Origin of the sequence: Arthrobacter sp. A5, assembly GCF_051131705.1 — a bacterium.
Classification (GTDB): domain Bacteria; phylum Actinomycetota; class Actinomycetes; order Actinomycetales; family Micrococcaceae; genus Arthrobacter_M.
In genome coordinates this window covers 3,196,126-3,308,982 of the sequence record NZ_CP180316.1, presented here as the reverse complement: position 1 = coordinate 3,308,982, position 112,857 = coordinate 3,196,126, and the positions used below count along the sequence as shown (strand labels likewise).

Sequence of the window (112,857 nt, the reverse complement as noted above, 5' to 3'; positions counted from 1 at the left end):
GCCGTTTCCACCGGTATGATAGTGACCCGCTCCAACGCCGAATCGGACATGGGCACCACAGCGTCGGCGCAGCTGGGGCAGTCCCGGACGGCCCTGCAGATTGCCGGCCTGGCCGCCATCGCCATGGGCCTGATCCCGGGCATGCCGGTCATTCCCTTTATGCTGGTGGGGATCGGACTCCTGATCGCCTCGCAGCGGATCAAAACCAAGGACCGGGCTGACAAGGCCGCCAGCGCTGCAGCGGCGGCGCAGGAGGCGGCTGCTCCGCGCCCCGAAACGACGGAGGACCTGATCGAAGCGATGCGGGTGCACGCGGTGGAGATCCTGCTGGCCCCGGACCTGGTGGACCTGGTCTCGGGTGCCTCCGACGACCTGTTGGCCAGGGTGCGTTCGCTGCGGCACAAGATCGCCATGGAACTGGGCCTGGTGGTCCCGCCGGTGCGCACCCGGGACAGCGTGGAGCTTCCCTCGGGCAGCTACGTGATCAGGATTGCCGGCGTGGAGGCCGGGCGCGGGACGGCGCCGGGGGGGAAGGTGCTGGCGCTCGGTGAGAACCTGGAAGGGCTGCCGGGAGTCACCACGGCGGAGCCGGTGTTCGGCCTGGCCGGCAAATGGATCCCGGCGGAGCTGCGGCACAGCGCCGAGATGGCCGGGGCAACCGTCATAGACCGCGTCTCCGTACTGGTCACGCATTTGTCCGCCATCGTCACGGACAACGCCCCCCGCTTGCTCTCCCGCGAAGACGTCCGAGTGCTGACGGACGGGGTCCGAGCGGTCAATCCCTCCGCGGTGGAGGAGCTCATCCCAGGGGCCCTGTCCCTAGCCGAGGTGCAGCGTGTGCTGCAGGGCCTGTTGGCGGAGCAGGTACCGATCAACGATCTGCCGCGCATCTACGAGGCGCTCACGCTGCGGGCCAAGGTGGCCACGGATCCGGAGGGTCTGATCGAAGCCTCACGGCAGGCGCTGGGACCCGCGCTCGCGGCACGTTACTTGGATGGCCAGACGCTCTCCGTCATCATGATCGACCCGCTGCTGGAACAATCCATGCTCGAGGCGGTGCGGCCCTCGGAGCAGGGTACTCAGATTGTGATGCACGCCGGCCGCGTTGAGGCGGTGCTGGAATCTTTGAAGTCTTCCGTCGCCGCGGCCGGCGCACTGGGCCGGGACGTGGTGCTGGTGTGTGCGCCCGCGCTGCGTCCGGCCGTCCGGCGGCTGGTGTCAGCGCAGTCCGGTGGCCTGCCGGTACTTTCATATCAAGAGGCGACGGCGGCCAATGTGGCCATTGAAACGGTAGGGGTGGTACGTGGTGTCGAGCAGATTTCAGCTTAGGGGCGAGTCCATGGAGGGGATTGAATGGAAGCTGTTTAACAGCCATGGCAGCGCGGCCCGGATCATCGCGGCCGAAAAGGTCTCCGAAGGCGGGCTTGGCGGGTTCTTCGCGCGGCACTTTTTTGAGGTCACGGTGGAAGTTGACGGCGCCGTCGTGCCGGCAGCCGCCGCACGGCCTGCACGGACCGGTATAAGCGCGCTGCTGAAAGAGGCCGACGCAGCGGACGCCGCCGCGAACGGGGCACGGTTCCCGACCGTTTCGACCGTTTCAAACGGCTTCGCGGCGCTGCTGGAAGACCTCACGGCGGCAGCCCCGGCGGACGGGGCCCCGGAGGTTACTGACGCGCCCGCCCTCGTTTCCGGATCCGGCAAGGTGGTCATGGTTGTCGGGCTGGCTGCGGATCCGATGGAAATCACCCGATCTATGGGCCGGGTGCTCAAGGACGCGGAGATCAGAACCGCCGGAGCGATCAAATCCATGGGGACCGAACATGTTGCGGGGCGCATCGGTCTGGCGGCTGCGCGTGCAGCCGGCGTGGCGGCCGGGCGGACGGTGATCATCGCTTTCGGGATCAGCCCGGGGGGCCACGTCCCGTCCGCTGCCCTCAGCGAGGTGGATGCGGATCAGGTCTGGGTGGCGGTGGATGCCGCACGCAAGCCGGCCGACACGGCGGTCTGGGTGGACAGGGTCGGCTGGGCCGTGAAGGCAGATGCCCTGGCCGTGCTGGGCAGCACGGAAACCCTGACCCCTGGCACGGTCCTTGAACTGGGACTGCCGGTGGGCTGGATCGAGAGCGGTCCGGCCACCGCCGCGGATCTGTAACGGCTCGTTGCCTGGCCTGGCCCGTCCCCGCCGGCTTCAGCCCCTGGGGAGGGCCCATGCCAGGCAACATATCGTTTCCTCAAGGCAAGGTAGGCTCAAACAGTGCTGGTACTAACACGGAAGCTCGGTGAAAAGCTTCTCATCGGGGAGGACATCGTCATCACGCTCCTCGACGTGCGCGGAGACAGCGTCCGGCTAGGTATTGACGCCCCGCGCGGCATCACTATTGCCCGCGCCGAGGTCATCGAGGCGGTCAGCGCGGCAAATATCGCAGCGGTGCAAACCGATGCCGCAACCGAGGAGCAGATTAAGAACATGCTGGGCCACGCTTTTCCGGGAAAGGCGACCTGAGCAGGACCGGTGGCCGGAACCCTTGACGCGGGCCGTGCAGCCTCTAGCGTTGACGGGGGGACCAATCGACGAAGAGGAAGCATCAGCCATGAAGAAAATCTCATTGGGATCACAGGGTCTGGAAGTTTCCAGGTTGGGGCTGGGCTGTATGGGGATGTCGGCCTTCTACACCGGCAGCGGTGCGGACGACGCCGGCGCCATCCGCACCATCCACCGCGCACAGGAACTGGGGGTCACGTTTTTCGACACGGCCGAAATGTACGGACCGTATCTCAACGAGGAGTTGCTGGGCAACGCGTTCGCGGGACGGCGTGACGAGGTCGTGATCGCCACGAAATTCGGCACCCTCCTGCACCGCGGTGATGGCAGCCGCGGGCTGGACGGCAGCGCCGAAAACATCCGGCTGTCCGTGGAGGGATCCCTCAAGCGCCTGAAGACGGACTACATAGATCTGTACTATCAGCACCGGATGGATCCCGGCACTCCGATCGAGGATACGGTAGGTGCCCTGGCGGAGCTGATCCAGGAGGGGAAGATCCGTCACTATGGTTTATCCGAGGCAGCGCCGGAAACGATCCGCCGGGCGCACGCGGTGCACCCGGTTACGGCAGTTCAGACGGAGTATTCGCTCTGGTCACGGGATCCGGAAAAGGAGATCCTGCCGACCGTCCGGGCGCTGGGGATCGGGTTCGTGCCGTATTCCCCACTGGGACGCGGCTTTCTGACCGGCACGATCAGGTCCGTGGATGAGCTCGATGATTCCGATTTCCGCCGGCAGAACCCGCGATTCGAGGGCGACAACCTGAAGGCCAACATCCGCATCGTGGAGCAGGTGGATGCGGTGGCCGCCGAAGCCGGGGCCGCGCCCGGGCAGGTGGCTCTGGCCTGGCTGCTCGCCCAGGGGGATGACATAGCGCCCATCCCCGGGACCAAGCGGATCGCTTACCTGGAGGAAAACGTGGGCGCCGATGCGCTGGTGCTCACACCCGGGCAGCTTGCGGAGCTGAGCGATCTGCCGGCCGCCGCGGGAGACAGGTATGCGGACATGTCCCCCCTGAACAAGTAAGCGCTGAACAAGTAGCTGTTGAATCAGTAGCCACTCGTCCCAGGCCGTGTCTCAGAGCGGGGCATTCGCGCTAAAGCGGGCGTTCGCTGGCCCGTCAAAGCGGGGCTGGCTCGCGACGAAGGGGCTCGCTCGCGAGAGCGGAGCTGCGCAGCACCGTTGTCGCGGCTCCGCCCCGTCATCGGCGCCCTGAGCTTGCCTCATCACGGCGCACCGGTACGGGTGACCATCCGCAGCACCGTGGTTCCCTGGTCCTCCAAGGCGGTGAGGTCTACGGCGATCCGGCCGAGGCGCGCCAGCGAATCGACGTGCGTGCCGCCGCACGGGATGCGGGCCTCCCCCTCGGGCAACGCGCACACCCAGCACCGGCGGGCCGTGAGGCCGCCGCCGTCGCACTCTATCTGCACGGGCGCGCCGGCACGGACCCAGCCGGCCAGGGTTTCGTCGATGGACCCGGTGAGCGCGCCCAGCTCCGCGACCAGACCGTCGGCGTTGAACCCTTTGCGCCGCAGGGACTTGTTCAGCCGGAAAACGTCCACCGACCCGTATTCCTCGATGCTGGAGGAGGCAATGGCCGCGCCGTCAAAGTCCGGGCAGCCCAAGGCATCGGCACGGGTTTCCTTGGACCACCGCTGTGCCAGCGCGCGGTTCAAGGCCAGCGACGCCGCGTGGCAGGCGCTGTGTCCGGCGCTCAAGGCGGCGCGGTGGTCCGCATCAATGTAAACTTCGACGGCGGCGCCCTCGGGCAGGCGCGCACCAGCCGGCAGCAGGTGGACCACCACGAAATTCCAGCCTTCGGTTCCCTTGCGGACCGGGATATCGCCGCCGATGAACAGGTCCTGGCCGTTCGTCGCGGCCACAACGCAGTCCAGCACCGGCCATTGGCCTGGCTGATCTACGGCACCGGCTTTTACGGCACCGGCTTTTACGGCACCGGCTTCTCCGGCACCGGCCAGGCGGATCACCGCACGGTCCGGGCCCTGGTCAGGCCAGCCGGCGTCCACCGGATGGCACGGCGTGGTGTCCAGCAGGACTGCCAGCCTGCCGTCGTCGTGCTCCTGCCTGTGCTGGAGGAGCGGACCGTGATGGTGCAACTGACTGGGATTAAGCAGCTGAGTGTGCAGCACGACGGCTTTTCCCGAGGTTTGCCCGGCAGGGTAGGTAACGAGGGTGTCGGATACGGGAAGTGTCATGGAAAACAGCGTAGCCGCACGGATCTGAATTCCGGCGGCACCGGACGCGGGTTGAATGGGGATGGAGATTTCGGAACTACAGCGTCCCGCAGCGCCAATGATGCTCGCTGGCCCATGCACGTCCTTGCTTCCGTCTAGAGCCACTTCTTCCGTTTGAACACCGTGTACATCAGGGCACAGAGGGCCAGCATCAGCCCGATCGCAAAGGGGTAGCCGAACGTCCAGGACAGCTCGGGCATGATGTGGAAGTTCATCCCGTACACCGAGGCGACGAAGGACGGGGCAAAGAAGATTGCAGCCCAGGAGGAGATCTTTTTGAGCTCCTCATTCTGCGCCGCGCTGGCCTCGTTCTGCCGGTTGGTGGTCAGTGTGCCGTCCACCGTCAGCGCATTCTGCAGCAGCTGACGGAAGGAATCCGCGCGGGCCGTGACGTTCTGGACGTGGTCCTGGACATCGCGCAGGGAGCGCTCGAGCTCACGGTGTACGCCGTGTTTTTCAAAACCGAGTTCCAGCGCTGTGAGCATATCCGTCAGCGGGTGAATGGCGCGCTGAAACTGGATCACCTCGCGGGAAAGCTGGTAGATGCGGCGCGAAACGGTGGGATCGCCGGCAAAGAGCTGGTCCTCGATCTCATCGATATCATTTTCCAGCCCGGCAATCACCGGCGCATAGTCATCCACCACCTGGTCCAGGATGGCGTACAGGACGGCCTCTGGCCCCAGCGCCAATAGCTCGGGATTGCCTTCCAGCCTGTGTCGCACGCGGGCCAGCCCCGGGGTCTCGGCATGCCGGATCGCGATCACGAAGTTCGTGCCGGTGAAGATGTGCAGCTCACCGAATTCCACCACCTCATCGGCATCGATGTAGTGCGCGGGCCTCAGGACGGTGAAAAGGATGTCATCATAGCGTTCCATCTTGGGCCGCTGGTGCGCCTTGATGGCGTCTTCCACCGCCAGCTCATGCAGCCCGAATTGGCCAGCGACGGAATCCATCTCGGTCGCGGTGGGGCGGAACATCCCGATCCACACCATCCCGCCGCGTTCGGCGAGCGTCGCGTAGGTCTGCTCGAGACTGAGGGGATCCGCGGTGCGCACGCCGTTGACGTAAACGGCGTTGTCGATGATGGTCACGGGTTCATTATCCGCGTCCGGGGCGGAAACGTCCTTTTAACCACGGCCATCACTGTTCTGCGGCCATGCCGCCCAGCAGTGGTTGGACACGGTAGGGGATGTGCTCGTGCAGGGCCAGCGACGTTTCGGTGCGGATGACCCCACGGATGCGCAGCAGCGCCCGCAGGGCGTTCTGCAGATGGTGGACGTCGGTGGCGGCCAGCCTGCACCAGACATCGCCGCGGCCGGAAATTTCATAGACCTCCAACACCTGCGGCTGTTTGCGCAGGGCCGCGATGACGCCGTCGAGTTCGCGGTGTGTCACCTCAATCGTGACGAAGGCGACGACGTCGTAATCGATCGCTGCCAGGTCCACCTCACGCCCGCCGTCGCGCAGCGTTCCGGAGCGCAGCAGGCGTCGGAGCCGGGTCTGCACCGTGTTGCGTGCCACGCCCAGTGTCTCGCCCAGCTCACCGATCTGGGCGCGCGGATCCCGCACCAGTTCGAGCAGCAGCTTCAGGTCCAGGGCATCGAGTTTGCTCATCGGGAGCACTCCGGTTCGGTGGTAACGGACGATGTTGATCAAAACCATCAAATATAGGCGCCGTGCGAGTTCAACTGACTCGTGTTGCTTCAGTCTATAGAGGAAATAGTACAGTTCCGGTCACCCTCCGGCAGTACCTGAGCCCCTGAGGAAATGAGCCGCATGACCGTCCTGAATGAATTACGGATGCGTCCCGTCGACGCCGGTCCCCGGGGCTGGAACGCTTCCGTATCGGCGCGCCTGGTATTGGCCGGCGTCGTCATTTTCACCCTGCTGATCGGCGCGAACCTGGCCACCCCGCTCTACCCGCTGCTGGCCGCCCGGCTGGGCTTGAGCCCCTTGGACATCACCGCCGCCTTCTCCAGCTACGTCCTCGCACTCGTGGCGGGGCTGATCCTGTTCGGGCACTGGTCGGACCATATAGGCCGCCGCGCCGCGCTCGTACTGGCCGTGCTGATCGGCCTGGCCGGCGGGCTGGTCTTCGGCGCGGCGGAGAACCTGCCGACGCTCGCTGCGGGTCGCGCTCTGCAGGGAGTCGCCGTTGCGCTCGCCACCGGTGCCAGCGCCGCTGCCCTGCGGGATCTGCTGCCCGACCGTCCGGAGTGGGCTTCCCGGTTCACTTTGCTGGCATCCTTCGGGGGTGTCGCCGCCGGCCCAGTGATCGGCGGCCTGCTGTCCCGGTTGCCGGACCCTACCCGGACCCCGTTCGTGATCCACGCCGTGGTGCTGCTGCTGCTGTTGGTGCCGCTGTATCTGCTCGACGCCCGACCTGCGATCAGGCCGGCGGCCAACGGCGCCGCACTGGCCGCGCTCAGGCCCCGCCGGCCCACTGTTTCGCGCGCGGCCCGCGGCACCTTCTGGCTGGCCGCCGGCGTCGGCTTTCTCAGTTTCGCCGTCTTCGGTTTCTGCCTCTCGCTTGCCCCCGGCTATTTTGCCGTCGCCCTGCACACCCAATCGCGGCCGCTGATCGGCGTGGTCGCCGCGCTGACCCTGGGCTCGTCCGCCCTCAGCCAGCTGCTGAGCGTTCGGGGCCGTTTCCTGGTCCCGGCCGGGCTGGCCGTGCTGGGGCTGTCCGTGCTGCTGATCGCGGTGGCCGGCGCGGCACCGTCAGCCTGGCTGTTGGTCCTGGCCAGCGTCACGGCCGGAGCGGGGCAGGGCATCGCCTTTCACATGGTCTTCAACGACGTGGCCCGCGCAGTGGAACCGGCCCGGCATGCGCAGATCATCAGCGCGGTCTATGTCATCACCTATCTGGGCAGCGCCCTGCCGGTGATCGGGATGGGTGCGGCGGCCGGCGTGTGGGGGCTGCCGACCGTGGTGGCGGGATTCGCCGCAGTCGTCGCCGCAGCCTGTGCCGTTCTCGCCGTCGTCGCCTGGCGCCGCGCCAGCCAGCCGCCGCGTGCCCACCATCATCTGAAGGGGAGGGGGCTCAGCAAGCAGGGGAAAGGCGACCGCTGAGGCGTGATGATTCCCTCCGGGCCCGGGACGATGGCGCCGTCGAAGAGGTAGGTGTTGACATTGTCCTTTCCGGCATTGTCCTTTTCCACTGACGACAAACGCTGTGAACTGTCCGCGCCCCGGCCCGGTAAGCTTGGCTACGTTGGGTTGATGTTCGATGTCCCGCGAGGAGAATTTTAGTGCCGTTGTGGTTGTTCGTTGCAATCATCGTCGCGGTCTGGCTGGCCGCCATCTTCGTCATCATTATTTTCATGATGGGCGCAGCCAGAGGCCGTGAACGCGACCGTGCCGAGTTGCAAAAGAGTCAATTGCAGCCGGCCGGCGATGGTCTCGCCAACGAATCTGACGTGGCCGCATAGACCTGTCGGGAGCCGGTGACGGCTTGACTGTGAGCCGGTGACGGCTCGCGGTACTGCGATGCTGCGGGTGCCCGTTGGGCCCGAGGATCCGGCGAACATTAAGCGGGCAGGGGGCCGGTGTTGCCCGGAAGGTGGCTGAACACGAGGGTGGTTTCGGTCTGCCCGACCACCGGATCCGTCGTGAGGTTGTCCAGCACCCAGTCGCGGAGCACATCCGTATTGGGCACGGCAATGTGCAGCAGGTAATCCACGGATCCGGAAACGTGGAAGGTGGACAGCACCTCGGGAAGCAGCGGCACCGTTCCGGTAAACCTGTCGATCTGGTCCCTGTCGTGCGCGCGCAGCCGGACGGCGATCAGCGCCTGCACCGACCGGCCGACGGCGTTCAGGTTCAGCTGCGCGTGGAAGCCCTCGATGGCGCCCCTGTCGAGGAGGGCGCGGGTGCGCATCAGTGCGGTGGATGGCGCAATGCCGACGGCGTCGGCCAGATCCCGGTTGGTGATCCGTGCGTCCGCCACCAGTGCGTCGATGATCTGACGGTCGACGGCGTCCAAGGGTTCCGGGGTCGGCCCGGCGGCGGACGGGTCACGTCGGGCGTTCTTCGCGGCCGAGGCCATGCCGGGCTCCTGGTTCTTTTCGGACCTGCCGCCCGGCGGAATGTAGGCCCGCGGCTTGGTCTTTAGGTTGAATTCTACGCAGTTGCCGGCCGTGCAGGAGCCTGTCCAAGAGGTTATCCGATCGCGGTCATTTTCCGTGGGCGGCGTGCCTCGGTGCCTCCGGCGGGCAAAAGCAACAGCGCGGTGGACGCGGCGAGCACCGCCAGGACCGCCAGTGCCACCACCAGCGCGGTCCAGCCGGCGGACTGAAAAACGAAACCGGAAGCCCATCCGACCACGCTGGATCCGGCGTAGTAGCTGAGGTTGTACAGTGACGCGGCCTGCGCCCGGCCGGCGGGGAAGACGCTTCCGGTCCAGCCCGAGGCGATGCTGTGGGCACCGAAGAACCCGGCCGTAAAAAGCACCAGCCCGAACAGAATCAGCGGCAGACCGGCGAGGAGTGTCACCCCGAGGCCGGCGGTCATCACGGCGATGCTGCCGAGCAGGATGTTCCGCCGCCCGGCGCGCAGGGACAGCGACGCCGCCCAGCGCGAAGACACCGTGCCGGCCAGGTAGGCCAGGAAAATCAGGGCGACGGCGGCCATCGGCAGCAGGTATGGTGGCGCCTCCAGTCGGAAGCCCATGTAGTTGTACACGCTCACGAACGAGCCCATCAGCAGGAACGCCTGGGCGTAGAGGGCCAGCAGCCGCCGGTGGCGCAGCGCCGGGAGCAGCCGGGACAGCGCCTGGCCGAAGCTGTTCCGCGGCGCCGGAGTAAAGCCGCGCGGTTCCGGAGCCAGCAGCAGAAACCCAGCGGCGGCCGCCGCTGAAACAACCGAAACGGCAAGGATCCCGACCCGCCAGCCGGCCAGTTCTGCGATCGGGCCGGCCAGCAGCCGGCCGAGCAGACCGCCAACGGTGGTACCGGCGACGTAGGCTCCGGCGGCCATCGCTGCGTGCACCTTGTTGATCTCCTCATTCAGGTAGGCGATGGCCAAGGCCGGGATTCCGCCCAGCGCCATTCCCTCCAGCGTTCGAGCCGTCAGAAGGACCGGAAAGTTCGGGGACAGCGGCGCCAGCAGCCCCAGAATAGTGGCCGCGATGATGGCGGTCCCCATCACTGCGATCCGGCCGAACCTGTCCGCCGCAAAGGACCACGGAATGACCGTCACTGCCAACCCGATGGTGGCCACCGAGATGGTCAGGCCCGCCTGTGCGGCGGTGATCTGCAGGTCCCGCGCCAGCAAGGGCAGCAGCCCTTGAACCGAATACAACTGGGCAAAGGTGGCGATTCCAGCGCATAACAGGGCCAATAGAACCCGGCGGTAACCGCGGCTTCCCTTGTTGTGGCCCAGCCATGGCTGTTCAAGGGGCGGGGTTTCCTGCGGGGACGAGTTCACCCTTCCAGCGTAGAAAACAGGATTGGATGCGTCTAATGCATGTTTAGCGATAATTGATAGCAGCCGATCATATGACGTGGAGCTGCACTCTGTCAGTACGGCACTGGTCAGGCACTGGTCGGGACAGCACTGGTCACGACGGCACTGGGCGAACGGCATTCGTCGACCGGGACGGGTCGGACCGCATGGGGGAATTCTAATGAACGAGACGGACTACCGGGATCTGCTGCGGCTGCTGCCGGTGATCCCGATCCTGGTGACGTTGGGGAGAACCGGCAGGATCACCGAGACCGCGGAACTGCTGAACTTTCCACAGCCCACGGTGAGCCGCGCGCTCGCCCGGGCCGCCGCCGTCGTCGGCACCGAACTCACCGTGCGGAACGGACGCGGCATCCGGTTGACCCCGGCAGCGCAGTTGCTCATCCCCCGGCTCCAGGCCGCCCTCGCCGAGGTGCAGGCCGGGCTCTATGAGGTGCGGACGCAGTCGAAGCAGGCACGCGGCCGGGTTGCCGTAGCATTTCAACACACCTTCGGGGAGGCAACCCTTCCGCTGCTGATCAGGGCATTCAGTTTGCAGCACCCGGCCGTGACCTTTGCGCTCCTGTAGGGCCCGCGCGCCGAATGCCTGGCAGCCCTGACCGAGGGCCGGGTGGACCTGGCCATCGTGGCCCCAGTGCCGGAGGTCACCGGGACGCTGGGTGCGGAACTGTTGTATGCCGAACCTTTGCGGCTCGTGGTACCGCAGAATCATCGGCTCGCGGCACACCGCAGCGTCCGGTTGGAGGATGCCCGGACCGAGGGATTTGTCGTGCTCGGTGAGGGGTTCGGACTCCGGTCGATCTTCGACGGCCTGTGCCGGGAAGCGGGGTTTAAGCCCCGTATCACTTTCGAGGGGCAGGATTCGCACACCCTGCGCGGGCTGGTTTCCGCCGGGCTGGGGGTCAGTGTGCTGGCCCCCTCCGGAGTCGATCACCTCACCCCGGTGACCAGTCCGCTGGGCTGGAAGGAGTTGGTGATCGAGGCGCCCGTGGCCCAGCGGGAGATTGGTCTGGCCTGGCGGATCCGGGCCCGGGAACCGGATCCGGTCAGGCGTTTCCGCGAGCTGGCACTGGCCGACGGCAGGCCCCTGCTGCGCCGTGCTTTTTGCCGGCAGCGCGGGTCTGGATACCGGCTTTCCGGGTGCCCATGGCTAGTCTATGGAGGTGACCATCGATGAGACCGGAACCGCCTCCCGTACCGTCAGCATCATCGGGCTGGATATCGGCGGGTCCAAAACCAGGGGCATCCGATGGCGCGATGGCGTGATCGAGGTCGACGCCGAGGCGGGCAGCGCCAACGTGCAGAACGTCAGCCGTGAGGAAGCGGCGGCGAACCTCGGAGCGATATTCGCCAAGGTCGGCGGAGCCGACGTTTCACAGGTTTTCGCGGGCTCCGGCGGCGTTGACACCGACGACGACGCCGCGGCGCTGGCCGCGCTGATTGCCCCGCATGTAACCGGCGCCAAGGTGACCGTGGTCCATGACACCCGTCTGCTCCTCGCCGCCGGTGGTGCCGATACCGGCGTGGCGGTCATTGCTGGCACCGGTTCGGCCGCCTGGGGGACCAACGCCGCCGGCGCGCAAGCCCGGGCCGGGGGCTGGGGCTACCTGCTCGGTGACGAGGGCAGTGGGTACTGGTTCGGGCGCGAGGCCGTACGGCATAGTCTGCACAGGATGAACCTGGGGATGGCGCCGGACGTCCTGACTCGTGCCCTGCTGGCGGAATGCGGGCTGCAGGCTCCGGGCGAGCTGATTGCACATTTCCACGGCGCTACAGGCCGGCGCTACTGGGCGGCGATGTCGCCGCTGGTCTTTGACGCCGCCGCAGCAGGGCACCCGGAGAGCCTGGCGATGATCCATCAGGGTGGTGGGGACCTCGCTGCGCTCGCCGCCCAATGCGCCGAACAGTTGAATATTTCCGGGCCGATTGTGCTGGGCAGCGGGCTGGGCATGAACCAGCCACCGCTGCAGGACGCATTCAAGGCCCATCTGGCCACTTTTGGTCTGATCGATGTGCGGGTGCTCGCGCAGGATCCCATTTTCGGCGTCCTGAGGCTGACCTCCGGGGTTTAGCGCCGGGCCGTGGCTGTCCCGGCGCAGCGGACGCCCGCCCGCCGTGAATCCCGTCTGCCCGTGGTCCTGCCGCCCGGGACCCGGCCGCCCATCTGCTGCGGAAATGGACCGGTGCCGCGGGAATTTCCACGGCAGCGGTCCATCTCCACGGCAGCGGTCCATCTCCACGGCATCCGGCCGAAGCACCCTACCGACTAAGAACCGCACCGCCGCCGTGGTGAAAGCCGGACTGCGGGCATCGGCGGGGCCGGAATCCGCCCGGCCTCGGCTTTCGCGTCGGGACCGTGCCCGCGGACCTCGGGGAACCGGCCGCTGCGGTCCTCCCAATCCTGCCGGGCGCGGACGATTTCGTCGTGGTTCCTGCCGACGAAGTTCCACCACATCAGCAGTTCTTCTTCGAACGGCTCGCCGCCGATCAGGAGGAACCTGGCACCCTCGGCAGCGGCAGCGTCCAACCCGCTCCGACCTGTGCCCAGATGCGCCAGCGGTCCCGGTGATACTGGTACGCCGTCGATCTTCAGGGCTCCGTCCAACGCCAGCACAGCGTGCTCGAAACCCGGATCCAGCGGCATCGACACCTCTCCGGCAGCGCCAACGGACACGTCCGCGGCCAGCAGGGGCGTATGGACCAGCGCAGGGGAGACGGCTCCGCCGAGGCTGCCGATGATCACGGTAGCGGCGTAGTTGCGGCCGTGCAGAACCGGGAGCTCGGAGTGTTGCTCGAACCGGGGTCCCTGCTGACGCACCCGATCCGGCAGCGCAACCCACAGCTGCAGGCCACGGAGGGTCCCGTCGTCGTCCTCCTTCGGCGGCCGCACCGAAAACTCGGAATGCGCGACGCCGGCACCGGCTGTCATGAGGTTCAGCTCGCCCGGGCGGACCAGGACATCCGAGCCGAGGCTGTCGCGGTGCCTGATGGTGCCGGTCAGGAGCCAACTGACGGTCTGCAGCCCGATGTGCGGATGCGGCAGGACCGTCATGGCATCCGATCCGGGACCATAACTGTCCAGGAAACACCAGGCCCCGATCGTCGGCAATCCGCGTTGCGGCAGCGTGCGGGAAACGGTCATGGCGCGGATCCCGCCCAGCGGCACCTCGCGCGCGGGCAACAGCCGCACGGACGGGCCCTCATCATCAGACGGTGGGCACACCGTTTCCTGCGGATGGGCCTCCAGATTGCTCATGCCGCCAGTCTAGGCGCGCCGCCGGGGCACTGGTTGAACTGACTCGGCGGCACGGTATTCTCCGCCGTCTCCCGCGGCCGAAAGGATGGCCGCGCCGCCTGACCGAGAAATTCCATCCCGCACCGAGTTCCAGGCTGCCGGTCTGCGCGCTCCGGTTCCCCGGTGCCCCGCGTCGCCCCGCTGTCTTTCGAGCAGCTTGGTTTGGACCCCGGCGTGGTGCTCTACAGCGCCGTCGCGGTGCCTCCGAAGGCTGGATCCGCCCTCAGGATCAGCCGGCCGCACGACCGCGCATACTTCTTGATCGACGGCTTGTATACCGGCGTGTTGGAGGGTTTCCACAGCAGACGACGGCATCAAGGCGGCCGTGGTTGCCGGGGTCGCCGGGGTTGCCGGGGTTGCTTCGCATTCGCGGACGTGGACATGGACGCCCCGCCGACACATATCTGGCGCTCCCATGATCCTGTAGGGGTTTTGTCTCCGGTGAATGGTTTCCTGTTGGGCCGGTATTGGGAAGTGGGGCCGCAAGTCACGTTGTACCTACCGGCACCGCTGCTGCGTGGCGGTTCCAACCGCATCACGGTGCTTGAGCTGGAGCACCTTGGGACCGAACTGGAATTGCGTGACCGCCCGGACCTCGGCCCGGGCGGAACAGTACGTGCACGATCTGCCCTGACCTTTCCCTCCGGGTCGCCGTGTGGTTACGGTAGGTCTATGAGTTCATACAAAAGTGTCAACCCGGCCACCGGTAAAACCGTGCAGGAATTCCACTCCGCGACGGATGCGGACATCGAGAGTACGCTGCAGCGCTCGCATGCGGCCTTTGCCTCCTGGCGCGCTACAGAGGTCACCGAGCGCAGCCGCATCTTGACGAAAGTCGCGGCGCTGTACAGCGAGCGTAAGGAAGAGCTGGCCGCAATCATCACTTTGGAGATGGGCAAACCGGTCCGCGAGGCCCAAGGCGAGGTGGAACTGGTCGCGAGCATCTACAGCTATTACGCCACCCAGGGCCCGCGGTTCATGGAGGATGAAGAACTTGACGCGGTCGGCGGCGGCGAAGCGGTGATCCGGACCGAACCCATCGGTTCCCTGGTCGGCATCATGCCATGGAACTACCCGTACTATCAGGTGGCGCGGTTTGCGGCCCCGAACCTGATGTTGGGGAACACGGTCCTGTTGAAGCACGCTGAAAACTGCCCTCAGTCGGCGCTGGCCATCGAGCAGATCTTCAAGGATGCCGGGCTGCCGGAGGATGCGTACATCAACATCTTTGCCAGCAAGGAACAGATTGCGGACATGATCGCTGATCCGCGGATTCAGGGCGTGTCCCTGACCGGCAGCGAGCGGGCCGGATCGGCCGTGGGAGAGATTGCCGGGCGGAACCTGAAACGCTATGTGCTGGAGCTGGGCGGATCCGACCCGTTCATCGTGCTGGACAGTGATGACATGGACAGCACCGTCAAGGCGGCTGTCGCCGGGCGGATGGGGAACGCCGGCCAGGCCTGCACTGCCTCCAAACGCTTTATCGTCCAGGAGGATTACTACCAGGAATTCGTGGAAAAGTTCACCGCCCGGGCGGCAGCCCTGCAGCCCGGCGATCCGTCTGATCCGGCGACCCGGATGGGTCCGCTGTCCTCGCAGAGCGCCGCCGATGGCCTGGGTGAACAGATCGACGACGCCGTTGCCAAGGGCGCCACGGTGCACACCGGCGGTGGCAAGGTGGACGGCCCCGGCTCCTACTTCACCCCGACCGTCCTGACCGGGGTCACGCCGGACATGCGCGCCTACTCCGAGGAGCTGTTCGGCCCGGCAGCGGTGATCTACAAGGTCGCCAACGCGGACGAGGCGGTGGACCTGGCCAACGCCTCTCCGTTCGGGCTGGGAGGCTCGGTCTTCAGCGCCAGCGCAGATAAGGCCAAAGAGGTGGCGTCACGGCTGGACACCGGCATGGTCTGGATCAACTCGGTGACCGGTACCCAGGCGGACCTGCCCTTTGGCGGCGTCAAGCGCTCGGGTGTCGGCCGTGAGCTCGCCAAATTCGGGATGAACGAATTCGCTAACAAGAAGCTGATCCGGCTGCCTGCGGCGCGGCCGGCCCGGCCCGCCAGCTAGCGGCGCTCCGGCGGACGGCCCCGAAGTGCTGTCCGCTGGCGGCCCGCGCATACTAGGCTGGTTCTGTAAGACCGGCTGCGTTTTTGTCCGGAAAGCATGCCGGTAGGCTTTACAGCGGAAATCACCCTGCTTATGATCATCTGGCACGGGTATTGATCTTGATCGCGATGGCCGCCAACAGTGAGGAAACCACGATGGCAGTACCAGACGCCCGGACATCTGTGCCCGAATCCGCGGCGCGGCCCGGCAGCATTCCCGCAGTCAACGGATCCGGGGTGCAGCCGATGATCGAGTTCTCCCGGATCACCAAACGCTATCTGGATAACCAGCCCGCGGTCGAAAACCTGACCATGGCAATCGACAAGGGCGCCATCACGGTGTTCGTGGGGCCGTCCGGCTGCGGCAAAACAACCTCGCTGCGGATGATCAACCGGATGGTTGAACCGACCAGCGGGACCATCACCGTGGACGGCAAGGACGTATCTGCGGTGCCCGCGGCCGCCCTCCGCCGGTCTATGGGCTACGTCATGCAGTCTGCGGGTCTGCTCCCGCACCGCACCGTGACGGACAATGTGGCCACCGTGCTGCGGCTGAACCGGGTGCCGCGCGCGCAGGCTCGGCGCCGGGCCGAGGAGCTGCTCGACGTCGTCGGGCTCTCCGCCGGCATGGGCAGACGCTACCCCAGCCAGCTCTCCGGCGGCCAGCAACAGCGCGTCGGCGTGGCTCGGGCGCTGGCTGCGGACCCGCCTGTGCTCCTGATGGACGAGCCGTTCAGCGCCGTCGATCCGGTAGTCCGCGCCGAACTGCAGCAGGAGCTGCTGCGGCTGCAGCGCGACCTGGCCAAAACGATTGTTTTTGTCACGCATGACATTGACGAGGCCACGGTGCTGGGGGACAAGGTCGCCGTCTTCGCCACCGGGGGAAGGCTGGCCCAGTACGCCGCTGCAGAGGAAATTCTGCGGGCGCCGGTGGATGATTTTGTCGCCAACTTCGTCGGCCGCGACCGCGGCTTCCGGCACCTGGCTTTTTCCGGCGCGGATTCCGTGCAGATCCATCCCGTCCCCACCGTCGGGCCGGCGCAGCTGGTGGCCGGGTTCACGGCAGCGTCGTGGACGCTCGCCGTTGATGACGCCGACCGGCCGCTGGGCTGGCTCTCCCCGGTGGCAGGCCCCGATTTGGTGCCCGGCGGTTCGCTGTTCCACGAGGGGGAGACGCTGCGCCGTGCCTTGGACGCCGTGCTGTCCTCGCCGGCCGGGCTCGGTGTGGCAGTGAACGACGGCGGCGTGGTCACCGGGGTGGTCAAGGCGCCGGAGGTGCTGGCGGCCATCGAAGCTGCGCGCAGTGCCCGCGAGGGCGGTGCCTGATGGCCTGGCTGGTCGCAAACTTCGGCCATGTGCTCTCGCTGGCCGGACTGCACCTGTACCAATCGGTGATTCCGCTGCTGATCAGCGTGCTGATTGCCATTCCGCTGGCCCAACTGGCGCGGATGAACAAGACGCTGAGGGGTTTCCTGCTCTTCGCCGGGTCGGTCCTGTACACGATTCCCTCGCTGGCGCTGTTTGTGATCCTGCCGGTCATTCTGGGAACCCGGATCTTGGACATGGCCAACGTCATCGTGGCGCTGGTGATTTACGCGGTGGCGCTGTTGCTGCGCTCGACGCTGGATGCGCTGAATTCGGTCGATGAGACCATCCGGCAGGCCGCCGTGGCGATGGGCTACAAACCGCTGATGCGGTTTTTGTCCGTGGACCTGCCGCTGTCCGTGCCGGTGCTTTTTGCCGGCCTGCGGGTGATTTCCGTCAGTAACATCTCGCTGGTCAGCGTGGGCGCCCTGCTCGGCATCGGGAGCCTGGGCTCGCTGTTCACCGACGGGCTGAAGCGTGACTTCGTGACGGAAATTGTCATTGGGATCATCGGGACGCTGCTGCTGGCGTTGCTGATGGACGCGGTTCTGGTGCTGCTGCAGCGGCTGCTCACTCCGTGGCTGCGGACCGCCGGCCCGCGCGCCAACGGCCCGCGCGCCAACGGCCCGCGCGCCAAGGCGGTAGCCTTATGAGCATCGGGACCGTGCTGGAGACCTATTCCTCGGACAATCCATTGGTCCAGGGCTATGAGTGGCTGATGAATCCGGCGCATTGGCAGGGGCAGGACGGCATCCCACTGCGCACGGTGGGGCACTTGGGTTATACCTGTCTGACGCTCGCCATCGCCGTCGCAATAGCTGCGCCCATCGGACTGTATGTCGGGCACACGGGCCGGGGACGCGTCGTCGTTATTGCCCTTGCGGGAGTGCTGCGCGCCCTGCCGACGCTGGGTGTGCTGACGCTGTTCGTGTTGCTGGCCGGGCTGGGGCTGATGCCGCCGATCTGGGCGCTGGTCCTGTTGGCCGTGCCGCCGATCCTGGCCGGCACGTATGCGGGGATCTCCGCCGTGAGCACGGACACTGTGGATGCCGCCCGGAGCATGGGAATGACCGAGGTGCAGATCCTGTTCCGGGTGGAAGTGCCCAACGGGCTCCCGGTGATACTCGGGGGATTCCGGGCCGGTGTTCTGCAGGTGGTGGCGACCGTCGCGGTGGTCGCCTACATCAATCTGGGGGGTCTGGGGCGTTTCCTGATCGACGGGCTCTCCGTGAGCGACTACGGTCGCGTGCTGGGCGGGGCCGTGGTCATTGCGGTACTGGCGATCTGTCTGGACACCGTGCTCGCGGGTGTGCAGCGGCTGGCCGTATCACCTGGTTTGAAGGCCGTCCCGCAGCGGACGAGCGATTCATTGACTGGCCGTGAAATCATCACAGCCGGCGTACAAGGAGGAAATTCATGACGCATATTCAGCGCCGTATGATTGCACGCCGTGCTGTCTTTGGCCTAGCCGCCGGAATATCGGTGGCCTTGACCCTGAGCGCCTGCGGCGGCGGTGGCGGAAGCCCGCTCGGAAACGCCACCGCGACCGGTTCGGCCGACGCGGGCGGCGCCGTCATTGTCGGCAGCGCAGACTTTCCGGAGAACGCGACGATCGCGGAGATTTACGCCGGGGCGCTGACCGCGGCGGGAGTCACGGCGACCACCAAACTCAACATTGGTTCCCGCGAGATCTATTTTCCGGCCATCAAAGACGGCTCGATCGACATCATCCCCGATTACAGCGGCAATCTGCTGACCAAGGTGGATCCGACCAGCACCGCGACGGATCCGGACGCCATTGTGAAGGCGCTGCAGGCCAAGCTGGACAGCGGCCTGAGCGTGCTGGAGGCGTCCAAGGCCGAGGACAAGGACGCCATGGTGGTCACCAAGGTGACGGCGCAGAAGTACAACCTCAAGACGATTGAGGACATGGCGAAGGTCTGCGACAAGCTCACCGTGGGGGCGCCGCCGGAATTTGCCGAACGGGCCAACGGTCTGGCCGGCCTGAAAACCAAATACAACTGCGTTCCGGCGAAATTCGATCCGCTGCCCAGCGGACCGGTGACCGTGAAGGCGCTGACCAGTGATGACGTGCAGGTCGCGGACATCTTCACCACCACCCCGGACATCGTGGACCAGGACCTGGTGGTGCTCGAGGACCCCAAATCGAACTGGGCCGCCCAGCAGGTTCTGCCACTGATTAAAACGGACAAGGTCAGCGACACGGCCAAGACGGCGCTGAACAAGGTTTCGGGTCTATTGACCACCAATGATCTGATCGACCTGAACCGCCAGGTCAGCGGCGACCAGAAGATGGACCCCAAAGATGCGGCGGCTAAATGGCTCAAGGACAAGGGCATCACGAAGTAGCATCTCCCGCCTTAGAGGTCATTCCTGCGCCCGCTCCGGAGCCTGTTCCGGGGCGGGTGCTGGCGTTTTCCATCAGAGATTCCTGCAGTGATGACGGAGGAAATCCGGCGCGGAGCGGGAATTCAACGCGAACGGTAATCCCGCTGCCGTAGACGCCACACTGCGTGGGAGGGGCCAATTTCCCGGTATTGGACCGTGCGTCGCGGCCTGAAATGCGGCCCGCGACCAGGGCTCCTGTGCCATATTGGGTGAATGGCAGAATTCAGGCAGTCCACCAAACTCCACAATGTTCTCTACGACATCCGAGGACCGGTGCTCGAACACGCCCAGAAAATGGAGGCGGAGGGACAGCGCATCCTCAAGCTCAATATTGGGAACCCCGCGCCGTTCGGGTTTGAAGCGCCGGACGCCATTCTGGTGGACATCATCCGCCATCTGCCCCATGCTCAGGGTTACAGCGACTCGCGCGGCATCTTCTCGGCCCGCACCGCCGTCGTGCAGTATTACCAGACCCGTGGTATCAGCAACATTCATGTCGACGACGTCTACCTCGGCAACGGGGTCAGCGAACTGATCACGCTTTCCCTGATGGCGCTGCTCAACAACGGTGATGAAGTGCTGGTGCCGACGCCGGATTATCCGCTGTGGACTGCGTCGGTGAGCCTGGCTGGCGGCCGGCCGGTGCATTATCTATGCACCGAAGAAAACGAATGGTGGCCGGATCTGGCGGATCTGGAGGCCAAAATTACGCCCCGGACCAAGGGCATCGTCATCATCAACCCGAACAACCCCACCGGGTCGGTCTATCCCCGGTACGTCCTGACATCCATGGTGGAGCTGGCCCGTAAACACGGGCTGGTGATTTTCTCGGATGAGATCTACGAGAAAATCCTCTATGACGAGGCCACTCACATCAACACAGCGTCGATTACCGGTGACGATGTGCTGTGCATGACCTTCAGCGGGCTCTCCAAGGCCTATCGCATCTGCGGCTACCGATCCGGCTGGCTCGCGATCTCCGGTCCCAAGGTCGAAGCCGCGGATTATTTGGAGGGGATCAATTTGCTGGCGAATATGCGCATGTGCGCCAACGTCCCTGGTCAGCACGCCATCCAGACCGCGTTGGGCGGGCACCAAAGCATCACCGATCTGATCCTGCCGGGCGGTCGCCTCAAGGAGCAGCGCGATGTTGCGTACCGGATGCTCAACGCGATCCCGGGGGTCAGCGTGCAGCAGGCGCAGGGGGCGCTGTACCTGTTCCCGAGGCTGGATCCCGAGGTTTATCCGATTAAGGACGACGAGAAATTTGCCCTGGACCTGCTGACCGAACAAAAGATCCTCATCTCCCATGGCACCGCCTTCAATTGGATCCGCCCGGATCACTTCCGGCTGGTCACTCTGCCGAACGTCAAAGACCTTGAAGAGGCCGTGGGCCGCATCGGCGAATTCCTCAGCCACTACCGGCCCTAGCCCCCTCCCGGGTACGGTGGAACGATCTGATCCGGCGCAGGCCTGGAAATCGGCAGCTGCGCACCGAAGGGAAAGTGCACCATGGCCACGAAACATGTCGTAAGCAAAGTGGGATTCAACAAAAAACCAGCCAAACTGCTCAAGACCGGGCCCGGCTTCAAGCTGGCAGAGGCTCCCACGGACGCGTCACCCGGATTCACCGGGAACAAGAAGGACGGCCAGCTGATACTGGCGGCGCGGGCGCGGAAACTGACGGTGCTGCAGGAGCAGCTCTTTGCGCAGGGCCAGTACGGCGGCGCGAAATCCGTGCTGCTGGTGCTGCAGGCGATGGACACCGCGGGCAAAGGCGGGATTGTTTCCCATGTGGTGGGCTCCGTCGATCCCCAGGGCGTGCGGCTTAAGGCATTCAAGGCTCCGACGCCCGCGGAGAAGCGCCACGACTTCCTCTGGCGGATCGAGAAGGAAGTACCTGCCGCAGGGATGCTCGGCGTCTTCGACCGTTCGCACTATGAGGACGTGCTGATCCACCGGGTGCATAAATGGGCCACTCCGGACGAGCTCGACCGACGCTACGGTGCCATCAACGATTTTGAGGCCAAGCTGACGGCTGACGGAACGCGGATCATCAAAATCATGCTCAACATCAGCCCGGACACGCAGAAGGAGCGGCTCGCGGCGCGTCTGCAGGATCCCACCAAGTACTGGAAGTACCGGGTGGATGACCTCACCGAGCGGGCATTCTGGCCGCAGTACATGGAGGCCTATCAAGAGGTTATCAAGCGGACCAGCGCGGCCGTGTCCTGGTACGTGGTGCCGGCCGGGAAGAAGTGGTACGCCAGGCTTGCCGTGCAGGAAATCCTCCTGGCCGAGCTGGAGGGCATGGAACTGACCTGGCCGACTGGCGATTTTGATTTGGCCGAGGAGCGCCGCAAAGTCGCCGCGTCCTAAACGAAGGGCGACGGCGTCCCCAGCCGGGGACCGCCGCAAAGTATTTGCGTCCTGAACGGGAGTCGACGGCGTTCAAAGCCGGGGGCAGGCCAACGACGAGAGCGCGGTCGGTTGACGCAGTGCCGGACATCGAACACGACGAAAAGTGCCCAGGATGCTGGTGGTGCCGACGACGCCGGTCGTTACCTGCCGTCGTCGCCGTGCGCACTCCGAATGCCGGCGTCTGCCATGCTGGGGTCGGCGCGGCCCAGTGACCCCGCGGCGTCGCGGGCGAGCCGGGCTTTAGCGCCCTCAAGCCATTCCTCGCACCGCTTAGCCAGCGCCTCACCGCGTTCCCACAGGGCCAAGGATTCTTCCAGGCTGGCACCGCCGGCTTCGAGCTGGCTGACGACGCTGACGAGCTGCTCGCGTGCCTGTTCATAGCTCAATGCGGCCACCTCGGAATTCGGCTCTGGGGATGATCCATTGGTGATATCGGTAGTCATGATGATCCGTTCATCGGTGATGGCCGTATACGGCCGGCGGGTGGGGGAGGTCTGCTGAGCGGGATCAGCCCGCATCAGCCCGGTTCCGCGGCGGCGGCGAATTCACCGGCGGCGACGCGAATCCGTAGTGCGGCACCTGGGCTGACCTGCTCAGGCGCGCGAACCACCGAACCGTCCGTCAGTTGTACGACGGCGTAGCCGCGGTCCAGGGTCTTCTGCGGCGAGAGTGCCCGGACCTGGGCCCGAAGATGCAGGATGCTGTCCATATGCCGCGCCAGCGCAGTGTTCATGGCAGCACGGGACCGCAACTGGAGCCGGCTGATGTCCTCCGCGCGGACGATGACCATACCAGCAGGGTTGGCCAGGACCGGCCGGGTGCGGAGCTGGTGCAGGCGCTCCGATTCGCGTTCGATCAACGAACGGACTCTTCGATTAAGCCGTTCGCGGGCCTGCTGGACGCGGGTGCGCTCCTCGGCAACGTCCGGGACTATTCTCTTGGCGGCATCGGTGGGGGTGGATGCCCGAAGGTCCGCGATGTCGTCCAGCAGGGGGCGGTCCGCCTCATGGCCGATGGCGCTGACCACGGGAGTGCGGGCGGCCGCCACGGCGCGGATCAGGCTTTCATGACTGAACGGCAGCAGATCCTCCAGCGAGCCGCCGCCCCGGGCAATCACGATGATGTCAACGGCCGGATTGGCGTCGAGCTCGGCCAGCGCGGCGCTGACCTGGGTGACGGCGTTGACTCCCTGCACCGCCACCTCGCGGACTTCGAACTGGACGGCCGGCCAGCGAAGTGAAGTATTGCGCAGGACATCCTTCATGGCGTCCGAATTCCGGCCGGTGATCAGACCGATGCAGTGCGGCAGCAGTGGCAGCTTCTTCTTCCGTTCGGCTGCAAAGAGACCCTCGGACGCCAAGGCCTGACGGAGCTGCTCGATCCTCGCCAGTAAATCACCCAAGCCGACCGGACGAATATCACTGCTCTGCATGGACAGCCGACCCGTTTTGACCCAGAAATGCGGCCTCAGCTGGGCGACCACCCGAGCGCCCCGCTCCAACGGGCGTTCCATGGCGGCGATGACGGAGCCCCAAACCGTGACGCTGAACGAGACTTCCGCGTCGAGGTCCCGCAGCGTCACGTAACTGACGCTGGCCCGGCGGTTGAGTTCAATGATCTGCCCCTCGACCCAGGCGGACGGTGCCCGCTCGATATGCGCTTTGAGCTTTTCGGAGAGCAGATGCAGCGGCCAGGGATTTTCGGCGCTCGTCTCGCCCGCCGTTGCCGCTATCACCCGCTGCTGGGGCAGGGCGGGCTCCAGCTCCACGGGTTCGCGCCCTAAAGCTGGCGTCCTGCCGGCGCAGCTGCTGTCGGCGGACAGTGGATCCTCAGTCACAGGCCTTACCTCCACATTCACATTTCCACTCTAACCACATCATGGACCCGACCATCGACACATCCACAGCACCTCGATGTCGCCTCCACAGCGGCGCGGTCGGCTTCTCCGCCGTCGAAAAGCGGCCCTTTGCAGCAGCGGCAGATACAGTTATCGCCTGACAGGTCACTTCATGGGAGACAGATGCGTAGTTTTTTCGCGGCGATTATGGTGCTGCTGACCCTGGCACTGACGGCCGTGTCCGTTCCGGCCATCTGGGCTGACCGGAATGTCGTGCAGGAATCAGGCTTCGTCGCGATGGCCGCACCGCTGGGCTCCGATGCCAAGTTCCAGAAGGCGCTCGCTGATGCGACCGCGAAGACATTGTCCTCGCAGCTCAAGCTTGACTCCGGAGTGCTGGCGTTCGTTCAACCCATCATCGAATCGGCGACGCACGCCCTCAGCTCGGACCCGGGGTATCCGGCCGCGTGGACGGAGACCCTCCGCCGCAGTCATCGGCTCACCGTTGCGGCCACCCCGTCGGATGGGCAGCAGGTCAGCGGGCGGGACCGGTTGACACTGGATACTGCCCCGCTGCTGGGTCTGGTGGAGCTGAAGGTCGCGGCGGGACTCGGCAGCCAGGTGACTGCGCCGGAGCAGGTTCTGATCGAGGTTGGCCAACCGGAGCAGCGGTCGGCCATCGTCAAATTGGCCACATTCGCTCCCCTGGGGTACTGGCTGGCCGGTGGAGCGCTGCTGGCGCTGCTGCTCGCCCTGGTTATTGCGCGGCGGCGTTCCACGACCATCCTGCTCGCGGGGATCGGCCTGGCCGTGGTCGCTGGCCTATGGAAGCTGGCGATGGACCGCGTCGTGGAGACGGTACTGGCCAGCACCAGCGGCAATGACGTCGCGGAACTTTTCAAACAGCAGTTCGTCATGGCTTCCATCGCCAGCTTCGGCCAGTGGATCGGCATCGTGCTCGCCGGGGCCGGGGTGCTGGTCGTGGCCGGTGGCCTGGGACGCATTTTCTCGCGGCGCTGACCGGGCAGTGATGCAGCGCCAACGGTCGACGGCGATGCGGCGTTAAGGTCGACGGCGGCGCGGCGCTAACGGTCGATGACGGGACGAGGGTTTGGCCTCGCGGAGGGCTCGTTGTGGGCCACCACGTAGAATGGGAGCATGATCAGCACCGCCGTTTCTGTCCCGATGCCCATTGTTCCGCGCCGACGGCGAACGCCTTCAGACGTCGCGGCCGCCTCGCCGGTCGACGGTCCCAGGCGGGTTCTGCTTGCCGCCCCGCGGGGCTATTGTGCCGGCGTCGACAGGGCCGTCATAGCGGTGGAAAAAGCCCTGGAGCACTACGGGCCGCCAGTCTACGTGCGCAAGCAGATCGTGCACAACGTGCACGTAGTCAGCACCCTGGAGGCCAAGGGCGCCATTTTTGTGGACGAGAACGAGGAGGTTCCCGAGGGCGCACTGGTGGTCTTCTCCGCGCATGGTGTGTCGCCGGCCGTCGTCGCCTCCGCGGCCGACCGCGGGTTGCGCACCATTGATGCCACGTGCCCGCTGGTGACGAAAGTCCACCGGGAAGCGGTGCGCTTCGCCAAGGACGACTTTGACATCCTGCTGATCGGCCATGAAGGCCACGAAGAGGTCGAGGGCACCGCCGGTGAAGCACCCGAGCATATCCAGATCGTCAACGGCCCCCATGAGGTGGACAAAGTCCAGGTACGCGACCCGGAAAAGGTCATCTGGCTGTCCCAGACGACGTTGAGCGTGGACGAGACGATGGAAACAGTCCGGCTGCTCAAGGAACGTTTCCCCACGCTGCAGGATCCTCCCAGCGATGACATCTGTTACGCCACCACTAACCGCCAGGTGGCCATCAAAAACATTTCCCCCCGCGCCGATCTGGTGATCGTCGTCGGCTCGGCAAATTCCTCCAACTCGGTGCGGCTGGTGGAGGTTGCCTTGGAATACGGCGCCCTGGCCTCATACCGGGTGGACTTTGCCAACGAGGTGGACGAGCGCTGGTTCGAGGGCGTCGCCACGGTGGGTGTCACCAGCGGCGCATCGGTGCCCGAGATCCTCGTGCAGGACGTGCTGCGCCTGCTGGCTGACTATGGTTATGCGGACGTTGAGGAAATTGTGACGGCCGAAGAGGATCTGTTGTTCTCCCTGCCGAAGGAACTGCGCGCCACCCTGAAGGCCGCCGGCGACACCAGCCATGCCCTGGGGGGCAGAGGCACCCGCCCGTCGAACTAGGTAGCAGCACCCGCAGCCAACCGCGGTTTGAGTACAGGTGCTGCGGCCTGGTTGGGTTGACGGGGTTGAGGCACGACGGCGGCAGGGCCGGCTGACCCGAAGTTACGTGGGCTAACGGATGTCTGCCGTGAGTTCGGGGGCGCTGAGCGAGCGCGGTGAGACGTCAACCTGGGACGGCGCCGCCAGCGTGTCCGCATCCAGCGAGTTCAGTTTGCGGGCGGTGGGGAGCACGCGGGCCTCCAGCGTTCCCACCAGCGCGTTGTAGCGGTCCACTGAGGACTTGAGCGAAGAGCCGAGTTTCCCCACGTTGTCGCCAAGTGTGCCGAGACGGGTATAGAGGGAGCTGGAGAGCTCGAAAAGTTCCTTGGCGCTCTCGGTCAGTACATCCTGGCGCCAGCTGAAGGCCACGGCTTTGAGAATGGCGAGCAGGCTGATGGGGGAGGCCAGCACGACATTGCGGGTGATGGCATAGTCCAGCAGCGCCGGATCCGTCAGCAGGGCCGACGAAAGGATCGATTCGGCAGGCACGAAGCAGATGACCAGCTCCGGAGTGTTCGCCCCCGCTTCCCAGTACCTTTTTCCCGCCAGTGCATCCACGTGCGCCTTCAGTGCCTTGACATGGCGCAGGAGCAGTTCCTCGGAGTTGAGCGCTGCGCCGGCGGTGTCCGCCGCGGATCCGTGCGCACCGCTGGCGGGACCGGACAGCCCGGAGTTTTCGTGTGCCTGCAGGTACGCGGACAGCGGCACCTTTGCGTCCAGGACCAGTTCCTTATTACCCGGCAGCCGCACCACCATGTCCGGGCGGCTGATTCCGTCCGCGGTGGCCGTGTGGACCTGCTCGGTGAAGTCCACGTGCGCCAGCATGCCGGCGGCTTCCACTACTCGCCGCAACTGCACCTCGCCCCACTTTCCACGCGCGCTGTTGGACCTCAGCGCGGAGGCAAGTGACGTCGTGGTCAGCAGCAGCTGCGCATCCGCGTCCTTGGCATCCCGAAGCTGCTGGGCCAGCTGACCGTACTGTTCCACGCGGTCCCGCTCCAACAGCCCCACCTGCCGCTGCACCTCCGAGAGTTTCTCCGCCACCGGTCCCAAGGCGTTAAGCACGGAGGCGTCAGTGGCCTGGCGTTCACCCAACGCGCGGTTCGCCGTCCCCAGCAGCCTGCGCTCGGCGTCGGCACCCGCGAGCTCCGCGGTGACCTGCCCCAGCCGCGAGCTCACGCCGTCGAAATCCTCCTCCGACGCTGCCAGCCGCCGGCGGAAGTGCACAGCCGCGACGGCGGCTCCGACCATCAGGCCGATCAGAAGCATCAAAGCTGCCAGCAAAACCGCGAATCCATCCATGTAATTACCTTCGCACGCCGCACCGACAGTTTCACGAAAGCATCGATGTCGCACTTCGCGCCCATGCGCACCTCGCGCCCATGGCCGCCGGGCGGCATGGGCGCCAATTGCTTCATCTATGTGTCCGCGACGGCACTGGCGCCGTGACCAGGGCCCTGCCGGTAGGATTGCATACCGTGGCTCTTACTATTGGCATTGTCGGACTGCCCAACGTCGGCAAATCAACCCTATTCAACGCGCTGACGCGCAACAACGTGCTCGCGGCGAACTATCCGTTCGCGACGATCGAACCGAATGTCGGCGTCGTCAGCCTCCCGGACCCGCGGCTGGCAAAGCTCGCCGGGGTCTTCAGCTCAGCGCGGCTGCTGCCGGCCACGGTGTCCTTTGTGGACATCGCAGGGATCGTCAAGGGCGCCTCCGAGGGCGAGGGTCTGGGCAACAAATTCCTGGCCAACATCCGCGAAGCCGAGGCGATCGCCCAGGTGATCCGCGTTTTCGATGACCCCGACGTCGTGCATGTTGACGGCAAGGTTGATCCCCGCTCGGACATGGAAACCATCAACACAGAGCTGATTCTCGCTGATCTGCAGACCATCGAAAAAGCCATCCCGCGTATCGAGAAGGCCGTGAAGCTCAAACAGCGCGAGCCGGCGGAGCTCGCCGCCATTCAAAAGGCGCAGACCGTACTGGAACGCGGCGACACCATTTTCTCCTCGGTCGCCAGCGACAAGCTGGAGCCGGAATACCTGAGCGAGCTGAGCCTGTTGACGGCCAAGCCGTTCATCTACGTTTTCAACGTCGACGACGCGGTGCTGGGCAGCCCGGAACGCCAGGCGGAGCTGCGCGCCCTGGTTGCCCCCGCGGACGCGATTTTCCTGGACGCCAAGCTGGAAGCGGATCTGGTGGAACTGGACGAGGCCGAGGCCCGCGAAATGCTGGAGCTGAACGGGCAGGAGGAATCCGGGCTGGACCAGCTGGCCCGCGTCGGCTTCCACACGCTGGGCCTGCAGACCTATCTGACGGCCGGCCCCAAAGAGACGCGCGCCTGGACCATCCGTCGGGGTGACACGGCGCCGCAGGCCGCCGGGGTCATCCATACGGACTTTCAGCGTGGTTTCATCAAGGCCGAGGTGGTCAGCTTCGATGATCTGATGGCGGCGGGCACGATGGCGGAGGCCAAGTCCCGCGGCAAGGTCAGGATCGAAGGCAAAGAGTATGTGATGGCCGACGGCGACGTGGTGGAGTTCCGCTTTAACGTCTAGAATCGCCACATCGTCCAAGACCGCCGCATGACCAGACTGCAGCAAAATATTCTTTGGCGTAGCCGCAGGTTATCAAGGCTGCAAGCCCGGGACAATTTGGATGGGCAGCCCCGCTGATGACGCGGATGGTGCTCCGACAGATGGGGATTGGCGGCGCTGGTATGCTGCCAGTGTGGGGCAGGGGGATTTTCCCAACCTTGCTCACCCATGAGTCCTTGTTCCCCCATCAGTCTTGGCTCAGCCATGAGTCCTTATTCCTCCAGAAGTCACAGCATGAACTGTTCGTCGGCCCGGGTCAGCGGGCCTAAGAATGAATCGATAACTTCGGTGGGCTCCCGGTCCGGGAGCCCACCGTCCTGACCTCTTATTCCGTCCATTACCCGATCACGATGGCAGGATGCACTACATCTAGGTAACAACGCCACGGCGCTTCATCTTATGGGCCTGCCAAACGGAGAATCCGGTTTAGGCTTTCAGCAGGCGGCAGACGCGAGGTGTCTGCTCGGCACGAGGCTGCCCGGGGTGCACGCCAACCGATCGACGCGATAGCAGAATCACAAGGAGGAGAAATGCGTTTCGGACGTGTTTCTAAGGCCGTGGGGGCGGCAGCGGTAACCATGCTCGTGTTGAGTGGATGTACGGCCGCGCCAGGTCCGGTGACCACCAGCGCGAGTACCAGCGGCGCAGTGTCAGGCGGGACTGCTGTGGTCGCGGAAACGAATGCGTTTAACTCCTTCAACCCCAACACCGGTACCGGCAGTGCGGACATTAACTCCAAGATCGCCTATGCAACGCACACGGGATTTAACTACATAGACGACAAACTGAACATCGTTAAGAACGAAAAGTTCGGAAAATATGAGAAAATTTCCGACAATCCGCTGACGATCAGATACACCATTAATGACGGCGTTAAGTGGTCCGACGGAGCGCCCGTTGATGCCAATGACCTGATGCTGGCTTGGGCCGCCCAGTCCGGTTATTACAACGACGCGACGATGGACAAAGAGGGCAATGTCCTAGCGGGCAATCACTATTTCGAATTTGGCGGGGACACCGCCGGACTGGCCATGACTGAGTTGCCGGAGATCGGCGACAATGGGCGTTCCCTGACGCTCAAGTACACGAAACCATTTGCCGATTGGGAAGTCGTCTTCGGCTCGCCGGTGGACGTTCCCGCGCATGCGGTGGCGCAGAAGGCCGGGCTGAAGGACGCCGCCGCTCTGAGCAGCCTCCTGAAGACTGTGCCCAAGGGCAATCCGGACGAGCCGGTAACGCCCAACGCCGATCTGCGCAAGGTGGCCGAATACTGGAACACAGGTTTTGATACCAAAACGATGCCCACGGACACCTCGGTTTTCCTCTCCAACGGTCCGTACATCGTCACCGGCATCGTCCCCGACCAGTCGCTGACGCTCAGCCGGAACACCGACTATAAATGGGGACCCGCCGCGAGCCTGGACAGCATTATGGTGCGGTTCATTGCCGACGCGTCCGCGCAGGTCGCCGCCCTGAAGAACCAGGAAGCCGACATCATCGCGCCGCAGCCCGCCGCGGACAGCGCGGTCCAGCTGAAGGCCATGGCCGGTCAGGGCGTTTCCTTCAATCAGTTCGACCAGCTCTCCTATGATCATCTGGACCTTAACTTCACCGGTGTCTTTGCTGACCAGAACGTCCGTGAAGCGTTCCTCAAAACAGTCCCGCGGCAGGACCTGGTCAACAAAATCATCCAAAAACTGGATGCGGGGGCCAAGCCACTGGAGTCCCAGGTCTTCCTTCCGGCACAGCCAAAGTATGCGGATTCGATCAAGAACAACGGCTCGGCGGCATTCGTGGATGTTGACATCGAAGGGGCCAAAAGGCTACTCAACGGGGCCACGCCCACGGTGCGGATTATGTACAGCAAGGCCAACAGCAATCGGGCCGATGCGTTCACGCTGATTAAGGACTCGGCGGCCAAGGCAGGCTTCAACGTCGTCGACGGCGGCCTTGGGGCTGACTGGAACACTCATCTGGGGGACGGCAGCTACGACGCCGCCATCTTCGGCTGGAACAGTCCGGGAGTCGGAGTCAGCCAGATTCCGCAACTATTCCGCTCCGGCAGCGTCTCGAACTACAACAAGTTCTCCAACGCCGATGCAGACAAGCTGATGGATCAACTGATCGTCACCGATGACATGGGAAAACAGGCAGACCTGCTCATTCAGCTCGATAAGATCATTTGGTCCTCCGACTACGGGCTGCCATTGTTCCAGCCACCCGGGGTGGTGGCCTACAGCTCCGCCGTCACAGGGATCAAGCCGATGGCCGGCCAGACCGGTGTCTGGTGGAACTACTGGCAGTGGGCCCGTAAGTAGCGCACCCTGGCTCGGGCCAGCGCGGCGTCAGGAGGGGTTGCCACAACCGCGGATGCAACAGCAGGGGGCGTAAACATGGTGACGTATCTTGTCCGGCGCGTTTCCGCGGCCGTGCTCATCCTGCTGGGCGCATCCTTCGTCGTGTACCTGCTGACGGCTGCGTCCGGGGATCCGCTGCAGGAGCTTCGGTCCAGCACGTCCGCGAACCGGCCGCAGCTCATCGCGCAGCGCACGGAGCTGCTGCACCTGAACGTTCCGGCGCCGCTGCGGTACTTTATCTGGCTCCGGGGGGCAGCAGGATGCCTGGTTCCGTTCGCCGGGTCCTGCGATCTGGGCAAGAACCTGCAGGGCCAGCCCGTGACAGAACAATTGGGAACGGCCATGGTGCAGACCCTGTCTTTGGTCAGCGCCGCCGCACTGCTTGCCGTGGTCATTGGCGTGACGCTGGGTATCGTCACCGCCCTGCGCCGGCGCAGCGCCCTTGACTACGGCGTGACGTTCCTGTCCTTTCTGTTTTTTTCGCTGCCGGTCTTCTGGGCCGCCGTGCTGCTGAAGGAATACGGCGCCATCGGTTTCAACAACTTTCTCAGTTCTCCCCGGATCCCGGCCGCCGCGGTCCTGCTGATTGCCGCAGTGGTCTGCGTGGTCACCGCTCTCGGTGCCGGCGGCGGCGCCAGGCGCCGGATGGTGGCGGGCGGTTCGGCCGGCGCCGCGACGGCTGCGGTTTTGACCTACGTTTCGGCCGCGGACTGGTTCAGCGCCCCCGGCCTCGGACCCGTTGCGATCGCACTCTCCGGAGCGGGTGCAGCTTTCGGCTTCACCGCGCTGACCGCGGGCCTGCACAACACCAGGGCGCTTTACGCCGCATTTGCCGCCGCCGCAACGGGGGTGGCCTCCTACTTTGCAGTGCAGGGCCTGCTGGATCGGGCGACGTCGCTGATGATCGTGCTGCTGGCCGCGGCCACGATTCTGGCCGCAGTTCTGATCGGATTTCTGCTTGGGGGAGATGACCGCCGGGGCAATATCACGGCCGCGTCACTGACGGGTCTGCTGGTGGGGCTGGTAATTCTGATCGACAGATTTATGCAGGCCTGGCCCGTGTACTTCTCCGACAGCCGCATCCACGGCCGCCCGATCGCCACCATCGGTGCCGCGACGCCGGGCTTGGAGGGGGACCTGTGGGTCACGGGCCTGGACCGGATGACTCACCTTCTGCTGCCGACCGCCGCGCTCGTCCTGATCTCCATTGCCTCCTACACGCGCTACGCGAGGTCCTCGATGCTGGACGTCATGAACATGGACTACGTCCGCACGGCACGGGCCAAGGGCCTGCCGGAGTTCACCGTCGTCCTGCGGCACGCCTTCCGGAATGCGCTCATGCCGCTGACCACCATCGCGGCCGTTGATATCGGCGGACTGATCGGCGGAGCGGTGATCACGGAAAGTGTTTTCTCTTACCGTGGAATGGGCTCAATGTTCGTCGACGGTCTGCGCCAGGTGGATCCGAACCCTGTGATGGCGTTTTTCGTGGTTGTGGCCATCACGGCGCTGGCCTGCAATCTGTTGGCCGACCTGGTCTATGCCGCGCTGGATCCCCGGGTGAAGGTCGGCGCATGACGGCGAAGCCGCAGGCCAGCGGCCGGCACCCAGGCTTCGGTCCAAGTCCAAGCCCGGGACGGCTGGTCCGGCGCAGGTTCTTCGGCAATGTCGGGGCCCTGACGGGACTTACTGCCCTCGCACTGGTCATCCTTCTGGTCTTCAGCGCCGCCGGCATCAGGCTTTGGGGCGTGATCGATATTCCCGGCTGGTGGCACTACCGCTACGACGAGGTATTGCCGATCATCAACGATGCCGCCCCCACCTACCGGTTTCCGCTGGACTTCGGGGACCATCCATTCGGGCAGGACCGCGTGGGCCGCGACATGTTCGCGATGACGATGCGGGGAGCCCAGCTGTCGATCATCGTCATGGTCACCATCGGCATTATGGGCACCGCGATCGGCGTGCTGGTGGGGGCGGCCGCGGGCTACTTCAGTGGCGCCATCGGTGCCCTGCTGATGCGGATCACGGACATGGTCATCGTCGTTCCGGGCGTCGTCATCGCCGCTGTGCTCGGTGTGCTCGTGGGGCATGCCGGAACGGGGCGGACGGTGCTGGACGCGGACGGGAACGTCACCGTGGTGCGCTCATTTTCGGACGATGTCTTCACCTTCCTGCAGCAGAACCTGGGCGTGGTGCTGCTGGGCATGTTCCTAGGTCTGGTGATCTGGACCTCCATGGCCAGGCTGGTCCGCGCGGAGTTCCTGGTTCTGCGGGAGCTGGAGTTCGTTGACGCCGCCCGGCTTGCGGGCGCCTCGAACCACCGGATCATTACCAGGCATCTGCTGCCCAATGCCGCCGGAGTGATCATTGTAAATGCCACGCTGCTGATGTCTTCGGCGATCCTGCTCGAAGCGGGGCTGAGCTATCTGGGCTTCGGAGTCCAGGCGCCGGACACCTCGCTCGGGCTGCTGGTGGTCGCGAACCAGTCATCCATGTCCACCCGCCCGTGGTTGTTCTGGTGGCCAGGCGTGTTTATTGTGGTGATCTGCCTGTGCATCAACTTCATCGGCGACGGCCTGCGTGATGCGTTCGATCCGCGCCACGGGAGCGCCGCTCCAGCTAGGAGCAGGGAAGCTGCCGGCGGTTCGCGGCCGGTGCCAGGCCGGCGTGGCACCTCATCAGCCGGGTCGGCAGCTGAACCGCCGGACCCTGCAGAGTCCGCTGGCGCCCCCGTCCTTGCTGTGCGCGGTTTAAGGGTCGATTTCGCTGTCGACCGGCACTGGGTGCCGGCGGTTGTCGGATTGGACTTTCACGTGCATTCAGGCGAGGTGCTGGCCATCGTGGGGGAGTCCGGTTCGGGCAAGACCGCCAGCTCGATGGCGCTGCTGGGACTGCTGCCGGCGAACGGCAGGGCGACAGGCAGCGTGTGGTTCAATGGCGGGGAAATATTGAACGCCACACCCGGCACGCTCCGCCGCATCCGCGGTAAGGATATTGCGATGATCTTCCAGGACCCGATGACGGCGCTGAACCCGGTGTTCACGGTGGGCTTTCAGATTGTGGAGACCCTGCGGCAGCACAGCGCGATGTCGCCGGCGCAGGCCCGCAGCGATGCGCTGCGGATGCTTGCCTCGGTGGAGCTGCCGGATCCGGAAAGAACCTTTGACTCCTATCCGCACCAGCTTTCCGGCGGTCAGCGCCAGCGGGCCCTGATCGCGCAGTCCCTGTGCTGCCGACCCAAGCTGTTGATCGCGGATGAGGCAACCACCGCCCTGGATGTGATTGTGCAGGCGGAGATACTCGATTTGCTGCGCCGGCTGCGGACAGACCTCGATGCGGCGATCGTGCTGATCACCCATGATCTCGGTGTCGTGGCCGACCTGGCCGACCGGGTCATTGTGATGAGCGCCGGCGTGGCCGTGGAGACCGGCACCGCCCACGGGATATTTTCAGCACCGCGGCACGAGTATACAAAGGCACTTCTGCAAGCCGTTCCGCGGCTGGGCAGGCGCCCCGCTACCGCGCCCGCAGAAGACTGCCGCGCGGAAGGGCCGACCGAAGAAGGCCGCGCAGCCGGCGCGGGAGAAGGACGCGGACGTCCTGTCCTTGAGCTGTCCGGAGTGGGCATTGACTACCCCGGCGCACGAGGCGCAGGGGCGTTCCGCGCGGTCGATGGTATCGATCTGACCATCTACCCTTCCGAGCTGGTGGGGCTGGTGGGGGAGTCTGGGTCCGGTAAGACCTCGGTGGGACATGCCGCCGTTGGCCTGCTGCCCGTGACGGCGGGAGTGCTGCGGTTGCTGGATCGGCGACTGGACTCCGTCCGGCCCCGGGAATTGCGCGCCCTGCAGGAAAGAGTCGGCATGGTGTTCCAGGAACCATCGGGCTCCCTCAATCCCCGGATGCCCGTCGCGGCGACCATCGGCGAACCACTGCTGCTGGCCAAGGGCTCGCGCGGGGCCGGCCTGCAGCGCCGCGTCGATGAGCTGCTGGACCAGGTCCAGCTGCCCCGCAGCCACCGCAACCGATATCCGCACGAACTCTCCGAGGGCCAGAAGCAGCGGGTGGCAATTGCCAGAGCGCTGAGCTTATCGCCGGATCTGCTGGTAGCCGATGAGCCGACCTCCGCCCTGGACGTTTCGGTCCAGGCGAAGGTCCTGGACCTGCTGCGGATGCTGCAGCGCGAACTCGGCTTTGCCTGCCTCTTCATCACCCACGATCTGTCCGTGGCTGACTCCCTGGCGGATCGGATCGTCGTCCTGCAGGGCGGCCGAATCGTGGAACAGGGTCCGCGGGAACAGGTCTTTGGGAATCCGCGCGACGACTACACCCGGCGTCTGCTGGCGGCGGTTCCGGTGCCGGACCCGGACAGCCAGCGGATGCGCCGGAACCAACGCGCCCGGCCGGGCGGCGACAGTCTCCGGGACAGCTTTCGTGCCCGCTAAAACCCAAGGTTACATCTCGGTAACAAGATGCCCCAGGGGCCGCTAGTGTTTCCTATCGGAAACATTCGGGTCTAGGCTCATATCCACGTGATGCTGGCCACAGACCCGTGGTGCACGACCCCAGCACCAAAAACCCGGCACTAAAGAATGCCGGAGTCTCTCGCATAGAAATAGGAGGCGGAATGCGTTTTTCGCGTATTTCCAAAGCTCTCGGTGTCGCCACTGTGGTCGCTCTGGCCATGACGGCCTGCAGCGGCGGCAGCACCGGCACCACCAACACTTCAGCTGACACGACGAAGGTCATCACCGCGTTCGGCGGGGAACCGCAGAACCCGCTGCTGCCGGCCAACACCAACGAGGTCTATGGCGGCCGCGTGATGGACCTGATCTTCTCCGGCCTTTTGAGCTACGACGCTTCGGGCAAGACGGTGAACGAAATGGCCGATTCCATCGACTCCACCGACTCGCAGAACTACACCATCAAGATCAAGAGCGGCGAGAAGTTCAGCGACGGCTCGCCCATCACCGCCAAAAACTTCGTTGACGCCTGGAACTTTGGTGCGCTGAGCACCAACGCCCAACTGAACTCGTATTTCTTCGAGTCCATCGAGGGCTATAAAGACGTGAGCGCCATGGCCGCCGATGGCAAGACGGCTGCGCCGACCGCGCAAACGATGTCCGGTCTGAAGGTCGTCGATGACACCACCTTCACGGTGAAACTGGCACAGGCCGAGTCCGACTGGAAGCTGCGCCTTGGCTACACGGCCTTCTTCCCGCTGACCGAAGCCGCGATCGCGGACCCGAAGGCCGCCGGCGAGAAGCCGACCGGCAACGGGCCATACACGCTGAAGACCTGGAACCACAACGCCGAGCTCGATCTGGTGCCGAACCCGAATTACACGGGCCCGCGCAAGCCCAAGAACGCCGGCGTCACCTTCAAGGTCTACACCACGGCCGACGCGGCCTACCAGGACCTGCTGGCGGACAACCTGGACGTGCTGGATGGAATCCCCGCCAGCAGTATCAAGTCCTTCCAGAAGGACCTCGGGGACCGCAGCATCGTCAAGGCCTACGCAGGCAACGCGACGCTGACTATCCCGAGTTACCTGCCGGCGTTCCAGGGCGAAGCCGGCCAGTTACGCCGCCAGGCCATCTCCAAGTCGATCGACCGCAACCTGATCATCGACAAAATTTTCAACAACACCAAGAAGGTCGCCAAGGACTTCACCTCCCCGGTTATTGAGGGCTACAGTGACAGCGTGCCCGGCGCGGACGTGCTGACCTACGACGCAAGCGCGGCCAAGAAACTGTGGGACCAGGCCAACGCCATCACCCCGTGGGACAACTCGACGTTCACCATCGCGTACAACGTGGATGGCGCCGGCAACAAGGAATACGTTGATGCTGCGACGAACCAGATCAAGAACGCGCTCGGCATCCAGGCCGAGGGCAAGCCGTACGCGACATTCAAGGAACTGCGCAACGACGTCAATAAGAAGCAGCTGACCGGAGCCTCACGCGCCGGCTGGCAGGCCGACTACCCGTCGCTGTACAACTTCCTCGGCCCGCTGTACGGCACCGGCGCAGGTTCCAATGACGGGAACTACTCGAACCCTGCGTTCGATGCCAAGCTGAAGGAAGGGCTGAATGCCAAGTCCACCGATGAGGGCAACAAGATCTTCAACGAGGCTCAGCAGATCCTCTTCAAGGATCTGCCGGTGATCCCGCTGTGGTACCAGGCCCAGACGGGTGGCTGGAGCAACAACGTCACCGGCGTCGACTTCGGCTGGAACGGTGTCCCGCTCTATTACAACATCTCCGGCAAATAAACCAGCCGTACATCGATGGGGCCCGACCTGATGGTCGGGCCCCATCGTCGGGCCGGTAAGTCCTCACCACAAAAGGTATCCATGTTTCTCTCTGTCACTTACTACGATTCCACAAGGATCTCGTAATGCTGCGGTTCATCTTCCGGCGAGTGCTCCAGGTCATCCCGGTGTTTTTCGGGTCGACACTGATTGTCTACTACCTGGTTTTCTCGATGTCCGGCAGCCCGATCGACGCCTTGTCCGGTGGTAAACCCATCAGCCCGGCCGTCGTAGCCCAATTAACCGCACAATACCATCTGGATCAGCCGTTCTTCATCCAGTACGGCATCTTCATCAAGAACCTCTTCACCTTCAACCTTGGCACCAGCTTTTCCGGCCGCCCCATTGCCGCCATCATTGGCCAGGCATTTCCCGTGACTGCGCGGCTGGCCATCATGGCGCTGGCCATTGAAGCAATCTTCGGAGTCACAGCGGGAGTATTCGCCGGCCTGCGCAAGGGCAAGCTCTTCGACGGCACCGTCCTCATTGCCTCCCTGGTGGTCATCGCCATCCCGACCTTTGTGCTCGGCTTCGTGCTGCAGTTCGTCGTCGGCGTCAAACTCGGCTGGGCAAAACCGACGGTCGGCAGCGCCGCTGACTGGGCGGATCTGACTCTGCCGGCCGTTGTTCTCGGCCTGGTTTCCTTTGCTTACGTGCTGCGGCTGACCCGGACCAGCATTTTGGAAAACATGAACGCCGACTACGTGCGGACAGCCACAGCCAAGGGACTGTCCCGGCGCCGCGTCGTCATGGTCCATATTCTGCGCAACTCCCTCATCCCGGTTGTCACCTTTCTCGGTGCGGATCTCGGTGGCCTGATGGGTGGGGCCATTGTCACCGAGGGGATCTTCAATGTCCCGGGCGTGGGCAATACCTTGTACCGGGCGGTGCTCGCGGGCGAGGGGCCGATGGTTGTCTCGATCGTCAGCATCCTGGTGCTCGTGTTCGTCCTCGCCAACCTGCTGGTGGACCTGCTGTACGCCTGGCTAGACCCAAGGATTCGTTATGCCTGAAAATACCCCCATAAGTAGTACCTCCAGTAACCACCGGATAGAACATTTTGTCGCGGATATCGAACAGACTCCGCTGCAGGCCACCGATTCGCTGAATGAGCAGGCAGCACCGCTGAGCTTGTGGGCCGAGGCGTGGAAGAACCTGCGCCGGCAGCCGCTTTTCATCATCTCTGCGCTGCTGATTCTCCTGACCCTGACAGTGGCTTTCTTTCCCGGTCTGTTCACGCAGACCGTCCCCACGCAGTGCGATCTGATCAACTCCAATGCGGGCCCCGAGGGCGGCCATCCGCTCGGCTTCACACTGCAGGGCTGCGACGTTTATGCTCGATTAATCCACGGCACGCAGGCGTCCCTGGCCGTGGGGGTGTTTTCCACCCTCGGTGTGCTGATTATCGGCGGTACCATCGGTGCCATCGCCGGGTACTACGGCGGGTGGCTGGACGCGGTCCTGGCCCGTCTGGCGGACATCTTCTTCGCTCTGCCGCTGATCCTTGGCGCCATCGTGATCAACTCGCTGCCGGCCGTCCGTGAGCACCGCAGCGTCTGGACCGTGGTGGCAACACTGGTGGTTCTCGGCTGGCCGCAGATCGCCCGCATCACCCGCGGTGCCGTCATCGAGGTCCGCAATGCCGACTTTGTGGTGGCCGCCAAATCGCTGGGTGTGTCCAGGGTCAAGGCACTGATCACGCACGTCATCCCGAACTCGCTGTCCCCGGTCATTGTGATCGCGACGGTGTCGTTGGGTGTGTTCATCGTGGCCGAGGCGACACTTTCCTTCCTGGGCATCGGCCTGCCGGGGACGGTGATGTCGTGGGGCAATGACATTGCTGCGGCACAGACGTCTTTGCGCAATAACCCCTCGACCCTGCTGTGGCCCGCCGTCGCCCTGTCGATTACCGTACTGAGTTTCATTATGCTCGGCGATGCCGTGCGTGACGCTCTTGATCCGAAGGCACGCAAACGATGAGCAAAGACCGAGTGCAGATCACCGAGCAAGATGGCACGGGGCCGCGGCCCCTGTTGGAACTGCGGGACCTGGCCATCACCTTCACCACCGCGTCCGGAGACGTTCCGGCAGTCCGCAATGCGAATCTGACGATCATGCCCGGCGAAACCGTCGCCATTGTGGGCGAATCCGGCTCCGGAAAGTCGACGACGGCGTTGGCCGCCATCGGACTCCTGCCCGAGAACGGTTACGTCAGTGGTGGCCGGATTCTGTTTGATGGCGAGGACCTGACACAGGCCGACAGCAAGCGGATCCTCGAGCTCCGAGGCCGTTCCATCGGCATGGTGCCGCAGGACCCGATGTCGAACCTGAACCCGGTGTGGAAAATCGGCTTTCAGGTCAAGGAAACCCTCAAGGCGAATAATCTGGCGCGCAAAGACATTCACGTGCAGGTCGCGGAGGTGCTTGCCGATGCCGGTCTGCCGGACGCCGCGCGCCGCGCCAAACAGTATCCGCACGAGTTTTCCGGCGGCATGCGTCAGCGTGCGCTCATCGCCATCGGGCTCTCCTGCAGCCCCCGGCTGCTGATAGCCGACGAGCCCACATCGGCCCTGGACGTGACGGTTCAGCGCCAGATCCTGGACCACCTCGCGACCATGACCTCTGAATTAGGAACGGCCGTTCTGCTGATCACCCACGACCTTGGTCTCGCTGCAGAGCGGGCCGAGAAGGTCGTCGTGATGTACAAGGGGCGAGTGGTGGAATCCGGGCCGGCCCTGGAGATCCTGCGTAACCCGCGGCACCCCTACACCCAGCGCCTGGTCGCTTCGGCTCCGTCGCTGGCGTCGCAGCGGATCAAGTCCGCCAAGGCGGCCGGCCTTGAATCCAGCGATGTGCTGACTCCGGAGACGGATGCATCGCTCGCGAAGACTGATGACGTCATCGAGGTCAAAAATCTGACCAAGGTGTACAAGCTCCGCGGTGGCGCGGGTGGCAGCTCGGAATTCAAGGCCGTGGACGACGTCTCCTTCAACATCAAACGCGGAACCACCCTCGCGGTGGTGGGCGAGTCTGGTTCGGGCAAATCGACGGTAGCCAAAATGGTGCTGAATCTGGAAAAACCCACGGCGGGCAACATCATTTTCGACGGCGTCGACCTCACCGCGCTGGACAAGAAGTCGCTGTTCAACTTCCGCCGGCGGGTGCAGCCGATCTTCCAGGACCCCTATGGATCCTTGGACCCGATGTACAACATCTACCGGACGATCGAAGAGCCGCTGCGGGTGCACGGCATCGGGGACAAGAAGAGCAGGGAAGCGAAGGTCCGCGAGCTGCTGGACCAGGTCGCCCTCCCGGCGTCCTCCATGCAGCGGTTCCCGAATGAGCTTTCGGGTGGCCAGCGTCAGCGCGTTGCGGTGGCCAGGGCACTGGCACTTGACCCGGAAATCGTGATCTGCGACGAAGCAGTGTCGGCCCTGGATGTGCTGGTGCAGGCGCAGATACTGAACCTGCTGGCGGATCTGCAGACCGAGTTGGGGCTGACGTACCTGTTCATCACCCATGACCTGGCCGTCGTACGGCAGATCGCCGATCACGTCTGCGTCATGGAGAAGGGCCGGGTCGTCGAAACGGGGACCACGGACGAGGTCTTCAACTCGCCCACGCAGGGCTATACGCGTGCACTCCTGGATGCCATCCCCGGCTCCCGGCTGGAACTGCCGCCCGAGGTTGCGTAGCGCGGAACCGAAGAACTGCGGGTTCTGAAGAACAGCAGGTCCGGAAAACAGCAGAATCAACAACAAGCGGCGCCATCGGATCGGATGGCGCCGCTTGCGCCTAGGCTGGATGGCGCCGCTTGCGCCTAGGCTGGCTGGCTCGGCCGGGCGCCGGGTGCGCTTTCAGCCCACCTTTGAAAGGCGGGCGACGACGGCGCCGGTGCCCTTGATGGGCGGCGTAACTCCGAGGGCGGTCAATTGCCGGCTGAGGACGTCGGCCAGGACCCTGTGGCCCGCGGCGGTGAGGTGGACGCCGTCGGCCAGTTTGTCACCTACGCCGTATAGGGTGATCCAGTCGCCGACGCTGACGAACGGTATGTGGTTTTGGGTCGCGAACGTGCCCAGCAGCGCATCCACCTGGCTGCGCCGCGCGCCGCCGTACGGGGTGCCCTTGGCCAGGGTGCCGATCATGACGAACTTCGATTCCGGGTAGGTCTGCTTGAGATCCTTGAGCAGCCGCGCGGCGTTGGCCATGATCTGCTCGTCGGTGGCACCACGCGAAGCATCGTTGCCGCCGCCCTGGATCACCACCAGTGGGGCCTGGCCGTAGGGGAGGTACCAGTTGCCGTTTTCCAGGGCGTCCGGGTAGTTGCCGGTCCTGCCGTTGGCCGCAACGAACCCGGTCCCGCCGCGGCCGCGGAATTCCACGTTGTAGCCCAGATTGGCCAAGGCCGTATTGGTCCAGGTGTTCTTCGCGACGACGCCGGCGGCGCCCTCCGACTGCGAGTCGCCGATCAGCACCGCCGTGCGCCCGATATTGGGTTCGACCATTTCCTTCCGGCCGGTCGCCGGATTCAGGTACAAGGCACCTGCGGGCAGAGCCGCGGTGGCATCCGGCTGCCGGCTGGCTGCGTCGGTGGTGGGTGCCGGCGGGATGGTCTCCGCCGTGGTGGGGACTGTGATGGAGGGGGTTGTGGTTACCCGCACCGCGGCGGCCTGGGCACCGGGTGCGGCTGCCGCGACGTGGGGCGCCTCGGCTACCGGGGCGCACCCTGCGCAGAGCAGCATGAGCACCAATGCCGGTAGGGCCGCACGGGACAGAGCCGTCGATCTGAGCATTCTGACTCCATCTGATTCACGCACGTTACTCCCGCAACTATCCGGCAAGGACGGCGATAAATCCAGTCGTTGGCGGACCGGAATCCGATGGTCGCGTAAACGTTACAGTCCGCTTCCCTGCAGCCTTATCGCCGGTCAACCGGGGTCGGAATCCCCAACCCGGATCCGACCCTCAAAGGCGGTCTGCCTGTGCCGGCGGGAACGCTTAATTTAGGCCATTGATTGCTCCACCCAGTAGAATAAACACATGTGCCCATTTTGAGGGCCACCAGATGTCCGCGTGTAGTGCTGAGATATCTGGGTCTAACACCGTGATGGCCTACGGGTCCTCCGCCGGGAACATACTGAATCGAGCCTTATCGCATGTCTGAAACCACCGCCAAACTAGCCTCACGAAATGATCTGCGGAACGTCGCCATCGTGGCGCACGTTGACCATGGCAAGACCACCTTGGTGGATGCCATGCTGAAGCAGACCCATTCGTTTGCTGCCCACGGCAACGTGGCGGAACGAGTCATGGACTCCGGCGACCTCGAACGTGAAAAAGGCATCACGATTCTGGCCAAAAACACCACCGTTGCCTACAACGGTCCGTCCTCCAACGGCGAGACCATCACGATCAGCGTCATTGACACCCCCGGCCACGCCGACTTCGGTGGCGAGGTGGAGCGCGGCCTGTCCATGGTTGACGGCGTCGTCCTGCTGGTGGACGCGTCCGAGGGCCCGCTGCCGCAGACCCGCTTTGTGCTCCGCAAGGCCTTGGCCGCGAAGCTGCCGGTGATCCTGCTGGTGAATAAGACGGACCGGCCCGACTCCCGTATTGACGAGGTCGTGCACGAATCCATGGACCTGCTGCTGGGTCTGGCATCCGACCTTGCGGACGAGGTTCCCGACCTGGACCTGGATGCAGTTCTGAACGTCCCCGTCGTGTACGCCGCCGCCAAGGTGGGTGCCGCGTCGCTTGATCAGCCCGAAAACGGCAGCGTGCCCAATAACGATGACCTGGAACCGCTGTTCAAGACCATCCTCGACCACATCCCCGCCCCCACGTACGACCCCGAGGGGGTTCTGCAGGCGCATGTGACGAACTTGGACGCCTCGCCGTTCCTGGGGCGTTTGGCGCTGCTGCGCATCTACAACGGCACCCTGCGCAAGGGCCAGATCGTTGCCTGGGCGCGCCATGATGGTGAGTTGAAGAACGTCAAGATCACCGAGCTGCTCGCCACCAAGGCACTCGAGCGTGTCTCGGTCGAGTCCGCTGGCCCCGGCGAGATCGTCGCCGTCGCCGGTATTGAAGACATCACCATCGGTGAGACGCTGACCGACCCGGACAACCCGCAGCCGCTGCCGCTGATCAAGGTGGACGATCCGGCCATCTCCATGACTATCGGCATCAACACCTCACCGCTGGCCGGCCGCGTCAAGGGCCACAAGGTCACCGCCCGCCAGGTAAAGGACCGACTGGACAAAGAACTGATCGGTAACGTTTCCCTGCAGGTGCTCCCCACCGAGCGTCCCGACGCCTGGGAAGTCCAGGGCCGCGGCGAGCTGGCGCTGGCCATCCTCGTGGAGCAGATGCGCCGCGAGGGCTTCGAGCTGACCGTTGGCAAGCCGCAGGTGGTCACCCGGACCATCGACGGCAAGATCCATGAGCCGATGGACCACATGACCATCGACGTGCCGGAAGAATACCTGGGCAACGTGACCCAGCTGATGGCAGCCCGCAAGGGTCGGATGACCAACATGGCCAACCACGGCACCGGCTGGGTCCGGATGGAATTCATCGTCCCCGCCCGTGGCCTGATCGGATTCCGCACGCGATTCCTGACGGATACCCGCGGTGCCGGCATCGCGGCCTCCATTGCCGAGGGCTACGAGCCGTGGCACGGCCCGATCGAGTACCGCACGAATGGCTCCATGATCGCGGACCGTTCCGGCGTCGTCACACCGTTCGCCATGATCAATCTCCAGGAGCGCGGGTCCTTCTTCGTCCAGCCCACCACCGAGGTGTACGAAGGCATGATCGTCGGCGAGAACTCCCGCGCCGATGACATGGACGTGAACATCACCAAGGAAAAGAAGCTCACCAACATGCGTGCAGCTTCCTCGGATACGTTCGAAAACCTGACTCCGCCGCGCAACCTGACGCTGGAGGAATCCTTGGAATTCTCCCGCGAAGACGAGTGCGTCGAGGTTACGCCCGAGACCATCCGGATTCGTAAGCTCATCCTGGATGCCAGCGAACGCGCCAAGGCATACCGCAGCCGCGCCAAGTCATAGCAGCACCGCGTGAGCCGGCTCTGAAAAGTCCGGCAAAATAGAGATATGACTCAACAGCAACCCGCCCCCGACAAGTCTAGGGGTGGGTTGCTGCCGTTAACGGGAGCAACCGGATTCCGGCTGCTTTTCGTACACGCGCACCCGGATGATGAAACTTTGGTCACCGGCGCCACCATGGCACTGTATGCCGCGCAGGGGGCCGAGGTGGCGCTGCTGACGTGCACCCGCGGCGAGCTGGGCGAGGTCATTCCGGCAGAGCTGCGGCATTTGGAAGTAGCTCAGCCGGGAAATACCGACGACGGCGACGGGCTGGCCGCCGTGCGCACGCGTGAGCTCGCCGCAGCCCTCCGGGCGCTGGGGGTGCAGCGGAATTTCTGGCTGGGTCAGGGACCTGCGAACGCCGGTCCGGGCCCGGACATGGTCTACCGCGACTCGGGGATGTCCTGGGGCTCTGACGGCCGCGCCCGGGCCGCCGAAACGGTACTCCCCGGTTCGCTCTCTCGGGCTCCGCTCGACGAGGTGGCCGGCCATGCGGCACAGCTCATCCGTACGCTTCGTCCGCACGCTGTCATCACGTATGCCGGGGATGGCGGCTACGGCCACCCGGACCACATCCGCACCCACGAGCTGACCGTCCGCGCCGTGCAGCTGGCCGCGGCGGAGGATGGCCGCGGCCGGCTCCCGGGCGGATCCCACGCCGGATACCCGCGCCCGGACAACGACGCTGCCATCGTGGGGCCACGTGACCCGACTGCTGACCCGACTGCTGAACCGGCCGGAAGCCCCGTGGAGGGCCCGGCTGGAAGCCCCGTGGAGGGCCGTGCCTGGCGCGTGCCCGCGGTGTACACGATCCTCAGCGACCGTCCGGAACGCCCGGTTGAGGGGAACGCGGCACTGATTGAGGTGCACGGGGACTTTATGGCCAAGCGCGCGGCGATGTCGGCGCACCGGACGCAGGTAACCGTGGACGGCAGCCGTTATGCGCTGTCCGACGGCGCCTGGAAGGACATTTCAGGGGTGGAGACGTTCCAGATCTTCGGGGTGGCGGACGGGGATCGGACATTGTCTGGCCTCGCCCCGGACGGTGCCCCGCCCGCCGTGGCCCCGGACGGTGACCCGCCCGCCGTCGGCGGAACGGGCGGGACCGATCGGACGACCCCGCCGCTGCGCACAGCGCCCTCCCTCCTGCGCAGGTCCGTCGCAGCCGTTGCTGCCGGCATCGTGGGCGGTCTGCTGGGTACCGCGCTGCATGGCCACGTCCTGCTGGCGGGGGATCTGCTGCTCCCGTGGGGCGCCGCGGCGGCTCTGCTGCTGGTCCTCTCCCTGAGCCTGTTCATCGGGCTGTGGGGGAGGTCTGGCTGGCTGAGCGCGGTCAGCGGATTTGCCGCCTATCTGGTGGCTGGTCTGCTTGCCATTCCACGGGGCGAATACGGATTGGTGATCGGCGATCTGCAGGGCACGGTCTGGCTTTATGGCATCGCGGTGGCGACGCTCGCTGCGGGGCTCGGCTGCGCCTACGTGCTCCGCCACCATCGGAGCCGTCGCCAGGCTCCGGGATTAGGCTGACGGCCGGATACCGGTGGGTGACGGCCGGGATCCTGATGGCGGCCGGCCGGGATTCGGGTTGGCGACCGGCCCAACCCATATCGGGCGGCGGCGGCTTTTATCGGGCGGCGGGCCGGCGTTCGGGTGCCGGCGGAACCGGTTTCGCGGCCTGCACGTCCTCCAACGCAATCACCACGTCCCCTGATCTGGTCTGCACGACGCACTGCATCGGATCCAGCGCGCTGAGCAGGCCCAGGGCATCGGTCAGGCCGCCGTCGATCCGGTAGCGTACAACTACGCGGGTGCCCAGGGGTAGGAGCTTGAGTCTGTTCACGGCGGTGTCCACGAGTTCATACTAGGTCTTGAATGGCCGGCAGCTGGCCTGCGGTGGGGGATAATGAAGACAACCCACACCATTCCCGGGTGCACATTTCCCGGGGCACAATTTCTCCAGGAAGGTCGGGACGTGACGTATGTAATCGCGCAGCCGTGCGTGGATGTCAAGGACAAGGCATGTATCGAGGAATGCCCCGTCGACTGCATCTATGAGGGTGAGCGTTCGCTCTACATCCATCCCGACGAGTGCGTGGACTGCGGCGCATGCGAACCGGTCTGCCCAGTCGAAGCCATTTACTACGAGGACGACACCCCGGACGAATGGGCCGAATATTACAAGGCCAACGTCGAGTTCTTCGACGAGCTCGGTTCGCCGGGCGGAGCCGCTAAAATCGGCAACACGCACCGCGACCACCCCATTATTTCTGTGCTTCCACCGCAGAACCAGGGCTGACGATCGTTTGACGACTCGACCAGCCACGGAACCCGCCACAGACGCTGCGGGGGTGGCCGCTGCCACGGATACGGGCACGGCTGCTGCCACGGATACGGGCACGGCTGCTGCCGTCGACGCCGGCCCGGGTACCGGACGAGCGGCCTTTGGCCTCGCCCTGCCCGAGTATCCGTGGGACGCCATGGCCCCCTATGCCCGGACGGCATCCATGCACTCCGGAGGGGCCGTCAATCTCTCCATCGGCACACCCGTTGATCCCACCCCTGCCGTGATCCGGCAAGCGTTGTCCGGTGCGGCCGATGCGCCGGGCTATCCCACTACGCATGGCACGTCCGCGCTGCGGCAGGCGATCGTGGACTGGTTTGACCGACGCCGCGGCGTCCCCGGGCTGGACCCGGCCGACGTTATGCCCACCGTCGGTTCCAAGGAACTGGTGGCGTGGCTGCCTTTGCTGCTGGGACTTGGGGCCGGGGACGTCGTCGTCCGTCCCGCTGTCGCCTACCCCACCTACGATATCGGCGCGCTGATGGCCGGTGCCACGGCTGTTGCCGCTGACTCGCTGGACGAGCTGGACGCGGATACCCGGGCCCGGGTGCGGCTCGTGTGGATCAATTCCCCGGCCAACCCTACCGGGATCGTCCGCACCGCGGAGGAGCTGAAGATCCTGGTTGAGCAGGCCAGGCAGCTGGGCGCGGTCGTTGCCTCCGATGAGTGCTATGCCGAGTTGGGCTGGGGGAAATGGGACCCGGAGCGCGGCGGAGAGCCCGTCCCGAGTGTCTTGGACCCGAGGGTCTGCGGAGATTCCACGGCCAACCTGCTGGCCGTCTACTCACTGAGTAAACAGTCCAACGTTGCCGGCTACCGTGCGGCTTTCGTGGCCGGAGACGCGGCCATTATGGCGAATCTGGTCAACAGCCGTAAACATGCAGGCATGATCGTGCCGTATCCCGTGCAGGAAGCCATGCGCGTGGCCCTGGGCGAGGATGACCATGTCCGTGCACAAAAGGACCTGTACCGCAGCCGGCGCGAACGCCTGCTGCCGGCGTTGGAGGCGTTCGGGCTTACCATCCATCACTCCGAGGCAGGACTGTACCTGTGGTGCACCGCGGGAGAAGACACCTGGCACACCATCTCCCGGCTGGCCAAGCGGGGTATCGTGGCGGGCCCGGGTGTTTTCTACGGTGAAGCGGGGAATGGATTCGTCCGCGTAGCGCTGACCGGAACGGACGAACGTATTGATGCCGCAGCAGCCCGGCTGCGCGCCTAGCCGCAACGCAGCGTGACGGTCGTCTCATTTGGTGCCTTTTAGTGTGCATTTTGTGCTGCAGGATTAGTCCTGATGGCCTGCTGCGAGGTAGTTTCTTAACTGACTGACCCGGCGCACTGACGCAAATGCATGATTTTCTCAATAGGGCCTCTGCGAAGAGGCTGGGCTACCTCATGAAGGGGACTCCATGACTGATTCGACGGGCGCATCCCTGCGCTACGACGGCGGAGAGCTCGCACTGCCGCGGATTGCTGCCGCAGAGGGCAATGACGGGTACGACGTTTCCAAGCTGCTGACGGCCACGGGTGCTGTCACCTACGACCCCGGTTTCATGAATACCGCGGCCACCACCTCGGCCATTACCTACATTGACGGTGACAAGGGCATTCTGCGGTACCGCGGCTACCCGATCGAGGAGCTGGCGGCGCACTCGAACTTCCTGGAGGTTTCCTACCTCCTGATTTACGGGAACCTGCCGACGCCGGCGGAGTACGCTTCCTTCGACCAGCGCATCCGCCGCCACACCCTGCTGCACGAGGATCTCAAGGGCTTTTTCGGCGGCTTCCCGCGCGATGCGCACCCGATGCCCGTGCTCTCCTCCGCGGTCTCGGCGCTCTCCACGTTCTACCAGGACTCGCTGGATCCCTTCGACGACGAGCAAGTCGAACTGTCCACCTACCGTTTGCTGGCCAAGATGCCCGTGATCGCCTCGTACGCGCTGAAGAAGTCGCTCGGTCAGCCGATGCTCTACCCGGACAATTCCATGAACCTGGTGGAAAACTTCCTGCGCCTGAGCTTCGGCCTGCCCGCCGAGCCTTATACCTTGGACCCCACGGTGGTCAAGGCCCTGGACCTTTTGCTCATCCTGCACGCGGACCACGAACAGAACTGCTCCACCTCGACGGTTCGTCTGGTCGGCAGCTCCAACGCCAACATGTTCGCCTCCGTTTCCGCCGGCATCAATGCGCTGTTCGGGCCGCTGCATGGCGGGGCAAATGAAGCCGTGTTGAACATGCTTCGCCAGATCCAGGCCAGCGGTGAGCCGGTGGAGAAGTTCGTGGAGCGCGTAAAGAACAAGGAAGCCGGAGTGAAGCTGATGGGCTTCGGACACCGGGTCTACAAGAATTACGATCCGCGCGCCAAGATCGTCAAGGAAACGGCCCACGAGATCCTCGCCAAGCTGGGCGGCAATGACGAGCTGCTGGACATCGCGATGCGCCTGGAAGAAGTGGCACTGACCGACGACTACTTCATCTCGCGTAAGCTCTACCCGAACGTGGACTTCTACACCGGCCTGATCTACAAGGCCATGGGCTTCCCGGAGAAGATGTTCACCGTGCTCTTCGCGATCGGCCGCCTGCCTGGCTGGATTGCGCAGTGGCGCGAAATGATGAAGGATCCGCAGACCAAAATCGGCCGTCCGCGACAGCTCTACACGGGCGAAGCGGAGCGCATGTACCCGTCGCGCTAAGAGCGTAGGGCCGGCGACGGCGGTCGGAGACTTTCCCAGCGAAGGTCCCCGGCCGCCGTCGTACTCTTAAATCTATTGTGGTGCAACTGCTCGATTCAGCGCTCATTCGGATCGGCGCATAGTCGGGCAGCTGCGGCACAGCCGGAGGTCAGGCAGTGGTGTAGCCTTGTGGATTGTTCTTCTGCCAGCGCCAATGGTCCTGGCACATTTGGTCCAGGGTCTTGCTGGTGGACCAGCCCAGATCCGCCAGGGCGGCCGACGGATCGGCCCAGAACGCTGGAAGGTCCCCGGCTCGCCGCCCGGTTATTTCGTGTGCAAGTTCGTGGCCCACTGCCCGCTCAAAGGAGTGTAGGACGTCAAAGACGGAGGAGCCGATGCCGGAGCCGAGGTTCCAACGGAACACGCCGGCCTTTTGTGCCACATGATTGACGGCGGCGACATGGCCTTCGGATAGGTCCATGACGTGGATGTAGTCGCGCAGGCAGGTCCCGTCCGGAGTATCGTAGTCACCGCCGAAGATCATCAGCTTTTCGCGCCGGCCGACGGCCACCTGGGCAATGAACGGCACCAGATTGTTCGGAATGCCCAGCGGGTCCTCGCCGATCCGGCCGGATTCGTGCGCGCCCACCGGGTTGAAGTAGCGCAGCAACGCGATGTGCCAGCGGCTGTCGGCGGCGCCAACGTCACTGAGGATATCCTCTACCTGCTCCTTGGTGCGGCCGTAGGGGTTATTCGCCCCGATCTCCATTTTTTCGATGTACGGCACTGGGTTGCTCTCACCGTAGACAGTGGCCGAGGAGCTGAAGACCAGGGTGCGCACGCCGTAGTCATCCATGACGCGAAGCAGATTGATGGTGCCGCTGACGTTGTTGTGGTAATACCGCAGCGGCTGGCTGACCGACTCCCCGACGGCCTTCAACCCGGCAAAGTGGATGACGGCGTCGATCCGGCTGTGCGAGCCCTCCGTCCCGCTGTTCCGCGCAAAGACCTCCCGCAGCGCCGGCTCATCCAGCAGATCGACGGCGTGAAAAACTGCTGTCCTGCCGGAGATCTCCTGCACCCGGCTCAGTGACTCCCGGCTGGAGTTAGCCAGATTGTCTACAACGAGTACGTCATGGCCGGCCTCCAGGAGGGACAGGACGGTGTGTGAGCCTATGTAACCGGTTCCGCCGGTAACCAAAACTTTCATGGTTCCAACCCTACCGGGACGGGGATGGGGACCGGGACCTGCCCCCGCACCGCCTCCGGTCCGCCCCATGGATCCGCCACGGGACCTCGGTGGACCAGTCGTGCCACATGATTTGGACCGAGCGTGCTAAAAAAGAGGATGCCCAAAGTTATCGATCCGCTGATCCGCCGCGAAGATGTGGTGCAGGCACTCTTCCAGGTGGTTGCCGAATCGGGTCTGGAGGCGGCCTCGCTGCGCGCCGTCGCAGCCGAAGCCGGGCTGGCGGTGGGGTCTGTCCGGCACTACTTTGACGGGCAGGCGGAGCTGATGATCTTTGCGTTCCGCACGGTGTCTGCACGGATCCGCGGGCGGCTTGAAGACAGGGTCGCGGCACTGGAGTCGGCCAGCGGTACCCGCGGGGCTCCGGGCGACAGACTCAGCGACGCCTGCGCCGAGGTGTTGCTGGAGCTGCTGCCTTTGGACGCGCAGCGGGAACTCGAATCGAGCGTCTGGCTCTCCTTTGTCACGGCCGCCCGCACCGACGTCGTTCTTGCGGCCGAAGCCGACAGCAGCTACCGGGGGACCGCAGGCCTGGTAGGGCGGATCATCATGGTGCTGTTGGCCTCGCCGGCCACGCGGACCGCGCTGGAGCCGGTGGTGGAGGCCGAACGGCTGCTTGCCCTGATCGATGGGCTGTGCCTGCATATGCTGCTCCAGCCGCGATGGACCACGGAGGAGCTCAGCCGGAATGTGCTCGGCGCCCATCTGTCCTCACTCCGCGGAGCCTGAGCGGAGTATTCTGGAACTGCAGACGACGGTTACCGCAACGAACCGGCGTTAGCGCGCGCAGAAAGGTAACGCAATGCATCACACTGGCGGTCCCGGCTGGCGAATAACGATGGACACCTCAGGGCCGATGATGATTGCGCTTTATCTAAGGGATTTGGCATCCCTGGCAGGGGCGGGCGAGCCGTCGCTGTGCGCCGCCGAGCCTCCCGCTCATTCCACCGATCCGCACCGGCTCGTGGCTGAATTCGGCGGGACCGCAACCCTCCGGCAGGAATGGGAGCAGTGGTGGACCCTGCTGTTGCGGCATTACCCCAAGATGTATCCCGAGCTCGCGGCGCCGGATTTCCCTGCCTTCAGCGACGTCCCGGCCCTGCAGCGCCTGCTGCAGGCCCACTTCGGTGCCGCGCTGAGCTGGGCCCGGGAGCGGCAGAGCGAGTACACGCTGCTGGCGGCCGGACGCGAGACGCTGGGCGCGACGTCGGTACTGGCGGAGCTGGTGCAGGACCGGGAGATGGAGCTGGGGCGCAATGCCAGGGACTTCACGCTCACGATCGTGGAGCTGCCGCTCGCCGAGCCCAGGGCCTGGTTTCTGGAGCCGGACCGGCTGCTGATGAGTTCGCGGCTGCTGGATGACCAGCTGAATTTCCGCAGCTATGTTCAGCCGGTCGTGGAGCTGCTGGTCTGACCAGCGGGTGCCGCAACCGGCGCCGCGATTGCGCCGGCGTGCGACGCGGTGCAACCGGCACCTGTCGGAGATCACGGCGTTGGCGCGTTGAGCGTAATGCGGACCTGGTCCGCCGCGGCGTTGGAAACCTGCCAGCCCTTGTTGACGCCGCCGTCGTTCTCCGTCCTGATCCACGTCCTGCCGTCGAACGCGACCTCGGTGATATTGAGCGAGTCGGCGTTGGCCACCGCCCACTGGGCATAACCCCAGCCGACCGTACCCGCGGCGCTGATCGTGACGCTGCCGGCACCGCCGGACGCAGGCACCGCGCCATAGGCACGATCCAGCTCGTCAAGTACGGACACCTGGTCTCCCTTCCCCGTGGCCGGATTCAGCGTGCAATTGAGCGCGGCGGGGGAGAGGCCGGACAACGCCGACGCGAAGGCCTTGCCCTGCGGCTCGCGCTGTGCGTAGGCCTCCGGATACGCCGAACGCTGCACCTGCTGGGCCGCCTGGGTGATGGGCAGCGTTTCGTAGCCGTTCACCGTGATCAGGACGTTGAAAAAGGCATTCGTGGCGTAGACCGGGTCGAGGATCTCCTCGGCGGTGCCCCAGCCCTGGGACGGGCGCTGCTGGAACAGGCCCAACGAATCCAGATCACCATGGGTAATATTGCGCAGCTTGGATTCCTGCAGGGCCACCGCCAGCCCGATCGAGGCCGCCCGCGCCGGAAGGCCGCGCCGGACGGAGATGGCCGTGATCAGGGACGCATTCCCCGTCTGGTCGGGAGCCAGCGAATAGGAGCCCGCGCCGGTGCTGGCCGTACAGCCGACGGAAAGCGCACGTGCACCCGGCCTGAAGAAACTCACCGCCCCGAGGCCGGCCGCGACCACCAGAACTATGGCGACCCCGATCGAAAGCAGCCAGATCAGGGCTGCCCGAAGGCTCCGTTGCGCTCTCATGTCAGGACTCCGGGACCGCCGCGGCTGGACTAATTGGCGTGCAGGGCAGCATTGAGCTCCACGCTCTGGCCTTGACGCGGCAGAACCTCGACCTCACCGGTGCCGGAGTTACGGCGGAACAGCAGGTTGGGCACGCCGGAGAGTTCACTGGCCTTGACGATGCGGGTGGTGTCTTCGCCGCCGGCGTCCCTCGGCCCCACCAGGCGCACGCGCGTGCCGGCCGTGACGTAGAGGCCGGCCTCTACGACGGAATCGTCACCGATGCTGATGCCCACGCCGGAGTTGGCCCCGAGCAGGACGCGCTCGCCGAGCGTGATTTTTTCCTTGCCGCCGCCGGAGAGCGTCCCCATGATGGACGCGCCGCCGCCAACGTCGGTGCCGTTACCGACCACCACACCGGCCGAAATGCGTCCTTCCACCATGGATTCGCCCAACGTGCCGGCGTTGAAATTCACAAAACCCTCGTGCATTACCGTGGTTCCCTCGGCCAGATGGGCCCCCAGGCGCACCCGGTCTGCGTCTGCCACGCGCACGCCGGACGGGACAACGTAGTCCACCATCCGCGGAAACTTGTCCACGCCAAAGACGGTCACGGGCCCGCGGCGGCGGAGTCGGGCGCGGGTCAGCTCGAAGTTCTCCGGCGCCGCCGGGCCAAAGCTGGTCCACACGACGTTGGGCAGTTTGCCGAAAATCCCGTCCAGATTCATGCTGTTCGGCGCCGCCAGCCGGTGAGAGAGCAGGTGCAGGCGCAGGTAGGCGTCTGCCGTGTCCGCGGGGGCCTGATCCAGGTCGATCTGCGCAAATACCACCTTCTGGCCCACACCGCGGTCGGGATCGTTCCCGAGTTCGGCCAGGGCGGTCAGTTGGGGATCGGCTTCCGGGGCGTCACCGAGAGAACCGACGGCGGAACCCAAGGCAGGCGCCGGGTACCAGACATCCAGAACTGTCCCGCCGTCGGTCACTGTTGCCAGCCCGAATCCGTGGGCGGTGCGGCCATGATCGGCGGGGGCTGTGGGCCTTACGGCGGCAGTCTCAGTCATAGGCCCAGTTTACCGGGCGGCGCGGCCGTTGCCGAAAACCAGCCCCCGCCTACTGCCGGGAAGGTGATCGGCTGACTCGCCTCGCGATCCGCTGCCGCGGGCCGCCCGGAGGTCCTCCGCTGCGCCGGCACACCCCGGCCGGACTGTGCCGCTGCCGGCCGGGCTCAAAATACCGCTGGCCTGGCTCAGACCAAACTCATTGCCCTCCGAGTCCTTAAACTGCGCCCACCACGCGCCCCAGGCCTCGACCTTGGGAGCCTGGGTGAACTCCACGCCCTTTTCCACCATCTCCCGGTGGGTTTGCTCAATATCCTCACAGGTGAAGACGCATGGACCGAAGGACGGCTTGTGCGCATCGTCCCGAAACAGGACGATGCGGGTCTGTGCACCGGGCGGCGACTTCAATCCACCTGGGTCCATCCGCTTCCCCCATCGGCTGGTCCGTGTGCAGCGTCCACCCCAGCACTTCCGTGTAGAAGGACTCGGCCCGCGGCTGATCGGCAACGTTGATGGTGACGAAGCTGACAGACGAAATCATGAATTCTCCCGGTGCGTCGGAACCGGCATGCTGCAAAGCTACGGCCTCCCGGGCCAGTAGTAAACGCATCGCCCCGCTAGGCTGGAGCGATGACTCATGCATTGGACCTGCACCAGGATGTTGCCCGGTTAACGGCCGACCTGATCGACATCCAGAGCGTTTCCGGTGACGAGGGCCCATTGGCCGACGCCGTGGAAGCTGCCCTGCGCACCCTGCCGCACCTGGAGGTGCTGCGTAACGGAGACGCGATCATGGCGCGGACCAGGCTGGGACGGGCTGAACGGGTTATTCTTGCCGGCCATCTGGACACCGTTCCGCTGCCGACCGTGCCCGGCTCCCGCGGCACCGTCCCGGCCCGCTGGGACGGCGCCCCGCACGAAAACGCGGTGCTGTACGGCCGCGGCGCGACCGACATGAAGGGCGGGGTCGCCGTCCAGCTGGCACTCGCCGCCACCGTGACGGAACCGACCAAGAATGTCACCTTCATTTTTTACGACCACGAAGAGGTGGAGGCATCCAAGAGCGGGCTCGGCCGGCTGGCCAGGGACCAAGCGGACTGGCTGCAGGCCGATTTCGGCATCCTGCTCGAGCCGACCAACGGCACCGTGGAGGGCGGCTGTAATGGCACCATGCGTGTTGAAGCCACCACGCGGGGGAAAGCGGCGCACTCGGCCCGGTCGTGGATGGGGGAGAATGCGATCCACGCGGCCGCCGACATTCTGGCCCGGTTGCGGGACTATCAACCGCAGACGGTCACCGTGGACGGACTGGAGTACAGGGAGGGCCTCAACGCCGTCCGGGTCAAGGGTGGCACAGCCGGGAACGTCATCCCGGACGAGTGCGTGGTGGAGATCAATTATCGCTTTGCCCCGGATAAGACACCTGATCAGGCCGAGGCAGTGGTCCGTGCGCTGCTGGACGGCTTCGACGTCGTCCGCACCGACGCAGCCGCGGGCGCCCGACCGGGGCTGAACCATCCGGCCGCAGCCAGCTTCGTGGCCGCAGTCGGCGCTGAGCCCAAACCCAAGTATGGCTGGACGGACGTGGCCAGGCTCGGTGAGCTGGGAATTCCTGCCGTCAACTTCGGGCCCGGGGATGCCCTGCTGGCGCACAGCGACGATGAACATGTGGCAGCGGAAGACATCCGCGCCTGCCTGCGTGCCCTCGGCCGCTGGCTCGGCTAGAGTGTAGTACTCCGCTGAGGCATCCTAGGCGTCCGCCATGACCTTCGGCTGGATCTTGATGGCCTTCGGTCCGCGGCGCAGTCGCCATTCCAGCCACTTCGCGATTCCGGACAGTAGTAGGCACAACACGATATAAGTAGCACCGGCGACCATCAGTGCCGGCAGCACTGGAGAGCCGTACTGGGCCTGCGTGCCGAAATAATTGGCCTGGAACAGGATTTCATTGAAGGTAATGATGAAGCCCAGCGCGGTGTCCTTGAGGATGACCACCAATTGGGCGATGATCACGGGCAGCATCGCGCGCACCGCCTGCGGCAGCAGGATCAGCCGCTGCACCTTGCCCTTGGACAGCCCAATGGCGAATCCGGCCTCCTTTTGGCCCTTGGGCAGCGACTCGATTCCGGCGCGGAAAACCTCCGCGAGCACGGAGCCGTTGTAGGCGATAAGGGCGACGACGACGGCGGTGAAGGGAGTGATTCCGTGCACGCCCAACGGCGGGAGTCCGTAGTACAGGATCATCATCATGATCAGGACCGGAATGGCGCGGAGCAGTTCGGTCACCCAGTAACACGGCAGGCTGATCCAGCGGTGGTCGGAGAGGCGGCCGAAGGCGAGCAGGATGCCGAACAGCAAGCTGCCGACGGCGGCGGCTGCGAAGGCTCTCAGCGTGACGCCGATACTGGACAGGATGGTCTTTTGGACCAGCGGGAAGGTGAAAATCTTCCACTTGGCGGCAGTGAACTGGCCGCTTTCGGTGAAACGCAAGATGATGAAGCCGATAATGGCCAGCACCACCAGCACGGTGATGACGCTCAGGACCACGTTGCGGGATCGTGCCCGGGGACCGGGGGCGTCAAAAAGAATCGAGGTCATCGTGCAACCCTCCACTTGTTCTCGAAATAGCGCTGCAACGGGGACAGGACGCCGATGACCAGGATGACAAAAATGAGGGCCACCCAGAGCAGACCGGTGAGCGCAGGGTAGCCGCGCTCACTGAGGTTCGCGCGGATGGCACCGGCCTCCAAGACCGAAAAGCCCGCCGCAACAGTCGTGTTCTTCAACAATGCGATGAAAACACTGAACAGCGGCGGAATAACGGACCGGAAAGCTTGCGGCAGGATCACCAGAGTCAGGGACTGCATAAATGGCAGGCCAATGGCCCGCGCAGCCTCCGCCTGGCCGACGGGGACGGTGTTAATGCCGGAACGGATCGCCTCGGCCACGTACGTGGCCGTATAGAGGGACAGTCCAATGGCAGCGGCGGTGATGAAATTGACCGGCACCAACCCAAGCTTGGGGTAGCCCAGAGCGAAGAACGCCAGGATAACTGTCAGCGGCATGTTCCGGACGGTATTAACGTACAGTGTTCCGGCCGCCCGCATGGCGGGAACGGGGGAGACCCGCATCGCCGCAACAATGGTGCCCAGAATTAAGGCAAAAACAGCCGAGACGATGAAAAGGATCCCGGTGTTCTTAAACCCCGTCGTGAACAGCTCGAGGTTGTCGGTAAGTGTGTTCACAATGCCCTGTCTTCTTCAATTCCGTCCGGTGCCGGTGGAACCGGTGGTCCCGGCCGCTGCATGCTGCCGGGACCACCGGTTGGTCAATCAGCGATTCAGTACTGGTCGACCTTGGGCTGGTCCACCTGGGTCCCGGACTTACCGAGCGTGCTGTCATAGATCTTCTTCCAGGTGTCCCCGCCGTCGGTGAACACCTTGTTGATGAACGTCCGCAGCGCGGTGTCACCCTTGGGCAGGCCGACGCCGTACTTTTCGGTGGTGAAGGGCTCACCGACAACCTTGAAGGCATCCGGCTCCTGGGCTGCGTAGCCGATCAGAATTGCCTGGTCCGTCGTGACAGCATCGACCTGGCCGCCCCGGAGCGCCTCGATGCACTTGGAGTAGGTGTCAAACTCAGTGGTCTTGGTGTCAGGAAAGTTGGTCTTGATGTTCTGGATCGGCGTTGAACCCGTGGCCGAGCAGACGTTCTTGCCGGCCAGGTCCTTCTCGCTCTTGATGGTCGTGTTGTCCTTCTTCACCAGCAGGCCCTGGCCGGTGACGAAGTACGGGCCGGCGAAATCGATCAGCTGCTTGCGCTTGTCCGTGATGGAGTAGGTGCCGACGTAGTAGTCGATGTCGCCGTTCGTGATAGCGGATTCACGGCTGGCCGACGGGATCGGCTTGAACTCGATTTTGTCCTGGGCGACGCCCAGCGAGGCGGCGACCCACTTAGCGATTTCGATGTCGAAACCGGTGTATTCACCGGTCGCAGCATCCTTGAATCCGAGACCAGGCTGATCCTGTTTGACACCGACCCGGACCGTTCCGCTGGACTTGATCTTGTCAAACGTGGGGCTTCCCGTCAGGGCAACGTCCTTGGCGACGGTGTAAGAGGGCCCCGCGCTCGCGTCGGCTCCCGGGGCAGCGCCGCCGCCGCCGGATCCGCCGCACGCCGTCAGCGCCAGTGCTGCCGCCGCAATGACGGCTGCGGCCCCCAGCCGCTTCTTGGCAATAAATGCCTTCATGGTGTTCCTTTCATAGGCGGGCCACTCCAGCGGCCCGATGCGAGTTCACTTGGACTGGATCGGTCCGGCGCCTGCGGCGGCCGGATCGGTCCAGTCGGTCAGTGCGTCAGGATTTTAGACAGGAAGTCCTTGGCACGGGCGCTCTTGGGATGGGTGAAGAAGTCCTCAGGCTGGCTGTCTTCGACGATCTGACCGTCGGCCATAAAGACAACCCTGTCGGCGGCTTTCCGGGCAAAGCCCATCTCGTGCGTGACGACGATCATCGTCATGCCCTCCTTGGCCAGACCGATCATAACGTCGAGGACCTCATTGATCATTTCCGGATCCAGCGCCGAGGTCGGTTCGTCAAAGAGCATGACCTTGGGCTTCATGGCCAGGGCCCGCGCGATGGCAACGCGCTGCTGCTGGCCGCCGGAAAGCTGCGCCGGCAATTTCTGCGCCTGATGACCGACGCCGACCCGTTCGAGCAGGGCCATGGCCTGTGATTCAGCCTCGGCCTTGGATGTGCCCTTGACCTTGATCGGGCCCAGCGTCACATTTTCCAGAATGGTTTTGTGCGCGAAAAGGTTAAAGGACTGGAACACCATGCCGACGTCGGCGCGCAGGCGGGCAAGTTCCTTTCCTTCAGCGGGAAGTTTCTTGCCATCGATACGGATTTCGCCGTCGTCGATCGTCTCCAGCCGATTAATGGCCCTGCAGAGGGTTGACTTCCCGGACCCCGAGGGCCCGATGACCACAACCACTTCTCCGCGTTTAACCTCCAGATTGATGTCCTGCAGGACATGCAACGCACCGTAGTGCTTGTTAACCGCGGTCAGTTCCACGAGCGCAGGCGCAAGAGCTTCATTGGTCATAAGGAGAATCTACCGAATGTTACGGGCTGAGCAACAACAAATGGGTGTAAGGGCGAAGATCGTGACGCTATAGAAACAATGAAAATCGCTGCACGGAACGGCGCAGATCGTGGCATAACCTTAGGGAATGAGTGCACCAACGGAATCGAACCGCCGCAGGTCCCCGCGCCGCAAGGGCCCTATTGAGCTCCGCCGGGACCAGGCGCAGGGCTCGACGTCGGATGCCCGACTGCTGGACTCGCGCAACGGGGGCGACTTTACGCACACCGATCCCTGGCGCGTCATGCGGATCCAGAGCGAATTCGTTGAAGGGTTCGGCGCGCTGGCGAATGTGGGGCCAGCCGTCAGCGTTTTCGGATCGGCACGCACAAAGCCCGGCACTGTTCATTATCAAATGGGCGTGGATGTGGGCCGGCGGCTGGCGGAAGCGAAGATTGGCGTCATCACTGGTGGCGGCCCGGGGTCCATGGAAGCCGCCAACAGGGGCGCCTGCGAGGCCGGTGGTCTCTCCGTGGGACTGGGGATCGAGCTTCCGTTTGAGCAGGGCATGAACGAGTGGGTGGATTTGGGCATCAACTTCCGGTACTTCTTTGCCCGCAAGACCATGTTCGTCAAATACGCCCAAGGGTTCATTGTGCTTCCCGGCGGCCTGGGGACCCTCGATGAACTCTTTGAGGCAATGGTGCTGGTACAGACGCAAAAGGTCACCTCTTTCCCGATTGTCCTGATCGGCAGGCAGTTCTGGGGACCGATGATGGAATGGATTAGCAGCACCCTGGTGGCGGACGGTTTGGTGTCGCCGAAGGACCTGAAGATCGTCCAGTTGGCGGATTCCGCGGACGAAGCAGTGGCTATGATTCTGGCCGGCGGCGTGACGGGCCGGCAGTAAGCGGCTTCGCTGGGAATTACCGGATTTGCGGGGAAGGGGCTGCTTCGCGGTGGCCTTCCTCAGCAAACTACCATCCGGATCTGGCACCATGGGTCAGTGACATATTTCCTGATCTTCCTGGCCATTGCCGTGGCCGGAGCCGTAGCGTCGTACGTCGTCGGGCTGAACAAGGCCTCCGCCGGCACTTCTGCCGCCGCCGACGATGGATTTACCGCGCCGGTGGCCAATCTGCCCCCGGTGCTGCTGCCGGAAATCCCGCAGCCCGAAGATGTGGACAGACTGCGGTTTTCCCTTGGATTGCGTGGCTACCGGATGGATCAGGTGGACGAGGTGCTGGACCGGCTGAGGGACCAGCTCGCGGCCAAAGACGCCCGCATAACCGAGCTGGAATCGCTGCCCCGCGGGGAATCAGCGCTGTGAGCGTCCTGACTGTCCGGGCGGATGGAAAGGCCTGTTGCGGCTGGGCCGGCATGAGCCCGAAGGCCGCATATGAGCGCAAGCACGATGTGCAGTGGGGGCGCCAGGTCAGCGGTGAGCGGGACCTGTTCCGGCGGCTCAGTCTGGAAGCATTTCTGCACGGTTGCCGGGTCCGCGGCAATGCCTAGCCCCAACGGTGCTCGGGTCCCGCAGCCCCGAGCCATGACTGCGCAAGGTACCGCCGGGACACCCGTACCCGTGGCAGCACCCGCGGCGGCTCGACGGACGGTCACGGCACCCGGTACGGGGACGCCGCCCGTGGGCGACGGATTGCAGCCACCGGACGCAGCCTCCCGGGAAAGGTCCGCCGTGCCGACCATCAATGACACGCTGTGGCAGCAGGCCCAGCGCCTCGGTGCGGCCGTACGGCGCAGGCCCTGGTGGCTGCAGATCACGTTGATCTATCTTGCTGCACGGTTCGTCTCCTATTGCATCTTCGAAGCGGTTTCACTGCATCAGGGAGCCAGCCCCTGGGGTCCGGCGCACCCGGATTACCTGCACTTCGTGGGTATTTGGGACAGCACCTGGTACAAGGGCATCTTTGACAACGGCTATCCGCAGACGATCCCGCGTGACGCTGCCGGGGTAGCACAGCAGAATCCGTGGGCGTTTTTCCCGCTGTACCCCCTTCTGGTCCGCGGGTTAAGTGCGGTGACAGGGCTCGGATGGCTGGTGCTGGCACCCACGGTTTCCTTGCTCGCAGGGCTCGGCGCGGCGTTGGTGATCTACCGGCTCTTCCGTCGGTTCGCTTCGGTGGCGACGGCGATGTGGGGCGTCGTTTTCTTCGTCACGTTCCCGATTTCCCCCGTCCTGCAGGTGCCCTATGCTGAAGCGCTCAGCACTCTCCTGCTGGCGTCCGCGCTGTATCTGCTGGTCCGGCAGCGTTACCTCTGGGCCGTCCCTGTGGTCCTGTTGATGTGTCTCTCGCGACCGGCTGGCGTGCCCTTCGCCGCCGTCGTCCTTGTTCACCTGCTCCTGCGCCTGTTCCGCCGGAAAACGGAGCCGGTCAGGCGTCCGGAGCTTCTCAGGGGCATGGTGCTGCTGCTGGTGAGCGTACTTTCCGCGGTGGCCTGGCCACTGATTGCCTGGGCTGCAACCGGAGAGATGAAGGCCTATACGGACACCGAAACGGCCTGGCGCGGGTCTTCTCTGGTGCTGATTGCGCCGTGGTTCGACACCGGCCGTCAGCTGTTCGGCCCCGTGCTGGGCCTGGTCGCCCCCGTCATCTTGGTGCTGCTTTTTGCGCTGTTTATCAATTCCCGGGCGGTCCGGACCATCGGCACGGATCTGCAGCTGTGGTGCGTGGCGTATTTCGGCTACATTATCGCTGTCCTGCAGCCACAGACCAGCACCTTCCGTATGCTCCTCCCGCTCTTTCCGCTGGCCCTGGCCGCCGCCGTCGTGTCCCGCTCCCGCGCCTATCGGGTTACGGTGGTGGCGCTTTTTATCCTGCTGCAGATTGTCTGGGTGACCTGGCTATGGGCGTGGGCGCAGCTGCCCGGCGGGGGAGACTATCCGCCGTAGATCCGCGCCCCGGATGGTCCATCGCCGGGAGCTGCGATTAGCACCGCACCCTGTTCTACAGGATAATGGTGTGAGCGAACGAACAAGGGCAGACCGGATTGCCCCAACCGCACGGCCCGTCATACGGCGGCGCGGCTGACGTTACCTCGCGGTCGGGGGATCTGCAAAGAGACCAGCGCCCGCATAATGTGAAGGGAAGTCCTTATGGCGGCGATGAAACCCAGAACCGGCGATGGTCCGATGGAAGTTACAAAAGAGGGCCGCAGCCTCATTATGCGTGTCCCGCTTGAGGGCGGCGGCCGCTTGGTCGTTGAGCTGAAGGTTGCCGAGGCGGTCAACCTGAAAGAATGCCTGATCGGCGCCACGGAATAAAACGCTGGCATAACGGTGCCGGAAAACCGGTACCGAGCATGGCCTTAACGGATAGAACCTACCGGAATAGAACCCTGCCGGAATGAGACAGGACCTCAGCGGTCCGCCGACCCGCCATAACAAAGAGCGGGTCGGCGGACTGCTGATCACTTTCCGGGAGAGTGGCTGCGGAACCAGGGCAGGCGGGTCGGCGGGCTGCTGATCACTTTCCGGGAGTCCGTTTTCCGGGAATCAGCACAGCCAGAATCCCTGCACCGTCAGGTACGCCGAGACCGGTGCAGGCATCCCAGCCCGGCCCCGCCGCGAAGGCTCCGTTGTTGCCGCTGACGATGTCCCTGAAGCCGGCCGGAACGGCTCCATGCCCGGTCTTGCCGTAGAGCGCAGGCTGCACCAGGCCTAGTCCGTGCCCGGCAGCCTGTGCCAGCCTGGCAATAAGCGCCGCCCACAGGGGTGACACGGCGCTGGTCCCGCCGATCACCATATCCTTGCCGTCCACCCGGACGCGGTACCCGGTTTGCGGATCCGCTACGGCGGATACATCCGGAACTCCGCGTCCCGCTTTCCCGGCCGGAGCCGGGACCCCTACGCTGCCCTGCCAGTCGGGCAGACCAAAACTGCGGCTGACTCCGCCGCCGGTGGCTCCCCCAGTGGCTCCGTTGTTCCACACCGTTTCCGAGTTGACCTTACCGGTGCCCGGGGAGGCGTCCAGCCGGGTGCCGCCGCAGGCCAGCGCGTGCGGGCTGGAAGCGGGGAAGTCGACGTGGGCGGCGCTGTCCGCTGCCCTGTCCGTGCTGCCGTCGTCGCCAGCCGCCGCCGTGACCGTCACGCCCAGCAGGGCCGCATCCTGCAGTGCCTGATCCAGAGCGTTTCTGGCCTGTCCGGTCCAGGCGTCTTCGCTTTGGCCCCAGCTGATGCTGATAGCTGCCGGGGCGGGCACGGCGTGCGCTGCCATGCTGACGGCATCCAGAAAACCGGCGTCCGTGTTCGGTGCGAAATACACGACAATCTGTGCTCCGGGCGCTAACGCTCCTGCCACTTCAATATCCAACAGGACCTCCCCATCCGCGCCCGACGGGTCCTGGCCGGGACGGTTGACGGCACCGTCCACGCCGACGGCGCGCACCGATGGACCGGGGATCCCCAAGGTCGCGAAGTAGGTGTCCAGGTCGGCCTGCTCATAGCCGCCGCCAAGCTCGATGATGGCAATGCTCTGCCCCGTGCCGTCGAAGTCCTTCGGAAAGTTGTAGACGCGGCCCAGATCCAGCGGTGTATAGGAGACGGCCTGCGCGGCGGATGGAGCGACCCGGAAGAGCGTGCGCGACTGGGGCCTGTCGTCCAATCCGAGCACGGCGGTGACCACACCGTCCAGATTGACCGGAACACTTAACATGCCGGTGCGCTGGCGGTGGCTTTCGGTCTGGCCGGCCGGACCAGCGACGTCCACCTGGTTCAGTTCCGTGCCGAAGATGCGGGACATGACCTCTGCCGTGCCGGATACCCGGACCCGCCGGGACGGAGCGTCGCTTTCAAGCACTGTCGCGCCGAGCGAACTGAGGGTTGAGGTGACCAGATCAAGATCCTCCGGCGCGGCACCGTATGCGCTGGCCATGGCCTGCGCATCCTGCGGTGAGCTGAACGCTTCGCCGCCTGGCTCCGCACGTCGTCGCAGGACCACGGTGGCGTCCACTTGGGAAGCCGGATGCAGCGGGCGCGCAGCCGCGGGTGCTACGCCGGCCACTGCCTCCCGTTCGCTGCCCGGCAGTTGCCGCAGTTCCAAGGCCGCGGGGGCGACGGTGGGGGACGGCACGCCCGGCTGTCCTTCGCCCGGCTGCCGTTCGCCCGGCTGCCCTCCGGGCCGCGCGGCACGTGGCTGTTCAGAGGGGTTTTCCTGAGGGTCTGACATTCTCGTATTCATGTACCCGGTCTACCACCGGATACAGACAAGGAGAAGAGCGCAGACGCTAACGCTTGACGGCGAGCAGCAGTCCGTCGCCGGTGGGCAGCATGGCAGTCATGAGCCGGTCATCCTCGCGCACGGCCTTGCCCACTTGGCGCAGAATCACCGTACCGTGATCCCGAATCGCCGGATCGGAGACGCGGTCCTTGTCCAGTGCATCATTGACAATGAGGAGGCCGCCGGACTTAAGCAGTCTGATTGCCTGCTCCACATACCCCGGGTAGGAGGGCTTGTCGGCATCGACGAAGACCAGATCGTAGGCGGAATCCGTCAAACGCGGGAGCACATCCGCCGCGCGTCCGGAGATGGTTCGGGTGCGGTTGGCCGGAGAGCCGGATTCGACGAACGCCTCCCGTGCGGCCTTGAGATGGTCGACGTCGATGTCGATGGTGGTCAGCACGGACTGACGGCTGAGCCCGCGCAGCAGGCAGACGCCCGAAACTCCCGCTCCGGTGCCGATCTCCACCGCGGTCTGCGCCTTCGACACGGCAGCCAGCACCGTCAGTGCGGCGCCGACGCCTGGGCTGACGGGAATAATCCCCAGCTCATGGGAGCGTTCACGGGCGCGCAGCAACACATCGTCCTCGGAAGGCAGGCCCTCCGTGTAGGACCAGCTGGTGGACTTGTCGGCACTCATGAATTCAATTTTCCTCATCTGTTGCACGGTTTGATTCCAAGCCTACTGCCTGCCGGGTATATGCTGCGCCCGCGTAACGCAAGGCGCTGTCAGTCTATTTCCAGATTAATTTGGCTCTTGTGACATATCCGTGGGCGTGACCTGCGCGCCTTAACGACCACACGCCGCTTTCTACCTAGGATTTTTGACTGTCAAAGGTACAAAAATCGAGGTTGGAAAACGGCGTGCAGAAATCAAGCATATGGTGCACCCTGCTGGGTGTCGAAAAAACGATTGTCCGGGGTCTGGATTTCGAGGAGGACACCGGTGTTTTCATCGCCTTGGTGAGCCCCATGAAGTCCATGCGCAACCGGTGCGGGATCTGTTCCAGGCGGTGCCGCCGATACGACCGCGGCGGTGGTCCCAGGAGATGGCGGACCCTGGATCTGGGAACCATCGAAACCTACCTGGTCGCCGAATCACCGCGGGTGCGCTGCCCCGAGCACGGGGTCACCGTCGCCGCCGTCCCGTGGGCCCGGCACCAGGCTGGCCACACCAGGATCTTTGACCAGCAGATCGCCTGGCTGGCCACCCAGACTTCCAAGAGCGCTGTCACCCAGTTGATGCGCATCGCCTGGCGCACCGTGGGCTCGATCATCGATCGGGTTTGGAAGGACACCGCCGCGACCTTCGACCCGTTCGCGAACCTGACACGCATTGGCATTGACGAGATCTCTTACAAGCGCGGACACAAGTACCTCACCGTGGTCGTGGACCATGATTCGGGCCGGCTCATCTGGGCCTCGCCGGGACGGGACAAGGCCACCCTGGGCAAGTTCTTCGACGCTCTGGGGGACGAACGGTGCACCGAGATCACGCATGTATCCGCGGATGCGGCCGAGTGGATCGCCACCGTCGTGGCCGCGCGCTGCCCCCAAGCGGTCCGCGTGGCCGACCCGTTCCACATCGTCATGTGGGCCACCGACGCCCTGGATGCAGAGCGGCGCACCGCCTGGAACCGGGCACGGAAAGCGGCCCGGGAGAACGAACCGGCCCGTGGCCGCGGACGACCACCCAAGGTCGCGCCGGAGAGGCCCGACAGTGAGCGGGCCACCAAGCTGAAGAACAGCCGCTACGCACTCTGGAAGAACCCCGAGGACCTCACCGAAAAGCAGCAGGCGAAGCTGTCCTGGATCGTGCAGACCGACCCCGTCCTGGGCCGGGCCTACTACTTGAAGGAAGGGCTGCGCACGGTCTTCAAGCTCCCTTATGCCGAAGCCGTGGTGGCCCTGGACCGATGGGTGTCCTGGGCCAGGAGATCCAGGATCCCCTCCTTCGTGAAACTCCAAAAGGCCATCGTCAAGCACCGCGACAGCATCCTGGCATCCATCGAACACGGGCTGTCGAACGGACGGATTGAATCCATGAATACGAAGATCAGGCTGATCACCCGGGTGGCGTTCGGGTTCAAGTCCCCCGAGGCCCTGATCAGCCTGGCCATGCTCAGCCTGGGTGGCCGTAAACCGGTGCTCCCGGGACGGAAATGACCCACGGATGTGTCAGGAGAGCCATTAATTTGACATAATGAAAGTTCCTGAATATCAGCAACGGACGCTGACGTACTAGTCTGCGGAACGGCTGGTCGACGGCGGCAATGACGACGGCGGCGTGAAACCATCCGGTCCTCCCGTGGCAACGAACCCCTAGTGTCAGAGACGTTTTACCGGCGGACCATCTGCCCGGCTGGACCGATCTGACGGCACGAGCAGCGCACGACGCCAAACCGGGTTTCCGGGAAGGCCAGGACAGAAAGGAGCGGCCATGAGTGCATCAGCGGCGGCTGCTAAGCATGGGCCGGTTCTTCCGGTGCCTCCGTCCGGATCATCTGCCGGCTCCGGTTCAGCGGAACAGCCTACGGAAACCGAGTGGGAGGTGCCGTCCTGGGAGGACGTCGTCACCAACCATTCCGCAAAAGTCTTCCGCCTCGCCTATCGCCTGACCGGCAACAGATATGACGCGGAGGACCTCACCCAAGAGGTATTCGTGCGGGTGTTCCGGTCGCTGGCAAACTTCAAGCCCGGTACCATGGACGGGTGGCTGCACCGGATCACCACTAACCTGTTCCTGGATCAGGCGCGCCGCAAGAGCCGCATTCGTTTTGACGCACTGGCCGACGACGCCGATGCCCGGCTGCCGGGCAAAGACCCGGGGCCGGAGCGGATCTTCGAGTACAACAACCTTGATATCGATGTGCAGGCAGCACTGGAGGCCCTCCCGCCGGACTTCCGCGCCGCCGTCGTCCTGTGTGATCTCGAAGGCCTCTCCTATGACGAGGTCGCCGAAGCACTCGGGATCAAGCTCGGTACGGTGCGGTCGCGGATCCACCGCGGCCGCACGATGCTCCGCGAGTCCTTGGCCCACCGAGCGCCCGGCCGTGCCGGTGACGCGCCCGCGACGGCCGGCCGGAAGGCAGCGAAGCCGCGGCTGAAGCTTCCGCGGATCGCCGGCATTCACTAGCCGAGGCATCCGGCTGCGGTCCGACGGCGTCGGCAGGCCGATGTCGTGGTGGTGGGCCGGTGCCGCCGAGTCCCCCATATGGTCGCAAGAATCCGGCATAATGGGCGGCAGCGCTAAATCGTTGCTTTTCAGCTGGAGAGGGTAATCTTCCTAAGGTGTTTGGAATCAATACTCCGGAGTTGATCATCATTGCCATCGTGGCAGTGTTGGTGATCGGCCCTCAGCGGCTGCCCGAATACGTTGAGAAGCTCAAAAACCTGATTCGTGAGGTCCGTCGGATGGCGGCCGGGGCGCGGGAGACCATCAAGGACGAAGCCGGCGTAGATCTGGACGAGATCGACTGGAAGAAGCTTGACCCGCGTCAGTACGATCCGCGCCGGATCATTCGTGACGCTTTGATGGACGACGAAGAAGCTCCGGCCAAGCCGGTCAGCCCCTCCGCGCCGGTCGCGGCCGGGGCAGCATCCGGCATGATCACCGATGGCGTATCGCCGAACGGCGCGTCACCAAATGGCGCGTCACCAAACGGCACGGGACCGCACGACACCGCAATGTGGGGTGGCCCGGCTGGCGGCCCTGAGCCGGCGAAAACGTTCGAACGGCTGACCGCCGGAGAGCGGGCACCCTTCGACCTCGAAGCGACGTAGTTTCGCCGGACCCGGCGCACGACGCCGCCTGGCCCGGGGGAGCCTGAATCCTGCTAGCCCGGCGTGATACCGAGTTTGAGTCCGGACAGGCCGCGCGGCCGCGACGCCAGCTGATCGGCGATCTCCTGCAGCGCGTCGGCGGCGGCCGATGCCGGCGCGCACTGCACTACCGGGGCCCCGTTGTCCCCGCCTTCGCGCAGAGCAATGTCCAGCGGGATCTGGCCCAGCAGCGGCACCGGAGCATTCACCGTCCGGGTGAGCCGCTCCGCCAGCAGCCTGCCGCCGCCGGAACCGAAGAGGTCCATGATACTGCCATCCGGCAGGGTCAAAAAGGACATGTTTTCGATCACGCCCGCCACCTTCTGCCCGGTCTGCAGCGCGATGGCCCCCGCACGTTCGGCCACGTCAGCGGCGGCGGCCTGCGGCGTGGTGACGACCAGGATCTCCGCTTTGGGCAGCAGCTGCGCCACCGAAATAGCCACATCCCCGGTTCCGGGCGGCAGATCCAGGAACAGCACGTCCAAATCCCCGAAGTAGACATCGGTAAGGAACTGCTCCAGCGCCCGGTGCAGCATTGGCCCGCGCCAGGCCACCGGTTGGTTGCCGGTGACGAACATGCCGATCGAGATGACCTTCACGCCGTAGGCCACCGGCGGCAGGATCATTTCATCCACCCGGGTGGGGCTCTGGGTGATCCCTTGCTGCGTCAATCCCATCAGGCCCGGGACGGAAAAGCCGTAAACATCCGCGTCCACGATGCCCACGCGCAGGCCTTTGGCAGCCATCGCACAGGCCAGATTTACGGTGACGCTGGATTTGCCGACACCGCCCTTACCGCTGGCCACTGCGTAGATGCGCGTCAGGGAGTCGGGGGCGTTGAACGGGATGCCGCGGCTGCCGCCGGAGCCCTTGAGCCGTTCCTTCAGGGCCTGCCGCTCCTCGGTGCTCATCACGATCAGCTCCACGTCAACACCGGTGACGCCGGCCACCTCGCCAAGCGCCCGTGCCGTGTCGGAGCTGAGCGTATCCCGCATTGGGCAGCCGGCAATGGTGAGCCGGACGACGGCGCGTACCCGGCCGCCGTCGTCGACCGTTAAATCCCCGACCATGCCCAGCTCGGTGATCGGCCGGCGCAGCTCCGGGTCGATGACGCCGGCCAGCGCGGCCCGCAGGTCTGCCTCGCGCGGCCCCGTGGTGGTGGCCCGCGCCGGCATCCGGTCCGCTGCGTTCATGTCATCCGGCATCGCTCAGATAACCGGACCCGCCGCGGGAGCGACGCTCTTGGGCTGACGGGTTTTGCCGGAATTCTGCGGTCTCCCCGGCCCCCGGCTGTCCCGGGATCTTTCGCGCATCTCCTGCGCCGGCGTTTCGCTATCCGTCTCCTGGTCCTGGGCCGCCAACAGCTCCTCCAACAGCGACCGCAGCTCGGACCTGACAAAGTCACGGGTAGAGACTTCCCGCAGCGAGATCCGCAGGGCGGCCACCTCGCGGGTCAGGTACTCGGTGTCCGCCAGGTTGCGCTCATCCCGGGCACGGTCCTGTTCGATCGTGACGCGGTCCCGGTCATCCTGCCGGTTCTGCGCCAGCAGGATCAGGGGCGCGGCGTAGGAAGCCTGGGTGGAGAAAAACAGGTTCAGCAGGATGAATGGGTATGGATCCCACTGGAACCCGAACAGTCCGATTACATTGAAGGCAATCCAGAGGATCACAAAAATCGTCATGTAAAGCAGGAAGTTCGCCGTGCCCATGTACCGCGCGAAGCGCTCGGCGAAGCGGCCGAAGGTGTCAGGATCGCTGGCGAAGTTCGGCAGCATGCGTGATCTTAGCTCGCGGGGGGTGTCCAGGTCGCCGGCCTTGGACGGGCGCTTCTCAGCCAATTCGGCCTCCCAGTCTTCTTATCGGGGCACCGTCATCATGGGTTCGCCAATCGTCCGGGAGCAGGTGGTCCAGGAGGTCGTCAACAGTCACCGCCCCGACTAAGCGGCCGGCCTTATTAACCACCGGCAGGGAATTGAGATTGTAGGAGGCCATGATGTGGCTGACCTCGCTGACAGTGGCATGATCGGAGACGGGTTCCAGCATGGTGTCCACGATGGTTCCGAGCTGTTCCGGCGGGGCGCTGCGTAAAAGCTGCTGGATATGCACCACACCGAGGAACCGCCCCGTCGGTGTTTCCAGCGGCGGCCGGCAAATGAAGATGGCGGAGGCCAGTGCGGGGGAAAGTTCCTCGCTGCGCACGTGCGCGAGCGCCTCGGCCACGGTCGCCTCCGGAGGGAGGATCACCGGCACCGGCGTCATCAGACCGCCGGCCGTGTCGTCGTCGTACTGCAATAGACGGCGGACGTCGTCGGCGTCGTCCGGGTTCATCAGCGCAAGCAGTTCCTCGGCCTTGGCCGGGGAGAGATCCGCCAGCAGATCCGCGGCGTCATCGGGATCCATCTCCTCGAGCACATCCGCTGCACGCTCCTTGTCCAGCGCGGAAAGCAGCTGGACCTGGTCCTCTTCCGGCAGCTCCTGCAGCACGTCCGCCAGCCGCTCATCCTGGAGCTCGCTGGCCACCTCCATGCGCCGCTTATCGCTCATTTCCTGCAGCGCATCGGCAAAGTCCGCGGGTTTGAGATCTTCATGCGTGGCGACAAACTGGCTGGCGCCCTGCGGTTCGGTATTTTCGCCCTGATTGGCGTCAGACCAGTCGATCAGCATGGTGTGACCGCGGCGCAGCCCGCGCAGCCGCGAGGTGGACGATCCACGGCGGACGAACAGCTTCGAGATCAGCCAGTCACCGTTGCGCATCTCATCCATGGCGATGTCTTCCACCACGGCTTCGCCGCTGCCGTCGGTCAACGTGACCTTGCGGTCAAAGAGCTCCCCAACCACCAGCATTTCCGCGCCGCGCTGTTCAAAACGGCGCAGATTGACCAGACCGGTGCAGATGATCTGCGTTTGTTCCATCGAGGTCACGCGGGTCATCGGCACGAAGACGCGTTTTTTACCCGGGACTTCGACGACGATGCCCACCGCGTGCGGGGCTCCGCTGACTCCGCGGGCGAGCACGACGACGTCACGCAGTCGTCCCAGCCGGTCACCCAGCGGGTCAAAAACGTCGAGTCCGAGGAGACGCGCAACGAAGACGCGTGAGGGATTGGTGCTCACTACTACAGGCTACGTTGCAAGCCGCCAAATGGGGGAATTCCGGTCCCCATTGTGGCGTTCGATTCCGGTCCCTTAGGCTCCCTGACAGCCGGCGGCGGGGCGCGCGCGGTTCACTGCCAGCGATATCCCTGCGCGCAGTAAGAATCATGGGAGACAATGAAGTATGGCAAATCTTTTTGGACGTACCCGCGGCGTGGACTCAGCTCGTGCTGTTCCGGTCGGAGATACCGTAGGCTCCTACACCTCCTACCTCGACGCCCAGAAGGCAGTGGACTATCTTGCGGACCAGAAATTCCCGGTCCAGCAGGTGTCCATCGTGGGCAACGATCTGAAAATGGTGGAGCGCGTCACCGGTAAGCTCAGCTACCCGCGTGTCGCCCTGTCGGGCGCCTTGACCGGTGCCTGGTTCGGATTGTTCGTCGGTGTGCTGCTGTCCTTCTTTGCCTCCAGTTCGGCCACCGGCGGCGGCTACTTCTCCATGATGACCTCCATTCTGATGGGTGCCGCCTTCTGGATGCTCTTCGGGATCGCCAGCTACGCCATGCAGCGCGGGAAACGGGACTTCACCTCCACCAGCCAGGTTCTTGCCTCCAGCTATGACGTTATTGTCGGCGTCGAGGTCTCGTCCGAGGCGCGCCGGCTGCTGTCCCAGCTGCCGATGAGCAAGGGCGCGGCCCATCCGGCCCAGGCGGGGCAGCTCTACCAGCCGCCGGCCCAGCGCAGCCAGCCCATCCAGCCGCCGCCGGCCCGGCCGAACGGCTGGACCGATCCGTATGGCTCGGCACCGGAAGAGGACAGGAGCGCGGGCAGCACGCAGGGCCAAGAGACACCCGTCGAAGGCGCCGTGATCCCCACCACCGGAAAAACTCCGGGGACGTACTCGGACCTGCCGGATGGCCGCCCGCAGTACGGCATCCGTTTGCCGCAGAGCCCGGAGAACCCACCCGCCGCGGAGGTTCCGCCGACTCCTGAGCAGGATCCTGCACCAGTTGACACTGACGATGCCCGGCAACCCGCGCCCCCTGCCGACCGGTAATAACGGGATGCAGCCGTTGGCGACCGCGGATCATTGAGGGCCATATGCACACGAGGCAAGTGCCCTGAGAATAAGCTGCCGACGTGACCAAGGAACGCTCGGTTTCTCATCGGTAAAAGATATCGAGTCGGAGAATCGGTACGACCGGAGACCTATGTAATCGGACGTCTTCGGTAAGTCCACGTTTTGCTCTATGCAAAACAGGATTCCATGGGCTTATGGTGAGGTCTATTACTCGGTCTCTATTGGGGGAATCATGAAGCTTTTAGGGGTACAGCGCTGCGCGGCGGATCACTGGCCAGGTCAACGCGTCCGTCGATGTCGGCACGGGAAACCTGATGGTGTCCCTGACGCGTTTGTCGTTGCCGGACATCAACGCCGAGTTGCCGCTGGGCGTGGTCTATAACTCCCGCTCCGCCACCACATACGCCGGCAGTATCGCCCCGCGCTGGACCCTGGCCCTGGGCGCCGCGGTTCCCTGACCACCACGCCCACGGGTGTGCTGTACACGGCCGGGGACGGGTACTCCGCCCTTTTCACCCCGGTTTCCGGATCGACGACGGCGTTCACGGCCCCGGCCGGGGTGAAAGCGGACCTAGTCAAAACCGGTACCGGTTACACCCTGACTTCCCGCACCACCGCCACGGTGGTGACGTTCAATACGGACGGGCAGACCATCTCCTTCGCGGACCGCACCGCCAACGCCCGGTTTACCTACCCCTCCGGGATGCAGACCCTGGTCGCGGGCCCGGACACCGACCAGGGCGTGGCCGTAGCCACCGGCCCGCACACCACGTACGCGCTCACCACGGCCGGCGGGTCGCCAGCGCGACGGATCCGCTGGGCCGGGCCAGGTCGGCAACCTATACCGGGGATTTCGACACCCTCACCGCGACGCAGGGCACCGGGGCCACCGCAGGCATGACAACGAATACGTTCGGGGCGAACACCGGTCATTCCGTTACCGCCTCCCGGACGGCCGGTGGTGCGACCGGGCAGGCCGCGTATGGGAACACCGCCGCGAACACGAAGTATCTGGCGACGTCGGCGACCAATGATGCGGGCAACCAGTCCCTGTACAGCTTCGACGGGGCCGGGAACACCATGACCACCACGGACGCGATGGCCGCGACCCGGACGGGACCGCCGCCACCGCCGCCGCACCGGGGAACGGGACGAACAAAACCGCCTACGGCTACGATGCTAACCATCAGCTGACCTCCGTGACTCCGGTGATCGGGTCATCCCTGGGCGCCCGCGCCTTCACATACGATGTGTGGGGGCGTCCGTTGACGGCCACCGACGGGGCCGGGACCACGTCCTACGGGTATGACCAAATGGACCGGCTGACCTCCCGGGCGAATACCGCCGGCGGCGGGACCATCACCTACACCTACGACAAGGCCTCCAATCTTGCCTCCACCACGGACACCCGCAGGACCACGAGCTATGCCTTCGATACCTCCAATGTCCCGACCTCGTTGACGTACCGGTACAACTCCGGGAATCATGTTCTGGCGTTCGCGACCGATGACCGGGGACGGCGCACCGATATCTGGATGGACGCCAACACCGGGCACACGACCTGGGCCGCGCACTCCCACACCGATTACGACACCACCGGACGCGTCACCCGCACCACTTCCCAGGTCGGCACCGGGGATACCGACAACCGGCCCGTGATGGACCTGACATACTGCCACGCGGCCGGCTCGACCGCCCCGACGTGCCCCGCTACCGCATCCGCGGACCGGTCGAATATTCAATGGGTGAAGGACAACCTCACCAACGCCGTCACCGCCTACACCTACGACCGGGCTGGTCAGCTCACGAAGGCAGCGGTAACCGGCGGCACCGCCCCACCACCTACACTTACACGTACGACGCGCGGGGGAACCGGCTCACCGCCACCAGCACCGGGGCCACCACGAGCAGTCAAACGTTCACCGCGAACGCGGCCAATCAGATCAGCTCCCCCGGGCTGGAGCTCCTGCGAGTGGAACCCATAAACGTAGTCTCCTACAGTCGGGAACCCGGACTAACCAGCACCCCGTCCACCAAACCGGGTACGTTCCACCCCGTTGCCCCCGCACAACGCTCCACCGCCGCGCAGACCAAAGCCAGCCGGCGGACCACCGCCGACGGGGCCCCTGCCTACAGTTTCCGGGCCCTCCTCGAACGCCTCGCCACCCTGACCCGCAACGACATCCGCTACGGCACCGACACCACGATGCCCGCAGTCCCGACGCTCGCGGCGCCCACCCAGACCCGGGCCGGGTGACGGCGTCAGTTCGCGGCTGCCGCCTCGGCGCCATAAATGCCGGCCATCCAGGACTCAACCTCGTCCGGGGTGCGGGGCAGCGCCGAGCTGAGGTTGACCGGGCCGTCGGCGGTGATCAGGATGTCGTCTTCGATCCGGACGCCGATGCCGCGGTATTCGGCGCCGATCCCGAGATCCTCATCCTTGAAGTACAGGCCGGGTTCGATGGTGAAGATCATCCCCTCGGTGATGATGCCGTCCAGGTAGAGCTCGCGCTTGGCCTGCGCGCAGTCATGCACGTCCAGGCCCAGGTGGTGGCTCGTACCGTGCGGCATCCAGCGACGGTGGTGCTGACCCTCGGCGGAGAGCGCGATTTCGGCGGACACCGGCAGCAGTCCCCACTCTTCCAGCCGCGCGGCGAGAACCTCCATAGCCGCGGTGTGCACATCGCGGAACTTCCGGCCCGGGACGGCGACGGCGAAGGCGGCATCGGCAGCGTCGAGCACGGCTTGGTAGACCTTGCGCTGGGTTTCGGTGTATTCGCCGTTCACGGGGACGGTGCGCGTGACGTCAGCGGTGTAGAGCGAATCCGCCTCCACGCCTGCGTCGACCAGAATCAGCTCGCCGGCCTTGACCGTACCGGTGTTGCGCGTCCAGTGCAGGATGGTGGCGTTATTGCCGGCCGCCGCGATGGTGTCATAGCCGAGCTCGTTGCCCTCCTCGCGGGCGCGGGCAAAGAACGCGCCCTCCACCACGCGTTCGCCGCGCGGATGCGTGATGGCGCGGGGCAGGGCCTTGATGATTTCCTCAAAACCGGCCACCGTCGCCGCGACGGCGATCCGCATCTGCTCGACTTCCCACTCGTCCTTGATCAGACGCAGTTCGGAGAGCGCCTCGGTGAGCTTGTCATCGAGGGCATCCAGTGCGCTGAGATCCAGCTGATCCGGGTCTTTGGCCGTGTTGTACCGGGCGGTATCGACCAGAGCGTCGAGGTTTTCGTCGACCTTGCGGACCAGACGGACCGAAACACCGCCGACTGAGGTTTCACCCACGTTCTTCGTGACCGCCATTTCCAGCTCGTCAATATGGGCGGTGGCCAGCCCCAGCCGCGCGGTGAATTCCTCCAGCGTGGGGCGCGGACCGATCCAAAATTCGCCCGAGCGCGCATCAGCGTAGAACTGTGCCGTGTCCCGGCCGGCCAGCGGACGGAAGTAGAGCGTGGCGCGGTGGTTGCCGCCGTCGTCGCCCTCTCCTTCGTCCGTCGGCTCCAAAATCAGGACGGCGTCCGGTTCGTGATCCACTCCCAGACCCGTCAAGTGGGCAAAGCCTGAATGCGGGCGGAATCGGTAGTCCGTGTCATTGGACCGGACCTTCAGCGCACCCGCCGGGATGACAAGGCGCTCGCCCTTGAACTGCACCGACACGGCACGACGACGGCGCGCCGCATGGTCCGCAACGTCCGCACGCTCGGGCAGGGTGGTGGACCCTGGGGCCCAGTTGCTGGCCATGAAGGCGCGGAAGGCCTCCGACTGGGGCTTCTGCGACCGGTTGTTCACGCGGTCCTCAAGGGGCTGTTGTGCGGATGCGGACTCTGGGGTGCTCTGCTGGGACTCATTCACCCCTTAAGTCTCTCACCGCGCCCCGACATCGGGCCACCGGCGGCCCGGGGCGGAGTCCGGCGCGGGCGCCCGCATGCGGGAGCGGCCGGACGTAGGCTGTAGGGGTGAGGATCGATCTGCATACCCATTCAAATGTTTCGGACGGAACCCAGCCGCCGGCCGTTTTACTGGCCGCGGCCCGGGACGCCGGCCTCGACGCGCTGGCACTGACCGATCACGACACCACGGACGGCTGGGCGGAGGCGTCGACGGCCGCGCGGGAAATCGGTGTGGCGCTGGTGCCTGGCATGGAGGTTTCCTGCCGCACCGCCGAGGGAATCAGCGTCCACCTGCTGTCATACCTGCATGACCCGGCCCATCCTGGGCTGCTGGAGGAAATCACCAAGGCCAAGGACGCCAGGCTGAGCCGGGCGGAGCGCATGGTGGAGCGGTTGGCGGAAGATTATCCGCTGAACTGGGACGATGTCACCCAGCATATGGCGCCGGGGGCAACGGTCGGCCGGCCGCATATTGCCGATGCGCTCGTCGCGGCGGGGGTCGTGGCGGACCGGAGCGAGGCGTTCGCCAGCATTCTGACTTCGCATTCGCACTATTACGTCTCGCATTACGCGCCGGATCCGATGCGCGCCGTTGAACTGGTCAGGGCGGCAGGAGGCGTCCCCGTTTTTGCTCACCCGGTGGCCTCGGCCCGCGGCCGGGTGGTAGGGGAGCAGACTTTCCGGGACATGATCGACGCTGGCCTGCTGGGCGTAGAGGTGGACCACCGGGACAATCCGGAGGAGGGAAAGGCCTGGCTGCGCGCGTTGGCGGCCCGGCATGCGCTGCTGGTGACGGGTTCGTCGGATTACCACGGCTTGGGGAAGCCGAATCAGCTGGGGGAAAACCTCACGGCACCGGACGTGTTGTCGCGGATTGAGGATCTCTCCAGCGGCACCGTAGTCGTTCGGCCGTAGGAGGCCGGTATCGGTTGCCGACGTTTTGGAACCGGCGCCGAAAGACTTCAGGGCTGGGGTAGGCGGACGAGCAACGCGCCGGGATCGATGGTCATGGTGAGGTGTTTAGCTTCTCCAATATGGTCGCCGTCGAGCTGGATGGCTTGCGCGGCGTCGAAGCTGATTTCCACTTTCTTGCCTTGGAAGTATTCGATGGCGGGATCTTTCGTTTTGCCGCGGCTGACGAGCCCAGCGAGTACCGCGAACCAGCCTAACCGGCCGCTGGGGGCGACGGTCATAATTTCGAGGATGCCGTCGTCGAATTTAGCGCCGGGAAAAATTTCGAGGCCACCCTGAAGTTTTCCGCAGTTGCCGCCCATGACAGAGCGCAGCCTCCGGCCCAGCGGCCGGGCGCCGTCGACGCTGATGTTGGTTTTGACAGGTTTGCCGGGAAGGTTGCGGATGCCGGCATCAACGTACGCCAGCCATCCCACTTTGTCCTTCAGCATGTCGTTCGTATCGGCCATGACGGCGGCGTCGAAGCCGAGACCGGCCATGACGAGGAACGCCTGCTCGTCCTGGGCATGGTCCACCACGGCTTTGACGACATCGATGGGCCGGTCTTGACCGTGCGTAAGGGCCAGTCGGGCGGAAGCGAAGGGTCCGTGACGTCCAGACCCAGATTCCGGGCCAGGAGATTGCCGGTACCTAAGGGAATAAGCCCCAAGGGTGTGTCCGTGCCGGCGAGGACGTCAGCGACACACCGCACGGTCCCATCACCACCGGCGGCGATGACCAGGTCCACGTCTTCCTCTAATGCTTGGCGTGCTTGTCCGGCGCCGGGGTCGTCCTCTGTTGTCTCCAGCCACAGTGGCTCGGCCCAGCCTTCTTCAAGGCAGATGTCCAGCAGGGTCGTCTTAAAGTCCACGGCCACATTTTTTGACGGATTGATGATGATGGCCACGCAACGGGATGCGGGACTAACGGGATATGGCATGGCGCTCTCCATGATTGGTTCCTCCGAGGAAAGGTATGTTGTCCGCGACAGTACGGAAGCATCGGCGGTGTACCGCGACGCCACCTGTACCGAGGGATCAGTCCGTCAACCCGGCGGGCGGTTCGGCTTGGTGTTGTGTGGGTGGGTTACTTGCGTAGTCGCCTGGTGATCAGGCCCCAGACCAGCAGGAACACCACGGAGCCGCCGATGGCGAGCAGCCACGTTTGAAGTGAGAAGAAGCTCTGCAGGTGTGCTCCGAAGACCAGGCCACCTAGCCAGCCGCCGAGGAGTGCTCCAATAACTCCCACAATCATGGTGATGATAATGCCGCCGCCCTGGCGTCCGGGAAGTATCAGCTTGGCGACGGCCCCGGCGATGAGTCCGAGCACCAGAAAAGCAAAAAATCCCACTGTGTTGTCTCCTTCGGCGGGCTTCCAGCACGGAGGCCCGGTTACTTGGTGGTCGTCGATAGTCCGTCAGAACTAGTTCCCATGAATAGTAATCATACTTAGCCTAGATCCACATCCGCCGCACGACGCACATGGATCCACGCCAGCTGGCGCGATTGGGTACCGGAGATTTACAAGGCCCATGAGGCGAACCCTTATTCTGTGGTCCTGTCGGCGAGGGGTTGACCGTTTAAAAGTAACCATGCTTACGATAGGGTGGTAAGCATGGTTACTATCGAAAAACCAGGGATCCCAGTTCCGGATCAGCAGCATACCTTTGAAAGCGAGCGACGATGACAGAGAACCCACGGACGCAGGACGCACAGACCTCGTCGTACGGTGCTACCCCGGAAGCGACGGTCAGCGACTCCACAGCAGACGCAGTCAAGGGAGAAGCCGCTGACATGGCCCATGTGGCCGCACACTCGGCAGGCCACGTTGCCGAGACAGCGAAGGATGAGACGAGTCAGGTCGTGTCAGAAGTAGCGTTCCAGGCCAAGGACCTGTTTGCCCAGGTGCGCACTGACTTGGTGGATCAGGCGGACGCTCAACAGCAGCGACTCGCTGGGGGTCTGCGTTCTGTCGCTGATGAACTGCATTCCATGGCCAACTCTTCCGATCAGAGCGGAACGGCCAGTGATCTGGTCCGTCAGACTGCGGACAGGTCTGCCTCGTTGGCGTCCTGGCTCGAAGGACGGAATCCGGGGTCCCTGCTTGAGGAAGTGCGAGGCTTCGCCCGGCAGCGTCCGGTTGCGTTTCTGGCTCTCGCGACCGGTGTCGGCATCCTAGCTGGCCGGCTGACCAGAGGCCTAAGCGCTGGGGCTTCCAGCGGCGGGACAGCAAACGGCACCTTAACGACTCCGGTTAGGGCTGTTTCACCGGTCGTTGCCCCTGCCCCTGTTCAGCCCTACGGCGCCGGTGACGTGTATGTGGAGCCAACTCTTGCAGCAGGGGAGGCCCCGGTTTCCACGTCAGCCTTGCCCGGAACACCGGATTACCTGGCTCCCGAGACGGAGTCCTTCCCGGATGGCGGAAGGTACCGATGAGCAGCGAAATCCCCCAAACCGCCGCTGAACATAAAGCCGCCACCACGTCTCTGGGTGATTTACTCGGTCAAGTATCCGGTGACATCTCGACTTTGATGCGCCAGGAAGTGGAGCTGGCCAAAGTCGAGGCTAAACAGTCAGCCATCCGCGCGGGAAAGGGTGCCGGTCTATTCGCCGGTGCCTCGGAAGCGGCACGCTTCACCTTGCTGTTCCTCTCCATCGCTTTGTGGTGGGCGCTGGGCGCCTACGTCACAGGGCTGGGCTGGTCCGCTGTGATCGTCGCTGTTGTTTGGGGCATCATCGCTGCGGTGCTGGCCGTGAAGGGCCGCAAGGAGATGCAAGCTATCAAGGGTCTGCCCAAAACGACGCAAACCCTGCAGGAAATTCCCGGAACTCTGAAACCAAGCGAGGAACCACGATGAGCGAAAACCCAGAAGTCTTGCGTGCCAACATTGAACAGACCCGCGCCGCCTTGAGCGCCAACGTCGATGCACTGGCCGATAAGGTCAGCCCGTCGCACATTGTGGACCGGCAGACCGAAAAGGTCAAGGAAAGCGTCCGTGGTGCCGTCACCGGGCTCAAAGACCGCGTCATGGGTGCTGCTGACCAGGTCGCTGATACCGCGCACGAGGCTGTTTCCGGAGTAGGTGATAGCATCTCCGGCACCGGAGGGGCTATCGGAGACGCCCCGCACCGGGTCGCGGTGAAAGCCCAGGGCAATCCCATCGCAGCAGGTTTGATCGCTTTCGGCGCCGGGATGCTCATTGCCTCGCTGATGCCTGCATCGCAGAAAGAGCGTGAAGCCGCCCAGGCCATCAAGGACGCCGCCGCCCCGTTGACGTCGCACTTGAGCGAGGCCGCGAAAGACATCGCGCAAGGACTGCAGGAACCAGCTCAGGAAGCGGTGGCAAGTGTGAAGTCCACGGTGTCCGATGCTGCCGAGCACATCAAGGATGAAAGCCAGTCCGCTGTTGGCGATGTCACTGACCGAGCGGCAGAAGCCAAAGACAATGTGCAAAACGCCTAGGTACTGAACGGAGACGGCGGCTGTGCGACTGTTCATTCAGGCGCACAGCCGCGGCTCGCCCCGGGAAAGCGGGGTCTGCGGGGAACGCGGCCACCTTCCGAGGCCGGGGCCAGCTGCACGCCACCGGCACCGGAGGGACGATGCGCAGAACACGAACCTACGAAATCCCCACAGCCTGCAGCGCAGGTTCCTTCTTCGTGGGACAACAATTTGTGGGTTGGCACCCGGGAGCTACTGCGGCGGGACCCGGCCGGGGCGTGAGCCATTGAGATCCGGACCAGATCGAACCCCTGCCCAGGAGCCGTCAGAACCGACATCGCAACGCGCACTGGATCTTGATTCCTGGCCCACCGCACGGTTATTGATCACGGCAGGCCGGCTCGTGGAGTACCTCGGTAACCAGGTCCTGGCGCCCCTGAAACTGACCATGTCCTCGTTCACAGCCCTGATGTCCCTGGCCGCGGCCGGTCCCATATCTCAAGCAGCCCTGGCCGGCAGTCTCAGGATCCGGGCCCAAACCGTTGGAAAAATTCTTCGAGGGCTGGAAAGCGAGGGCCTCATTACTAGGAACAGGGGAATCTCCGATCAGCGCAGCACCACAGTTGCACTAACTGACGCCGGCAGAGAATTGCTGCAGTCCGCTCAGGATGCCGTGAACGGCCTGTCTCTGGAGAATTACGATAGATCAGCGGATCTGCGTCTACGCCTCACAACATTGATCGAGGCAATCCCCACCACGGCCACGACTCCGCTGCCCCACCTGGGCCTCTGATTTCCACCGTATGCTAACGCAGGTGGGCTGAGGCAAGCGGCTCCCAGGGTGTCGATGACATAACAGGTCCGGCCCCACCAGACGCCGCCTACCACCGGCCCTGAAACGACAGAGACCATGTTCCTGCTCTTTGGATTCAAAACCGTGTTCCATACCTTGTTCTCCCGCCCCGGGACATGCCAATACTGCGGTCAGTGTGCACGGCAGGACGTGGAAGAACGCGCGACGAAACTCACCGTGTTCTTCATTCCCCTCCTGACCACCAGCCGACACTATTGGCTGACATGTACCAACTGCGCACGAACCACCGTACTGACCACAGGGCAAAAAAACGCGCTCATGGCCTGAGCAGGTGTCGGTGAGCCAGGCACTGGACGTGGCTGCTCGCCACAATGCATGAGTGCGCCGCCCGCGACAAGTGCCTCCGGCACGCCACGGCTGATATATACTGCACACTTCAGCAGGGTCGGACAGTCTTAGTAGCCGAGTGGCAGACTTAGGCCATGGGTACTGAGCACTGGTGGCAGCGGCGGCGGTGCTGTTCCGTCAGGGGATGCTATCTACCAGCTTCGACAGCCCGGATGCCTTTTTGCAGCTTAGACCTTTGGGGCCTTTAGTTGCGCGCGTTGAGCATGGCAGCATACCAGGCGTGAGGGCCGCCCGCTCATCTAACAGCACCAGGACCGCCGTCGTCCGGTCAGGGCGGGGTCTGTCAGTCGGCCGGGGGATGGGCGACGACGGTCGCGGCAAGTCCCAGCCGCCGGGTCATGACCTCGATGGCCTGCGGGTTCTGGTCCACGCAGATGAACTTCCGGCCCAGCCCGAACGCAACGGCCCCCAGTGTCCCGGATCCGGCAAAGAAGTCCAGCACCCAGTCACCCGGGCGCGAGGACGCGGCCACCACCCGGCGCAGCAGCCCCTCGGGTTTCTGCGTGGGGTAGCCGGTCTTCTCCTTGCCAGTCGGGGAGACGATGGTGTGCCACCAGACATCGGTGGGCAGCTTCCCGAGCTCGCGCTTTTCCGGCGTCACCAGCCCGGGCGCCATGTACGGCTCCCTGTCCACTTCTGCGCTGTTGAAGTGATATTTCGCCGGGTTTTTCACATACACCAAGATATTGTCGTGCTTGGCCGGCCACCGGTTCTTGGCGCGGGCACCGTAATCGTAAGCCCAGATGAGCTCGTTGAGAAAGCAGTCCCGCCCGAAAATGGCGTCCAGCATGACCTTGGCGTAGTGCACCTCGCGGTAATCCAGATGCACGTACAAGGTGCCGTCCTCGGCCAGCAGCCGCCAGGCCTGCAGCAGCCGCGGCTCCAGAAACGACCAATAATCCGTGAACGCGTCGTCGTAGCTGTGCAGGGCGCCCTTGGTGGTGGCATAACTCTGCCCGCCAAAGCCGATCCGGTCGCCGTTGGCGCTGCGGGTCATGGTGGTCTGCCGGCGGCTCTGCGTACGCCCGGTGTTGAACGGCGGGTCGACGTAGATCAGCGTGAAGGCGCCGTCCGGCAGGGTGGGAAGGTACTCGGCGTTGTCTGCCTGCACCACCAAATTCGCGCCGTCGCCATCAGGCTGCCATCGCGTACTCGTCATCGGCTGCGAAGTTCCCGGCGCTACTCGGCTGCCTGCGACTCGGCGCCGGCCACAACCTCGCCGTTGCGGCGGCGGGTCCGGCTGCGGTTGCGGCGCGGGCGGGCCGCCTGGGTCGTGCCTTCGCCGTCGTTGCCGGTGGGCGCAGTGACGGGACCGGTGGTTCCGGCGTCGGACGGGTCGGAGGACGGACGACGGCGGCTGCGCTCAGCGCCGCCGTCGCCGGCGGTTTCCGTGCGGCCGCCGGAGCGGGCGCTGTCAGGTGCTGAGCGTGCGCCCTCACGTCCGCCGGAGCCGCGACCGCCTGAACGGTTGTTATCGCCTGAACGGTTGTTATCCGATGAGCGGCCGCCGGAACGGACGCTGTCCGAGGCAGAGCGTGCGCCGTCGCGTCCGCCGGAGCTCCGTGCGCCGGAACGGCCATTGTCCGATGAGCGGCCGCCATGTCCGCCGGAGCGAGGTGCGGCGTTTCGCTTGCCCGTCTCGCCCAGATCCTCCAGGACCTCGGCGTCGATCCCGGCGTGTGTGCGCTTGTTCCGGGGCAACCGGCCCTTGGTGCCCTCGGGGATGTCCAGGTCCTCGTACAGGTGCGGCGAGGAGGAATACGTCTCCACCGGCTCCGGACTATTCAGCCCCAGGGCCTTGTTGATCAGGGCCCAGCGGGGCATGTCATCCCAGTCCACGAAAGTCACCGCGGTGCCCTTGTTGCCGGCACGGCCGGTGCGTCCGACGCGGTGCAGGTAGATCTTTTCGTCCTCGACGCACTGATAATTGATTACGTGCGTGACGTCGTCGACGTCGATGCCGCGGGCGGCAACATCGGTGGCCACGAGCACGTCGACCTTGTTGTTGCGGAAGGCGCGAAGCGCCTGCTCGCGCGCGCCCTGGCCCAGGTCGCCGTGGATGGCGGCGGCGGCGAAACCGCGGTCCACCAGCTCGTCGGCCACCTTGGCGGCGGTACGCTTGGTTTTCGTGAAGATGATGGTCCGGCCGCGGCCGCGGGACTGCAGGATCCGTGCCACCACCTCGGCCTTGTCCATGCTGTGGGCTCGGTAGATGAGCTGGCGGATGTCGCGCTTGGTCAGGCCCTCATCGTCCGGGTCCGCGGCGCGGATGTGCGTCGGCTGGGTCATGTACCGCCGGGCCATGGCGACGACGGCGCCGGGCATGGTTGCGGAGAACAGCAGCGTCTGGCGGACGGCCGGGGTGCCGGCAATCAGCGTTTCGACGTCGGGCAGGAAGCCCAGGTCCAGCATTTCGTCGGCCTCGTCCAGCACCACGATCTTGACGCTCTTGAGATTGAGGTGTTTCTGCTTGTACAGATCGATCAGGCGGCCGGGGGTGCCGACCACCACCTCGACGCCCTTCTGCAGGGATTCGATCTGCGGCTCATAGGCCCGTCCGCCGTAGATGGTGACGATCCGGGCGCCGCGCTGGCGCGATGCCGTGGCCAGGTCGTTGGCAACCTGGACCGCGAGTTCACGGGTCGGCACAATCACCATGGCCTGCGGTGCCCCCGGGATGGGGAGCTTGTCATAGCCCGGATCCTTGGGTGCCACGACGCGCTGCAGGGCCGGAATGCCGAAGCCCAGCGTCTTGCCGGTACCGGTTTTCGCCTGCCCGATGATGTCATGGCCTGCCAGCGCGATCGGCAGCGTCATGGATTGGATCGGGAAGGGATGGGTGATGCCAGCCTCGGTCAGCGAGGCCACAATGTCCTCGCGGACATTGAAGTCCGCGAAGGTCTGGGCCACCTCCTGGTGCGGCGCCGCGGTGGTTGTCAGCGTTGCCTCAACGGTGAGTTCGTCGTCGGTATTGTCCGCATGCAGCTGTGTTTCAGTCTCAGTATTCAAATGCTTACCGTTCAATTCGTCTATTCAGGTGCCGCAGACCAAGGCTCGACGCCGGTACCTTTGAGGGACCGAACGGAGCCAGCCAAGGCGGCACATTCAGCGGAAGCCGATCGCGGGCTAACAACTGCTTGCCGGCTGCCGCTGCAGTTCTCCTGCGAACGCGCAGCCCGGCATCATAAGATCGCGTAGGGGCGGGTTTGTTGAACTCAGAAAGGAATCAATCAACGACCGGGCATCCATGTCTACCCTGCCAGTCTAGCGGGTCAGGCTGGGAAAACCCTTGTTTCCTGCGTTCCGGCCGCGTTCAGACCTGCCGGAACAGCACGGCCCGGACGGCGATATCGGCCTGCAGTAACCGGACGCGGATATTGGTTCCGGGCTCCAGCACACCTTCGCAGTATGCGGAAACCGCCGGATCCTTGAGCTGGATAGTGCTCCTGGGGCTGGGCGGAGCATTGCCGTTTCCATTCGTCTTAGGCCCGCTGATGACGACGGCGTCGAACTCGTTGCCGATGTGGGTGCTCAGCAGGGCGGCTTCGACGGTATCTATCGCGGCCCGGTCCACCTTGGCGGCCTGCTGATCGGAGGCCATCATGATAGCCGGCAGATGAGGCAACGCGTCCCGGGCCCACTGCGGAACAGATTCCCCGGCGCTGAGCGCGGCGCAGATGGCCAGCACAAAACGGTCCACCAGCCGGCGCAGCGGTGCCGTCGTGTGCGTGTAGGGCGCGGCGACGGCGGCCTGGACGGAGCGCTCGGGCGTCGTTCCGTCAAAGGGAGTGTAGCCGGCTCCGCGGAACAGCGAGGTGGCGGCGTGCATCAGGGACAGCTGCTTGGGGTCGGCGGTGTCCAGCGACCGCAGATAGTCCCCGTAAGGCATCTCCGCCGGCCACGGCTTGTTCAGTGCGATGGTCTGCCGCCGGTACCTGTCCACGGATCCGTGGTCCGGCTCCGGCATGGTGCGCAGAATCCCTACTTTTGCCTGCAGCATCAGGGCGGCGGCCGCCATGCCGGTCAGCAGCGAGATCTGCGCGTTCCAGTCCTCGATGGGTAAGGCGGGACGAAAGACCAGTCTGTACTGTCCGCCGTCGAACTCCACTTCCTGTTTCGGCACGTTCAGGCTGGCCCCTCCCCGCCGGTGCTCCAGCGCAATACGCTTGAGCCCGATTTCCTTGAGCAGCGCAAGCGTGCGGGCAACCGCAGCGTCATCGTTCGTGCCTGTCGGGAGCCGGCCGGCGCCGTCGCCGGTCGTTCCTGCCGGGACCCGCCCGCCGCCGTCGACAATGGCTTGCGCCTGCTCATAATCCAGCCGGGCGACGCTGCGGACCGCCGCGCGCCGCACCGTCGTCGAAACCGCCTCACCCGCGTCGTTGAGCGCAATCTCCCAGACGAACGCCGAGCGCACCCGATCCGGCAACAGGCTGGCCGCGCCCTCGCTCATGTCCGCCGGATGCAGCGGCACCCGCCCGTCCGGGGTATAAACGGTCTGCGCGCGCAAACGGGTTTCCGCGTCCAGCGCGCCACCCGGGGGGACGAAGGAGGGGACGTCGGCGATGGCGTAATGCACCAGATAGCCGCCGACGGCCCCGGGCTGGTGCGTCTTTTCCAGGCAGTCCGTCTTTTCCAGAAACAGGGCCTGGTCAAGATCCATCGAACCGGGGGGATCGATGGTCAGGAACGGCCGCGCCGTGAGGTCCAGATCCGGGAGCCGGTGGGAGGCGATCGACGCCGCGACTTCCGCCAGCACGTCCTGCTCGAATTGCCCCGGGAGCTTGAATTCGCTCTTCAGGGCCGCCAGCGCCTGGGCAAGCTGCTGCTGGGCGGCGCTGGTGTGCACGTCAATGTGAGAGTAAGGCACCCGCTAAGCCTAGCCCGCAGGCCCCGCCGCGTGGTGCCGCCCCGTGAAGCGCCGGGACAGGGCTGCACCTATCACAGAGCCGCTACCCTAGTTTCTATGAGTATCCCGCCGGGTGAGTCCGCCCCGAACGTCTCCACAGGTGAGCTGAACGCGCGTTACGACAAGTTTGTTGTGGATCTCTTGGGCGTTATCGCCTACGGCGAGTTGTCCGCGTTCGAGCGGCTCTCCTCCGATGCCCGCTATTCGCCGACACTGCATGACCGCGCCGCCCTGGGCCGGATGGCCGTCACCGAATTCGAACACTTTGACGTTGTCAGGGCCCGGCTGGCCGAGATGAACATGGACGTGGAGCTGGCCATGCGCCCGTTCCAGCCGTCCATCGATTCCTTCCACGACCGCACCCGGCCCGCCGACTGGTACGAGTCCCTGATGAAGGCATACGTCGTCGATGCCATTTCCGGGGACTTCTACCGGGCCATCAGCGAATTCCTGGATCAAAAGACGCGTGAGGTGATCAACGCCGTCCAGACAAATGACGAATCCGGCGCCTTGCTCCAGGATCGGCTGAAGAAAATGCTCGCCGACGATCCGCGGCTGGCGTCCCGGCTGGCGTTGTGGGGCCGCCGGCTGGTGGGGGAAGCCCTGACACAGGCCCAGCGCGTGGGCACGGAGCACAGCTTCCTGCGCGGCCTGATGATCGAGGACGAACTTCCAGCCGCCCGCAACGAGGTCAGCACGCTCCTGGCCCAGCTGACCAAGAACCATTCCCGACGGATGAGTCAGCTGGGCCTGACCGCCTAGCCCGCGGGCGACGTTATTCGCTTCGCGGCGCCGCGACGGTCCGTTCGCGGCGCCCCGAGGGTGTCCCTGCCGTCCTGCAGCGGACGCACTCCGTGCCCGATTGGGCAGCAGAAACGGTGCCAGGTGGTGATGTCCGCCCCAGCGGACGGGCAGGACCCCTGTGCGCTGCGCGAACCGGGTGGCGGCATTGTGATGGACGTGGTCCGGGTTGCGAAAGACCCGCGCGTCTTGCTGGTTGGCTACGGCGCTTCGGCATCGACGATGGGCCACGCGGGCCGGCCGGGCTACGGCTCTGGCTGCGGTGCGTCAGGTGGATCCGGAACGGCAGCTGCAGGCGCTTGGCATCTGAACGCGGCGGTGCGGCCCGGTGGTCTGCGCTGGGGGATGGAGTTCTCTGACGGGCGCCGCGGGAAAGCCCTCGACGAGTCCCCGTGGAACTCTTACGACCGGCATGAGGCGCCGTTGGAGCCCCCGGTCTCGACGCCGGTGATAGATGGCATGGGACGGCCCGTTCCGTATGCGGATACTTGGACCCGGGAGTTCGGGATCTGGCCCCTGCCGACCGCGGGTCGGCTGCGTTTTGTCTGTGCGTGGCCGGACAGGGCGTCCTGGAAACGTCGACGCCCTTGGACGCCAATCTAGTGCTGGAAGCTGCCGGAATGGCCTCGTCGCTGTGGCCTGATCCCTGGCAGGACTCGCGGCGCTGGCCGGGGTGAAATAAGCACGGGTGAAATAAGCACGGTGAAACAAGCACGGTGAAATAAGCACAGGCCGCCCGCGGTTGGCACTAGAGAGTCGAGCCGGCCCAGCCGGCGTGCATTTTCCCCGCAATGAAAGGCCTCATCCCCATGACTGTTCCCCTCTCCATCCTTGATCTGGCACATATTGGACGGGGCGAAGCAGCCGAGAGCTTTAAGGCCAGTGTCGCGCTGGCGCAGCGAGCTGAGGAGTGGGGCTACCGGCGCATCTGGTATGCGGAACACCACAACATGCCCACCATTGCCTCCTCCGCCACGAGCGTTCTGATCGCCCACGTTGCGGCGCACACCAACACCATCCGCCTTGGCGCCGGTGGCATCATGCTGCCCAACCACGCTCCGCTGACCATCGCCGAGCAATTTGGAACCCTGGAAACCCTGCACGCCGGGCGCATTGACCTGGGACTTGGCCGCGCTCCCGGCAGCGACCAGAAGACCATGCACGCCTTGCGCCGGGATCCGATGTCCTCGGACAGCTTTCCGCAGGATGTGATGGAACTGCAGGGATACCTGACCGGAAACACCCGCATTCCCGGCATTAACGCCATCCCGGGCAAGGGCACCAACGTGCCGCTGTACATTCTCGGATCCTCCCTATTCGGTGCGAAACTGGCCGCCGCGCTTGGGCTGCCGTATTCCTTTGCCTCGCATTTTGCCCCGAGTGCACTGGAGGACGCCGTGAAGATCTACCGTCGCGAGTTCCAGCCGTCCGAACAGCTCTCGGAGCCCTACGTGATTGCGGGTGTGAACGTGATTGCCGCCGATACCGAGGAAGATGCGCAGCAGCAGTTCCTGGAGGGGAAGCGCGCCCGGATTTCCCAAATGGTTGGCCAGGGCCGGACGTTTACTCCCGAGGAGGCAGACCTGCTGCTCGAATCCCCGGCGGGGCAGCAGGTGCTGCAGATGGCCCGGTACTCCGCCGTCGGAACCCCCGTACAGGTGAAGAAGTATCTGGACGACTTTACGGAACTGGCCCAGGCCGATGAACTGATCGTGGCCACCCAGGCCAGCGGTGTCGAGAACTGGCTGCGTTCCTACGAGCTGCTTGCCGAGGTTGTCGGGTTGGTCCGCGCGTAGCAGGCGTTCTCAGCACGGAGCTGTGGTCACCCAGAGATTACGCATGGGTCCAGCGTCCAGGCCGGGGACAATCGGACTTTGATCCGTGTGCTGGGTGAGGAAGTGTCCGGGATCCGGGGTCTGTCCGCCGACGACGATGCTGAATAACGTTCGACGGCGTTACCGGGGCGGGCGCGACCGGCGATAGTCCGCTATGCGACCGGAGCGCGGATCAGCCCGCCGTGGCCGGGGCGACGGTGCGCGAGAACACCGCCCGTAGACGTTTGCGGGCAGGCTCTTCCACATAGCTGAACAGCAAATAGGTGGCCAGCGCCATGCCGCCCAGGGTCGCCACCGCCAGGACATTCCGGACCAGCTGACCTGCGGAGGGCAGCACTTCCACGGTCAGCCAGTGGTAGAGGTAGATGAAGGCCATGTGCACCAGATACAGGCTGTAGGACGCCCGGCCACCCGCCAACAGCCAGGGATGGCAGAGTGCCGCACGCGCCCGGCCCCGGACCAGACTGAGCAGTGCCAGCAGCGCGGGAAAGACCAGTACCACCACTTTGCCGTGTCCCGGGGCCGGGACCGCCAGTAAAAAGGCCACCACTACGAGGATGCCGATCACGGCAGCCGGTCCGGCCAGCGCGGGGCGGGATGCGAACCGGTCGCTGTTCCGCGCCGCCAGGAACGCGAAAGCGCCGGCTAAAAAGCAGCAGAGAATCCGGACCAGCCAGCTGTAGGGATACGGCCGGCCCGTGTCGACCAACTGGCCCGGACCGATCAGCGCGATCGGCAGCATCAGCAGCAGAGATGAGGCCAGCGCGGGAACCGGGTGCAGGAGGCGCAGGCGGTAGAGTCCCAATGCCGCGACGGGAAACGCCAAATAGGCCAGCCATTCCGCGCTGACGGTCCAGCCCGGACCAAACCAACTGGCCCCGTCGCTGAACGGCTGGAACCATAGGTGGATCATCAACAACTGCTTCGCCAGGCCCCAGGCGGAGAGGTCGGGCGCGCGGGCCTGCAGGGACCAGTCCAACACCGAGTGCTGCACCGTGCCCAGCACGAACCACAGACCCAGCAGACCGACCACCAGCGCAAAGGCCGGCCACATCCGGGCGAACCGCGCCCAGACGAAATCACGGTAACCGGGCCAGTTGAGCTTGGGTCCTAGCCTCAACAGATACGTGTAGGAGATGATGAAGCCGCTGAGGATAAAGAACACATCGACGCCCAGATCGCCGCTGACGATGAGCCGGTGGAAGGTCATAAAGACAGGTCCCAGAAACGTATTCCCCATCAACTGCAGGTGGAACAGCACCACCCACACGGCGGCAAGAAACCGGAGCGAGGTCAGTACACCGATCTGCGGTGCAGCGGCTGCCGGGTTTGCCGACTCTGCCGCCGGTGGACGATGGCGAGTGAACTCAGAGAGCATTGACTCCACGCTACATTGCTGTTCTGAACGCTTCCTAAGTAGATGCTGGGAGTAGCATGAGCGAGTGCTGCAGGGGGGACTAACCACGCCGGTCAGAAACGATCGGGGGAGCCAACCGGATGCGGCGCAGGCAGTGCGTGGGGGAAGCGCTCCCGGACGGGTGGCAGTGGACTTAACGGAGATGTCCGCCGCCATGACCGTCCGGGCCAGGTCGGGTTCCGTTACCACGCCGCCCATGGAGCGGCTCAGTGGGAACTCTCCACGGACACCGGGGGATTCTGGCAAACGCTGGCCACATACGGGGCTTCACTAAGAACTTGTTGGAGGGCGCCCTGCCGGGGACCCTGTCGGCTAGGGAAGCCGCGCCAGGACGTAGTCCCAGCGCAGCAGTTCCTGCTCCAGCCGGAGCGACGGCTGGTGGCTGCCGGCCTGCAGGTCTGCGTAGACCGTGCTTTCCGCGGGGGTCAGGTGGCTCAGCGCTGCACGGGTGGGCGTGTCCTCTCGCCCCCAAAAATCGCGGTGGGCGAGCAGTGTCTCCTCATCCATCAGGATGCTGCGCACATGCGGGTGGTGGGACCGGAGCTGGTCCAGGATGTGGAATCCGTGGGTGTCGAGATCGCCCCAGTACAGCACCTCGGTCTCCCGCAGCCAAGCGGCCTCGCGTAACCCCTCGAAGCCGTAGCCGCCGCCGAACACCGCCAGCGTCCGGGGTGCCGGCGGGAGCGCCAGGAAGTTGGCCAGGTTCTCCGTGGTGATGATCCGGTCCACGTCCACGGCAAGGGATGCGAAAGCCGCGCCCGTCACCTCCAGGTCAGTCATGCCGGGGACGGGCGCCTGCGCGGCGTCCAGAAACCGCAGGCGAACCCGGTCCGGTGCGGCCAGGAATCCGTGCCGCCGGGCGTAGTTCTTTCCCGCCAGCGGCCGGCCGGGCTCCAGGGTTGCCACCATGTCGTCGATCAATCGCCGGTGCGTCTCCACAAATTTCGTGTGGACGCCGGGCAGGGAGAGTTGGCGCAAGTACATGCCCGGCGCGGGGTTCGCGGCCAGCCAGATGGCCACTCGTGCCGCGGTCAGGGCGTCGTTGCCGTGCCTGAGCAGTTCCAACGGCCGCCGCAAAGACCACGCGTCGAGCCGCACGTCCAGGCCTGCCACCTGCTGGGCCAGCTCGGCGAACCGCGCAGCCTCGCGCCCCAGACCCAGAAACGCAATCTCGTCCGCCGCGGAGGCAAACACGGCTGCGCCGGGCAGCGTGTTGGCGCCGATCGTGTTGGCACCCACGCTCACGTACTCCAGCTGGCAGCCCCGGGGTGCCGGGTTCCACATTTCGGCCCACGCGGCGGCCCGGGCGTAGTCCGTCCTCAACGCAGTGGCCGTCGGGCGCTTCAGCGGACGACGCCGGGGGTGCAGATCCGAAGGCAGGATCAGAGCGCGCAGCAACTCGCCGCTGTTCCAGACCCGGAGGGAGGCCGTGCGCACATCCGCCGGCGTGGTCCACCCCGGTGCTGCCGGCTTAACGGCCACGCTTGTCCCGTTCGGCCCGGTATTCATGGATGGTCATGTTGCGCAGCTGCGAGTCCGCGCCGGTCTCGTTCGCGACGAAGCCCACGTTGGCCACGAACGGTTCGATGACGTGGATCTTTTGCAGCGGCGTGACAATGAGCAGCTGGAGCTTGAGGCGCTTGAACAGTTCCAGGCCGTACTTTGCGGACTCATCCGATCCCCGCCCGAACGCCTCATCAATCACCACAAACCGGAAGCTGCGGCCGGCGCCCGGGCCCGCGGCGATGCCGAACTGGAACGCCAGCGCCGCGGCCAGGATGGTGTACGCCAGCTTTTCCTTTTGCCCGCCGGACTTGCCGCCGGAATCGGTGAAGTGCTCGTGCTCCTCGCCGGTTTCCGTCCACCGCTCCGACGCGGAGAAGGTGAACCAGTTGCGCACGTCGGTGACCTTGGCGGTCCACCGCTCATCCAGGTTGGTCAGCCCGGGCCGGCCGCGGAAGCGCTCCACCAGGCTTTCGACCTGCAGGAACTTTTGCTCGGAATACTGTTCCTGCGCGCCTATGGTCCCTTCCGAACAGGCCCGCAGGTCCATGCCGAACTCCCGCACCTCGGCATCGGACGTCGCCTGCGGTTCCAGCTGGATGTGCCGCCCAGGGTTGTACTCAATCCGGGCCAGGGACTCGTTGATTTCGCCGATGCGGGAGACAATGTCCTGCTTGCGGGCGTCGAGGAACGCGTTGAAGGCCACAATTTCATGGATTGTGTTTTGGGTCAGGGATTCCTTGAACCGCTCGGCAAACCGGGGGAGATCATTGTCCACCAACTGTTGAAGGATCTTGTTGAACTCGCCGGCGGCCTCCAGCGAGGCGTCCAGATCCGTGGTCTCGGCCGGGTACTTGTTTCGGAAATCGGCCATGAACTTAATGGTCGTTTCGGACGCGCGGAACACCTGCTTGTTCAGCGCATCAATGGTGCCGGTGAGCTTGTCCCGGACCTTGCTCTCAATTTTCGCCGTGTTCTTGTACGTCAATACACCGGACTCAAGTGCGGCTTCGGTGAGCCTGCCCAGCTCAGCCAGCAGGTCGGCGTCGTCCGTCAGCGCAGTCTCGGCCAGCGATTCACAGCAGTCGCCTATCTGCTCGGTGATATCCTTGACGGCGGCCTTGTTGGTTCCGATGCGCTCGTGCACGGCAGTCAGCCTGCCGTTGGCCTTGTCCAAACGGGCCGCGGCTGCGGCTTCCCGGGCGGTGAGGTCGCGCAGGATGTCGCTGGAGGACTCCAGCTGGGATTTCTCCTCCGCCAGATCCGCCATGGTCCGCGCCGTCGCCCGCCAGTTCAGTCCGGCGAAATTGGCGACGGCGGCGATGGTGCCGATGAGCCGTTGCGAGCGTCCCAGATTGCCCAACTTCGCGTCGATGCGGACAAGCCCGTCCCCGGCGGTGTGCACCTTGCCTTCGGCTTCTTCCAGGGCGGAGCGCAGGCGGGCAATTTTGTCATGGTTGTCCCAGCCCAGGACGTAGCTGGAACGGTCCGTGAGCGCCTTGCGGTCGTCCTTTTCGTGGCGGCCGCCGCCGCTCTTGAGCTGACCGTTGATGGTCAGGGCCTTGGGGTAGCGCCGGAACTCGGCCATGTTTGCGCAGCACTGGTGGTCAAAGCGGCGGCCCAACTCATCCAGCAGGAACTCGCGCAGGGGCGTGCCCGGCTTGATGCTGATCTTGCCGGCCAGGGTGTCCGGGGCGGCGGGGCGTGGTGCCTGGTTGTCGCCGACCTTCAGGTAGACCAGCCGGGCGCGCAGGTTGTTGGCGTCCACCCAATCGCTGACGGCCGGGTAGTGGTCGCTGGTCACCAGCAGCGACAGCGCAAAGCCGTGCAGGGTACGCTCCGCGGCGCCTTCCCACGCCGCTTCGGACTCGCGCACGCGCAGCAATTCGCCAGCAAACGGCAGATCCGTTTCGGCGATGCCCGTCCCGGCGCAGAGTTTTTGGCGCAACTGGATCAGCCATCCGGGGAGCAGGTTTTGCCTGTTCAGCAGGCTTTTCAGTTCTTCTGAATGCTCCCTGACCTGCTCGGCGGCGTCCGACCGCTGCCGGTCAAGCGCTGTGCGCTGCCCCTGAAGCTCCGAGTTGTCCGCGGCGAGCTCCTTCTCGACGCCGGGAAGGGCCGCGGCGTTGGCGTCGAAGACCACTTGGTCATCCGGGGCGAACAGGCCAAGGACGGTGGCCGCCTCCACGTAGGTGTTGTAGCGTTCGCGCTGGGCGCCGGACTCGATGGCCAGGCGTGCCAGATCGGCCTCGATGGCCGCGATCCGGCCGCCTCCGCTGTTGCGGATATCGTCCCGGAGATCGGCGAGTTCCCGACCCAGCCGGCCCACTTCTGCGGTCAACGTGGTCTGCTCATCGGTCACCCGGGCCGCGGTGCGTTCCAGCTCCTGCAGGTGGGCCTTGCTGAGCTGCAGCTTCTTCGTGGTGACCCAGGGCGACAGCTGTTCGCGCTGCTCGTGGGCGCGGTCGTAGTCCACGGTCAGGGCGTGGTGGCGGGCTGCGTTGTCGCGGATGGGTTCGAGCATCCGGATGTGGTCCTTGGCCCGCAGGACGGCGTCGTGGGCCTTCTTCAGGTCGTCAAAGTGGTGCAGCAGGTTCTTGATGCGGGTTTCAACATCGTCCTCCTCCAGCATGTTAGTGCGCACAAAGTGGGTGATGTTCTCCACCTGCTTCATGGACACGGTGCGGTGGAACAGGTCCATGGCCTGAGCCGAGCCAATGCCGAAGTGGCGCTTGAACGAGGCGGCATACTTTTCAAAGACGTCGAAGACCGCGACGCCGTCATTCCGCAGGCGCCGCTTCAGCTTGGCCAGGTCGGTGCCGAAGTCGGAGAAGTCGGCCTTGATGGACTGCTCGCCCTCGGCGATGGAGTAGAAGCGCGTGGGCTGGCCGGCCTCCTGAGTGGCCCAGAGCGTGATGGCCAGGGAGATGGACTTTCCCAGCGCGGCGTTGTGGAAGACACCCAGCACCACGGTGAAGGTGCCGGGGCCGCGCAATGCGACCGGGCGGGACGTGTCGCCGATGCCGCTGCGCGCACTCTTGTGGAAGCCGCGCACGTAGGACATGAGGCTGCGTTCCTTCTTTTGCGCACCGGCGGCCTTGTTGTATTCGATCCTGTTGGCGGGCAGCAGCAAGGTGGTGATGGCGTCGACCACGGTGGATTTGCCGGAGCCAATGTCGCCTGTCAGCAGGCTGTTTTCGCCGTCGAGCCGGAAGGTGCGCACGTTCTTGTTGAACGTTCCCCAGTTCAGCAGCTCTAGACGGTGCAGCCGAAAGCCCGGCCGGGTGCCGGTGTCGTCCTCGGTCAGGTCATCCAGGCTGAAGAGCCCGGGCTGGGTCTGGGTACTCATGCTTTGTCCACTTCGGTCTTGTTCCCTGCTGCTTTGTCGTCTGCGAGAGCGGATCGATAGTCGGCGAGCCGGGAATCGAATTCTTCCAGCCACTGGGCGTCCACATAGGCCTTGATGATCCGAGCCACCTCATAGGTTTGGTCCGCGCCGCGCAGTTTGCGCAGGAATCCCAGCTCGGTGACCTTCTTGATGTTGGTGGCCAGCTGGTCCAGCACGCGGGCCTCGTTGCTGGATTCGGGCAGGAAGACAGAGACCATGTCGCCGATCTGGTCCGCCGTCATGATCAGCCGGGTTTCGCTGTTTTGCTGGTCAAACTCGGCCAGCCGGGCACGCAGCAGGGCCAGCAGCAGGCTGACGTGGAAGGTCAGCTGGCGGCGGGGGATGAGACGCGGCAAATCGGCGTCGGCGGCCGGGCTGGAGCGCAGGAACGCGTAACCCTCGGTATCGTCCAGGACCAGTTCCAGGCCCAGCACGGCAACGTAGTCGCGGGTCTGCGCGGAGAGCTCCATGAGTGACTGCCACAGTTTTTCGTCGGCCTCGCGGTAGACGACGCCCTTGAACAGCCTGGTGACAACCAAGGGAAGACCGTCCGGGGTTATCGTCCTGGTTTTAATTGTTTCGGCGGGGGCTGTGCTCATGATGGCCTCACGAAGATGATTTGGTCGACGGTTGCCTCGCGGAGGCTGCCGTCCGGCAGCGTCCAGGCAAGCGTTTGTGATTTGTCCGAGTTGATGGTTGCCCACGTGGATTCGGTGGCCAGCTGGAAGTACGTGACGAGTTCGGCCAGGCCCTGGCTGAGCGGGAAGGCGTCAGTGATGTCCGCCAGCGTGGCCTGCGCGGCGTCGACCAGCACCGCGTCAATGTTGGTTTCGAGCCGCTGCGGATCCACATGGAATTGGTCAAACAGCGCGTTGGCGTCCAAGTCGAGGTCCTCGGCGACGGATACGACGTCGTTGATCGCCACCTGTCGGCTGGGCTCGTAGAGGGGGCGCTCGAAGGGGAGAGCGACCGGGACGTCATGGCCGGGCAGTTCGGCGAACGGGCCCGACGGCGGCTTGCCGCGGACGGCGACGGCGCTTGACTCGATGCTGCGGATCAACTGCATGATTCGCTTGTTTTCCAGGAAGACCTTGTCGTCCAGCAGTCTTCGGATCTGCGCGGACAGCTGCCGCACGGTGGCCTGGGTCTGTTCGACCGCCGGGAGCCAGTCCGTCTGCATGCCGGTGATCGAGTAGAGGCCGTCCTGCTTGGCCAGGGCCTCGATCCGGGTGGCCCGCTCCAGCAGGTCCCGCAGCTCTGAGCGGAGCTGCGGGGACATCAGGTAATCCCAAAAGCCCTGGAACGTCCGGCCCTGCAATGATCCGCTGATGTCCTGCTGGGACGAGAAGATCGACTCCAGGAGGTCGCCCTGGCTGCCCTCCCACATGGAGATTTGTTCCCGCAGGTTGCGGTCCAGCTTGCGGAAGTTCTGCTCCACTTCACGGAAGTCCGCCAGCAGGTCTTTGGCCTGGGTGGTCAGCTGGTGGAAGTGGTCCACAGCCTCGGGCCCGCTCATGACGGGGATCTCGCCGGAGCGTATTTGTTCCATCTGAGCGTCAATGTCATCGCGTTGGCGCTGCAGTTCCGCAAGCCGGGCCTCAGGATCCGTTTCCGAACCGTGGACCAGTGTTTTCAGCAGGTTGAAGATGCTGGAGAGCCGCGACTGCGTTGGCACGAAGTCCCGACCGCGCAGGGCCTCCACCCACCGGATCACGTCCTCGGTGGCCGCGGTGAGGTCGTAGACGGGTTCGTCCCGGTTGTCCGCGTAAAACTTCCGCAGCCACGCCTTGTCCGGCTCGGCCCAGTCGTCCAGGTACTCGCCCGCGGAGCGCGGGAACTTATCCTCGCCGAGGGAATCCCGCAGGCTGAACAGGACGTCATCCAGGACGTCGATCAGGTCCTGGCGGCCAAGGTTTCGCTCGTTGGGGCCGGTGAAGGCGGTTATGAAGAACGTCAGCGCGAGCGGTGCGTTTTGGGCGCGCAGCAGCGACCATCCGGCGTGGGTCTCACGCAGGGAGTTGATCGAAAAATAATCCACGGCCGCGCTCCAATGGCTTCAATTGGTTCACTGAACATCGTATGTCGAAGCTCTGACAAAGTTCATTTAGGTCCCTGGGGTGGCCGGTGTGTCAGTTTCAGTAGTCGTCTTGCGGGACGACCACCGACAAGGTGCGCGGCCGCATAGTGATGTTTATTGACACATTCAGGTGGTCCCATGCTCTTGGCAACGGTGTCGTCCGTTGTGGCCGCCTGCTCGTCGGTGAGCCCGCGGACGGTGAAGCGCAGGAACCCCCAGATGCCGGTCCGACGCTGCCATCAGATCCGCTCGCTCGCCGGAACCATGCTCCGTTTCCAACATTTCCACCCTTGCGAAGCCCCAACATATTACGTACGGCAACTGTAGGTCCAGTGGGCGCTGCAGGGGTGTGCGCTCCTGATATCACATACCGCAGGAGGACAACCATGCCTGTTTCTGAGAACGCAATTTCCGCTCTTCGCGCGTCGTTCGGGGGAGAGGTTATGGTCTCCGGCGACGCCGGTTATGACGGCGCCCGGTCGGTGTGGAATGGCGACATCGACCGCAGACCAGCAGTCGTCGTCCGGCCCGCGACACCGGCACAGGTGGCCGAGGCCATTACCTTCGCCCGCGCCGAAGGACTGGAATTGTCGGTCCGCGGCGGCGGGCACAGCTATGCCGGCCACGGGGTCGGTGACGGTGGCCTGATGATCCATCTGGGCACGATGGACACGGTGAGCGTGGATCCGCAGGCGCGGCGGGCTCGCTGTGGTGCCGGCACCACCTGGGAGCAGCTGGACGGGGCCACCCAGCAGCATGGCCTGGCGGTGACCGGCGGGTTCATCAGCCACACCGGGGTGGCCGGTCTGACTCTGGGCGGAGGCATCGGCTGGCTGACGTCCCGCGCCGGGCTAACGTGCGACAACCTCATTTCGGCCGAAGTCGTAACCGCGGACGGGCGCATCGTGACCGCCTCCGCCCAAAGCAACACCGACCTGTATTGGGCGCTGCGTGGGGGCGGCGGCAATTTCGGCATCGTCACCACCTTCGAATTTGCGCTCCATGAGGTCCCGCCCCTGGCCAACGTGGCAATGTTCTTCTGGGATCCCGAGCACGGCCGCGACGGCCTGCGGTTCAGCCGGGATCTGGGGGCGACGCTGCCGGATGATATGGGCTACCTGATCGCGGGCTTCAGTGCTCCCCCCGCTCCGTTCGTCCCGCCGGAGTACCAGGGCCAGCCGGGGTTTGCCCTGGTTGTGGCCAATTGGGGTACGGCGGAGGAGCACGAAAAGGCCCTCGAGCCGTTCCGGCAAATGACCCCGGCACCACAATGGCACATGTTCGACGAAAGCGCCCCTTGGGGTGCCTACTCCTACGAGAAGGCGCTATATCTGGACGACCTCAGCGACGAAGCCATCGACGTTCTCGTCGAGCACCTGCCCCGCAAAGCCTCACCCCTGTCCTTCGTCCCCGTCTTCCCCCTGACCGGGGCGTTTTCGCGGGTGGCCGACGGCGATACGGCCTTTGGCGGCAGCCGGAACGGGAAGTGGGTATTCAACATCTCGGCCAGCTGTCCGATACCGGACATGCTTCCGCAGGAACGGGAATGGGTCCGGACCTTCTGGTCGGCGATGCGCTCCGAGGCCCCGGGCTCCGGTACCTACGTCAATTTCCTCTCCGATGCCGATGATGAGCGCGTCCGGGCCTCCTATGGAGCCGAGAAATACAACAGGCTCGCACAGCTTAAGGCCGTCTGGGACCCCGACAACGTCTTTCACCGCAATGCGAACATCAGGCCGGCGACCGAAATGGCCTCACCATCCGTAACCTAGCCAGCGAGCTGCGCCTCTTACCGGCGGGACTGCCGGTCAGATACCGGACTGTGCCGGTGACGCGTGTGCCCGGGCGGGAATCGAACCCACGACCAAGAAAATCTCCGGCCTTGAATGCTGTTGTTTGCAGGGGGCGTCATTTTCCGCGTGTTTCCGAGGACTTGGGCTGCCAGCCCAGCGGCTCGGCCAGCTGGTCGAGGGCAAGACCCTCCCATGCCGCCTCGGAAAAGCCGTGGTTGCCGTTGTCATGGTGTTCTCCCCGCGGATTGTCTGTGGTCAATCATGACGCTATCAGCAGGGTCTGACGTTGTTGTTCGCGCGGAATGTTATGCGAGGTTACCAGTGCTGGTCGCGCTGAAACGTGGTCGCACAGGAACGCTGGGATGCCCGGTTTCTTCGGCGCCGGAGCTGTCGTGGGCTCTTTGCCGCTAATGCACGAGCTGCTCCGCCAGCAGGAACGCACCGATCGCTACCATCGCGGTCCCGGAGATGCGGATTACGGTCCCGGCGGCTGCGGGCCGGGTGCGCAGCACCATACACTGCCGGCAGGTTTTGAAAGGCACGGCTATCTGTCTGCGGGACAAGGCTTACGTTGTGTTTCGGTATGTCCCGGACGGGACATACCGAAATGTACTGTAGGGTCGTGCCAGTCTCAATATTGGGGGAAGTTTTTATGAACAGCGCTATGCCGTCACGCCGTTTGGTCACCGTGGTTTCCATGCTGGCCTTAGCTTTCGTGGCAGGGATGGCTTCTCCGGCGGTCGCCGCCAATTCTTCCGGTCCTCCCTTGGTGGCAGTTGCTTCGGTCCCGGGTACTTCCGAAGGCACGGTGGACATCCCGCTCGGGCTCTCTCCGGCACCGGTGGTTTTCACGGACGCGGACGGCACCGTCAACGACACCTATACTGTTCCCGCCGTAGCGGGGCTCGACTACATCGTCGACGGCGAGGTCATTGTCGCCGGGACTTACCCCGGCGCCGGCACCGTAACTGTCACCGCCCGGGCGCAAACCGGTTACGGCATCAACCCCGGGGCCAACGTCGGATGGACCGCCACCTTCCGGACCGCACCTGCACCGGGGGCATTTGTGGCCATGGCACCGTTGCGGGTTCTGGATACCCGTACCGGTTCCCCGGCCGGGGCTGATGCGGCGGTGTCATTCCAGGTCGGCGGGGTCGGCGGGATCCCGGCGGATGTCTCCGCGGTGGTGTTCAACCTGACCGTCACCGAAGCGAAGTCCTTCGGTTTCGTCACCGCCTACGCCTCCGGTACCGGCCGCCCGAACGCGTCGAACGTGAATTACGGCGTTGGGCAGACCGTGCCCAACCTTGTCACCGTGCCTGTCGGGGCCGACGGCAGGGTCAGCCTGTTCAACCGCTCCTCCGGCAGCGCCGGGCTCATCGCCGACATCTCCGGCTACTTCCTCGCCGGCATCCCCACGGCACCCGGCGCCTTCCAGCCCATGGCACCGTTGCGGGTTCTGGATACCCGTACCGGTTCTCCGGCCGGGGCTGATGCGGCGGTGTCGTTCCAGGTCGGTGGGGTCGGCGGGATCCCGGCGGATGTCTCCGCGGTGGTGTTCAACCTGACCGTCACCGAAGCGAAGTCCTTCGGTTTCGTCACCGCCTACGCCTCCGGTACCGGCCGCCCGAACGCGTCGAACGTGAATTACGGCGTTGGGCAGACCGTGCCCAACCTTGTCACCGTGCCTGTCGGGGCCGACGGCAGGGTCAGCCTGTTCAACCGCTCCTCCGGCAGCGCCGGGCTCATCGCCGACATCTCCGGCTACTTCCTCGCCGGCATCCCCACGGCACCCGGCGCCTTCCAGCCCATGGCACCGTTGCGGGTTCTGGATACCCGTACCGGTTCTCCGGCCGGGGCTGATGCGGCGGTGTCGTTCCAGGTCGGTGGGGTCGGCGGGATCCCGGCGGATGTCTCCGCGGTGGTGTTCAACCTGACCGTCACCGAAGCGAAGTCCTTCGGTTTCGTCACCGCCTACGCCTCCGGTACCGGCCGCCCGAACGCGTCGAACGTGAATTACGGCGTTGGGCAGACCGTGCCCAACCTTGTCACCGTGCCTGTCGGGGCCGACGGCAGGGTCAGCCTGTTCAACCGCTCCTCCGGCAGCGCCGGGCTCATCGCCGACATCTCCGGCTACTTCCTGCCGGGCCTGTACCACGCACCCAATTCCCAGCCGGCCTATGCGAGCGGGGCATTCGAGCTGCTCGCCGGCCTTCCCGTCAAGGGGCGTGCACCCAAGACCGGCTACGACCGCGCCCTGTTTGGGACGGCCTGGGTAGATGTGGACGCCAACGGCTGCGACACCCGCAATGACATCCTCCAGCGCGATCTGACCAACACCACCTACACGAACAGCGTTCCCTGCAAGATCCAGACTGGAACCCTGGCGGATCCCTACACCGGAACCACGATCGGCTTCGTGCGCGGACAGGACACCAGCTCCGCCGTCCAGATCGACCACGTGGTGGCGCTGAGCGATGCTTGGCAGAAGGGAGCCCAGCAGCTAAGCACGGAACAGCGGACTGCCTTCGCCAATGACCCACTGAACCTGCAGGCCACCGACGGGCCGACCAACCAGCAGAAGGGTGACGGTGACGCGGCCACCTGGCTGCCGCCGGACACCAGCTTTCGCTGTGAGTACGTGGCCCGTCAGATCTCCGTCAAGGCAACTTACAGTTTGTGGGTAACGCAGGCCGAGCATGACGCCATGACGGATATCCTTGCGGACTGCCCCAATCAGCTCGTTCCCACCAATCAGCCCGCGCCACCGCCGGTGGCCCTGGCACCGGCCGCGCCACCGCCGGTGGCGCCGGCACCCGTTGAGCCCGCTCCGGTCCTGCCTGCTCCCGCGCCGGTCCCGCCCGCTCCCGCACCCTACTACCAAAACTGCACCGCTGCGAGAGAGGCCGGCGCAGCCCCGCTCTACCGCGGCCAGCCCGGCTACCGCTCAGCACTCGACCGGGACGGCGACGGAACCGCCTGCGAATAGCAGCGCATTTTTGGACGTAGGACTCTCCTTGAGCGGTGGGGCTGGTAGAGGTCCACATAGTCGATCTGCAGCCGCTTGAGCGAGCCGTCAATTGACTTCAGGATGTGCTTGCGTGGAGAAATGCCGGCAGCAGGCGGATCGTAAGTTTGAGGATAGGTCCGGTGGCCAATGGGCGACATGACGTCCACAACCTAAAAAGTGATGGTGTACGCGTACGCCTGAAGGCACGCAAAAAGGTTTGTAACCGCGGTAAAAAAGGCCGTTGCCGGGACAATCCGTGCCGTGTTGGCGGAGGAACCTTTTCCGTCCTGGCCAGTCCTCCTCTCCGGTGCTCGGGCTGAGGCCCGCGCCAGAGCTGAGGTCTACGGGGCGGAAAGTCCGAATCGTTTATACAACAGCGGCAGTCCTGCCTTCACTCCGTACTGGACGGCATCTCCGCGGTGGCCGACGCCGGTCCCGGTGAATCGGAGGGTACTCATCCCGGCCGCTTTCGCATCGGCCTGAGCTTTCACCGCCTGCGGCGTGTAGGTCCGGTCAAGGGAGCCGCTGGTAAAGATCGCCAATTCGTCCTTGTATTTGTGTGCTTTGAGGATATTGGCCGGCTTTTCGGCGTCAAAAGCGGCCTGATTCCCAGCAAATACCTTGCTCACGGTGTTCGCGATGGAGCCGTCGCGGGGTTCCAGCTCACCGGATATATCCAGAATTGAGCCAAAGAGGTCGGGTCTTTTCGCGCCAAACGAGAGCGCGCATTCACCCCCATTGGAATAGCCACCAACGGCCCAACGAGCCCGGTCCGTGGCCATGTTCAGGTTTTTGTGGATGTAGTTTACGACGTCGACTGTAACGTAGGTGCCGACGTTGCCCTTGGGCGAGTCGACGCAAAGCGGGTTCTGGTAAGGGCTGCCCAGCTGGTCAACGGTGAGTACGATGGGCCCGAGTCCCTGATGTTGTTTGGCCATGGCGTCAAGTTCCTGCACGGCAAGTTGGCTCTGTTCCGGACCGCCCGGTTGGCCCATCATCATAACGAGGACCGGCAACGGCGGCGGGTTGTCCACCAATGCTGCCGGAGGCAGGTAAAGGTAGGCATCACGGGCAGGAAAGCCCGAGGCAACGGCTGGAATCGCGACAGTCCCTGTTCGTCCCACGGTCGGCATCCCCGCCGGCGCTGTCCAGTTCTGCCACAATGCGGCGGCGCTTGACTGCTGCAGGGCCGGATTAAGTTTGGGCAGGGCCAAATGATGGACCGGATTGAGATTCAGCAGGGAACCCAATGTTGAGTTCAATCCGTACCCGGCGTTAATTCCCAGGGTCGCCGTGGTGATGAAGAGCGCGACGGCGACGACGGCGACAGTCTTCCGCCACCAGCGTGACCGCCACAAATTCACGAGCGCGAGGGCCACCCCGGCAAACGCCGCGACAACCCAGACCCTCGTGTCCGGATCCAGAGGTATGCCGAAAACGTCCAGCACCTTCTCGCAAACGTAAAGAGTAACTGCTCCTATCACCGCACCGCCGACTACGGCCACGGTCACACTGATCAGCCAGGCCGTAGGACGCGGGAGCTTGGGCCGCGACCGCTGAACGGGCCCGCCCTTGGAGGGCCGCAGTGCGGGGGGCAGCACCACGGACCGAACCAACAGATACAGAACCGCCAACAGACTTGCCGCGTAGAAGGCAAAGAGCAAGGGGCCTTGGACGATATTGAGATTGAGGAGCGGTTCCACGTCGTCTTTCCTGAGGTGTGTCGGCCTAGGTCGGGCCACGCCCAACCCAGACCGGGCGGTGAAGTTCTTAGCCGCGCCGGCCACAGTGCGTTTGATTTCCTGAACGGGCTCGAGACCATCAGCACGAACAAATATCCGGCTCGCACCAGCTGGTGAGCCTGCCCGTAAGCATGTCTGCAGTGTCTGTAAGGAGACTGTGAACGGCACGCCAGTACGCTTGACGAGCGGCAGGTTCGCTGGCTTACGAGCCATTGTTGCGCCACATGACTTGAACCCCAGGGAACCTTGAAGCGGGGAGGGCCGATCGTCCATAATGAACAGCAGAATCAAGAGTCCCGACCACAGGCCCTGGCCGGTCGGGCGGCAACCCTCATCGCTATAGTGGGGTGCCCCAGGTGACGATTCGACGCCGCCGGGCGCAGGACCGGGCCGCGTAAGTATGGCGTCGTGCCCGGCACGCGCCTTCGACCCGAAGGAACCTCCCATGACCGAAACCACAGTTCTCACCTCCGCAGGGGAAGCCGGCGCTCAGGATCCAGCCGCGGACCGTTCCGCCAGGCTTGCCGAGGCAGGCGGATTTTGGACCCGTCGCATTAGCGCGGATACGGCCAACGCCAAGCTGACGTACCGGGCGGACGGGGTCGGCGTCGGCTCCGTTGCCACCCGCATCAGCGCCGGCAAGCATCAGTTCACTGTCGATGAGCCGGCGGGACTCGCCGGTGATGACATTGCCGCCAGCCCGGTCGAATACGCCCTCGGCGCGCTCGTGTCCTGCCAGGTGGTGGTCTACCGTCTGTACGCCGACCAGCTCGGCATCGTGATCGAGGACATCAGCATCGAAGCCGAAGGGGATCTGGATGTCCGCGGCCTGTTTGGCATCGACCCCGCCGTCCGCCCCGGCTTCGAAGCCATCCGATTGAAGGTCAACATCAAGGGCCCGGAAACGCAGGAACGCTACGAGGAACTGCGCCGCACGGTGGATGAGCGCTGCCCCGTTCTGGACCTATTCACGAATCCGACCCCGGTCAGCGCGGCCGTCGCCAAGGTGTAACCGTCGCAGAACTCTCAGGCAAATCCCTTGCTTCGATTAGCTTGATTCAGATAGTCTGAATCGCATGAAGGTGATGAGCGCATCCGAGGTATCACGGGCGTTCTCAGCCGTCCTCGACGAGGCCGAGCACGGCGAGACGATCGTGATCACCCGGGCGGGGCGCCGGGTCGCGACGATCACCGCGACCAGCGCGGCCACCTGGGGCTCGCTGCGGGCGGCATTAGCCGACTGGACACCGACGCCCGACCCGACATTCGAAAACGACATGCAGGCCGCCCGCGCCGCGGTCACGCCCGACGAGGACCCGTGGCCGAGCGCCTGATCCTCGACACCAGTGTCCTGATCGCGGCCGAACGCGGCCGGCTCGACCTGGCTGCAGCCGCCGGCGACGACGCCGACGCCACGGTCCCGGCGATCGTCATTGCCGAATACCTCACCGGCGTGCGCTTGTCCGCGACCGACGCGCAGCGCACCGCCCGCCGAGAGTTCCTCGATCGCGCCCTACAGGCACTCCCGATCGAGAACTACACGCGCCGCGTCGCCGTACGACACAGCGAACTGCTCGCCCACGTCCACCGCTCCGGAGCCCCGCGCGGCGCGCACGACCTGATCATTGCCGCCACCGCTCTGGCCACCGGTCGCACCGTACTCACCACCGACGCCCGGGCCGGCTTCGACCAACTTCCGGGCGTCATCGCCCGCCTGATCACAGCCTGAGACGCCAGACCGGCCGCCCGCGCGCCGGAGAGGGGACGTGGGCCCCCTGCCTACCTATCCGCAGCTGTTGATTTCGAGGGGTGAGCGGGGCAGGGTGGTCTTCCGTTCGGGAGCCGAGTGTGAGTGCTGCGGGCAGTGGGTGGTTGTCAGCTTCAGCCGAGCGCCGCGCGCAGGGCCTGCGCGGCCGCCGTCGGATCCGTTGCCTCGGTGACAGCCCGCACGACAACGATGCGGCTGGCTCCCGCGGCAACGACCTGGTCCACGTTGCCGAGGTCGATGCCGCCGATGGCGAACCACGGGGTCCGCGTGCGGAGCGAGGCGGCGTACTTCACCATTTCCAGGCCGACGGCGGTACGGCCGGGCTTGGTCGGGGTGGCCCAGACCGGGCCGACGCAAAAGTAGTCCACGGCGTCGTCTCTGAAACCGCCAACTGTCCCGCCGGCCCGGCCCGCGCCGTCGTCGGACGCTAAGCCCGACCGGCCCGCGCCGTCGTCGGACGCCACATCCGACCAGCCCGCACTGTCGCCCGCAGCGGCGGCCGCCTGTTCCGGCGTGTGGCTGGAACGTCCCACCGCGACGCCGGCGCCCAGCAGCGATCTGGCCGCGGCGACCGGCAGATCCTGCTGGCCGATGTGAAAGACCGGGGCGCCGGAAAGCGTGGCGACGTCCGCCCGGTCATTGACGGCCCAGAGTTTGCCGTGTTCCCGGGCGACGGCGCGCAGCACCGCCAGCTGTTCCAGCTCCTCGGCGGCCTGCAGCGTCTTGTCCCGGAGCTGGATGATATCCACTCCTCCGGCGTAGGCCGCGCGCAGGAAATCCGCAAAATCCCCACGGTCCTTGCGCGCATCGGTGCACAGATACAGCCTCGCGTCGGCAACAGAAGGCTGGGCGGAGGGAGCGGCGGAATCCGGCGCGGAAGCGGTTATGGCAGGAATGGGCGTCATATCTCATAGACTAGTTCAGTACCGCGGGAGCCGGAAAAGCCGGCTGAGAGGGCACCGGGCGTTTCGTCACGTGCCGACCGAATTGTTCCGCTGGGCCAACGGCCCGGCGGACGGAACCTGATCCGGCTCATACCGGCGTAGGGAAGGAGAACACGTGCCAGCGAGCAATGAATTGGCCCTTGAAGCCGACGTCGTCGTAGTCGGCGGCGGTATCGTGGGCCTGGGCATCGCCTGGGAGGTGCAGCGTACCGGACGCTCTGTGACGGTCATCGATCCCAGCCCCGCCGCCGGCGCAACGTTCGCCGCAGCCGGAATGCTGGCTCCTGTCAGCGAGCTGCATTACCAGGAGGAGCAGTTGCTGGGGCTGACACTGGCCTCCGCCGCGCTGTGGCCGGAGTTCGTGGCGCCGCTGGCTGCGGCTGGTCATGCGGACACCGGTTTCCGGACCACGGCGACGCTGGTGCTGGGTGCCGACGCGGCAGACCGCAGGGCGCTCGCCGACCTGCGGCAGGTCCAGCTCTCGCTTGGGCTGGCGGTGGATCCGCTGACCATCCGCGAGGCCCGCGCTGAAGAACCCCTGCTGGGTCCCCAGCTCTCCTGCGCCTTTCGAGTGGCGCACGATCATCAGGTGGATCCCCGGGGGTTGGCAACGGCGATCCGGGTGCAGCTGAATGTGGTCGCGGCCGCGTCCGGGCGGCTGATGGAGGAACAGACCTCGATCCGGCGGAAGGCCGCCGGTCTGGTGCACCGCGATCCCGCCGATCCCGATTCCCGCGTCACGGGGGTGCTGCTGGAGGACGGGCGCACGGTCCGTGCCGGCGAGGTGGTGGTGGCCAACGGGCTGGGGGCCCCCGCCCTGACCGGTCTGCCGGCCGGACTTCGGCTGCCGCTGCGCCCGGTGTATGGAGACATTCTTCGGCTCGGTGTTCCGGAACATCTCCGGCCGCTGCTCACCTCCACCGTCCGCGGACTGGTGCGCGGGGTTCCGGTGTACATCGTGCCGCGCAACGACGGGACGGTGGTCATCGGTGCGACCCAGCGCGAGGAGGGAGTCGTCGGAGGTTCGGCAGGGGCCGCGGGGGGCGAAGTTGGGACCGCGGGAAGCTCGCGGAGCCGAGGTGGGACTGCGGAAAGCACCTCGGGAAGCACCGCGGCGGGCGTGTCCGCCGGCGGGGTCTATGCGCTGCTGCGCGACGCCCAGACCCTGGTGCCGGCAGTTGCAGAGCTGGAACTCCTGGAGACAACCGCGCGCGCCCGGCCCGGGACGCCGGACAACGCACCGCTGCTCGGCCGGGTGGCTGGACGACACGGCGACGTGGAGGGACTCATCATCGCCACCGGCTTCTTCCGGCACGGGGTGCTGTTGACCCCGATCGCCGCGCAGATCTGCCGGCAGCTGATGAACGGCATCACGGCTCTAGAGTGGACGCCGTTCCGCCCGGACCGGTTTTCGGTGGTCGCCTATTCGGCCGGCGCCTATTCGGTCGACCCCGGTTCGGCCGGTCCCGATGCGGCCGGACCTGCCGCACCGTCAACACCGTCAACACCGTCAGCAGTCCCAGCAACGGCAGCACCGTCAGCTGTTCACAATCATGAGGGGGATTACCAATGATCAGCATCAGGCTCAACGGACAAAACCAGCAGGTGGAAACCGGCCAGCACGTGGCCGCCCTGGTTTCCGGGGTCACCGGGCGCGCCATCGACGCGTTCGGCCAGGCATCCGATGGCGCTCGGCTCGGCGTGGCCGTGGCCGTCAATGCCGCCATTGTCCCCCGCAGCCGGTGGAACGCCACCGAGCTGGCGGATAACGACGACGTGGAAATCGTGACCGCGGTTCAGGGTGGCTAGCGACCCACCGGCAGGTGGCCTTCGGGCTGACCGACAGGCTGACGGGGCGGTGGATGGGGCGGATTCCGCGGCTCATGCAGTGGCGGATGCGGAAATAACCATGGAAAGACGAAGGTTGAAGCAATGAACGAGCAGGCAGTTAAGACGACGTTGGACCCGACCGCTGCCCGCGCGGCGCTCGCCGATTCTCCGGGTGCGGATTGCCTGATGATCGACGGCGTTGCGCTGGCCTCGCGTCTGATCATGGGAACCGGTGGAGCGCCCAGTTTGGACGGGCTGGGAGCAGCGCTGCTGGCCTCCGGAACGGAGCTGACCACCGTGGCCATGCGGCGGCACAATCTGTCAGCCCCTGCCGGCACCTCGCTCTTTGCCCTGCTGCTGGAACACCACATCCGGGTGCTGCCCAATACCGCGGGATGCTTTACCGCACGCGAAGCCGTGATGACGGCGGAGCTGGCCCGCGAGGCGCTGGAAACGGATTGGGTGAAGCTGGAAGTCATCGCCGACGAGCGCACGTTGTTGCCGGACGCCGTCGAACTCGTTGACGCCACGGAACAACTGGTGGGCCGCGGGTTCAAGGTCTTCGCCTATACCAATGACGACCCGGTGCTGGCGCTGAGGCTGGAAAACCTGGGCGCGGCGGCCGTGATGCCGCTCGGCGCGCCGATCGGCACCGGGCTAGGCATTTTGAATCCGCACAACATTGAACTGATCGTCGCGCGGGCCTCCGTTCCGGTGGTGCTTGATGCCGGTATTGGCACCGCCTCCGACGCGGCACTCGCGATGGAACTGGGCTGCGACGCCGTCCTGCTGGCGACTGCCGTCACGCGTGCCCAAGACCCGGTCAGGATGGCGGAAGCCTTTAAACATGCCGTGATCGGCGGTAGGCTGGCCGCACAGGCCGGGCGGATTCCACGGCGTGAACACGCGCTGGCCTCCTCAGCGATGGAGGGTCGACCGGACCTCTAGCTGCCCATCATCTGATCGGCAGCACACGGACAACGAGGGAGCCCGCGATGGCAGCCACCGACGTTCTGAACCGGCAGCAGCTCCATGACGCGCTGGAGGTATTGCCGCACTGGAGCTACCGGTTGGGGGGTCTGCAGTCCGTGTTCAAGCTGTCGTCCGCCCGCGCGGCGCTGGATCTGCTGGCCCGCATCGGCGACCTGGCGGAGGCGGCCGGCCATCATCCGGACGTTGACTGGCGCTATAATCTGTTGTTCCTCAGGCTGACATCCCATGATGCCGGCAGCGAGGTGACCAGCCGGGACGCGGCACTTGCCAAGGAAATCTCAGCCGCCGCCGAAGAGGTTTCAGCCGCCGCGAAACCGGAGCTGAACCGGACGGTGGAGCTGGGCATCGACACGGCCGACCCGAGCGCCGTGGCCGAGACCTGGCGGCTGGCGCTGGGTTACAAGGACGGACCCTACGGCGATCTGGTGGACCCCTATGGTCGCGGCCCGAACGTGTGGTTCCAGAAAACGGAAACCCCCAACTCCAGCCGAATGCATGTGGATGTGCACGTCTGCGCCACGGAATCTCCCGCTGTACTCAGCGCTGTCGAAGGTACCGGGGCCGGGCTGGACCACAGCCATGCACCCCAGTGGGTAATTGTCACGGATGCCCAGCAGAACAGGCTGTGCATGTGCACCGAGGAAGGGCGCGGCCCGGATCTGTGAGGACGGATTTGCGCCCGGCAAGTGGCCCTCGTCGCAGGGTAAGGAACAAACGGCTCGTATGGAAGAACGACGCAGGTCGGCGGAGAAGCCAGGTGCTAGAGCTTGTCCGGGGACCGCAGCCGGCTGGGTTTGCGTGTGAACTCCTGAGGTTGGTCGAGAGGATGCGCAGAGCATCCTGCCCGGCTGACCTTTCGCCCTCGTCGAGAATGAGCCAGGATCGGTGCCGGGGGGTCTTTTAGCGCGCCTGCAAGGGTAATAATCCGTGACCGGTCGCTGCCCTTCATGGCCCCAATCAGGGCCAGAGCATCAGTGAGAGCAACGGATAGCACGGCAGTATTCGGTGCGCTGCAGGCACTGCGGTCATAGGGTGCCCCAGCCGCCCGGTGGCATGAGCAGATCCCGTACGGGGCGGTCGCCGTCGGAGAAGTCTGCTGTGCGCTCAGCTGAAGTCATGGAGCAACTCTCCGAGGATGCGGGCACCGGCTGAGCGTTCGCGCACAGCTAGGGAGTCCATCAGGTCGACGGTGAGGGTATGGTACCCACGGATGACGGCGTTGCCGGCCGGATCTGGCGCCATCCCGTAAGAGCGTGCAGATTCCTCTGCTTCGCCGTTGATCCATGGGGCCTCCTGTCCGGAGAGAAGGGCCAGGGCCGCCCACGTGGTTCGCTCCGTCCAGGCTCTGCCGGGGCTGGTGCGGGAGGTTGCCAGGCGTTCGACGGAGCCTGCATCGATCATGGTGTTGCGTCCGATGCTGTCGGTTCTGACCAGGCTGCCGGTCTTTACAAGCTGGTGAACTGATACGCGGCTAATGCCCAGACGTTCCATGGCTTCCGTGACGGTCATCGTGCTGTCGCTTCTGGGCATGCTAGGGCTATCCATGTAAGCGATTGTGTCAACGGCTAATTTATGTAAGTGATTATGCCGCTGCTCTCGCTTGTTTTGGCTCCCCAGGTACGGGGTTTCCGGTTTGCCGCTGGCGCGCCGGGGTTATCCTTTCTTCGTTCGGCTCGAGGCGTAGAGAACCGCCGGTATCCAGGGCTGCGACCACCTCACCACCACTGAAACCCGATACCCAGGCCTCAACCGGATCCTGCGATTCGAGAGCAATGCCTGGGAAACGTCACCCGCCAATTGAAGCGTCCGGAGCCCTGAGGGTGGACCCACCCCGACGGTCCAGCCGGTCCGGTACAAATGGCCGGGTTCAGTGCCCGAACAGCAGCGACGCTAGTTCAGTATTGGCGCAGGATGACGGTCATATGGGCCCTCTCGAACGCCGTCCGACGGCGTCCCAGCAGTTGCGTTGCCGTGGTGGATAGAACGACGCCGACCAGCAGCGAGGCAATCCACGGGATCCAGGTCAGTCCCGGCTGATAGCCGAGCCCGGCTGCTACCGTGATGATCCAGGTCAGCAGGGCAGCGGCCACAGCAATGCCCGCGGGGAGCAGTTCACCATACGTGTGGCGATGTTTTCGGTCCGTTCCCCACACGATGGCGCCGGCGGCCGCGGACAGCAAGGCGATGACCACAAGATCAACCATGGCGGTACCTCCCTGTTCCTGGCAGTCTGGTCTAGAGAGCGCCGAAGCCGACCCGGCGCGATTCTTCGGCACCAACCTCGACGTAGCCTAAAACGTTGGCGGGGACAATGACGACCCGGCCCTTATCATCGGTCAGGCGAAGCTCGGCGCCCTTCGAGATGGCCTCGGACACGAGGGTGGCGACCTCATCCGCATTCTGGGCGGACTCCAGCACAATTTCGCGTCCGACGTTCTGAATACCGATCTTGATTTCCACCGTGGTGTCTCCTTTTATTACCGGGCATATTGCGGATCCGGGCCCACGGCCCGTCCCTGAGTTTAGTCTAAGGCTCTTTGGGGAAGCGGCTGATTCCGCGCCAGGCCAAACGGTAAATCAGTTCACTGGCCACATCGAGGTCCAGATGCCCGTCGGTTTCCAACCAGTAGCGGGCACTGACCTGGGCCATTCCCGCCAGGGCACGGCCCAGCAGGGTGGCCTCGATATGGGGGAGCTTGGTGTCCTCGGAGATGACGCCGGCAATGGCATCGGCATAGGCGGCATTAAAGGTCTCGAGCCGGGCGGCGACCTCGGGATCGTTCACCAGATCCGATTCAAAGACGAACCGGTACGCCTGATCATCCTTGGCAATGAACTCGAAGTAGGCGCGCATCGTCGCCTGAACGCGGAACTTATTGTCCGTCGTCGAGCCCAAAGCGGCGATCAGCCGACTCGTCAGCTCGGCCAAATGGGCGTCGAGCAGAGCCAGATAGAGTTCACGTTTGCTGGGAAAGTGCTGGTACAGCACCGGCTTGCTGACGCG

At 64.9% G+C, this 112,857-nt stretch carries 110 protein-coding genes, 2 pseudogenes and 1 riboswitch (2 of these 113 cut by a window edge); of the genes and pseudogenes, 67 read left to right on the top strand and 45 right to left on the bottom strand.

What is annotated here, in order from left to right; translation table 11 throughout:
- The 4 genes from ACLLJI_RS15555 to ACLLJI_RS15540 form a co-directional block, all read left to right on the top strand.
- Positions 1–1,329: the 3' portion of a flagellar biosynthesis protein FlhA gene (locus ACLLJI_RS15555; protein WP_434621590.1), read on the top strand. The gene continues 669 nt to the left of window position 1, outside the view; the window shows 1,329 of its 1,998 coding nt (coding positions 670–1,998); the start codon falls outside the window, past its left edge; it ends in the stop codon at positions 1,327–1,329.
- A gap of 10 nt (positions 1,330–1,339) precedes the next feature.
- Entirely contained in the window at positions 1,340–2,152 is an 813-nt protein-coding gene (locus ACLLJI_RS15550) for a hypothetical protein (RefSeq protein WP_434614032.1), read from the top strand.
- Between the two features lie 102 nt (positions 2,153–2,254).
- Positions 2,255–2,503, top strand: a complete 249-nt coding sequence (csrA, locus tag ACLLJI_RS15545) for a carbon storage regulator CsrA (protein WP_283559867.1) — start codon at positions 2,255–2,257, stop codon at positions 2,501–2,503.
- Positions 2,504–2,591: 88 nt separating this feature from the next.
- Positions 2,592–3,569 carry an aldo/keto reductase gene (locus ACLLJI_RS15540; protein WP_434614029.1) on the top strand — a complete coding sequence of 326 codons (978 nt, stop codon included), beginning with the start codon at positions 2,592–2,594 and terminating at the stop codon, positions 3,567–3,569.
- Between the two features lie 200 nt (positions 3,570–3,769).
- Here ACLLJI_RS15540 and ACLLJI_RS15535 read toward each other — a convergent pair whose 3' ends face one another.
- The 3 genes from ACLLJI_RS15535 to ACLLJI_RS15525 form a co-directional block, all read right to left on the bottom strand.
- Entirely contained in the window at positions 3,770–4,759 is a 990-nt protein-coding gene (locus ACLLJI_RS15535) for a metal-dependent hydrolase (RefSeq protein WP_434614026.1), read from the bottom strand.
- Positions 4,760–4,893: 134 nt separating this feature from the next.
- Positions 4,894–5,889 carry a magnesium/cobalt transporter CorA gene (corA, locus tag ACLLJI_RS15530; protein ID WP_434614023.1) on the bottom strand — a complete coding sequence of 332 codons (996 nt, stop codon included), beginning with the start codon at positions 5,887–5,889 and terminating at the stop codon, positions 4,894–4,896.
- 49 nt (positions 5,890–5,938) lie between these two features.
- A complete protein-coding gene (locus tag ACLLJI_RS15525) occupies positions 5,939–6,412 on the bottom strand; it encodes an Lrp/AsnC family transcriptional regulator (RefSeq protein ID WP_283559871.1) in 474 nt (157 codons plus the stop codon).
- Between the two features lie 162 nt (positions 6,413–6,574).
- Between ACLLJI_RS15525 and ACLLJI_RS15520 the strand changes: the two genes are divergently transcribed.
- Together ACLLJI_RS15520 and ACLLJI_RS15515 are read left to right on the top strand one after the other, a co-directional pair.
- Positions 6,575–7,870, top strand: coding sequence for an MFS transporter (locus tag ACLLJI_RS15520; protein ID WP_434614020.1), 1,296 nt, complete (start codon positions 6,575–6,577; stop codon positions 7,868–7,870).
- A 179-nt stretch (positions 7,871–8,049) separates the two neighbouring features.
- On the top strand, positions 8,050–8,229 hold the full coding sequence (locus ACLLJI_RS15515) for a hypothetical protein (protein WP_434614017.1): 180 nt from the start codon (positions 8,050–8,052) through the stop codon (positions 8,227–8,229).
- Between the two features lie 98 nt (positions 8,230–8,327).
- On the opposite strand, the gene ACLLJI_RS15510 is transcribed toward ACLLJI_RS15515, so the two are convergent.
- Both ACLLJI_RS15510 and ACLLJI_RS15505 read right to left on the bottom strand, forming a co-directional pair.
- Positions 8,328–8,846, bottom strand: a complete 519-nt coding sequence (locus ACLLJI_RS15510) for an Lrp/AsnC family transcriptional regulator (RefSeq protein ID WP_434614014.1) — start codon at positions 8,844–8,846, stop codon at positions 8,328–8,330.
- A 113-nt stretch (positions 8,847–8,959) separates the two neighbouring features.
- Positions 8,960–10,225, bottom strand: a complete 1,266-nt coding sequence (locus ACLLJI_RS15505; RefSeq protein ID WP_434614011.1) for an MFS transporter — start codon at positions 10,223–10,225, stop codon at positions 8,960–8,962.
- 199 nt (positions 10,226–10,424) lie between these two features.
- Here ACLLJI_RS15505 and ACLLJI_RS15500 point away from each other — a divergent pair, with 199 nt between their 5' ends.
- The 3 genes and pseudogenes from ACLLJI_RS15500 (at position 10,425) to ACLLJI_RS15490 (ending at position 12,336) form a co-directional block, all read left to right on the top strand.
- Positions 10,425–10,832 (top strand): LysR family transcriptional regulator, encoded by a 408-nt coding sequence (locus ACLLJI_RS15500; RefSeq protein ID WP_434614008.1) that lies wholly within the window; start codon positions 10,425–10,427, stop codon positions 10,830–10,832.
- Positions 10,833–10,847: 15 nt separating this feature from the next.
- Positions 10,848–11,441: pseudogene (locus ACLLJI_RS15495) on the top strand (LysR substrate-binding domain-containing protein); the annotation flags it as partial.
- Complete coding sequence (locus ACLLJI_RS15490) at positions 11,428–12,336, top strand: N-acetylglucosamine kinase (protein ID WP_434614005.1); 909 nt, start codon at positions 11,428–11,430, stop codon at positions 12,334–12,336. The pseudogene ACLLJI_RS15495 and the gene ACLLJI_RS15490, both read left to right, overlap by 14 nt.
- Positions 12,337–12,530: 194 nt before the next feature.
- Here ACLLJI_RS15490 and ACLLJI_RS15485 read toward each other — a convergent pair whose 3' ends face one another.
- A complete protein-coding gene (locus ACLLJI_RS15485; protein ID WP_434614002.1) occupies positions 12,531–13,520 on the bottom strand; it encodes a pirin family protein in 990 nt (329 codons plus the stop codon).
- A 420-nt stretch (positions 13,521–13,940) separates the two neighbouring features.
- On the opposite strand from ACLLJI_RS15485, the pseudogene ACLLJI_RS15480 reads away from it, so the two are divergent.
- The 8 genes and pseudogenes from ACLLJI_RS15480 to ACLLJI_RS15445 form a co-directional block, all read left to right on the top strand.
- A pseudogene (locus ACLLJI_RS15480) lies at positions 13,941–14,078 on the top strand (hypothetical protein); the annotation flags it as partial.
- A gap of 153 nt (positions 14,079–14,231) precedes the next feature.
- Positions 14,232–15,629 carry an NAD-dependent succinate-semialdehyde dehydrogenase gene (locus ACLLJI_RS15475; RefSeq protein WP_434621587.1) on the top strand — a complete coding sequence of 466 codons (1,398 nt, stop codon included), beginning with the start codon at positions 14,232–14,234 and terminating at the stop codon, positions 15,627–15,629.
- A gap of 284 nt (positions 15,630–15,913) precedes the next feature.
- The gene (locus ACLLJI_RS15470) at positions 15,914–16,993 is read left to right on the top strand and encodes an ABC transporter ATP-binding protein (RefSeq protein ID WP_434621584.1); all 1,080 of its coding nucleotides are present in this window, start codon (positions 15,914–15,916) and stop codon (positions 16,991–16,993) included.
- Complete coding sequence (locus ACLLJI_RS15465; RefSeq protein WP_434613999.1) at positions 16,993–17,685, top strand: ABC transporter permease; 693 nt, start codon at positions 16,993–16,995, stop codon at positions 17,683–17,685. Before ACLLJI_RS15470 ends, ACLLJI_RS15465 begins: the two co-directional genes overlap by 1 nt.
- A complete protein-coding gene (locus tag ACLLJI_RS15460) occupies positions 17,682–18,452 on the top strand; it encodes an ABC transporter permease (protein ID WP_434613996.1) in 771 nt (256 codons plus the stop codon). The genes ACLLJI_RS15465 and ACLLJI_RS15460 overlap by 4 nt, the downstream gene beginning before the upstream one ends.
- Positions 18,449–19,402, top strand: a complete 954-nt coding sequence (locus ACLLJI_RS15455) for an ABC transporter substrate-binding protein (RefSeq protein ID WP_283559881.1) — start codon at positions 18,449–18,451, stop codon at positions 19,400–19,402. Before ACLLJI_RS15460 ends, ACLLJI_RS15455 begins: the two co-directional genes overlap by 4 nt.
- Before the next feature lie 252 nt (positions 19,403–19,654).
- Positions 19,655–20,872, top strand: coding sequence for a pyridoxal phosphate-dependent aminotransferase (locus ACLLJI_RS15450; RefSeq protein ID WP_434613992.1), 1,218 nt, complete (start codon positions 19,655–19,657; stop codon positions 20,870–20,872).
- Between the two features lie 81 nt (positions 20,873–20,953).
- Entirely contained in the window at positions 20,954–21,820 is an 867-nt protein-coding gene (locus tag ACLLJI_RS15445) for a PPK2 family polyphosphate kinase (protein ID WP_434613989.1), read from the top strand.
- Positions 21,821–22,002: 182 nt separating this feature from the next.
- On the opposite strand, the gene ACLLJI_RS15440 is transcribed toward ACLLJI_RS15445, so the two are convergent.
- Both ACLLJI_RS15440 and xseA read right to left on the bottom strand, forming a co-directional pair.
- Entirely contained in the window at positions 22,003–22,305 is a 303-nt protein-coding gene (locus ACLLJI_RS15440; RefSeq protein ID WP_434621581.1) for an exodeoxyribonuclease VII small subunit, read from the bottom strand.
- Between the two features lie 74 nt (positions 22,306–22,379).
- Positions 22,380–23,624 carry an exodeoxyribonuclease VII large subunit gene (gene xseA / locus ACLLJI_RS15435; RefSeq protein WP_434621578.1) on the bottom strand — a complete coding sequence of 415 codons (1,245 nt, stop codon included), beginning with the start codon at positions 23,622–23,624 and terminating at the stop codon, positions 22,380–22,382.
- A gap of 258 nt (positions 23,625–23,882) precedes the next feature.
- Between xseA and ACLLJI_RS15430 the strand changes: the two genes are divergently transcribed.
- Positions 23,883–24,719 carry a hypothetical protein gene (locus ACLLJI_RS15430; RefSeq protein ID WP_434613986.1) on the top strand — a complete coding sequence of 279 codons (837 nt, stop codon included), beginning with the start codon at positions 23,883–23,885 and terminating at the stop codon, positions 24,717–24,719.
- Positions 24,720–24,857: 138 nt separating this feature from the next.
- Positions 24,858–25,943, top strand: a complete 1,086-nt coding sequence (locus ACLLJI_RS15425) for a 4-hydroxy-3-methylbut-2-enyl diphosphate reductase (RefSeq protein ID WP_434613983.1) — start codon at positions 24,858–24,860, stop codon at positions 25,941–25,943.
- A gap of 111 nt (positions 25,944–26,054) precedes the next feature.
- On the opposite strand, the gene ACLLJI_RS15420 is transcribed toward ACLLJI_RS15425, so the two are convergent.
- Positions 26,055–27,284, bottom strand: a complete 1,230-nt coding sequence (locus ACLLJI_RS15420) for a DNA recombination protein RmuC (protein WP_434613980.1) — start codon at positions 27,282–27,284, stop codon at positions 26,055–26,057.
- A gap of 176 nt (positions 27,285–27,460) precedes the next feature.
- Here ACLLJI_RS15420 and ychF point away from each other — a divergent pair, with 176 nt between their 5' ends.
- The 8 genes from ychF (at position 27,461) to ACLLJI_RS15380 (ending at position 40,953) form a co-directional block, all read left to right on the top strand.
- Positions 27,461–28,546 (top strand): redox-regulated ATPase YchF, encoded by a 1,086-nt coding sequence (gene ychF, locus ACLLJI_RS15415; protein ID WP_434613977.1) that lies wholly within the window; start codon positions 27,461–27,463, stop codon positions 28,544–28,546.
- Between the two features lie 569 nt (positions 28,547–29,115).
- A complete protein-coding gene (locus ACLLJI_RS15410) occupies positions 29,116–30,903 on the top strand; it encodes an ABC transporter family substrate-binding protein (protein WP_434613974.1) in 1,788 nt (595 codons plus the stop codon).
- A gap of 75 nt (positions 30,904–30,978) precedes the next feature.
- On the top strand, positions 30,979–32,520 hold the full coding sequence (locus ACLLJI_RS15405) for an ABC transporter permease (protein WP_434613971.1): 1,542 nt from the start codon (positions 30,979–30,981) through the stop codon (positions 32,518–32,520).
- Entirely contained in the window at positions 32,517–35,390 is a 2,874-nt protein-coding gene (locus tag ACLLJI_RS15400) for a dipeptide ABC transporter ATP-binding protein (RefSeq protein WP_434613968.1), read from the top strand. Before ACLLJI_RS15405 ends, ACLLJI_RS15400 begins: the two co-directional genes overlap by 4 nt.
- 182 nt (positions 35,391–35,572) lie before the next feature.
- Entirely contained in the window at positions 35,573–37,219 is a 1,647-nt protein-coding gene (locus ACLLJI_RS15395; protein WP_434613965.1) for a peptide ABC transporter substrate-binding protein, read from the top strand.
- Between the two features lie 125 nt (positions 37,220–37,344).
- Entirely contained in the window at positions 37,345–38,271 is a 927-nt protein-coding gene (locus ACLLJI_RS15390; RefSeq protein WP_283559504.1) for an ABC transporter permease, read from the top strand.
- A complete protein-coding gene (locus ACLLJI_RS15385; RefSeq protein ID WP_434613961.1) occupies positions 38,264–39,238 on the top strand; it encodes an ABC transporter permease in 975 nt (324 codons plus the stop codon). Before ACLLJI_RS15390 ends, ACLLJI_RS15385 begins: the two co-directional genes overlap by 8 nt.
- On the top strand, positions 39,235–40,953 hold the full coding sequence (locus ACLLJI_RS15380) for a dipeptide ABC transporter ATP-binding protein (protein ID WP_434613958.1): 1,719 nt from the start codon (positions 39,235–39,237) through the stop codon (positions 40,951–40,953). The genes ACLLJI_RS15385 and ACLLJI_RS15380 overlap by 4 nt, the downstream gene beginning before the upstream one ends.
- A 162-nt stretch (positions 40,954–41,115) precedes the next feature.
- On the opposite strand, the gene ACLLJI_RS15375 is transcribed toward ACLLJI_RS15380, so the two are convergent.
- Positions 41,116–42,051, bottom strand: coding sequence for an SGNH/GDSL hydrolase family protein (locus ACLLJI_RS15375; RefSeq protein WP_434613955.1), 936 nt, complete (start codon positions 42,049–42,051; stop codon positions 41,116–41,118).
- Between the two features lie 363 nt (positions 42,052–42,414).
- Here ACLLJI_RS15375 and typA point away from each other — a divergent pair, with 363 nt between their 5' ends.
- Both typA and ACLLJI_RS15365 read left to right on the top strand, forming a co-directional pair.
- Positions 42,415–44,331: a translational GTPase TypA gene (gene typA, locus ACLLJI_RS15370; RefSeq protein ID WP_283559500.1), complete on the top strand. Its 1,917-nt coding sequence runs from the start codon at positions 42,415–42,417 to the stop codon at positions 44,329–44,331.
- A gap of 45 nt (positions 44,332–44,376) precedes the next feature.
- Positions 44,377–45,897: a PIG-L family deacetylase gene (locus tag ACLLJI_RS15365; RefSeq protein WP_434613952.1), complete on the top strand. Its 1,521-nt coding sequence runs from the start codon at positions 44,377–44,379 to the stop codon at positions 45,895–45,897.
- 97 nt (positions 45,898–45,994) lie between these two features.
- On the opposite strand, the gene ACLLJI_RS15360 is transcribed toward ACLLJI_RS15365, so the two are convergent.
- Positions 45,995–46,210 carry a putative acetyltransferase gene (locus ACLLJI_RS15360; RefSeq protein WP_434613949.1) on the bottom strand — a complete coding sequence of 72 codons (216 nt, stop codon included), beginning with the start codon at positions 46,208–46,210 and terminating at the stop codon, positions 45,995–45,997.
- Positions 46,211–46,342: 132 nt separating this feature from the next.
- Here ACLLJI_RS15360 and fdxA point away from each other — a divergent pair, with 132 nt between their 5' ends.
- The 3 genes from fdxA (at position 46,343) to ACLLJI_RS15345 (ending at position 49,404) form a co-directional block, all read left to right on the top strand.
- A complete protein-coding gene (gene fdxA, locus ACLLJI_RS15355) occupies positions 46,343–46,666 on the top strand; it encodes a ferredoxin (protein WP_283559497.1) in 324 nt (107 codons plus the stop codon).
- Between the two features lie 157 nt (positions 46,667–46,823).
- Complete coding sequence (gene dapC / locus ACLLJI_RS15350) at positions 46,824–47,933, top strand: succinyldiaminopimelate transaminase (protein ID WP_434621573.1); 1,110 nt, start codon at positions 46,824–46,826, stop codon at positions 47,931–47,933.
- 187 nt (positions 47,934–48,120) lie between these two features.
- A complete protein-coding gene (locus ACLLJI_RS15345) occupies positions 48,121–49,404 on the top strand; it encodes a citrate synthase (RefSeq protein WP_434613945.1) in 1,284 nt (427 codons plus the stop codon).
- A gap of 148 nt (positions 49,405–49,552) precedes the next feature.
- On the opposite strand, the gene galE is transcribed toward ACLLJI_RS15345, so the two are convergent.
- The gene (gene galE, locus ACLLJI_RS15340) at positions 49,553–50,593 is read right to left on the bottom strand and encodes a UDP-glucose 4-epimerase GalE (RefSeq protein WP_434613942.1); all 1,041 of its coding nucleotides are present in this window, start codon (positions 50,591–50,593) and stop codon (positions 49,553–49,555) included.
- Positions 50,594–50,731: 138 nt separating this feature from the next.
- Here galE and ACLLJI_RS15335 point away from each other — a divergent pair, with 138 nt between their 5' ends.
- Both ACLLJI_RS15335 and ACLLJI_RS15330 read left to right on the top strand, forming a co-directional pair.
- Complete coding sequence (locus ACLLJI_RS15335) at positions 50,732–51,361, top strand: TetR/AcrR family transcriptional regulator (protein ID WP_434613939.1); 630 nt, start codon at positions 50,732–50,734, stop codon at positions 51,359–51,361.
- 73 nt (positions 51,362–51,434) lie between these two features.
- Positions 51,435–52,046, top strand: a complete 612-nt coding sequence (locus tag ACLLJI_RS15330) for a hypothetical protein (RefSeq protein ID WP_283559493.1) — start codon at positions 51,435–51,437, stop codon at positions 52,044–52,046.
- Between the two features lie 71 nt (positions 52,047–52,117).
- Here ACLLJI_RS15330 and ACLLJI_RS15325 read toward each other — a convergent pair whose 3' ends face one another.
- Genes ACLLJI_RS15325 through ACLLJI_RS15310 form a run of 4 tightly spaced genes read right to left on the bottom strand, consistent with a single transcriptional unit; the run spans position 52,118 to position 54,565 of the window.
- Entirely contained in the window at positions 52,118–52,987 is an 870-nt protein-coding gene (locus ACLLJI_RS15325) for a hypothetical protein (protein ID WP_434613936.1), read from the bottom strand.
- A gap of 29 nt (positions 52,988–53,016) precedes the next feature.
- On the bottom strand, positions 53,017–54,027 hold the full coding sequence (gene dapD, locus ACLLJI_RS15320) for a 2,3,4,5-tetrahydropyridine-2,6-dicarboxylate N-succinyltransferase (protein WP_434613933.1): 1,011 nt from the start codon (positions 54,025–54,027) through the stop codon (positions 53,017–53,019).
- A 9-nt stretch (positions 54,028–54,036) separates the two neighbouring features.
- A complete protein-coding gene (locus ACLLJI_RS15315; protein ID WP_434613930.1) occupies positions 54,037–54,432 on the bottom strand; it encodes a VOC family protein in 396 nt (131 codons plus the stop codon).
- Positions 54,341–54,565, bottom strand: coding sequence for a VOC family protein (locus ACLLJI_RS15310; protein ID WP_434613927.1), 225 nt, complete (start codon positions 54,563–54,565; stop codon positions 54,341–54,343). Before ACLLJI_RS15310 ends, ACLLJI_RS15315 begins: the two co-directional genes overlap by 92 nt.
- Before the next feature lie 89 nt (positions 54,566–54,654).
- Here ACLLJI_RS15310 and dapE point away from each other — a divergent pair, with 89 nt between their 5' ends.
- Entirely contained in the window at positions 54,655–55,749 is a 1,095-nt protein-coding gene (dapE, locus tag ACLLJI_RS15305; protein ID WP_434613924.1) for a succinyl-diaminopimelate desuccinylase, read from the top strand.
- Between the two features lie 24 nt (positions 55,750–55,773).
- On the opposite strand, the gene ACLLJI_RS15300 is transcribed toward dapE, so the two are convergent.
- From ACLLJI_RS15300 to ACLLJI_RS15285, 4 genes are all read right to left on the bottom strand, one after another.
- Entirely contained in the window at positions 55,774–56,622 is an 849-nt protein-coding gene (locus ACLLJI_RS15300) for an amino acid ABC transporter permease (RefSeq protein WP_434613921.1), read from the bottom strand.
- Positions 56,619–57,269, bottom strand: coding sequence for an amino acid ABC transporter permease (locus tag ACLLJI_RS15295; RefSeq protein WP_283559488.1), 651 nt, complete (start codon positions 57,267–57,269; stop codon positions 56,619–56,621). Before ACLLJI_RS15295 ends, ACLLJI_RS15300 begins: the two co-directional genes overlap by 4 nt.
- A 95-nt stretch (positions 57,270–57,364) precedes the next feature.
- Entirely contained in the window at positions 57,365–58,273 is a 909-nt protein-coding gene (locus ACLLJI_RS15290; protein WP_283559487.1) for a glutamate ABC transporter substrate-binding protein, read from the bottom strand.
- 98 nt (positions 58,274–58,371) lie between these two features.
- Positions 58,372–59,127, bottom strand: coding sequence for an amino acid ABC transporter ATP-binding protein (locus tag ACLLJI_RS15285; RefSeq protein WP_283559486.1), 756 nt, complete (start codon positions 59,125–59,127; stop codon positions 58,372–58,374).
- 127 nt (positions 59,128–59,254) lie between these two features.
- On the opposite strand from ACLLJI_RS15285, the gene ACLLJI_RS15280 reads away from it, so the two are divergent.
- From ACLLJI_RS15280 to ACLLJI_RS15260, 5 genes are all read left to right on the top strand, one after another.
- Positions 59,255–60,016 (top strand): TIGR00730 family Rossman fold protein, encoded by a 762-nt coding sequence (locus ACLLJI_RS15280; protein WP_434613916.1) that lies wholly within the window; start codon positions 59,255–59,257, stop codon positions 60,014–60,016.
- A 96-nt stretch (positions 60,017–60,112) separates the two neighbouring features.
- Positions 60,113–60,436: a DivIVA domain-containing protein gene (locus tag ACLLJI_RS15275; RefSeq protein ID WP_434613913.1), complete on the top strand. Its 324-nt coding sequence runs from the start codon at positions 60,113–60,115 to the stop codon at positions 60,434–60,436.
- Complete coding sequence (locus ACLLJI_RS15270; protein WP_434613910.1) at positions 60,433–60,621, top strand: hypothetical protein; 189 nt, start codon at positions 60,433–60,435, stop codon at positions 60,619–60,621. Before ACLLJI_RS15275 ends, ACLLJI_RS15270 begins: the two co-directional genes overlap by 4 nt.
- 34 nt (positions 60,622–60,655) lie before the next feature.
- Entirely contained in the window at positions 60,656–62,017 is a 1,362-nt protein-coding gene (locus ACLLJI_RS15265; RefSeq protein WP_434613907.1) for a hypothetical protein, read from the top strand.
- A 204-nt stretch (positions 62,018–62,221) separates the two neighbouring features.
- On the top strand, positions 62,222–62,389 hold the full coding sequence (locus ACLLJI_RS15260) for a DUF3117 domain-containing protein (protein WP_267544157.1): 168 nt from the start codon (positions 62,222–62,224) through the stop codon (positions 62,387–62,389).
- Positions 62,390–62,591: 202 nt separating this feature from the next.
- Here ACLLJI_RS15260 and ACLLJI_RS15255 read toward each other — a convergent pair whose 3' ends face one another.
- Together ACLLJI_RS15255 and ACLLJI_RS15250 are read right to left on the bottom strand one after the other, a co-directional pair.
- Entirely contained in the window at positions 62,592–64,196 is a 1,605-nt protein-coding gene (locus ACLLJI_RS15255; RefSeq protein ID WP_434613903.1) for a S53 family peptidase, read from the bottom strand.
- Between the two features lie 154 nt (positions 64,197–64,350).
- Positions 64,351–64,983, bottom strand: coding sequence for an O-methyltransferase (locus ACLLJI_RS15250; RefSeq protein ID WP_434613900.1), 633 nt, complete (start codon positions 64,981–64,983; stop codon positions 64,351–64,353).
- A 224-nt stretch (positions 64,984–65,207) separates the two neighbouring features.
- Here ACLLJI_RS15250 and ACLLJI_RS15245 point away from each other — a divergent pair, with 224 nt between their 5' ends.
- The 3 genes from ACLLJI_RS15245 (at position 65,208) to ACLLJI_RS15235 (ending at position 68,126) form a co-directional block, all read left to right on the top strand.
- Positions 65,208–66,509, top strand: a complete 1,302-nt coding sequence (locus ACLLJI_RS15245; protein ID WP_434613694.1) for an ISL3 family transposase — start codon at positions 65,208–65,210, stop codon at positions 66,507–66,509.
- A gap of 274 nt (positions 66,510–66,783) precedes the next feature.
- Positions 66,784–67,479 carry an RNA polymerase sigma factor SigE gene (gene sigE, locus ACLLJI_RS15240; RefSeq protein ID WP_434613897.1) on the top strand — a complete coding sequence of 232 codons (696 nt, stop codon included), beginning with the start codon at positions 66,784–66,786 and terminating at the stop codon, positions 67,477–67,479.
- Between the two features lie 155 nt (positions 67,480–67,634).
- Positions 67,635–68,126 (top strand): twin-arginine translocase TatA/TatE family subunit, encoded by a 492-nt coding sequence (locus tag ACLLJI_RS15235; protein WP_434613894.1) that lies wholly within the window; start codon positions 67,635–67,637, stop codon positions 68,124–68,126.
- A 53-nt stretch (positions 68,127–68,179) separates the two neighbouring features.
- Here the strand turns inward: ACLLJI_RS15235 and ACLLJI_RS15230 are convergent, their stop codons facing one another.
- Genes ACLLJI_RS15230 through ACLLJI_RS15220 form a run of 3 tightly spaced genes read right to left on the bottom strand, consistent with a single transcriptional unit; the run spans position 68,180 to position 71,279 of the window.
- Complete coding sequence (locus ACLLJI_RS15230) at positions 68,180–69,340, bottom strand: Mrp/NBP35 family ATP-binding protein (RefSeq protein WP_434621570.1); 1,161 nt, start codon at positions 69,338–69,340, stop codon at positions 68,180–68,182.
- Between the two features lie 33 nt (positions 69,341–69,373).
- Entirely contained in the window at positions 69,374–70,003 is a 630-nt protein-coding gene (locus ACLLJI_RS15225) for a DUF1003 domain-containing protein (RefSeq protein WP_434613891.1), read from the bottom strand.
- Entirely contained in the window at positions 69,996–71,279 is a 1,284-nt protein-coding gene (locus tag ACLLJI_RS15220) for a magnesium transporter MgtE N-terminal domain-containing protein (RefSeq protein ID WP_283559476.1), read from the bottom strand. The genes ACLLJI_RS15225 and ACLLJI_RS15220 overlap by 8 nt, the downstream gene beginning before the upstream one ends.
- A 163-nt stretch (positions 71,280–71,442) precedes the next feature.
- On the opposite strand from ACLLJI_RS15220, the gene ACLLJI_RS15215 reads away from it, so the two are divergent.
- The 6 genes from ACLLJI_RS15215 (at position 71,443) to ACLLJI_RS15190 (ending at position 74,596) form a co-directional block, all read left to right on the top strand.
- Complete coding sequence (locus tag ACLLJI_RS15215) at positions 71,443–72,315, top strand: general stress protein (RefSeq protein WP_434613887.1); 873 nt, start codon at positions 71,443–71,445, stop codon at positions 72,313–72,315.
- 338 nt (positions 72,316–72,653) lie between these two features.
- Entirely contained in the window at positions 72,654–72,797 is a 144-nt protein-coding gene (locus tag ACLLJI_RS15210; RefSeq protein ID WP_434613884.1) for a hypothetical protein, read from the top strand.
- Between the two features lie 17 nt (positions 72,798–72,814).
- Positions 72,815–73,240, top strand: a complete 426-nt coding sequence (locus ACLLJI_RS15205) for a hypothetical protein (RefSeq protein ID WP_434613881.1) — start codon at positions 72,815–72,817, stop codon at positions 73,238–73,240.
- Positions 73,237–73,533, top strand: a complete 297-nt coding sequence (locus ACLLJI_RS15200; RefSeq protein WP_434613878.1) for a hypothetical protein — start codon at positions 73,237–73,239, stop codon at positions 73,531–73,533. Before ACLLJI_RS15205 ends, ACLLJI_RS15200 begins: the two co-directional genes overlap by 4 nt.
- Positions 73,534–73,538: 5 nt before the next feature.
- Positions 73,539–74,324 (top strand): hypothetical protein, encoded by a 786-nt coding sequence (locus tag ACLLJI_RS15195; protein ID WP_434613875.1) that lies wholly within the window; start codon positions 73,539–73,541, stop codon positions 74,322–74,324.
- Positions 74,312–74,596: a hypothetical protein gene (locus ACLLJI_RS15190; RefSeq protein ID WP_434613872.1), complete on the top strand. Its 285-nt coding sequence runs from the start codon at positions 74,312–74,314 to the stop codon at positions 74,594–74,596. Before ACLLJI_RS15195 ends, ACLLJI_RS15190 begins: the two co-directional genes overlap by 13 nt.
- A gap of 5 nt (positions 74,597–74,601) precedes the next feature.
- Here the strand turns inward: ACLLJI_RS15190 and ACLLJI_RS15185 are convergent, their stop codons facing one another.
- A complete protein-coding gene (locus tag ACLLJI_RS15185) occupies positions 74,602–76,194 on the bottom strand; it encodes an aminopeptidase P family protein (protein ID WP_434613869.1) in 1,593 nt (530 codons plus the stop codon).
- A gap of 104 nt (positions 76,195–76,298) precedes the next feature.
- Between ACLLJI_RS15185 and ACLLJI_RS15180 the strand changes: the two genes are divergently transcribed.
- Entirely contained in the window at positions 76,299–77,147 is an 849-nt protein-coding gene (locus ACLLJI_RS15180) for a PHP domain-containing protein (protein ID WP_434613866.1), read from the top strand.
- A 47-nt stretch (positions 77,148–77,194) separates the two neighbouring features.
- On the opposite strand, the gene ACLLJI_RS15175 is transcribed toward ACLLJI_RS15180, so the two are convergent.
- The 3 genes from ACLLJI_RS15175 to ACLLJI_RS15165 all read right to left on the bottom strand — a co-directional run bounded on the left by ACLLJI_RS15175 (position 77,195) and on the right by ACLLJI_RS15165 (position 78,533).
- Positions 77,195–77,722 (bottom strand): diacylglycerol/lipid kinase family protein, encoded by a 528-nt coding sequence (locus tag ACLLJI_RS15175; protein WP_434613864.1) that lies wholly within the window; start codon positions 77,720–77,722, stop codon positions 77,195–77,197.
- Positions 77,629–78,123: a diacylglycerol/lipid kinase family protein gene (locus ACLLJI_RS15170; protein ID WP_434613862.1), complete on the bottom strand. Its 495-nt coding sequence runs from the start codon at positions 78,121–78,123 to the stop codon at positions 77,629–77,631. Before ACLLJI_RS15170 ends, ACLLJI_RS15175 begins: the two co-directional genes overlap by 94 nt.
- A 146-nt stretch (positions 78,124–78,269) precedes the next feature.
- Complete coding sequence (locus ACLLJI_RS15165) at positions 78,270–78,533, bottom strand: GlsB/YeaQ/YmgE family stress response membrane protein (RefSeq protein WP_434613859.1); 264 nt, start codon at positions 78,531–78,533, stop codon at positions 78,270–78,272.
- Positions 78,534–78,865: 332 nt separating this feature from the next.
- Here ACLLJI_RS15165 and ACLLJI_RS15160 point away from each other — a divergent pair, with 332 nt between their 5' ends.
- The 5 genes from ACLLJI_RS15160 (at position 78,866) to ACLLJI_RS15140 (ending at position 81,765) form a co-directional block, all read left to right on the top strand.
- The gene (locus tag ACLLJI_RS15160) at positions 78,866–79,618 is read left to right on the top strand and encodes a hypothetical protein (RefSeq protein ID WP_434613856.1); all 753 of its coding nucleotides are present in this window, start codon (positions 78,866–78,868) and stop codon (positions 79,616–79,618) included.
- On the top strand, positions 79,615–80,040 hold the full coding sequence (locus ACLLJI_RS15155; protein WP_434613853.1) for a phage holin family protein: 426 nt from the start codon (positions 79,615–79,617) through the stop codon (positions 80,038–80,040). The genes ACLLJI_RS15160 and ACLLJI_RS15155 overlap by 4 nt, the downstream gene beginning before the upstream one ends.
- Positions 80,037–80,645, top strand: coding sequence for a DUF3618 domain-containing protein (locus tag ACLLJI_RS15150; protein ID WP_434613850.1), 609 nt, complete (start codon positions 80,037–80,039; stop codon positions 80,643–80,645). Before ACLLJI_RS15155 ends, ACLLJI_RS15150 begins: the two co-directional genes overlap by 4 nt.
- A 382-nt stretch (positions 80,646–81,027) precedes the next feature.
- Entirely contained in the window at positions 81,028–81,417 is a 390-nt protein-coding gene (locus ACLLJI_RS15145; RefSeq protein WP_434613847.1) for a MarR family transcriptional regulator, read from the top strand.
- 117 nt (positions 81,418–81,534) lie between these two features.
- Complete coding sequence (locus ACLLJI_RS15140; RefSeq protein WP_434613844.1) at positions 81,535–81,765, top strand: zinc-ribbon domain-containing protein; 231 nt, start codon at positions 81,535–81,537, stop codon at positions 81,763–81,765.
- 364 nt (positions 81,766–82,129) lie between these two features.
- Here ACLLJI_RS15140 and ACLLJI_RS15135 read toward each other — a convergent pair whose 3' ends face one another.
- The 3 genes from ACLLJI_RS15135 to ACLLJI_RS15125 form a co-directional block, all read right to left on the bottom strand.
- On the bottom strand, positions 82,130–83,005 hold the full coding sequence (locus tag ACLLJI_RS15135; RefSeq protein WP_283559467.1) for a DNA-methyltransferase: 876 nt from the start codon (positions 83,003–83,005) through the stop codon (positions 82,130–82,132).
- Between the two features lie 20 nt (positions 83,006–83,025).
- Complete coding sequence (locus ACLLJI_RS15130) at positions 83,026–84,855, bottom strand: DEAD/DEAH box helicase (protein WP_434613841.1); 1,830 nt, start codon at positions 84,853–84,855, stop codon at positions 83,026–83,028.
- Positions 84,856–85,159: 304 nt separating this feature from the next.
- Complete coding sequence (locus tag ACLLJI_RS15125; protein WP_434613838.1) at positions 85,160–86,713, bottom strand: RNB domain-containing ribonuclease; 1,554 nt, start codon at positions 86,711–86,713, stop codon at positions 85,160–85,162.
- Positions 86,714–86,809: 96 nt separating this feature from the next.
- Between ACLLJI_RS15125 and ACLLJI_RS15120 the strand changes: the two genes are divergently transcribed.
- From ACLLJI_RS15120 to ACLLJI_RS15110, 3 genes are all read left to right on the top strand, one after another.
- On the top strand, positions 86,810–87,514 hold the full coding sequence (locus ACLLJI_RS15120; protein WP_434613835.1) for a ferritin-like fold-containing protein: 705 nt from the start codon (positions 86,810–86,812) through the stop codon (positions 87,512–87,514).
- Positions 87,515–87,643: 129 nt separating this feature from the next.
- Positions 87,644–88,156, top strand: a complete 513-nt coding sequence (locus ACLLJI_RS15115) for a hypothetical protein (RefSeq protein WP_434613832.1) — start codon at positions 87,644–87,646, stop codon at positions 88,154–88,156.
- Positions 88,157–88,362: 206 nt separating this feature from the next.
- Positions 88,363–89,349, top strand: a complete 987-nt coding sequence (locus ACLLJI_RS15110; RefSeq protein WP_434613829.1) for an LLM class flavin-dependent oxidoreductase — start codon at positions 88,363–88,365, stop codon at positions 89,347–89,349.
- A 211-nt stretch (positions 89,350–89,560) separates the two neighbouring features.
- Here ACLLJI_RS15110 and ACLLJI_RS15105 read toward each other — a convergent pair whose 3' ends face one another.
- The 5 genes from ACLLJI_RS15105 to ACLLJI_RS15085 form a co-directional block, all read right to left on the bottom strand.
- Entirely contained in the window at positions 89,561–90,766 is a 1,206-nt protein-coding gene (locus ACLLJI_RS15105) for an acyltransferase family protein (RefSeq protein ID WP_434613826.1), read from the bottom strand.
- Positions 90,767–91,117: 351 nt separating this feature from the next.
- Positions 91,118–92,287, bottom strand: a complete 1,170-nt coding sequence (locus ACLLJI_RS15100; RefSeq protein WP_434613823.1) for a Wadjet anti-phage system protein JetD domain-containing protein — start codon at positions 92,285–92,287, stop codon at positions 91,118–91,120.
- On the bottom strand, positions 92,277–95,657 hold the full coding sequence (locus ACLLJI_RS15095) for an ATP-binding protein (RefSeq protein WP_434613820.1): 3,381 nt from the start codon (positions 95,655–95,657) through the stop codon (positions 92,277–92,279). The genes ACLLJI_RS15100 and ACLLJI_RS15095 overlap by 11 nt, the downstream gene beginning before the upstream one ends.
- A complete protein-coding gene (locus tag ACLLJI_RS15090; RefSeq protein WP_434613817.1) occupies positions 95,654–96,295 on the bottom strand; it encodes a DUF4194 domain-containing protein in 642 nt (213 codons plus the stop codon). Before ACLLJI_RS15090 ends, ACLLJI_RS15095 begins: the two co-directional genes overlap by 4 nt.
- The gene (locus ACLLJI_RS15085; protein ID WP_434613814.1) at positions 96,292–97,734 is read right to left on the bottom strand and encodes a DUF3375 domain-containing protein; all 1,443 of its coding nucleotides are present in this window, start codon (positions 97,732–97,734) and stop codon (positions 96,292–96,294) included. Before ACLLJI_RS15085 ends, ACLLJI_RS15090 begins: the two co-directional genes overlap by 4 nt.
- A 425-nt stretch (positions 97,735–98,159) precedes the next feature.
- On the opposite strand from ACLLJI_RS15085, the gene ACLLJI_RS15080 reads away from it, so the two are divergent.
- Positions 98,160–99,545: an FAD-binding oxidoreductase gene (locus ACLLJI_RS15080; protein WP_434613811.1), complete on the top strand. Its 1,386-nt coding sequence runs from the start codon at positions 98,160–98,162 to the stop codon at positions 99,543–99,545.
- Positions 99,546–99,681: 136 nt separating this feature from the next.
- Here ACLLJI_RS15080 and ACLLJI_RS15075 read toward each other — a convergent pair whose 3' ends face one another.
- Together ACLLJI_RS15075 and ACLLJI_RS15070 are read right to left on the bottom strand one after the other, a co-directional pair.
- Positions 99,682–99,825 (bottom strand): hypothetical protein, encoded by a 144-nt coding sequence (locus tag ACLLJI_RS15075; protein WP_434613808.1) that lies wholly within the window; start codon positions 99,823–99,825, stop codon positions 99,682–99,684.
- Between the two features lie 148 nt (positions 99,826–99,973).
- Positions 99,974–100,108 (bottom strand): hypothetical protein, encoded by a 135-nt coding sequence (locus ACLLJI_RS15070; protein WP_434613805.1) that lies wholly within the window; start codon positions 100,106–100,108, stop codon positions 99,974–99,976.
- Between the two features lie 110 nt (positions 100,109–100,218).
- On the opposite strand from ACLLJI_RS15070, the gene ACLLJI_RS15065 reads away from it, so the two are divergent.
- Positions 100,219–102,555: a GmrSD restriction endonuclease domain-containing protein gene (locus tag ACLLJI_RS15065; RefSeq protein WP_434613802.1), complete on the top strand. Its 2,337-nt coding sequence runs from the start codon at positions 100,219–100,221 to the stop codon at positions 102,553–102,555.
- 362 nt (positions 102,556–102,917) lie between these two features.
- Here the strand turns inward: ACLLJI_RS15065 and ACLLJI_RS15060 are convergent, their stop codons facing one another.
- Positions 102,918–104,279, bottom strand: a complete 1,362-nt coding sequence (locus ACLLJI_RS15060; RefSeq protein ID WP_434613799.1) for an alpha/beta hydrolase — start codon at positions 104,277–104,279, stop codon at positions 102,918–102,920.
- Positions 104,280–104,603: 324 nt separating this feature from the next.
- A riboswitch (SAM riboswitch) is annotated at positions 104,604–104,725 on the top strand.
- A 38-nt stretch (positions 104,726–104,763) separates the two neighbouring features.
- On the opposite strand from ACLLJI_RS15060, the gene ACLLJI_RS15055 reads away from it, so the two are divergent.
- The 3 genes from ACLLJI_RS15055 to ACLLJI_RS15045 all read left to right on the top strand — a co-directional run bounded on the left by ACLLJI_RS15055 (position 104,764) and on the right by ACLLJI_RS15045 (position 106,047).
- A complete protein-coding gene (locus tag ACLLJI_RS15055) occupies positions 104,764–105,330 on the top strand; it encodes an OsmC family protein (RefSeq protein ID WP_434613796.1) in 567 nt (188 codons plus the stop codon).
- Between the two features lie 64 nt (positions 105,331–105,394).
- Positions 105,395–105,652, top strand: a complete 258-nt coding sequence (locus ACLLJI_RS15050) for a type II toxin-antitoxin system Phd/YefM family antitoxin (RefSeq protein WP_434613793.1) — start codon at positions 105,395–105,397, stop codon at positions 105,650–105,652.
- Positions 105,637–106,047: a PIN domain-containing protein gene (locus ACLLJI_RS15045; protein WP_434613785.1), complete on the top strand. Its 411-nt coding sequence runs from the start codon at positions 105,637–105,639 to the stop codon at positions 106,045–106,047. Before ACLLJI_RS15050 ends, ACLLJI_RS15045 begins: the two co-directional genes overlap by 16 nt.
- Positions 106,048–106,199: 152 nt before the next feature.
- Here the strand turns inward: ACLLJI_RS15045 and ACLLJI_RS15040 are convergent, their stop codons facing one another.
- On the bottom strand, positions 106,200–106,991 hold the full coding sequence (locus tag ACLLJI_RS15040) for a thiamine phosphate synthase (protein WP_434613782.1): 792 nt from the start codon (positions 106,989–106,991) through the stop codon (positions 106,200–106,202).
- A 154-nt stretch (positions 106,992–107,145) separates the two neighbouring features.
- On the opposite strand from ACLLJI_RS15040, the gene ACLLJI_RS15035 reads away from it, so the two are divergent.
- The 4 genes from ACLLJI_RS15035 to ACLLJI_RS15020 all read left to right on the top strand — a co-directional run bounded on the left by ACLLJI_RS15035 (position 107,146) and on the right by ACLLJI_RS15020 (position 110,518).
- Positions 107,146–108,603: an FAD-dependent oxidoreductase gene (locus ACLLJI_RS15035; RefSeq protein ID WP_434613779.1), complete on the top strand. Its 1,458-nt coding sequence runs from the start codon at positions 107,146–107,148 to the stop codon at positions 108,601–108,603.
- The gene (gene thiS, locus ACLLJI_RS15030; protein ID WP_283559526.1) at positions 108,603–108,839 is read left to right on the top strand and encodes a sulfur carrier protein ThiS; all 237 of its coding nucleotides are present in this window, start codon (positions 108,603–108,605) and stop codon (positions 108,837–108,839) included. Before ACLLJI_RS15035 ends, thiS begins: the two co-directional genes overlap by 1 nt.
- Before the next feature lie 207 nt (positions 108,840–109,046).
- Complete coding sequence (locus ACLLJI_RS15025) at positions 109,047–109,808, top strand: thiazole synthase (protein ID WP_434621566.1); 762 nt, start codon at positions 109,047–109,049, stop codon at positions 109,806–109,808.
- 47 nt (positions 109,809–109,855) lie between these two features.
- Positions 109,856–110,518, top strand: coding sequence for a 4a-hydroxytetrahydrobiopterin dehydratase (locus ACLLJI_RS15020; protein ID WP_434613776.1), 663 nt, complete (start codon positions 109,856–109,858; stop codon positions 110,516–110,518).
- Between the two features lie 439 nt (positions 110,519–110,957).
- Here the strand turns inward: ACLLJI_RS15020 and ACLLJI_RS15015 are convergent, their stop codons facing one another.
- The 4 genes from ACLLJI_RS15015 to ACLLJI_RS15000 all read right to left on the bottom strand — a co-directional run.
- Positions 110,958–111,362 carry a helix-turn-helix domain-containing protein gene (locus ACLLJI_RS15015; RefSeq protein WP_434613773.1) on the bottom strand — a complete coding sequence of 135 codons (405 nt, stop codon included), beginning with the start codon at positions 111,360–111,362 and terminating at the stop codon, positions 110,958–110,960.
- A gap of 386 nt (positions 111,363–111,748) precedes the next feature.
- Positions 111,749–112,057, bottom strand: a complete 309-nt coding sequence (locus ACLLJI_RS15010) for a hypothetical protein (RefSeq protein WP_434613770.1) — start codon at positions 112,055–112,057, stop codon at positions 111,749–111,751.
- A 31-nt stretch (positions 112,058–112,088) separates the two neighbouring features.
- Positions 112,089–112,313: a DUF3107 domain-containing protein gene (locus tag ACLLJI_RS15005; protein WP_434613767.1), complete on the bottom strand. Its 225-nt coding sequence runs from the start codon at positions 112,311–112,313 to the stop codon at positions 112,089–112,091.
- Between the two features lie 67 nt (positions 112,314–112,380).
- Positions 112,381–112,857: the 3' portion of a TetR/AcrR family transcriptional regulator gene (locus ACLLJI_RS15000; RefSeq protein WP_434613765.1), read on the bottom strand. 162 nt of this gene lie beyond the right edge of the window; 477 of the gene's 639 nt are visible here — the last part of the coding sequence; the start codon falls outside the window, past its right edge — the gene reads right to left on this strand; it ends in the stop codon at positions 112,381–112,383.

Bases quoted from the DNA above. Each gene is read 5' to 3' on its own strand.
- ACLLJI_RS15285 (WP_283559486.1), bottom strand. From the start codon at position 59,127: ATGACCAATGAAGCTCTTGCGCCTGCGCTCGTGGAACTGACCGCGGTT.
- ACLLJI_RS15475 (WP_434621587.1), top strand. From the start codon at position 14,232: ATGAGTTCATACAAAAGTGTCAACCCGGCCACCGGTAAAACCGTGCAG.
- ACLLJI_RS15250 (WP_434613900.1), bottom strand. From the start codon at position 64,983: ATGAGTGCCGACAAGTCCACCAGCTGGTCCTACACGGAGGGCCTGCCT.
- ACLLJI_RS15380 (WP_434613958.1), top strand. From the start codon at position 39,235: ATGAGCAAAGACCGAGTGCAGATCACCGAGCAAGATGGCACGGGGCCG.
- ACLLJI_RS15210 (WP_434613884.1), top strand. From the start codon at position 72,654: ATGGTGTCCCTGACGCGTTTGTCGTTGCCGGACATCAACGCCGAGTTG.
- ACLLJI_RS15010 (WP_434613770.1), bottom strand. From the start codon at position 112,057: ATGGTTGATCTTGTGGTCATCGCCTTGCTGTCCGCGGCCGCCGGCGCC.
- ACLLJI_RS15325 (WP_434613936.1), bottom strand. From the start codon at position 52,987: ATGAGAGCGCAACGGAGCCTTCGGGCAGCCCTGATCTGGCTGCTTTCG.
- ACLLJI_RS15500 (WP_434614008.1), top strand. From the start codon at position 10,425: ATGAACGAGACGGACTACCGGGATCTGCTGCGGCTGCTGCCGGTGATC.
- ACLLJI_RS15400 (WP_434613968.1), top strand. From the start codon at position 32,517: ATGACGGCGAAGCCGCAGGCCAGCGGCCGGCACCCAGGCTTCGGTCCA.
- ACLLJI_RS15155 (WP_434613853.1), top strand. From the start codon at position 79,615: ATGAGCAGCGAAATCCCCCAAACCGCCGCTGAACATAAAGCCGCCACC.
- ACLLJI_RS15550 (WP_434614032.1), top strand. From the start codon at position 1,340: ATGGAGGGGATTGAATGGAAGCTGTTTAACAGCCATGGCAGCGCGGCC.
- ACLLJI_RS15535 (WP_434614026.1), bottom strand. From the start codon at position 4,759: ATGACACTTCCCGTATCCGACACCCTCGTTACCTACCCTGCCGGGCAA.
- ACLLJI_RS15465 (WP_434613999.1), top strand. From the start codon at position 16,993: ATGGCCTGGCTGGTCGCAAACTTCGGCCATGTGCTCTCGCTGGCCGGA.
- ACLLJI_RS15420 (WP_434613980.1), bottom strand. From the start codon at position 27,284: ATGGATGGATTCGCGGTTTTGCTGGCAGCTTTGATGCTTCTGATCGGC.
- ACLLJI_RS15120 (WP_434613835.1), top strand. From the start codon at position 86,810: ATGAGTATCCCGCCGGGTGAGTCCGCCCCGAACGTCTCCACAGGTGAG.
- ACLLJI_RS15470 (WP_434621584.1), top strand. From the start codon at position 15,914: ATGATCGAGTTCTCCCGGATCACCAAACGCTATCTGGATAACCAGCCC.
- ACLLJI_RS15050 (WP_434613793.1), top strand. From the start codon at position 105,395: ATGAAGGTGATGAGCGCATCCGAGGTATCACGGGCGTTCTCAGCCGTC.
- typA (WP_283559500.1), top strand. From the start codon at position 42,415: ATGTCTGAAACCACCGCCAAACTAGCCTCACGAAATGATCTGCGGAAC.
- ACLLJI_RS15040 (WP_434613782.1), bottom strand. From the start codon at position 106,991: ATGACGCCCATTCCTGCCATAACCGCTTCCGCGCCGGATTCCGCCGCT.
- dapE (WP_434613924.1), top strand. From the start codon at position 54,655: ATGACTCATGCATTGGACCTGCACCAGGATGTTGCCCGGTTAACGGCC.
- ACLLJI_RS15290 (WP_283559487.1), bottom strand. From the start codon at position 58,273: ATGAAGGCATTTATTGCCAAGAAGCGGCTGGGGGCCGCAGCCGTCATT.
- ACLLJI_RS15430 (WP_434613986.1), top strand. From the start codon at position 23,883: ATGCGTAGTTTTTTCGCGGCGATTATGGTGCTGCTGACCCTGGCACTG.
- galE (WP_434613942.1), bottom strand. From the start codon at position 50,593: ATGAAAGTTTTGGTTACCGGCGGAACCGGTTACATAGGCTCACACACC.
- ACLLJI_RS15525 (WP_283559871.1), bottom strand. From the start codon at position 6,412: ATGAGCAAACTCGATGCCCTGGACCTGAAGCTGCTGCTCGAACTGGTG.
- ACLLJI_RS15065 (WP_434613802.1), top strand. From the start codon at position 100,219: ATGAACAGCGCTATGCCGTCACGCCGTTTGGTCACCGTGGTTTCCATG.
- ACLLJI_RS15015 (WP_434613773.1), bottom strand. From the start codon at position 111,362: ATGACCGTCACGGAAGCCATGGAACGTCTGGGCATTAGCCGCGTATCA.
- ACLLJI_RS15090 (WP_434613817.1), bottom strand. From the start codon at position 96,295: ATGAGCACAGCCCCCGCCGAAACAATTAAAACCAGGACGATAACCCCG.
- ACLLJI_RS15150 (WP_434613850.1), top strand. From the start codon at position 80,037: ATGAGCGAAAACCCAGAAGTCTTGCGTGCCAACATTGAACAGACCCGC.
- ACLLJI_RS15440 (WP_434621581.1), bottom strand. From the start codon at position 22,305: ATGACTACCGATATCACCAATGGATCATCCCCAGAGCCGAATTCCGAG.
- ACLLJI_RS15345 (WP_434613945.1), top strand. From the start codon at position 48,121: ATGACTGATTCGACGGGCGCATCCCTGCGCTACGACGGCGGAGAGCTC.
- ACLLJI_RS15460 (WP_434613996.1), top strand. From the start codon at position 17,682: ATGAGCATCGGGACCGTGCTGGAGACCTATTCCTCGGACAATCCATTG.
- sigE (WP_434613897.1), top strand. From the start codon at position 66,784: ATGAGTGCATCAGCGGCGGCTGCTAAGCATGGGCCGGTTCTTCCGGTG.
- ACLLJI_RS15410 (WP_434613974.1), top strand. From the start codon at position 29,116: ATGCGTTTCGGACGTGTTTCTAAGGCCGTGGGGGCGGCAGCGGTAACC.
- ACLLJI_RS15215 (WP_434613887.1), top strand. From the start codon at position 71,443: ATGGCAAATCTTTTTGGACGTACCCGCGGCGTGGACTCAGCTCGTGCT.
- ACLLJI_RS15540 (WP_434614029.1), top strand. From the start codon at position 2,592: ATGAAGAAAATCTCATTGGGATCACAGGGTCTGGAAGTTTCCAGGTTG.
- ACLLJI_RS15160 (WP_434613856.1), top strand. From the start codon at position 78,866: ATGACAGAGAACCCACGGACGCAGGACGCACAGACCTCGTCGTACGGT.
- ACLLJI_RS15485 (WP_434614002.1), bottom strand. From the start codon at position 13,520: ATGAGCAATCTGGAGGCCCATCCGCAGGAAACGGTGTGCCCACCGTCT.
- ACLLJI_RS15105 (WP_434613826.1), bottom strand. From the start codon at position 90,766: ATGCTCTCTGAGTTCACTCGCCATCGTCCACCGGCGGCAGAGTCGGCA.
- ACLLJI_RS15310 (WP_434613927.1), bottom strand. From the start codon at position 54,565: ATGATTTCGTCTGTCAGCTTCGTCACCATCAACGTTGCCGATCAGCCG.
- ACLLJI_RS15080 (WP_434613811.1), top strand. From the start codon at position 98,160: ATGCCTGTTTCTGAGAACGCAATTTCCGCTCTTCGCGCGTCGTTCGGG.
- ACLLJI_RS15025 (WP_434621566.1), top strand. From the start codon at position 109,047: ATGATCGACGGCGTTGCGCTGGCCTCGCGTCTGATCATGGGAACCGGT.
- ACLLJI_RS15170 (WP_434613862.1), bottom strand. From the start codon at position 78,123: ATGCCATATCCCGTTAGTCCCGCATCCCGTTGCGTGGCCATCATCATC.
- ACLLJI_RS15280 (WP_434613916.1), top strand. From the start codon at position 59,255: ATGAGTGCACCAACGGAATCGAACCGCCGCAGGTCCCCGCGCCGCAAG.
- ACLLJI_RS15115 (WP_434613832.1), top strand. From the start codon at position 87,644: ATGTCCGCCCCAGCGGACGGGCAGGACCCCTGTGCGCTGCGCGAACCG.
- ACLLJI_RS15330 (WP_283559493.1), top strand. From the start codon at position 51,435: ATGCATCACACTGGCGGTCCCGGCTGGCGAATAACGATGGACACCTCA.
- ACLLJI_RS15300 (WP_434613921.1), bottom strand. From the start codon at position 56,622: ATGACCTCGATTCTTTTTGACGCCCCCGGTCCCCGGGCACGATCCCGC.
- ACLLJI_RS15520 (WP_434614020.1), top strand. From the start codon at position 6,575: ATGACCGTCCTGAATGAATTACGGATGCGTCCCGTCGACGCCGGTCCC.
- ACLLJI_RS15110 (WP_434613829.1), top strand. From the start codon at position 88,363: ATGACTGTTCCCCTCTCCATCCTTGATCTGGCACATATTGGACGGGGC.
- ACLLJI_RS15395 (WP_434613965.1), top strand. From the start codon at position 35,573: ATGCGTTTTTCGCGTATTTCCAAAGCTCTCGGTGTCGCCACTGTGGTC.
- ACLLJI_RS15055 (WP_434613796.1), top strand. From the start codon at position 104,764: ATGACCGAAACCACAGTTCTCACCTCCGCAGGGGAAGCCGGCGCTCAG.
- ACLLJI_RS15405 (WP_434613971.1), top strand. From the start codon at position 30,979: ATGGTGACGTATCTTGTCCGGCGCGTTTCCGCGGCCGTGCTCATCCTG.
- ACLLJI_RS15200 (WP_434613878.1), top strand. From the start codon at position 73,237: ATGACAACGAATACGTTCGGGGCGAACACCGGTCATTCCGTTACCGCC.
- ACLLJI_RS15140 (WP_434613844.1), top strand. From the start codon at position 81,535: ATGTTCCTGCTCTTTGGATTCAAAACCGTGTTCCATACCTTGTTCTCC.
- ACLLJI_RS15335 (WP_434613939.1), top strand. From the start codon at position 50,732: ATGCCCAAAGTTATCGATCCGCTGATCCGCCGCGAAGATGTGGTGCAG.
- ACLLJI_RS15455 (WP_283559881.1), top strand. From the start codon at position 18,449: ATGACGCATATTCAGCGCCGTATGATTGCACGCCGTGCTGTCTTTGGC.
- ACLLJI_RS15230 (WP_434621570.1), bottom strand. From the start codon at position 69,340: ATGCCGGCGCGGGCCACCACCACGGGGCCGCGCGAGGCAGACCTGCGG.
- ACLLJI_RS15445 (WP_434613989.1), top strand. From the start codon at position 20,954: ATGGCCACGAAACATGTCGTAAGCAAAGTGGGATTCAACAAAAAACCA.
- ACLLJI_RS15450 (WP_434613992.1), top strand. From the start codon at position 19,655: ATGGCAGAATTCAGGCAGTCCACCAAACTCCACAATGTTCTCTACGAC.
- ACLLJI_RS15020 (WP_434613776.1), top strand. From the start codon at position 109,856: ATGGCAGCCACCGACGTTCTGAACCGGCAGCAGCTCCATGACGCGCTG.
- ACLLJI_RS15265 (WP_434613907.1), top strand. From the start codon at position 60,656: ATGACTGCGCAAGGTACCGCCGGGACACCCGTACCCGTGGCAGCACCC.
- ACLLJI_RS15260 (WP_267544157.1), top strand. From the start codon at position 62,222: ATGGCGGCGATGAAACCCAGAACCGGCGATGGTCCGATGGAAGTTACA.
- ACLLJI_RS15390 (WP_283559504.1), top strand. From the start codon at position 37,345: ATGCTGCGGTTCATCTTCCGGCGAGTGCTCCAGGTCATCCCGGTGTTT.
- ACLLJI_RS15365 (WP_434613952.1), top strand. From the start codon at position 44,377: ATGACTCAACAGCAACCCGCCCCCGACAAGTCTAGGGGTGGGTTGCTG.
- ACLLJI_RS15385 (WP_434613961.1), top strand. From the start codon at position 38,264: ATGCCTGAAAATACCCCCATAAGTAGTACCTCCAGTAACCACCGGATA.
- dapD (WP_434613933.1), bottom strand. From the start codon at position 54,027: ATGACTGAGACTGCCGCCGTAAGGCCCACAGCCCCCGCCGATCATGGC.
- ACLLJI_RS15095 (WP_434613820.1), bottom strand. From the start codon at position 95,657: ATGAGTACCCAGACCCAGCCCGGGCTCTTCAGCCTGGATGACCTGACC.
- ACLLJI_RS15135 (WP_283559467.1), bottom strand. From the start codon at position 83,005: ATGACGAGTACGCGATGGCAGCCTGATGGCGACGGCGCGAATTTGGTG.
- ACLLJI_RS15375 (WP_434613955.1), bottom strand. From the start codon at position 42,051: ATGCTCAGATCGACGGCTCTGTCCCGTGCGGCCCTACCGGCATTGGTG.
- ACLLJI_RS15510 (WP_434614014.1), bottom strand. From the start codon at position 8,846: ATGGCCTCGGCCGCGAAGAACGCCCGACGTGACCCGTCCGCCGCCGGG.
- ACLLJI_RS15425 (WP_434613983.1), top strand. From the start codon at position 24,858: ATGATCAGCACCGCCGTTTCTGTCCCGATGCCCATTGTTCCGCGCCGA.